Here is a 114,406-nt window from a genome sequence, read left to right as displayed (position 1 = left end):
TGGTTTTTCTCATTTACCACAAGCACGGTGGCATCTCCGCGTGGTGTACGGGTTACTCCCTGCTGGGGAACCAGTATGGCATCAGGTTGCGTACCTTCATCGATGCGCGCACGGACAAACATACCCGGTAACAGCATATGCTGTGGGTTAGGGAAGAGGGCGCGAAGGGTGATTGAGCCGGTACTTTCATCTACCGTGACATCAGAGAACTGGAGCGTTCCTTTCAGCGGATAAGGCTGGCCATTTTCCATCAGCAACTCGACGCTGCTGGTGTCTCCCTTTTGCAGGCTCGTCTGCTGCTTCAGGCGCATAAAATCGCTGCTGGATTGCGTCACATCGACATAAATGGGATCGAGTTGCTGAACCGTCGCCAGTGCAGTTGCCTGGCCATTAGTGACTAACGCCCCTTCGGTGACGCTGGATTTACCTATACGCCCGTTGATTGGGGATGTGACTTTCGTATAGGCCAGGTTGATCCGCGCGCTTTCAACGCCAGCCTTCGCGGCAACCACGCTCGCATCCGCCTGCTGGGCAGTTGCCACCGCCTGATCGTACTCCTGCTTGCTCACATATTGCGTACCAACCAGCGGAACGTAACGTTTCACCGTCAGATGGGCGATATTCGCCGCCGCCTGTGCTTTTACCAGTTCACCTTTCGCATTGTCGTAGGCTGCCTGATAGGTGGCCGGATCGATTTGATAAAGGGATTCACCCGCTTTAACGTCGCTGCCTTCGGTAAAATTACGGTGCAGAATGATACCACTTACCTGAGGACGAACCTCCGCAACACGATACGCGTCAGTTCTGCCGGGCAATTCTGTCGTTACGGCCAGTGGAGCGCTTTTAACAATATGAACACTGACCTGAGGAGCTTGCGCATGCTGCTGTGGGTTTTCTTGCCCATCGCACCCGGTGAGCAGCGCGGCACAGACAATGAAACCGGATAAGGGTAAGCATCTGAAGTGATTCGTCATTACTGTTCCTTAAACTACCCTTGAGCCGATATTTGCCATGAATCGGTGAAAGGGTGTGAGGCAAAAAATAGAAATGTAGCCGCGTATAATAATGAGGGTGTTTAATGTTTTTTAATTTATAAGTGCTGATGGAGCTTTTAAAAGTAAAAATCGGAATCTGACACAGTGCATTCGGTATTCTTTTTCTGTCAGGATAATCAACGAAATGCTTTCGGTGAATGCTATTCATATATTTTATGGATTTTATGTATTCGATTTATTCATGTGAATTATAAATTAAATGAATTGACTTTTTTTGTGCAAAATTAACACGGGTTTTGGTTAATACTTTGACTACACGACCACGGCAATATCCTTTGATAACGTATCAATCTTATGAGTAATGAGTAGCAGGTTATGGCGCGCAAAAAGAAAGAAGAGGCTCAAAAGACCCGCCAGCAGCTGATTGAAGCCGCTATCGGGCTATTCGCGACGCGTGGCGTGTCCAGCACCACGCTTACCGACATCGCCGATGCTGCTCAACTCACTCGCGGGGCGGTTTACTGGCATTTCTCGAGTAAAGCGGAAATATTCAATGCAATATGGGATCAGCAATTGCCGATGCGTGAGATGATTCGTGACAGGTTAATACTTTCCGAAAATGACGACCCTTTGTTAATGCTTCGTGAACAATTTATTGTCGCACTACAATATATTGCGAGCGAGCCGCGGCAATATGCGCTTTTACAAATTTTGTATCATAAGTGTGAATTTCATGACGATGTGATTTCAGAATGTGAAATACGCAAGCGGATCGGTTTAAACGATGATTATCTTCGCAAGACGCTAAAGCGATGCATTGCTCGTAACGTTATCTCTTCGCAAACCAATATTGAACTGGCGCTGATTGTTTTCCACGCCTTTTTTAGCGGTGTCATTAAAAACTGGTTAATGGATAGCAACAATTTTAATCTGTACAAACAAGCACCGGCGCTGGTGGATAATATTCTGGCGACACTAAATATCACCCGAGTGGCACCAGTGGTTTACGATACAGCCTCATGACCGCGTCCGGGGTGGCGACATCTCCCCGTGCTGGCACTGTTCCATAATAGCTTGCGCGGTAATCGGTTTGCCCAGCAGGTAACCCTGTAGCGTATTGCATCCCAGTTCTGTCAGAAAGGTTTGCTGCGCTGCGGTTTCGACCCCTTCCGCCACGACCTTCAGATTCAGCGTTTTTGCCAGGGCGACAATCGCCGAGACAATCGTCGCATCTTCGCTCTCACCACTTAACTCTTTCACAAAAGCACGATCGATTTTCAACTCGCAGGCGGGAAGTCGCTTAAGATACAGAAGGCTTGAGTAACCGGTGCCAAAATCGTCTATCGAGGCTTTTACTCCCGCATCCGTCAGCGCTGTCAGGACACGAACGCTTTCGTCCGGATTGTTCATTGCCGTGGTTTCGGTCACCTCCAGGATCAACATGCCGGGTGGTACGCTATGGCGCGTCAGACAATCGAGAACTGTTTTAACCAGCGACGGCTGTTCGAACTGCAATGTAGAAAGATTCACCGCCATTGACCAGTCCGTGTGGCCCTGAAGATGCCATTCACGCAGCTGGCGGCAGGCCTCGTCGATTACCCAGTTTCCAATCGGAATAATCAGCCCCGTTTTCTCTGCCAGCGGTAGAAAAAGATCGGGTGGGAGTAACCCCTGTTTGGGATGCTGCCAGCGTAACAGCGCTTCGAATCCGAGGACTGGCCCGGCAGGGGCGTGAAATTTAGGTTGATAAAGCAGGCGTAACTCATTACGGTCGATGGCCTGCCACAGATCATTCATCAGCTGTAGATGCGTCTGTGCCAGCGTATTCATTGACGGCTGGAAGAAGTGATAGCCGTTGCGACCCATATGTTTCGTGTGGTACATCGCAGCATCAGCGTTAAACATCAGTTCACGATCGGTTTTGCCATCGTGTGGATAGAGCGCAATGCCAATGCTCAGGGTGACCATCAGTTCATAAGGATCGAGATGGAACGGGCTATCAATGACGCGCACCAGTGAATTTGCCAGTGAGGCAGCATCATCCGGAGTGGCGGTTTCGGCCAGCAGGACGAATTCATCCCCACCGATACGCGCCAGCGTATACTGACCTTTCAACTGCAACAGCAAACGCTGAGTCACCGCAACCAGAAGCTTGTCACCGACATCATGACCATAGGCATCGTTGACGGTTTTAAAGCCGTCGAGATCCATAAACATCAGCGCGAAAGGGCTTCCTTCGCGATCGGCCTTGCTGATGGCCTGATCGAGGCGATCCTCAAGCAGAATACGATTGGGTAATCGCGTCAGCGTATCATGTAACGCCAGCTGTGCGAGTTCACGATTAGCTTCTGCCAGTGATGAGGCCAGCAGCGAGGTACGAGCCTGAAGGCGGGCATCGAACATCGACACCAGCAGCGTAATCCCCAGAATAGCGAGCGCGACCACGCTAACCAGTATCGCCAGCCAGCTCCCGTTAATGCCATGATGGTGGACCATCGTCGACATTGGAAATTGTGCTGCTTCCATGCCGGCGTAATGCATGCCAGCGATAGCGATGCCCATGGTGATCGCCGCCCCCAGCCGCATCAACGCCATTCGTGCGGCTTCCTGACGTAAACGGAACGTCAGCCAAAGAGCGGCCAGTGAAGCGGCAAGGGCAATGACCACGGAGATAGCCACCCACTTTTTATCCCAGACAATACCCGGTGTGACCTCCAGGGCTGCCATACCAGTGTAGTGCATGGCAACAATGCCCGTTCCCATCACGACGGCGCCAGGCAGCAGCCGGCGCAAACGTAGCTGCTCGCCGCTAACGAGCCACAGGGCAAACATTGACGAGCTGATGGCGATAACCATCGAAAGCACGGTCAGGACCGCGTTGTAACTCATGCTCATGGAAAGATCCATCGCCAGCATACCGATGAAATGCATCGCCCACACGCCAATCCCCATCGAAACACCGCCACCTGCCAGCCAGACGCGTGCAGCGACGCCCTGGCTTCCGGCAACGCGCGCAGCCATATTCAGCGCGGTATAGGCGGCAAGAATGGCAACAACAAAGGAGATGACTACGAGGATTTGGTTGTATTGGCTAACCAGCATGGTCTGTTCACTCGTTGTGAGACGTTAAGCAAGAGCGGTTGGAAAGGGCACAGACATTATCATCGTCAGGAAATGACGAAAAGTGATTTAAATCCCTGTTTTTATGGAGTGATAACAGGGGGTTTACAGGATGGAAGCGGTTAGTCCAGCTCTGAGCAGTTGACCAGTTTAAGCGGGTTCACGGAATTCATATTGCGACATTTATCGGTTTCGGTGCTCATCAGTTCAATCCACTGCATCAGCAGCGCATCAAAAATGAAAACAGAGACAGCAAAAACGACCAGCCACCAGTATTTACGAATCATGTGTCATTCCGTGAAAAGAGAGCCTGTAAGTTGCTGGAAATATACACGAAAAGCGGGCGTTGAAAAGTGGGGAAAGAGAAGGTTTACAAAGCATTGACGGTTGCCCGTCCGGACGATAAAAAAGGCGCTTCCCCATGCCGAAGAGCGCCTTTTTAAACAAGCAGTTAGCTAATCGAAATTAGTTCATGCCGTACTGTCAGATTAGCTGTTTTCATGCTTTGGGGTGGTTTTTATATTTTATTTAAAATCAATTAGTTATATGAAATCATGGCTGTATATTGTTCCAGTGCTTTTTGTTGTTTATGCTATTATGCAAGCAATTCTGTATAAACATTTGTATAAACACTTTGGGCTGGGTGGTGGTCTATGGCTGGCGAACTCAACAAACTGAGCGACAGGAAGTTAAAGGGATTACATGGCATCCCGGCCAGTAAGATTGAGTTTTATGCTGATGGTGCCGGGTTGAGTGCTAAGGTAACGAAAGCTGGAGGCATTAGCTGGGTGTTTACTTACCGACTCGACGGGCAGAAGCTGCATCGGCTGACTCTGGGGCGCTACCCTGATATGAGTCTCAAAGAGGCCCGTTCCTCGCGTGATAAATGTCGTCAGTGGCTGGCCTCTGGTAAAGACCCAAAGCACCAGTTGGCGCTAACTACTCAGGAAACGCTTAAACCGGTCACGGTGCAGGAAGCTATCGAATACTGGATACGCGAATATGCGGAAGAAAACCGTGCGAACGTTGAGCGGCATAAAGCGGAGCTGCGCAAACACATTTACCCTTATATTGGGAAAATGGCGCTCGCTGACTGCGAAACCCGCTACTGGCTTGACTGCTTTGACAGGATGAAAAAGAAAACGCCGGTTGCTGCTGGTTATGTATTCCAGATGTGTAAGCAGGCTCTGAAATTCTGCCGCGTTCGCCGTTACGCCGTCAGTACCGCCCTTGAAGATTTGAGTATTCCCGATGTTGGTAAAAAGCAGGCGAAAAAAGATCGGGTATTGAAAGATAAAGAGGTTGGGGGATTGTGGGCTGCTATATCGTCCGGCGATGTTTTTCTGCCTTACTACACAAACTTGCTCAGGATCACCACTTTGTTTGGTTGCCGCACCCAGGAGGCCAGATTATCCGAGTGGGCTGAATGGGATATGGATGCATGGGTATGGACTGTTCCGAAAGCGCATAGTAAAGGTGGTGAAAAGATTGTGCGCCCAGTTCCAGAGGCGATGCGTTCATTTATTGAAGTTCTCCACGATGAAACAAAATCATCCGGCTACCTTCTTGGGGTTGTGAAGAATAGCGAAGCGGTTAGCCAGTGGGGCCGTAGTGTTTATAAAAAACTGGGGCATTCTGAACCTTGGACATTACATGATCTACGGCGAACGCTTGCAACTCATATGAATAATATGGGTATCGCTCCGCACGTTGTCGAACAGTTGTTGGGGCACTCAATGCCGGGAGTTATGGCGATTTATAACCGTAGTCTGTACTTGCCTGAGAAATTGGATGCGTTGAATAAATGGTATGACAGACTTGATATTTTATCAGGTGGATTCACTAACATTGTTTTGTTGAATAGGGCTGAATAATGACTAGTTTTCTAAAATTGGGTATTTTCGAGCGAGAAGCCAAAGCCCCGGAACTCAATATTAAACAACTTGCACTACTTATGTGTGGGGTAGATCCGACAGTTAAAACTGCTGATATCCCTGAGGCGAAAGTTGAAGCTTACAATATATACTATCGACAACTGAGTAGATGGTTATCAGCATCTAAATTATTTCGAGGTGGAAACTCAACAGCCTATCCCGCAGACTATATGTTTGCTCTGGCATATCCTCTTATTGATGAAGATATTACACCACAACCCATAAAGGACAGATGCCTTGCGGCGGTGGCTATAATTGCTAATCAAAACAAAGGAAAAGAGCATCTTTATGCTATGGGAGGGGATGAGCTTTTACAGGTCGGAATTGCATTGAAAAGCAGCAAACGCGGCTTGCATCGTAAAGAAGATGAAAAGGAATATAATGATAAATTAATGGGGATGCTGGTCAAGCTTATAGCACATAAGATAGGCCATTCGTTTGGCACCTCTAAAAAACCAAGCATCTCGGCTATTTTAAACGAACTATATAAATTAGCTGATGAGGAAGGTATATCTAAAACTGGATTATCCAAATCAGCAATATATGATAAAATTCGCAAGGCATTAAATTCGATTTATTATACGGAATGAATATTATTTTGCAGTGTTAGTGGGTATTATTTATATTTCATGTGAAAATACTAATTAATTATATTTGTTGGAGCTTTTGGCGATTCTATGATCGCCAAGGAGATTCAATTGTTATATTTGATGTTTATTACAGTTACATTCAACAGCATTCAACAGCATTCAACGACACGTAATGACACGTAACGGCACCCGACAGCACCTAACAATACCTAGCTCCATCCACGGTCTCTACTAGGTCATTACTTGCTAACTTTTTCCATCTTTGTTCATGGTTATTCATCACTGTTCATCAGCGTTCATCATTGTTCATCTTTGTTATGAACAATCCAAGGCGAATCAAATCGTTAGAGAACGGTGATCTTCGGCGAGTTATTGAAATTCATGATTTTTTCTCTCGCGACAGCCGTTGAAATTACTGTGGAAATTGTTTTCAACAGGGGAGCGTTATCTTGATGGAATTTCTATCTTTCAATGGAATTGCGTGTTCTTTTAAAGGATTCCAGAATCAATGGAAATGCTGGTCGTTTATCCACTAATCTCTTCGCATAACATTGAAACAGTGGAGGCAGCATGCAAAATATAACCTTTACCCCGCCAAATCCTGAACAGCGCCGCACCCTTTTAGAAGAGTACGGCTTTAAGTTTGATCGCCGAATCCGTGAAGATGAATGCAGCGAGATCACCAGTCTTTCCCGTTCCAGCCGCTGGAAGATGGAGCAGCAGGGGCGCTTCCCTCCGCGCTGTCACTTTGGCCGCAATAGCTGTGCTTGGCTTCTTTCGGATGTGCTCTGGTGGGTTCGTAATCCGCCAGCAGTAGAGAACGTCAATAACCCATACAGCCGTAAATCTGCTTAATTAACCACAGGTAATCTGAGATGAAAAAGATTAATGCCCTCCACGGGCAGGGATTCGCTCACCCTGTAGCCAGCCAGCACGATATTTCAGCGAACCGTAAACAGGTTATTTCCGGTGACTGGTCGCCCATTAATCGCGGTGAATTTACGCTTGCCGATCTGGGGTTGCGCCACAACGGTAACGGGCTGGTGTGGCTGCGTTCCGGCGTGTCCGTGCATGAGGCATACCATGATGCAGGGATAAGCGGCAAGGACAAGACCAAAGGAAGGGTTAATGGTCTTCCTTTTGAATTTGTCGGCCAGTGGCAGGAATACCCGACTAAACGCAGCTTTGCCGTTTCAGTATCTACGGAACTACGCCGCCAGTATTACCCGGACGATGCCACTTTTGGTAAGGCGATGCGTGAGGCGGGTTATATACCCGTGCGCACCCGTAAATTGACCGGGAAGCTGGCAAGTTACTGGCTGTATCGAGTAACGGGTGATGATAAGGGGGTATGCACAGCAGAACCCACGCTCCGCAAGGCTTCCGAGCCAGTTGTCCAGACCATATCTAAGCCTCATCCGTGGTTTAAGCGTGTGGCACTCGATGGTAAATGGCAGTACGTCTACGCAGATCACATCCGCTTTCTGACTAAAAAGCGTCATCGCGTCGATGGTGTTCGGGTTCAGGGGTATACCGCTGGCGGGCTGAAAGTGGAGGCTATTGTATGACAGGCAAAACAAAGGCGGCCATGCCGGGCCGCCTGAGTCTCAACGCTTTACTGAAACATCGCCAGATTACCAGGCTTGCCGCTGGTGGTCAAACTTTGCACTCGCCCGTTTTGGCGAGGTCAAATTATCACCAGGGATTCAAAATCCGAGCTGGAGTTCAAAATCTGCGCTCCCCCGTTTGGGGGTGCTCAAATCATGATGAGGCAGCCGCAAGCGATTTGCATAACTCAATCATGGTTGCGCAGAATTTGAGCCGACGAAATCCGTACGCACAAATTAACCGCGTACGTTTAACGTACGGAGATCGAGACAAAGGCGAACAGTATTCGGGTTCATGGCAAAACAACGTTAAACGTGGTTTAGAGGCTCCGACGAAAAACGTAGAGAGCTGCGAAGATAACCAACCCTCTTTAAGAGGGGAGCCTCTGCACAACTCATTAATAGTTGCGCAAAACAGACCCTTTTTAAGAGGGGCAGTCCACAGCATTACGGGGAGTAACCCTGTTCAGCTTTCAGGTTCCGATCTGGCTTTCTTGCGCTGCTCAGATTTGAGTTTGCGCCCGCAGGCATCCAGAACCCAAGCAGAGAAATTAGCACCGGAGTTATCTGCCTTCTCCCGTTCTACGCTTGCGTCAATCTCTTCAATCAGGTCATGCGGAAAGCGGATTTTTTTAGTAGCTGATTTTGCATTAACGGACTTGGTAGCCATAAGTCTTCCTCAAATTAGTGTGGGAACACCATACATTAAAAAAGAATGCAAAAACAGTCTTGACGTGTGGCCGCACTTTAAACTAGATTGGTGTGGCCGCACCTTGTTTTCTCGATGCGGAAATAGCGAAGCCCGGCAGTGCGCTAACACTAACCGGGCCTCTTACCACAACGTAACTGAGGCTTACATCATGGCTTGTATACAGCATACCCAAACTCGCCCCAAATATCAGTATCGATTTCTGGCCCTCAGCGCCACTGAAAGCAACGTCATTCACATCACCGCTACCACTGAGCGCGAAGCCCGTGAGCAATCACCGGCAGGCTGCGTGATGGTATTCGCTGGCCGTCTGCCAGTTCGGGAGGCTCGCTATGCGTGAGCCAATCAGCTTAGACAAGGCAGAATACAAATCAGCGCTGGCTGCTTCACTTTTCGAAACCATTTTGGAAAAAGCCTGTGCTGAGTGTTCGGAAACCCTGCTGAACCATATCTCACTGGCATGTGACCTTAATCAGGAAATTCACCGGGCATTAATCGCCGAGCTGGGTATGGGAGAAGCGAAATGAGACAAGTTCCTTTTGAAGTCCTGATGCACGCTGAAAATGCCCTTTCAGAGAGTGAGTGCGCAATGTCTGTGCTGAGCATGTGGATTGACAGCATTCCCGACGGTGAAGAACACCGTGAGGAAGCGTGCCGTGTCGGAGCAATTATGTCTCTGCTGCACAAATCTATCGGCGAGCTGGTGAAGGCGCGGGAGGCTTACAGTGCAAAATGACTTTGTAAGCGATGTACGCAGCAAGGCAAACGGCTACTGGCCGTCAATACTGGAGCGCCTGGCGATTCCGACGAATCGCGGTGAGGGGCCGTGTCCGGCGTGCGGCGGCAAAACCCGCTACCGGTTCGACAATAAAGATAACCGGGGAACCTATTTCTGTTCGCACTGTGGCGCGGGTACCGGGCTGGATCTGGTGATGAAGGTCAATCAGTGCGGTGCGAGAGAAGCGGCTGAGATGGTGGCCGAAGCGATGGCGCTGCCTATGCCGGAACCGAAGCCAGCCAGAGAAAAGCCTCAAACGGATATCGCCGGGAAAGTTGCGGCGCTGGCTGCTAAAGCCTCTCCGGGGCAGTCTGCTTACCTTACATCAAAGGGGCTTCAATGCCCCTTCCCGATGCTGACCGATGGGTCGCTGCTGCTGGTGCTGAAAAACGGTGCTGGCGCGACGACAGGCGCACAGGTGATTAAGCCTGATGGCAGTAAGCGGCTGGTGGCCGGAACGGTGAAGAAAGCCTCTTTTGGTGTGGTTAATTCCGTTGAATTGACGGAAACGGTGATTATCGCCGAAGGGCTGGCAACGGCGCTTTCAGTTCAGCAGTTCCGCCCTGATGCGACAATTATTGCAGCGATTGACGCCGGGAATCTGCTGCCAGTTGCGCAGGTGATGCGACAGCGTTACCCGAATGCGCAGATCATCATCGCCGCAGATAACGACATTAAGCCGGGAGAGCCAAACACAGGCAAAGGGGCTGCAGAGAAAGCCGCTAAAGCTGTCTCTGGCCGGGTGGCTTTACCTCAGTCTGAGGAAAAGGCCGACTGGAATGATTTTCACCAGCAACACGGGCTGGAAGCAGCCGCAGCAGCATTTAATGATTCGATGTACCAGCCGGAGGGCGAAAAGGTGGTGGTAAAACTTAAGTCTATTGACGGCGGTAAAAAAGAGCAAAAATCAGCTCTGCAAGGTGACGAACTGAAACCACGCGTGGAGAGCCGTAACGATGGCTTGTACTGGATTACGCCAAAGGTGGACAAGGACAGCGGAGAAATCATCAATAACGAAGCGTGGCTTTGTTCGCCTCTTGAGGTAGTTGGTTCAGGTAGTGACGGGGCAGAACGCTATCTTGTTTTGCGCTGGCGTTCGCCGCGTGGCCACGAAGATATTACCAGGGCGATCCCTTGCGCTGATGTTGGAGAGCGTGAGGGATGGCGCTCACTTAAAGCTGGAGGGGTTAACGTGACCACTAAAAACACCTTTCGTGCCATTCTGGCCGATTGGCTGCAGCAGTGTGGATCTGGTCAGGAATGGATTATCACTCATACCACTGGCTGGCATAATGGGGCATATATCATGCCTGATGGCGAAGTTATTGGTGATCCAGAGACACCCATTCTCTTTAATGGTCGCAGCGCTGCATCTTCCGGTTATGCCGTTTCTGGTACGGCTGAGGGCTGGCGGGATTCAGTGGCTTATCTGGCCGGTGGCAACCCATCAATGATGCTGGGAGTGGCGGCGGCATTATCCGCGCCGCTTATTGGGCTGGTGGGTGCTGATGGTTTCGGTGTCCACTTGTTCGAGCAGTCGAGCGCCGGTAAGACCACTACAGCTAATATTGCGAGCAGTCTGTGGGGAGAGCCGGATGCTCTGCGCCTAACGTGGTACGGTACTGCGCTTGGTATCGCTAACGAAGCGGAGGCGCATAACGACAGTCTGTTACCGCTGGATGAAGTGGGGCAGGGGAGCAGCGCCAAAGACGTTGCCACTTCGGCATACACCTTGTTTAACGGTGCTGGAAAGCTGCAGGGAGCCAAAGAGGGCGGCAATCGGGAGTTGAAACGTTGGCGCACTGTAGCAATCAGTACCGGGGAAATGGATATCGAGACGTTTCTTTCTGCTGGTGGGCTAAAAGTTAAGGCAGGCCAGTTGGTTCGCCTGCTGAATATCCCTATGGAGAAATCGACGGCCTTTCATGGCCTGCAGAACGGCAAGGCTCATGCTGATGCACTGAAGCAGGCATGGATTGAAAATCACGGTGCAGCGGGCCGAGAGTGGGTTAAATGGTTGGCGGCTCACCAGAAGGAAGCTAAACAGGCCGTACATGACGCCCAGACGCGCTGGCGCGGACTCATTCCGGCTGATTATGGCGAGCAGGTGCACCGCGTGGCAGAACGCTTTGCAATCCTTGAAGCTGCGCTGGTGACTGGTGCATCAATCACCGGATGGGATGAACAGGCCAGCCGTGATGCTATCCAGCATAGCTTTAATGCCTGGGTGAAAGAGTTCGGAACGGGAAATAAAGAGCACCAGCAGATCATCGAGCAGTGCGAGGCGTTTCTTAATGCTTATGGTCTGAGCCGGTTCGCCCCTTTGCCTTATGATCCTGCAAGCCTGCCAATCAGTAATCTTGCCGGGTATCGTAAGCGTAAGAGCAACCATGATGATGCGCCCATGGTGTTCTATACATTCCCTGCAACGTTTGAGAAGGAGATAGCGCAGGGATTTAATGCTAGGCAGTTTGCCCGTGCGCTTGCCGCTGCCGGTTTGCTCTCTGAGCCATCAAGTGGGAGAGGATATCAACAGAAATCACCGCGAATTGATGGGCGCCAAATCAACGTTTATGTACTTCAACAAGTTGCAGAAGAAGGGGCGGAATAAAATACACATGTGAGGATTGTTATTGTTGGTTCAGTTGGTTCAATGATTGTTAATTACATTCATGTTACTGTTTTACATAGGGTTTATGTCTAATAATTGAACCAATACTGAACCAACAAACGGCTATTTTGAACCAACATGTTCCGCTATTGAACCAACCCCCTTTTCTGGCTGGCCTGTAAATATTTGCCACTGAACCAACATAAAAATAGCATTTGTTGGTTCAAAAAGGGGCTTTGTTAGTTCACTTAATGAAAATAATGCCTTTAAAAACAATAATCTTTACAAATTGAACCAACTGAACTGACTGAACCAACATAGTTTTGCATCTATACACAAAAAATAGAGGATGTTATGGACAAAAAAAGCAGTGATGACCTGGTATATTCGAAGGTGCTGATCCAGAAACTGGTTGAGCACAAAGATATGTTTGGGGTTCCAGACAGCAAAACGGATTTGCAGCTTATGCCGCTTAGCGAATACCGGGAACTGGTGAAGCGAGAAGCTTTCTTTTTTGTGGATCACAATGGTTTCCTGCGCCATCAATTTTCTGGTGATGTTATGGCTGCCAGCAAAGAACAACTGGATATCCTTATCGGCGAATTGAAAGCGAAGCGTGAGCTGCTTGATGATGCTCTGGATTGCGCTAAGGAATAATTTTGTAAATTATTCGTACTCATGTTTACCCGTGATTACCCCTGTCTCTGACGGGGGTTTTCTTTATATTTTTCATGTATATCTTGAAGAGTGGCACTCAGACGTGAGCCGCCACTGGCCGTTAAGTCAAGCTGTAGCGAGTACAGCCTGCGAGAGGCAGAAAAAGATTTAACGGCCTCCCCTCCAAGCGCTGGTTTCACGTCTCTACGTTAATTGATACGGAAACCACTCCATGAAGAAACTACTCGAATTACGCCAGCAGAAAGCCGCACTCAAAACACAGATGCGTTCCATGCTGGACAAAGCCGACACCGAAAAGCGCAGCCTGAACGAAGAAGAGGGCAAAAAGTTCGACGAACTCCGCGCCCAGGCTGATGCGCTTGAAGTTGAAATCACCCGCCTTGAAGCCGTCGCCGACGATCAGCGCAATCTGCCTGGTACTTCCGTCGAAGGTGAGCCAGTAAGCAACGACGAGCTGCGCCACTACATCATGACAGGTGATACCCGTTCTCTCTCCACGCTGGTGCAGGCTGACGGCGGTTATACCGTTATCCCTGAGCTGGACAAAGAGATTATGCGCCAGTTGCAGGATGATAGCGTGATGCGCTCCATCGCAACGGTGAAGACCACCAAAACCAACGAATACCAGAAGCTGGTATCTGTGGGCGGCACTACCGTTAATCGTGGTACCGAAGGTGAGGCACGTACCGAAACCAGCACGCCGAAGATGGAACGCGTTGATATCAAACTCAACCCGATCTACGCCTACCCGAAAACCACTCAGGAAATTCTCGACTTCTCCGAGGTGGATATTCTGGGCTGGCTGTCTTCTGAAATTGCCGACACCTTCACCGCTACCGAAGAGAGTGACTTCGTAAACGGCGACGGTGATAAAAAATCCAAAGGCTTCCTGTCTTACCCTCGCGCGGCCACTGCCGATAAAACCCGTCCTTTCGGTACGCTGGAGAAGATGGAAGCCGCTGACGTTTCCTCTGATGGTTTGATCGACCTGCTGTATAAGCTGAAAGCCAAATATCGCAAAAACGCCGTATGGGTGATGAACTCCAACACCGCCGCCAAACTGCAAAAGCTGAAAAATGGCAACGGGGATTACATCTGGCGCGATCGTCTGGTTGCCGGTTCCCCCGATACGCTGCTGGGCCGTCCTGTTCAGTATCTGGAAACCATGCCGGATGCGGAGGCGGGTAAAGCGTTCCTCGCTGTGGGCGACTTCAAGCGCGGCTATTTCATCGTGGATCATACCACTGGCGTGCGTACCCGCCCTGACAACATCACCGAACCGGGTTTCCTGAAAATCCATACGGACAAGTATTTAGGTGGTGGGGTGGTTGATTCCCGTGCAATTAAAATTCTCGAAATGTCAGGTTCAGGCTCCTGATTAACAGGGGCTTCGGCCCCTTAATCTTTTGGTGGTTAATTATGAACGAACCTGAGAAAGAATATTTTAATTGCTGTCTGGCTTACCAACCCAACGGCTCACTTATCTGGAAACAAAGACCTGAAAGCCATTTTTCTAGCGTTGCTCAGGCCAAAACATGGAATGCGCGGTACGCCGGAAAGTCTGCTGGTTGTTATTCCAATGGTTACAGAGTTGTTTCTGTAAATAAAAAACTGCAACTGGCGCACCGGGTTATCTGGATTATGCATTTCGGCTCTATACCCGCCGGAATGGAGGTTGATCACATTAACCATGTTAAAAGTGACAACCGGATAACGAATTTGCGGCTGGTTACTCATGCCGTGAATCAGAAGAATTTATCTATCCAGAAAAATAACACCAGCGGCATGACAGGCATACGCCGTGATAAGCGAAGCAATAAATGGATAGTCCAGATTAAACCTCGCGGACAAAAAACAAAACATATTGGCTCGTTCGATGAATTAGATCTTGCCATTTCAGCCCGGAAAGCTGCGGAAGTTAAGCATGGCTTTCATAAAAATCATGGGAGCCTGAATTAACAATGAAAACAATCGATTTTGAAATCCGTACCTCTGAGCTTACCGCCAAAGAGCGCAAGCTGGTGGGCTATGCCGTGCGCTGGAACAGTCTCTCAGAAATTATCTGGGATGAATTCCGGGAACAGTTCGCGCCGGGGGCGTTTAAAGACAGCCTGGCATCTGGTAGCGATGTGCGTGCGCTGTATGAGCATAACTACACCCAACTACTGGGACGCACTAAATCCGGCACGCTGGTGCTGTCCGAAGACGATACCGGGCTGCGCTTCGAGCTGACCCCGCCGAATACCCAGCTTGGGAATGATGTACTGGAGCTGGTGGAGCGCGGTGACATTTCCGGCATGAGCTTTGGTTTCCGTGCGTCAAAAGATTTCTGGGATACAGCGAAATTACCTTACACGCGAACCGTCATCACTGCTGAACTACGCGAAATCACCGTTACTTCTATGCCTGCTTACCCTGAGTCCGGCGTGGAAATTGCGCACCGTTCTCTGTTCTCCCAACATCCTGAACTGCGCCGCGCTGGTGATAACCGCCGACGCTGGGCTGACTTAGCGGGGCTGTGATATGTGGAATATCTGGCCTTTTGGCCGTAAATCTGAGCCATCCGAACAGCGCAGCATGACGATTGATGAGTTTCTGGCGATGGCAGGGATTCCAAATACCGGATCAGGCGAGTATGTGTCTGCGGGTACTGCGGAATCTCTGCCGGCGGTCATGAACGCCGTATCAGTTATCAGTGAGGCGGTGGCAACAATGCCATGCTATCTCTACCGCGTCCGTAATGATAATGGTCGTGAGGCGCGAGAATGGCTGAGTAATCACCCGGTGGATTTTCTCCTGAACGAGCAGCCGAACGACTGCCAGACGCCTTATCAGTTTAAACGCACGATGATGCGCCATTGTCTGCTGAACGGTAACGCCTATGCGGTGATCCAGTGGGGCCGCGACGGCCAGCCGCAATCCCTGCACCCGTATGCGCCGGTGGCGGTTGTTCCTGAGCGTATCGGCCAGCATAAGTACAAATACACCGTTACAGAGCCGTTTACCGGGGCTGTGCGCACCTATCTACAGGAAGAGATTCTGCACCTGCGTTACTTCACCGATGATGGCTTTCTGGGGCGTTCGCCTATTACTACGTGCCGTGAGGCGCTGGGGTTAGGTCTGGCCCAACAGCGCCACGGTGCCAGCATTATGAAAGATGGCATGATGGCGGCGGGCGTCGTCACTACTGCTGAATGGCTCGACAGCGTGAAGGGTAAGCAGGCTCTGGACGCACTGGAGCGCTACAAAGGTGCCAGAAATGCCGGGAAAACGCCGATCCTTGAAGGTGGCATGGACTACAAGCAGCTTGGCATGAGCAATCAGGATGCCGAATGGCTGGCGTCGCGCCGGTTCTCCATTGAAGACATTGCCCGCATGTTCAACGTGTCCCCCATCTTCCTGCAGGAATACAGCAACAGCACCTACAGCAACTTTAGTGAGGCGAGCCGCGCATTTCTCACCATGACGATGCGTCCGTGGCTGGCGAACTTCGAGCAACAAATTAAATCCGCGCTGCTGGTGGCCTCTCCCGTTCCGGGAACCCGCTATCAGGTGGAGTTTGACTCTGCTGACCTTCTCCGTGCCACACCTACCGAGCGTTACGCCACTTATGAGCGCGGTATCAAGAACGGGATTATGAACCCGAACGAAGCCCGTGAGCGTGAGGGTATGCCGCCGCGTGAAGGTGGTGACGAATTCAGTCAGGCATGGAAGCAGGAAGTGAAGATCAGTAAAGATAGCAAGGACGGTGACTTATGAGAGCCGGAGGACTGAGAAGCCGCGTCACTATCCGGGTATTCACTACCGACCGTGATTCAACTGGTCAGGTTATTCAGGTGTGGGAAGACGGGGAAACCATCTGGGCTGAGGTTAAGGGGATCAGTGGTCGTGAACTGGTGGCGGCTGGTGCTGAGGTTGCCGAAGCAACGATCCGTGTCTGGGTGCGTTTCCGTCGAGATATTACTGCTGCCAACCGTCTGAAGGTGCTGACTGGCCCGTTTGCCGGGGCAACGCTCAACATCATTGGACCACCGATACCGGACTCAGGCATGACGCATCTTGAAATTCTCTGCAAACAGGGGACCGAGAAATGACAACTGAAATCACCCTGGCTGAAGCAAAGCTGCATTGTCGTATTGATGGCAATGATGAAGACACGCTGATACAGGCGTACATCGATGCGGCGCTGGAGGTTTGCCAGAAGCATATCGGTAAGCGATTTGATAACGGTCTGGAGTTTACCCCCGCTATCAGGATCGGCTGTCTGATGTACGTCTCTCAGCTTTATGAGTACCGCACGATGATTGGCGACACTGAGGCGAAAGAGGTTCCGCTGGCTATATCTGCATTGTGGTCGGTCTATCGTGATGTGGGGGTGTACTGATGCCGTGGCAGCCAATGCGCCGGTGCACCGAACCGGGATGTAATAAGCGGGTAAGGTCCGGCAAGTGTGACGAGCACAGGCGGGAAGCGTGGCGGGAGCAGGATGCCAGACGCGGCCATCGGCGCGCCCGTGGTTACTCTGCCTCATGGGAGAAGTACCGCGCTCAGTATCTGAAACGTCACCCCCTTTGTGTTGAGTGCCAGAAGCTGGGCCTCTACGTTCCTGCAAAGATTGTCGATCACATCATCCCTATCAATGGCGGTGATGATGTTCTGTTCTGGCCGGAGTGGAACCACCAGCCGTTATGCCAGACACATCATAACCAGAAGACCACGCAGCAGGACCCCATCACCAAAGCGAATCGTAAAGCAGGGCTCTACATCGAGCAGGAAGAGCGGGCAGCACAGCGTAATAACTGGATGTATGAGGCCAGCGATGAATGAGAAAGACGTGGTGAATCTGTATCAGTCACTGGCCCGATGCCGTGATGGCTTTGTGCGGGCCCGCACCAGACGCAATGAGCGCCAGCCAGTGAAGCGCATGAGCGAACGTGAGCGGGAGGTGATGGAATGCTTCCGCAACCGCTGACAGGCCGCAAGGACGGGGTGGGGGAGGTTTTCAGGACAAAACCCCAGCCGCAAGGCACCACCCGCCCCCTCAAATTTTTACGCACGGTGATTTTTTTGGAAATAAAACGCGATGGAAACGAGAAATTTTTATGGCAAGACCACCCAAACCGCCAGCCTACCTTGATGAGTTAGCCGCGCAGCAGTGGAAAGCGAAGGCAAAGCAACTGGCCGAACGCGGGGATCTGACTCCCGCCGACTGGAACAACCTTGAGCTTTTTTGTGTCAACTATTCGATGTACCGGAAAGCAGTTGAAGACCTTGCCAGCCGTGGATTCAGCATTGTGAACAGCCAGGGCGGCGAGAGCCGGAACCCGGCGCTGAGCGCAAAGGCCGATGCTGAAAAAATCATGATTAAAATGTCGTCGCTGCTGGGCTTTGATCCGGTAAGCCGCCGCCGGAATCCGGTAGAAACGGAAGAGGAAGACGAGCTTGACCGTCTGGAATGAGTACGCAAATGCGATAAAAACGGGCGAAATTCCGGCCTGTAAGCGTGTAAAACAGGCCGTGGAAAGGTACTTTTCAGACCTGAATGACCCCCGTTATGAGTTCGATACGGCGACCGTAGAGCGGTTTATCGCCTTCTCCCGGCTCTGTCCACACGTCAAAGGCCCGTTGCGTGGCCAGCCAATCGAGCTGGAGCCTTGGCAGCAGTTCGCCTTTGCTAATCTGCTGGGCTTTAAGGTCAGGGAGTCAGGCCGCCGGAAGTATAGCAGCGCTTTTATTGAGGTGCCGCGCAAGAACGCCAAATCCACCGTAGCTGCCATGCTGGCTAACTGGTTTCTGGTGATGGAAAAGGGTCAGCAGGATATCTACACGGCGGCGGTAAGCCGGGATCAGGCCCGTATCGTGTTCGACGATGCCCGCCAGATGTGCCTGCTGTCAAAACCGCTGAAAAAGCGCGTCAATATTCAGGCGCATAAGGTTATTTTTCCGAAGAGCAACAGCCTGTTAAAGCCGCTGGCGGCGAAGGCGGCCACCATTGAGGGAACTAACCCCAGCCTGGCGATTGTCGATGAATACCACCTTCACCCGGATAACGGCGTTTATTCCGCACTTGAGCTGGGCATGGGCGCACGTCCGGAGGCGGTTCTGTTCGCCATCACCACCGCCGGGAGTAACGTTGTCTCCGCCTGCAAACAGCATTACGACTATTGCTGCCAGATTCTGGCCGGGGAAGAGGGAAACGATTCGCTGTTTGTCCTGATCTACGAACTGGACGACGAAAGCGAGGTGGATAAGCCGGAAATGTGGATCAAGGCTAACCCTAACCTGCATGTGTCTGTTGACGCGGCGAAGCTGGAATCCACCATCCAGAAAGCGCGGGGCATACCGTCGCAATGGGTGGAAATGCTGACCAAACGTTTCAATATCTGGTGTCAGGGCTCCACGCCGTGGATGGGGGCCGGGGCATGGGATGCCTGTGCGATCGACTATACCGAAGACGATCTGGCCGGAATGGAGTGCTACGCCGGGTTTGACCTGTCCTCAACCAGCGATATCACCAGCGTGAGCTACGCTTTCCCGTTCGACAGGGAGATCAGGCTCCTGACCCGTCATTATCTGCCGGAAGCGCAGCTACTTAACGTTGCTAACAAAAACCGCGCCATCTATCGCCAGTGGGTAAAAGCGGGCTGGATACGAACCACCCCCGGCGACTGTATCGACTATGACCGCATCCGTGACGATATCCTGCGAGACGCTGAAACATTCAATATCCGGCTGGTGGGCTTTGATACGTGGAACGCCACACACTTGCGCACTCAGTTGCAGGGGGCTGGCCTCGATGTGGAGCCGTTCCCGCAAACCTATCTGAAATTCAGCCCGGTAGCGAAATCTTTTGAGGTTTTTGTTAACCGCAAGGTGGTGCGTCATCGTGGCGATCCGGTTCTGGCCTGGGCGATTGGTAACGTGGTGATGGAGTCCGACGCCAATGCCAATATCAAACCCAACAAAAAGAAATCCTCCAACAAGATAGACCCGGCGGTTTCTGCACTCATGGCGTTCGGCACATTCCAGGCAGAACACGAAGATTTTGCATTCGATATGAGCGATAGCCATAAGCAGCGACTTGCCGAATTTACCGGGATTTGAATATGCTTAAACACAAGAAAATTGAGTCTGTGATCGACGAAATGGCACGTCAATTGGGCCATGAACTTAACGGGCAGGATAAGCTGGTAATCCGCACTAAAACAGCTATGGTGTTGGCCGCTAAACAGCGGCACCGCCAGCGCATGGAAGCGCCACCCTATCAGTGGCGAAAGCCAGATAAATTAAGGCGTTGAAAGAGGTTCACCCCCTATAAAGCACCAGTATTGTTCTGGTGCTTTTTTGTTTGTTCAGACAAAACTGTATAAACATCTGTATAAACATTAATAAAAAAGGCGCTATCCCATGCCGAGTAGCGCCTTTTTATTCAATAACATAGCTGAAATCTATCAGTTCATGCCGTATTTTTTCAGTTTCTTACGCAGGGTACCACGGTTGATGCCCATCATCAGGGCAGCGCGGGTTTGATTACCACGGGTGTATTGCATCACCATGTCCAACAGTGGCTGTTCAACTTCAGCCAGTACCAGCTCATACAGGTCATTAACATCCTGACCGTTCAGTTGAGCAAAATAGTTCTTCAGTGCCTGTTTAACCGAGTCACGCAGGGGCTTTTGAGTCACCTGATCCTGAGAGTTAACGGTAGAAACGGTCAGTACGTCAGAATTTACGCGTTGTTCGAACATAGTTCTGTCAGCTCTTTATTTCATTACGCAAGATTTTCGAAGTATGCCTCCAACGCCTCCAGCTGTTCGCTGGCATCCTCAATGGCGTTGAATGTGCGCCGAAACTGGTCATTTGGAGCGTGCTCCTGGAGATACCAGGAGACGTGTTTACGCGCAATTCGGTACCCTTTTGCCTGGCCGTAGTGGTCATGCAGTTCCCGAACATGCGAACAAAGCAAGCGCTTAACCTCTGCCAGAGGCAGTGGGGCAAGCAGCTCCCCAGTGTCCAGATAATGCTGGATTTCCCGAAAGATCCAGGGTCTTCCCTGAGCGGCACGTCCTATCATCAGAGCATCAGCTCCCGTATAGTCGAGCACAGCTCTGGCTTTAAGCGGGTCAGTAATGTCGCCATTCGCGATAACCGGAATGGAAACTTTCTGCTTAACTGCCCGAATGCTGTCGTATTCAGCTTCACCGTTAAACAAACAGGCGCGAGTGCGTCCATGTATGGTCAGGGCCTGAATGCCACAGTCTTCGGCCAGTTGGGCAATCTCTACGCAGTTACGGTGTTCCGGCGACCAACCCGTGCGAATCTTCAACGTAACAGGAACGTCCACTGCGCTGACAACCGCCGTCAGGATTGACTTCACCTGGTCGGGGTATTGCAGAAGGGCTGAACCTGCAAGCTTGCGATTCACCTTTTTGGCCGGGCAACCCATATTGATATCAATAATCTGGGCGCCACTTTCCACGTTAATACGCGCGGCATCTGCCATCTCTTCAGGCACGCTTCCGGCAATTTGCACGGTGCGGATACCTGGTTCATCAATGTGCACCATCCGTAGGCGGGACTTATCGCTTTCCCAAACCTGCGGGTTAGACGACATCATCTCGGAAACGGTCAGGCCTGCTCCCATCTCGTAACACAGCGTCCTGAACGGCCGGTCGGTAATACCTGCCATTGGGGCTGCGATCAGGCGATTTCTGAGCTGGTGGTGTCCGATGCGCATGAGTTAAGAAATGACCATACTGTGACTGCAAGGCGGCGTATATTACGCATTTTTTGCACGAGATGAAAGGCCAAACTTTGAACAATCCTCTGTTGTAGATCAAGGAATCGCCAGTCATTCTTTTTGGATAAGATTATTCGCTTTTTAAATCATTGTGTTATGAATAAATGAACATTTTGTGGGCGCTTACAATTTCCCGTAACTTCTCATCATTTCTGAATAAATGAATCAATTGTCCGGGATAATCTGCTGCTATAAGCAGCAGATTATGGCGCTTCTTTGCGATCTGCGTCGCATTTCAGCACAGGATATCAGCGTAAAAAAATCGACTTATTCAACAACCAGACGGCCATGAAGCGGTTGAACCGGGCGGCTGTTTTCATGGTGCATGGTGTGAGTGAATTTTTGCAGCTGTTCAGCAGAGACGGTCAGCGGGTGCTTGAGCACCAGCCATGTCACCCCTTCTGAACACGGTGGCGTGGTCAGAGAGCCGCTAAAACGCCAGTAGGTTTTATCCGTGGGCAGTAATTTATTCATATCGAGGGTTGGCTTAATCGTGACGTTCTGGTCAACCTGTCCAGGCATCACGCCCCAGAGTTTATCCAGTTCAGTGTTTGCCGCGCCCTGATCGAACATAACGGCAACGACCGTCAGTTCGCCGTCAGCGTTTTTATGGACCAGATGCATTTCCATTGCGTATTTTTTACCGTGCACCGTGTTTTCGGATGGCGCATGGAAATGGAACTGCTGTAACGTCCAGCGCTGTTTATCAAGCGTGATGCTGTCGCGTGTATCGGCATTTTCACTTGCCTGGATAGTATGGCCGTTGTTTGTCAGAATGACCGGGCCGTCGATATAGTGCGTTTCCAGCGGAGAGATGTGGGCTTTGACCGTGTTATCTATGTTGACCGGCGACTGATACATTCCGCTTTTACACGTCTTGTACGCCTCGTCCAGTTCGCCCCAGTGTTCCGGTGCGCCTTCTCCCTGATAACTCCAGTGTGATGCGTAAGCCGTAGCCGAAATCATGCTCAGCGCCAGCAGCGCTGCCTTGCCTGAAATGTGTTTCATCATATTCTTCCTGTGAATTTTATTATCCAAATCAACAATTAACATTATTATTTGTGCGGTTATTTTATCGAAGAAAGGAAGAAGGCGGGAGAAAAAACCGAAGGGAAAAGGCGTGGTCAGACGACCACGCCAAACGCTTATTTTTTACGGCCGGTGATGCGACACCACTCTTCTTTTTCGACCACCGGGTCGAGCGCGAAGAGATCGGCGTAGGCTTCACAGACGCTGTCTGCCTGGCTGGCAAGGATACCGGACAGGCCCAGCAGACCGCCTTCAACCGGCAGCACGCTGATTAACGGTGCCAGCTCGCGTAACGGGCCAGCCAGGATATTCGCGACCACAACATCGGCTTTCATCGCCTCTGGCTGTGCATCGGGCAAATACAGTTCAAGGCGATCGGAAACGCCATTACGCTCGGCGTTATCACGGCTGGCCTGAATCGCCTGCGGATCGATGTCGATCCCGATGGCTTTTGCCGCGCCCAGTTTCAGCGCCGCGATAGCAAGGATCCCGGATCCGCAACCGAAGTCGATCACGGTTTTGCCTTCCAGATCCAGGCCATCCAGCCATTGCAGGCACAGGGAGGTTGTCGGGTGGGTGCCGGTGCCGAACGCCAGACCCGGATCCAGCATCACGTTGACGGCGTTTTTATCGGGAACTTCACGCCAGCTTGGGCAGATCCACAGACGCTGACCAAACTGCATCGGATGGAAGTTGTCCATCCACTCGCGTTCCCAGTCTTTGTCTTCCAGCTGTTCAATTTTATGCGCGAAACCCACGCCCAGCAGCGGATGGTTTTCCAGAATCGCCACGACCTCTTTCATGTCGGTTTCTGCATCGAACAGGCCGATAACGTCCGTATCACCCCACAGGCGCGTTTCGCCTGGCAGCGGCTCAAAGACCGGCGTGTCATGCGTGTCCTGGAAGGTGATAGAGACCGAACCGGCCTCCATCAGCGCATCACTCAGTTCTTCGGCGTTCGCGCCGGTTGTGTTCAGTTTTAATTGGATCCACGGCATGGCAAAACTCTTTATTTATCAGTAGAAATCAGGGCAGTTTGTGGCACCGGTCGACCAAAACGGTTTCCCACCACAAACGCCAGTAAACTTACCAGTAACGAAGGCACGATCGGATGGAAGCCCAGATACTGAATTTTAAACGTGGCGAGAACGGCATACAGGACGCCCCCGACAATCATGCCGCTTAATGCACCCGCGGCATTCGCGCGTTCCCAGTACAGCCCCAGCACCAGCGGCCACAGGAAAACGGCCTCCAGCCCACCAAAGGCGAGCAGGTTCAACCAGATGATCATCTCCGGTGGACGCCACGCGGCCAGCAGCAGCAACGCCCCCAGCACCAGGGTAATCACCGCCGACATACGCTTGAGGCGTCGCTCATTTTCGACCTGTTCAGGGCGCAAATTCAGATAGAGATCTTTAATGATCGTAGCGGAACTTTGCAGCAACTGAGCGTTGATGGTCGACATAATGGCCGCCATGGGTGCGGCGAGGAAAATCCCGGCGGCAAACGGCGGAAGCACTTTCACCATCAGGGTTGGAATGACCAGATCCGGTACGGTAAGGTCAGGGATCACCGCGCGTCCCAGCGCACCCGCCAGGTGCATACCGAACATCAGGATCGCCACCACAATTGTCCCGATAATGATCCCGCGGTGCACCGCTTTGCTGTCTTTATATGAGATGCAGCGCACGGCGGTATGCGGCAGGCCAATCACGCCAAAGCACACCAGTACCCAGAACGAGGTCATAAAGGCTGGAGAGAGGATGTCATCCGCCCCCTGCGGTGAGACCAGTTTCGGATCGATCGCTTCCAGGGTTTCAACCGCATGGCTCAGGCCCCCTGCGGCATGCACGATACCCACCAGCAGAACGAGGGTGCCAATGAGCATCACCATCCCCTGCATCGTGTCGTTGAGTACGCTGGCGCGGAACCCGCCAAATGCGGTATACAGCGCGATACTCACACCGAAAATGACCAGGCCCGTCTCATAGGGGATCCCGGCTGCCGTCTCCAGCAGTCGCGCCCCGCCGATAAACTGCACCGTCATTGCGCCAATAAACGCCACCAGCAGACTCAGGCTTGCCAGCCATACCAGCAAGCGACTCTGATAGCGGGCAAACAGCATATCGTTCAGCGTTACGGCATTGTAGCGACGGGCCAGAATGGCAAACTTTTTACCCAGTATGCCCAGAGAGAGCCAGATGGCAGGCAGCTGGATCATGGCCAGCAGTACCCAGCCCAGCCCGTACTTATAAGCGGCGCCGGGGCCACCGATAAACGAGCTGGCGCTGATGTACGTGGCGGTCAGCGTCATGGCCAGCACGACGCCACCCATAGAGCGGCTCCCGAGGAAATACTCGTTCAGAAAGGTGCCGGTCGAACGTTTACGCATCGCATAAACCGACAGGCCAAACACCAGGAACAGGTAAGCGATAAGGGGCAGAATGACTTCAAGCTGCATCATCGTCCTCCAGTGAAATATCGCGATAGATGAATTTCACCATCGCCCAGCACAGCAGGATAAACACCAGCGGCAGCAGCAGGCAGGCCATTTCAAACCAGTGCGGGAGGCCGGTAATGCCAATCGCCGAATCAGGTAAGTAAGCAGTTACTAACCATGCGGCGAGATAGAGAAGGGTCAGCCACAGCGCCCAGCGCGCTTCTTTATGGGCCTGAACAAAACGTTTGTCCATTTTTTGTCCCTTGTGGATGAAGAAAGCGGGGATTGTACATGATGGGGCTTAGCGATCCCCAGAAATAAAAAAAGGCCGGATAATCCGGCCTTTTAGCAACACTGGTCTCTTACTTCTCGTTCAGACCGAGTTTTTTCTCCAGGTAGTGGATGTTAGTCCCACCATTCTGGAAGTGCTCGTCGCTCATAATGCGCATCTGGAGATCAACGTTGGTTTTGATCCCGTCGATGATCAGCTCCTGAAGGGCGTTCTTCATGCGGGCAATGGCCACGTCACGGTTTTCGCCGTAGCAGATCAGCTTACCGATCATTGAGTCATAATACGGCGGTACGGTGTAACCGGCGTAGATATGGGACTCCCAGCGCACACCAAAGCCACCCGGCGCGTGGAAACGCGTGATTTTACCCGGGCTTGGCAGGAAGGTATTCGGGTCTTCGGCGTTGATACGGCACTCTACCGCATGGCCTTTAACCACAACTTCTTCCTGTTTGATGGACAGCGGCTGACCGGCTGCGATACGCAGCTGTTCTTTGATCAGGTCAACGCCGGTGATCATTTCGGTAACCGGGTGTTCAACCTGAATACGGGTGTTCATCTCAATGAAGTAGAACTCGCCGTTTTCGAACAGGAACTCAAAGGTACCCGCCCCGCGATAGCCGATATCGACACACGCTTTGGCGCAACGCTCACCGATGTAGCGACGCAGTTCAGGCGTAATGCCCGGCGCTGGCGCTTCTTCGACCACTTTCTGGTGACGACGCTGCATGGAGCAGTCACGTTCTGCCAGATAGATTGCGTTACCCTGACCGTCAGCCAGCACCTGAATTTCGATGTGGCGTGGGTTTTCCAGGTATTTTTCCATATACACCATGTCATTGCTGAAAGCCGCTTTCGCTTCCGCTTTGGTCATGGAGATGGACTGCGCCAGTTCAGCATCGCTGCGTACAACGCGCATACCGCGACCGCCGCCGCCGCCGGACGCTTTGATGATCACCGGGTAACCAATGCGTTTAGCATGGGCGCGGTTAGCATCCATATCGTCGGTCAGCGGGCCGTCAGAGCCCGGTACGGTTGGCACGCCGGCTTTTTTCATCGCGGTGATGGCAGACACTTTGTCACCCATCAGGCGAATGGTGTCGGCTTTCGGGCCAATGAAGATAAAGCCAGAGCGTTCAACCTGCTCAGCAAAGTTGGCGTTCTCAGAGAGGAAACCATAACCCGGATGAATCGCGACCGCGCCAGTGATTTCGGCGGCGCTGATGATCGCCGGGATGTTCAGATAGCTTTTTACGGACGGAGCCGGACCGATACAGACCGTCTCATCCGCCAGCAATACGTGTTTTAAATCGCGATCCGCGCTTGAGTGCACGGCCACGGTCTTGATGCCCAGTTCTTTACAGGCACGAAGAATACGCAGTGCAATCTCGCCACGGTTGGCGATAACAATTTTATCCAGCATGTTCGCCTCGTTACTCGATGACGACCAGCGGCTCGTCAAATTCTACCGGCTGACCACTTTCGACCAGGATCGCTTTCACAGTACCTGATTTGTCTGCTTCGATCTGGTTCATCATTTTCATGGCTTCAACGATGCACAGGGTATCGCCTACGTTGACTTTCTGACCCACTTCGATGAACGCCTTCGCGTCCGGGCTCGGGGTGCGGTAGAAAGTACCAACCATTGGGGAACGTACGATGTGACCACTGATTTCTGTTGCAGCCGCAGGTGCCGCTTCTGCTGCCACTGGTGCAACGGCTGCGGAGAGCGCAGGCTGCTGCACTGGCGCAGCGTAAGCTTGCTGCATTACCGGGAAGCTAGCGGCCGGGGCTGCACGGCTGATGCGTACAGACTCTTCGCCTTCAGAAATTTCCAGTTCGGAGATGCCTGATTCTTCAACCAGCTCGATCAGTTTTTTAATCTTACGAATATCCATGAGTGGGTTCCGTACTCTTGTTTAGTGTGATTGTGACAAGCGTTTTACCGCTGTCTGTAAAGCGTATGAATAGCCGTCTGCACCCAGCCCACAAATCACGCCAGCGGCGATATCTGACAGGTAGGAATGGTGGCGGAACGGCTCTCGGGCGTGCACGTTACTCAGGTGGATCTCGATAAACGGGATACTCACCGCGAGCAGTGCGTCGCGTATAGCAACACTGGTGTGCGTAAAAGCGGCCGGATTGATCAGGATATAGTCCACAGTGTCTTTAGCCTGATGAATACGGTCGATGATTGCGTACTCCGCGTTTGACTGAAAATGGTCCAAATCCACATTCAGCGACGCTGCTTCCGTACTCAGACGGTTAACAATTTCGCTCAATGTCAGCGTGCCGTACTTCTCTGGCTCACGGGTGCCGAGCATGTTCAGGTTCGGACCGTTCAATACTAAAATTTGGAATTTGTCAGCCATTGTGCCGCTATCTCCTGCGATTTTCGGGTAAAAAACAACATATACCCTCAAAGCGCAATTGTCACCCTTTCAGAGGCCTAAAACCCCTGTCCGGAAAACCGAAGTCGCACATTATAACGATTTCGTAGCATTTGGCAGCTAAATACTGGTCTTATCAGGGAAGATTATCAACCGCTATCCGAAAAAGATTCGCGGTTGATAAATAATCTGCGGGAAAACGCACAGTTTAGTGAACTATCGCAACCACTGGCGGAACTTCTTGTAACGCCACGCTAAAAGGGCTAGGGCCAGCAGGGCGTAGATGACCGGCTGAGGGGATAAAATCTTCACCGACCACAGGTAATGAATCGGGGCGAGGATCGCGACAAGATAGACGAAGTTGTGCAGCAGTTGCCAGCGTCGACCCAGTTTTCGCTGCGCATACTGCGTGGATGTCAGCGTCAGCGCCAGTAAAACCAGCCAGCTTACGATACCCAGCGTCAGATAGGGACGCGACACCAGTTCGCTGCCAAGGAGTGCCAGGTTGTTAATGCCCAGTTCCAGCAGGGCGTAGCTGGTGAGATGCAGCGTCGCCCAGGCAAAACACCATAGCCCTAAAAGCCGACGGGTGCGTATCAATAATGGCTGTTTAGCGTAGCGCGCCAGCGGTGAGACGAGCAAGGTCGCCAGCAAAAATTTCAGAGCCATCCGACCCGTAAAATGCTGAATATCTTTCGCCGGATCGGCACTGAACTGTCCCTGGCTGGCTGCCCAGAAGAGCCAGATAAAGGGGAGCAATCCTGCTAAATGCAGGAGTACCTTCAGCCAGGTTATCTGCTTTGCCGTTAAACGCACTTAGAAGTTCTCCCGTAAATTCAGCCCACGGTAGAGGGATGCCACCTCATCCGCATAGCCGTTAAACAGCAGCGTTGGCTGGCGTTTAACATCCAGCGCGCCGCCGGAGCCGATAAAACGTTCCGTTGCCTGCGACCAGCGCGGATGGTCAACGTGCGGGTTAACGTTGGCAAAAAAACCATACTCGTCAGGCGCTGCCAGGTTCCAGGTGGTGGGGGGGCGTTCACGGGTGAGCTTAATGCTGACGATCGATTTGATGCCCTTGAAACCGTATTTCCACGGTACGGTCAGGCGAATGGGCGCCCCGTTTTGCGGCGGTAGCGCTTTGCCATAAACCCCGACGGTGAGCAGCGTAAGCGGATGCATGGCTTCGTCGAGACGTAAACCTTCAACGTAGGGATACTCCAGCCCGCCGCCGATAAACCGATCCTTCTGGCCTGGCATCTCGTCCGGGGCGTAGCGCGTCTGGAAGGAAACATACTTCGCGTTGCTGGTGGGCTCAACCAGCGCCAGCAGTTTATGCAAAGGGAAACCTACCCACGGCACCACCATCGACCAGGCTTCCACACAGCGCATACGGTAAATGCGTTCTTCAAGTGGGAAGCGGGTGGTGAGGTCATGATGATCCAGCGTCAGCGGTTTTGCCACCTCGCCATCTATCTTCAGCGTCCAGGGATCGGTTTTCATGCTCCCGGCGTTGGCGGCAGGATCGGCCTTATCGAGACCAAACTCATAGAAGTTGTTATAGCCGGTGACTTTATCTTCCGGCGTCAGCGCCAGTTTATTCTGCCACTGCGCCGGTTTGGTGAAGTTAAGCGGTGCGCCGGAGGGGGCTTTCGGGCGATCGTTGCCCTTAAACCAGTCGAGCAGATCGGCATGGGCCGCAGGGGTGAGCGTCAGGGCGGTGGCGCTGATGCCAAGCATTTTCAGGATCTGGCGGCGCTGTAGCATAAAGACAGATTCAGACGTTACGTCGGCTTCCGTCAGTTTTCGGGTTTTCATGGCATCCTCCGTCAGGCGTTTTTCTAAGCATGACGGAGGAGGAGGGTTAGCGCGAATATGTCACGAAAATTTGAAGATTAGGCGATTTTAACCAGCGCACGACCGTGGAACTGGTTGTCCATGATTTTATTGGCGAACTCTGGCGCCTGGCTCAGGGTAATCTCAGTGGCGCTCTGGTCAAAGAATGAGGCTGGCAGATCCTGCACCAGACGTTCCCAGGCCTCAGCTCGCCGCTCGGCTGGGGTCATGACCGAATCGACACCCTGAAGACGCACGTTACGCAGAATAAATGGCATCACCGTCGTCGGCAGGGCAAAACCGCCCGCCAGACCACAGGCCGCCACGCAGCCGCCGTAATTCATTTGCGCCAGCACCTTCGCCAGCACTTTGTCGCCGACGGTATCTACTGCGCCAGCCCAGACCTGTTTTTCCAGCGGGCGGGTCTCGGCGAATTCGTCGCGGCTCAGAATGCGGCTTGCGCCCAGCTGACGTAGATAATCATGCGTACTTTCGCGGCCTGAGACGGCAGCAACCTGATACCCCAGCTTGTGCAGCAGCGTGACGGCCGTGCTGCCCACGCCGCCGCTGGCGCCGGTGACGACAATTTCGCCAGAGTCAGGGCGGATCCCGGCCTCTTCCAGCGCCATCACGCACAGCATGGCGGTGAAACCTGCCGTGCCGATGATCATCGCCTTACGACCGTCCAGGCCTTTCGGCATCGGGACCAGCCAGTCACCTTTTACGCGCGCCTGCGCTGCCAGTCCGCCCCAGTGGTTTTCACCTACGCCCCAGCCGGTGAGCAGCACCTGCTGTCCGGCGTGAAAACGTGGATCTTCACTGGTATGTACGCGGCCTGCAAAGTCGATTCCTGGCACCATCGGGAAATTTCGGATGATTTTACCTTTTCCCGTAATGGCCAGCGCATCCTTATAGTTCAGGCTGGACCAGTCGATATCTACGGTCACGTCGCCCTCCGGCAGGCGGCTCTCCTCGATGGCTTGCACTGAGGCAACGGTTTTGCCGTCCTGCTGTTCTAAGATCAAAGCCTGCATACTGGGTCCTCACTAGGTTTGATGATGGGAAAATATGTTCTGATGACTATACTCGCTCAATGAAACGCAGTGCCGATTTAACGCAATAAATTGCCAGATACGCCAGGTTTGGTAGTATGCCGCATTTGAAATGCAAGTTAGTGCTCACTTGCACCCCCCTTCAACCCACGGAGTAATCTCAAGGATGCGATTAACGACGAAGTTCTCAGCTTTTATCACCTTGCTGACGGGGCTGACCATATTTGTCACGCTAATCGGCTGCTCGCTGAGCTTTTACAATGCCATCCAGGATAAGCTGGTTAACCGGGTTGAATCGGTTGCATCGGTTATCGACACTCGCCTGATTGCAACCTCCTTCCCGGCGCTTTCGCGTGAGCTGGATGAGTTAATGGTGCCTGTGGATATCGTGCAGATCGACATTAAACAGGGGAAGCAGACCGTTTTCAGCCATACCCGCCAGGGCAGCTATCGTCCTGCCGGCACGGTAGAACAGTATCGGGACGTCACGGTTAATTCACTTAAACATCCGGGTATGACAATTCATCTGATGTACCAGGATCCGATGAGCAACTATTTACGCTCGCTTATGACCACCGCGCCCTTAACCATCGCCGTTGCCTTTATCGTACTGCTGATTTTCCTCGCCGTTCGCTGGCAGCGTCGTCAACTTTCCGGCCAGGAACTGCTGGAAACACGCTCCGTGCGGATACTGAATGGCGAACGGGGTCCACAGGTGCGGGGATCGGTTTATGAATGGCCATCACGCACCAGTAGCGCCCTGGACGTGTTGCTCTCCGAAATCCAGTTTGCCAGCGATCAGCGTAGCCGTATGGACACATTGATTCGCTCTTACGCCGCGCAGGATAACAAAACGGGCCTCAACAACCGTCTCTTCTTTGATAATCAGCTGGCTACCCTTCTTGATGACCCCGAAAAGGTGGGTACGCATGGCGTGGTAATGATGATTCGCCTGCCCGACTTCGATCTGCTCCGTGATACCTGGGGTCAGCGCGTGGCGGAAGAGAACCTCTTTACGCTGATTAACCTGCTGTCCACCTTTATTATGCGCTACCCCGGCGCGTTACTGGCACGCTACCACCGCAGCGATTTTGCCGTCTTGCTGCCGCATCGCACCTTAAAGGAGTCCGAGAGTATCGCCAGCCAGCTGCTGAAAGCCGTCGATGCGCTGCCCCAGAGCAAAATGCTCGACAGAGACGATATGGTGCATATGGGCATCTGTGCCTGGCGCGGCGGTCAGTCGACGGAGCAGGTGATGGAACATGCGGAAGCGGCCACGCGTAACGCCGTATTGCAGGGGGCGAACGGCTGGGCAGTCTATGATGATACGCTGCCGGAGAAAGGGCGCGGCAACGTGCGCTGGCGAACCCTGATTGAACAGATGCTGAGCCGGGGCGGACCGCGCATCTATCAAAAACCGGCGGTCATGAAGAATGGTCATGTTCATCATCGTGAGCTGATGTGCCGTATTTTTGATGGCACTGAAGAGGTTATCTCCGCGGAATATCTGCCCATGGTGTTGCAATTCGGATTGTCCGAAGAGTATGACCGTCAGCAAATCACCCGTCTCATTCCGTTTTTATCGTACTGGCCTGAAGAAAATCTGGCTTTACAGGTGACCGTCGAATCGCTGATCCGTCCGCGTTTCCAGCGCTGGTTACGTGACACGTTAATGCAATGCGAAAAATCGCAACGCAAACGCATTATTTTTGAACTTGCAGAGGCAGATGTAGGTCAACACATCAGCCGGTTGCGCCCGGTAGTGCGTTTAATCAATGCGCTTGGGGCTCGCGTGGCGGTAACCCAGGCGGGTTTGACGCTGGTGAGCACCCGCTGGATCAAAGAGCTGGATGTTGAATTATTGAAGCTGCATCCGGGTCTGGTAAGGAATATTGAAAAACGCACGGAAAACCAGCTGCTGGTACAAAGCCTGGTGGAAGCGTGCAAAGGAACGCAAACGCAAGTATTTGCCACAGGCGTACGTTCACGCAGTGAATGGCAGATGTTGACAGAGCGCGGCGTGACGGGCGGTCAGGGGGATTTTTTTGCCGCCTCTCAGCCGCTTGACACCAATGTGAAAAAATATTTGCAAAGATACTCTGTTTGACCTGCCGTTTACTTTGTTTTCACGTAGAATATCGCGCCTGTAGCTTTGAGTAAGACGAGCATAAAAGCCAGTGAACGACCTTTAGTGGGTTACAAGTGAAAGTGAGGGACGCTGCTGTTTACTCAGCCCTGAGGGATTCAGGGGATGAATTTGTAACAAAGGAAACGTGCTGCACTAATTTTCACCGTAGCAGACGATTTTTGCGCCTTGTCGCTGCTGCGTGTGGTTGGTAAAGTAAGCGGATTTTGTTTTCCGCCCCAGCTTTCAGGATTATCCCTTAGTATGTTGAAAAAATTTCGTGGCATGTTTTCCAATGACCTGTCCATTGACCTGGGTACCGCGAATACCCTTATTTATGTAAAAGGACAAGGCATCGTATTGAATGAGCCTTCCGTTGTGGCCATTCGTCAGGATCGTGCCGGCTCGCCAAAAAGCGTGGCCGCAGTAGGTCATGATGCGAAGCAGATGCTGGGCCGTACGCCGGGCAACATCGCCGCGATCCGCCCTATGAAAGACGGCGTTATTGCTGACTTCTTCGTGACCGAAAAAATGCTTCAGCACTTCATCAAGCAGGTTCACAGCAACAGCTTCATGCGCCCAAGCCCTCGCGTGCTGGTGTGTGTGCCGGTTGGCGCAACCCAGGTTGAACGCCGTGCGATCCGTGAATCCGCTCAGGGTGCCGGTGCGCGTGAAGTGTTCCTGATTGAAGAACCGATGGCTGCGGCAATTGGTGCGGGTCTGCCGGTTTCTGAGGCTACCGGTTCTATGGTGGTGGATATCGGTGGCGGTACCACTGAAGTGGCCGTTATCTCCCTGAACGGTGTGGTCTACTCCTCTTCCGTGCGTATCGGCGGCGACCGTTTCGACGAAGCCATCATCAATTACGTTCGCCGTAACTACGGCTCTCTGATCGGTGAAGCAACCGCAGAGCGCATCAAGCATGAAATCGGTTCTGCCTATCCGGGTGATGAAGTACGCGAGATCGAAGTTCGCGGTCGTAACCTGGCTGAAGGCGTGCCACGCGGATTCACCCTGAACTCCAACGAAATCCTGGAAGCGTTGCAGGAGCCGCTGACCGGCATCGTGAGCGCGGTGATGGTTGCGCTGGAACAGTGCCCGCCAGAGCTGGCTTCCGATATCTCCGAGCGCGGTATGGTTCTGACCGGTGGTGGTGCGCTGCTGCGTAACCTCGACCGCCTGTTAATGGAAGAGACAGGTATTCCTGTCGTAGTTGCAGAAGATCCACTGACTTGCGTCGCCCGTGGTGGTGGCAAGGCGCTGGAAATGATCGACATGCACGGCGGCGACTTGTTTAGCGAAGAGTAGTCGGGTGTGAGAGGGTAGCAATTCGCTACCCTTTCTCTCTGACGCGAGAATACGCATAGCCTATGAAGCCAATTTTTAGCCGTGGCCCGTCGCTACAGTTTCGCCTGATCCTGGCGGTTCTGGTTGCGCTCGGGGTCATTATTGCCGATAGCCGCCTCGGTACGTTCAGCCAAATCCGAACGTACATGGATACCGCCGTCAGTCCTTTCTACTTTATTTCAAATGGTCCCCGTGAACTGCTCGACTCCGTGTCGCAAACGCTCTCATCGCGTGACCAGCTCGAACTCGAAAACCGTGCGTTACGCCAGGAACTGCTGCTGAAAAATAGCGAGCTGCTGATGCTGGGGCAATATAAGCAGGAAAACGCCCGTCTGCGCGAACTGCTTGGCTCGCCGCTGCGCCAGGATGAACAGAAAATGGTCACCCAGGTGATCTCCACCGTAAACGATCCGTACAGCGATCAGGTGGTGATTGATAAAGGCAGCGTGAACGGCGTATACGAAGGTCAGCCTGTCATCAGCGATAAGGGCGTCGTGGGCCAGGTTGTGGCGGTTGCCAAACTGACCAGCCGCGTGTTGCTGATTTGCGATGCCACCCATGCACTGCCGATTCAGGTGCTGCGTAACGATATTCGCGTGATTGCCGCCGGTAATGGCTGCACGGACGATCTGCAACTGGAACACCTGCCTGCCAACACGGATATCCGCGTGGGCGACGTGCTGGTGACGTCCGGTCTGGGCGGTCGTTTCCCTGAGGGCTACCCGGTTGCGGTTGTCTCTTCCGTGAAGCTCGACACTCAGCGTGCCTACACCGTGATTCAGGCGCGTCCAACGGCCGGCTTGCAGCGTTTGCGCTACCTATTGCTGCTGTGGGGCGCCGATCGTAACGGCGCTAACCCGATGACACCGGAAGATGTGCATCGCGTGGCCAACGAACGCCTGATGCAGATGATGCCGCAGGTGCTGCCTGCGCCGGATGCGATGGGTCCACCTGCACCCGTACCGGCTCCGGCGACGGGGTTAACGCAGCCGCTGCCGGATGCACCCCCACCGCCGCAAGTCTCGGGTGGAGGGCAGTAGTGGCCAGTTATCGTAGCCAGGGGCGCTGGGTAATCTGGCTCTCATTCCTCGTTGCACTGTTGCTGCAAATTATGCCCTGGCCGGACGACATTCTTGTTTTCCGGCCAAACTGGGTATTGCTCATTTTGCTCTACTGGATCCTTGCCCTGCCGCACCGAGTAAATGTCGGCACAGGTTTTGTGATGGGTGCCATACTGGATCTTATCAGTGGCTCTACGCTTGGCGTCCGCGCCTTATCCATGAGCATTATTGCGTATCTCGTCGCACTCAAATTCCAGCTCTTTCGTAACCTTGCGCTCTGGCAACAGGCGCTGGTAGTGATGTTGTTGTCGCTCGCTGCGGATATCGTTGTTTTCTGGGCAGAGTTTTTAGTGATCAACGTCTCTTTCCGACCGGAAGTGTTCTGGAGTAGTGTAGTAAACGGTGTGCTCTGGCCGTGGCTGTTCCTGCTGATGCGTAAAATTCGCCAGCAGTTTGCCGTGCAATAAAAGGTTTCTATGACGTCTTTGTATCTTGCCTCCGGTTCTCCGCGTCGCCAGGAACTGCTCGCGCAGTTGGGTGTCTCCTTCGAACGCATCGTTACCGGTATCGAAGAAAAACGTGCTGAGGGTGAAAGCGCTCAGCAGTATGTCTCTCGTCTGGCGCGTGAAAAAGCGCAGGCGGGCGTGGCATGCGTGCCGCGTGACTTACCGGTGCTGGGTGCGGATACCATCGTTATTCTCAATGGTGAGGTGCTTGAGAAACCCCGCGACGCAGACCATGCGGCGCGGATGCTGCGTAATATGTCCGGACAAACCCATCAGGTGATGACGGCGGTAGCGCTGGCAGATAGCCAGTACGTTCTGGATTGCCTTGTGGTAACGGAAGTGACGTTCAGAGTCCTCACCGACGAGGAGATCGCCGGCTATATCGCCAGCGGTGAACCTATGGATAAAGCAGGTGCATACGGTATTCAAGGGTTGGGTGGCTGTTTTGTCAGGAAGATAAATGGCAGCTATCACGCCGTAGTCGGCTTACCGCTGGTGGAAACGTATGAGTTGCTGAGCAATTTTAACTCACTGCGTGAGGGAAGGGATAATTATGACGGCTGAATTGTTGGTAAACGTAACGCCATCGGAAACCCGTGTGGCCTACATTGATGGTGGCATTCTCCAGGAAATTCATATTGAGCGTGAAGCGCGACGCGGAATCGTAGGCAATATCTACAAAGGTCGTGTCAGTCGTGTCCTGCCGGGTATGCAGGCGGCTTTTGTAGATATTGGGCTCGATAAGGCGGCGTTTTTACATGCCTCCGATATCATGCCGCACACCGAATGTGTGGCAGGCGAAGAGCAAAAGCAATTTGCCGTGCGCGACATCTCTGAGCTGGTGCGTCAGGGCCAGGATCTGATGGTACAGGTGGTAAAAGATCCGCTTGGCACCAAAGGCGCGCGTCTGACCACCGACATCACCCTGCCTTCACGCTATCTGGTCTTTATGCCGGGGGCGTCGCACGTCGGCGTGTCACAGCGTATTGAGAGCGAAAGCGAGCGTGAGCGCCTGAAAAAGGTGGTCAGCGCCTACTGCGACGAGCAGGGCGGGTTTATTATCCGTACCGCGGCGGAAGGGATCAGCGAAGAAGATCTGGCCTCGGATGCGGCCTATCTGAAGCGCGTCTGGACCAAAGTGATGGAGCGTAAAAAACGCAACCAGACCCGCTACAGGCTGTACGGTGAGCTGGCGCTCGCTCAGCGCGTATTACGTGATTTCGCCGACGCCCAGCTTGACCGCATCCGCGTGGATTCCCGTCTGACGTACGAAGCCTTACTGGAGTTCACCGCCGAGTACATCCCGGAAATGCCGGGTCTGCTGGAGCATTACACCGGACGCCAGCCAATATTTGACCTCTATGACGTTGAAAACGAAATCCAGCGTGCGCTGGAGCGTAAGGTTGAGCTGAAATCGGGTGGCTATCTGATCATCGATCAAACCGAAGCGATGACCACCGTCGACATCAACACCGGCGCGTTTGTCGGCCATCGCAACCTCGATGACACCATCTTCAACACCAACATAGAAGCGACGCAGGCCATCGCGCGTCAGCTTCGTCTGCGTAATCTGGGCGGCATTATCATCATCGACTTTATCGATATGAACAATGAAGATCACCGCCGTCGCGTGCTGCACTCACTGGAGCAGGCGCTGAGTAAGGACCGCGTGAAAACCAGCATCAATGGCTTCTCGCAGCTCGGTCTGGTGGAAATGACCCGGAAACGGACCCGCGAAAGCGTGGAACATGTCCTGTGTAATGAGTGTCCAACCTGCCATGGACGCGGAACGGTAAAGACGGTGGAGACGGTCTGCTACGAGATCATGCGTGAGATTGTCCGTGTCCATCATGCCTACGACTCAGACCGTTTTCTGGTCTATGCTTCCCCTGCGGTGGCGGAGGCCCTGAAAGGGGAAGAGTCGCACGCGCTGGCAGAAGTGGAAATCTTTGTCGGCAAACAGGTAAAAGTGCAAATTGAGCCGCTCTATAACCAGGAGCAGTTTGACGTCGTCATGATGTAAACGCAGTTCGCTGCGAGATTTAAGGCTGACAAGGAGAGACGCGTGAGGCGATTGCCGGGGATTTTACTGCTTACAGGGGCAACGCTGGTCGTGATTGTCGCGTTGCTCGTGAGCGGGCTGCGTCTCGCTTTGCCGCATCTGGACAGCTGGCGTCCGCAGATCCTGGCAAAAATCGAATCCGCCACCGGCCTGCCGGTGGACGTGAGTCATATCGAGGCAAGCTGGCAGAACTTTGGCCCGACGCTAGATGCCCGGGATATCAGCGCCGGCCTGAAAGATGGCGGCCACCTCAAAATCAAACGCGTCACCCTGGCGCTGGATATCTGGCAAAGCCTGCTGCATCTGCGCTGGCAGTTTCGCGATCTCACCTTCTGGCAACTTCAGCTGATGACTAACACGCCGCTGCGAAGCGGCGACAGCGATCGGGGGCTGGAAACCAGCCGTATCAGCGATCTGTTCCTTCGGCAGTTCGATCATTTCGATCTGCGCGACAGCGAAGTGAGCTTTATTACTCTTTCCGGCCAGCGCGCTGAGCTGGCGATCCCACAGCTGACCTGGTTAAACGGGAAAGATCGCCACCGCGCCGAGGGGCAGGTGAATCTCTCCAGCCTGAACGGGCAGCACGGCGTTATGCAGGTGCGGATGGATCTGCGTGACGACAATGGCTTGCTGAACAACGGCAGGGTGTGGCTACAGGCGGACGACGTGGACGTGAAGCCATGGCTCGGTGAGTGGCTACAGCAGAACATGCAGCTGGAGACCGCGCGCTTCAGCCTGGAAGGCTGGATGACCCTGACGAACGGGACGTTCGCCAGCGGCGATATCTGGCTTAAGCAGGGGGGCGCGAGCTGGAAAGGGGAAAACCATCAGCATCAACTTTCCGTCGATAACCTCACCGCACACGTGACGCAGGATAAAGGCGGCTGGCAGTTCGCTATACCGGATACGCGCATCTCCATGGATAACAAACCCTGGCCGCGCGGCGCGCTGACGCTGGCGTGGATGCCGGAGCAGGACGTCGGCGGGATAAACGGTAAACGCAGCGACGAGCTGCGTATCCGCGCCAGTAACCTGGATCTGACGGCGATCGAAGGGCTGCGTTCAATGGCCGCAAAACTCTCCCCGGAGCTGGGCGAAATCTGGCTGGCGACGCAGCCGAGCGGGCAGATAAACCGGCTGGCGCTGGATATTCCGCTCCAGGCTACGGAAAAGACGCGTTTTCAGGCGGCATGGAAAAATCTCGCATGGAAACAGTGGAAACTGCTGCCGGGTGCCGAGCACTTCAGCGGTAAACTGGAAGGAAGCGTGGAAAACGGCAGGCTGACGGCAGAAATGCAGGACGCGAAAATGCCGTACGAAACGGTCTTCCGTGCGCCACTGGAGATCGAAAAGGGAAATGCCACCCTCAACTGGCTGAAGAATGACAAAGGTTTTCAGCTCGATGGCCGCGATATCGATGTAAAAGCCAAAGCGGTACATGCCCGCGGTAATTTCCGTTATCTACAGCCTGAAGGCGATGAGCCGTGGTTGGGTATTCTGGCAGGCATCAGCACGGATGACGGTTCGCAGGCGTGGCGCTACTTCCCGGAAAACCTGATGGGGAAAGCGCTGGTGGACTATCTCAGCGGCGCTATTCAGGGCGGCCAGGCGGATAACGCCACGCTGGTCTACGGCGGCAACCCGCACCTGTTCCCGTATAAGCACAACGAAGGCCAGTTCCAGGTTCTGGTGCCTCTACGCAACGCCACCTATGCCTTCCAGCCGGACTGGCCGGCGCTGAAGAATCTGGATATTGAACTCAACTTCCTGAATGACGGCCTGTGGATGAAGACGGACAGCGTTGCGCTGGGCGGCGTAACGGCAAGCAACCTGACGGCAAACATCCCGGATTACTCCAAAGAGAAACTGCTGATTGATGCGGATATTAAGGGGCCAGGTAAAGCGGTTGGCCCGTACTTTGAAGATACGCCGCTGGATGACTCCCTGGCAGCCACCCTTCAGCAGTTGCAGTTAGATGGCGATGTGAATGCTCGCTTACATCTGGATATCCCGCTGGACGGTGAAATGACCACCGCCAAAGGCGACGTTAGCCTTAATAACAACAGCCTCTATATCAAGCCGCTGGACAGCACGCTGAAAAACCTCAGCGGTCAGTTCAGCTTTGTTAACGGCACGCTGAAAAGTGAGCCGCTGAAAGCGACCTGGTTCAATCAACCCGTCAATATCGATTTCTCCACCACCGAGGGCGATAAAGCCTACCAGGTGGCGGTCAATATGGACGCGAACTGGCAGCCGTCACGCATGGATGTTCTGCCGAAGCCGATTGAGAATGCGGTGGACGGCGCGGTGTCGTGGAATGGCAAGGTCGCCATCGACCTGCCTTATCATGCCGGTGCGCGCTATAACGTCGACATTACGGGCGATCTGAAAAACCTCAGCAGCCAACTTCCCGCGCCGCTGAATAAGAAAAGCGGTGAAGCATTGCCCGTCAATGTTAAGGTTGCGGGCAACCTTAACAGCTTCGATTTAACCGGAAACGCTGGTGGAACAAACCACTTCAACAGCCGCTGGCTGCTTAACCGCAAGCTGACGCTGGACAGAGCGATCTGGACGACGGACAGCCGTACCACGCCGCCGCTGCCGGAGCAGGCGGGCGTTGAACTGAATCTCCCGCCGATGGATGGCGCAGAGTGGCTGGCACTGTTCCAGAAAGGTGTCGGGCAAAACGTCGACCAAACGGCGCAGTTCCCACAGTCCATTACCTTGCGCACGCCTGCGCTGACGCTGGGCGGGCAGCAGTGGAACAACCTGAGTATTGTCTCCCGGCCGACGGTAAACGGCTCAAAGGTCGAGGCGCAGGGGCGTGAGATCAACGGTTCGTTGACCATGCGCGATCACGCGCCATGGCAGGCGGCTATCCGTTATCTCTATTACAATCCGACCTTTACGGCGTCTAAAGCAGAGTCGACAAGCACTTCTCCTGTCAGTGGCAGTGGGACGTCGCGCGTGGATTTCAGCGGCTGGCCCGATCTCCAGTTGCGCTGTGCGGAGTGCTGGCTGTGGGGGCAAAAATATGGCCGTATCGACGGTGATTTTGCTATTCAGGGCAATACGCTGAGCCTCTCTGGCGGGCTGGTGGATACCGGCTTTGGCCGCATGACTGCCGCTGGCGAATGGGTGAACAAACCGGGTGAACAGCGCACCTCGCTGAAAGGCGATATTAAAGGCAACAAGCTGGACGCCGCGGCTAACTTCTTCGGCATTAGCACGCCGCTTCGCGGATCGTCCTTCGATGTGAATTACGATCTGCACTGGCGCGCAGCGCCGTGGACACCCGATGAAGCTTCGCTTAACGGCATCCTGAAAACCCACTTCGGTAAGGGTGAGATTGCCGATGTGAGCACGGGGCGCGCCGGGCAGATCCTGCGTCTGCTGAGTTTTGACGCGCTGCTGCGCAAGCTGCGCTTCGACTTTAGCGACACCTTCAGCGAAGGTTTCTACTACGATTCCATTCGCAGCACGGCGTGGATCAAAGACGGCGTTCTGCACACCGACGACACGCTGGTGGACGGCCTGGAAGCGGATATTGCGATGAAAGGGTCAGTGGATCTCGTGCGCCGCGAGCTGGATATGGAAGCCGTGGTGGCGCCGGAGATTTCCGCAAGCGTGGGCGTTGCGGCAGCCTTTGTGGTCAATCCGATCGTCGGGGCGGCGGTGTTTGCGGCCAGTAAAGTGCTGGGACCGCTCTGGAGCAAAGTCTCGATTCTGCGCTATCGCATCACCGGGCCGGTTGATAAACCACAGATTAATGAGGTGCTGCGCCAGCCGCGCAAAGAAGCACAGCAATGATTTGACGTGGGCAGGTAATTGCCTCACTCTCAATAAATACGATCTTTATACCGCCACGGGCGGCAACGAACGAGTAGCAATAGATGAGTCTGAACCTGGTAAGTGAACATTTGCTCGCAGCGAACGGCCTGAGCCATCAGGACCTGTTCTCCATTCTTGGTCAACTGACCGAACGCCGCCTCGACTACGGCGATCTCTATTTCCAGTCGAGCTATCACGAATCCTGGGTTTTAGAAGACAGCATCATTAAAGATGGCTCTTATAACATTGACCAGGGCGTCGGCGTGCGCGCCGTCAGCGGCGAAAAAACCGGTTTTGCCTATGCAGACCAGATAAGCCTGGCCGCGCTGGAGCAGAGCGCGCAGGCGGCGCGAACCATTGTGCGCGATACGGGCGACGGACGGGTGAAAACGCTGGGTGAAGTGCAGCACGCTGCGCTCTATACCAGCATCGACCCGCTGCAAAGCATGAGCCGTGAAGAGAAGCTGGACATCCTTCGTCGCGTGGACAAAGTGGCTCGCGCGGCGGATAAACGCGTGCAGGAAGTCTCTGCCAGCCTGACCGGGGTTTATGAACTGATCCTGGTGGCAGCGACGGACGGTACCCTGGCGGCGGATGTTCGCCCGCTGGTGCGTCTCTCTATCAGCGTGCAGGTTGAAGACGACGGCAAGCGCGAGCGCGGCTCCAGCGGTGGCGGTGGTCGTTTTGGTTATGACTGGTTCCTGGGTGATGTCGACGGCGAAGCCCGTGCGGATGCATGGGCAAAAGAAGCCGTGCGCATGGCGCTGGTCAACCTGTCTGCCGTGGCTGCACCAGCCGGTACGTTGCCGGTGGTACTGGGCGCAGGCTGGCCGGGCGTGCTGCTGCACGAAGCGGTCGGTCACGGCCTGGAAGGTGATTTCAACCGTCGCGGGACGTCCGTATTCAGCGGTCAGATGGGGCAGCTTGTCTCCTCAGAGCTGTGTACCGTGGTGGATGATGGCACCATGCTCGACCGTCGCGGCTCGATTTCTATCGACGATGAAGGTACGCCGGGTCAGTACAACGTGCTGATCGAAAACGGCGTACTGAAAGGCTACATGCAGGACAAGCTTAACGCGCGCCTGATGGGCGTTGCGCCGACGGGTAACGGCCGTCGTGAATCCTACGCACATCTGCCGATGCCGCGCATGACCAATACTTACATGCTGCCGGGCCAGTCCACGCCGCAGGAGATTATCGAATCCGTTGATTACGGTATCTTCGCGCCAAACTTTGGCGGCGGTCAGGTGGATATCACCTCCGGCAAATTTGTCTTCTCTACCTCAGAGGCGTATCTGATTGAGAAGGGCAAAGTGACCAAAGCGGTGAAGGGCGCAACCCTGATTGGCTCCGGCATTGAGGCCATGCAGCAGATTTCCATGGTCGGTAACGACCTGAAACTGGATAACGGCGTGGGCGTTTGCGGCAAAGAGGGCCAGAGCCTGCCTGTGGGCGTCGGTCAGCCTACGCTGAAAGTGGATAATCTGACGGTGGGCGGCACGGCGTAAATTTTCCCCCGCACCCAACCCTCTCCCCAACGGGGAGAGGGGAAAAGCCTACTCTTTCCTTCTACCTCGCATGCCCTGAAACAGCTCCGCCACTTCCACAAAATAGTCCGTCAGATAGTTAATACAGACCTGCACCTTCAGCGGCAGCTTGTCCTTTTCGGTATAGAGCGCGTACACCGGACGTGGATCGGACTGGTAACGCGGGAAGAGGATCTCCAGTACGCCGCTGTTGATCTCATTGATCACCCACATCAGCGGTACGTAGGCGATCCCGGCTCCGGCCACCAGCCAGCGTGAGATGGTCATCGGATCGTTGGTCACGAAGCGGCCTTCAGGCAGCAGTTTAGTGGAAAGCCCTTCCGGCGCGATCAGTTCAAATTCGTTATCTGGCCGAACGCTGTATTCCAGCCACGAGTGGTTGCTCAGGTCGGCAGGTTTTTCCGGCACGCCATACTGTGCCAGATAGCTTTTCGACGCGCAGACCACCATCGGCATGCTGCCCAGTCGACGCGAGAACAGGCTCGAGTCCTGCAACGCGCCAACGCGGATCACCACGTCTAACCCATCGGCAATCAGGTCCGGTGCCGGAATGCCCGTTACCAGATTAACGGTTAAACCGGGATACTCTTTCAGCATTTCCGCCGTCATGGCAGCGAGAACATTTTGTGCCATAGTTGAAGAACAACCGATACGCAGCGTGCCGATAGGCGTGTTGTTAAAGGCATAGAGCTGCTCGTGAACATCCTGCACCTCATGCAGCATTCGACGGCAGCCCTGATAGTAAATTTTACCCGCTTCCGTCAGCCCGATGCTGCGGGTGCTGCGGTTGAGCAGCTTCACCTGGAGCTCATCTTCCAGTTTTGACACTGTCTGGCTAATGGATGAGACGCTCATTTGTAGCTGACGTGCTGCGGCGGTAAAAGAGCCTTGCTCAACCACTTTCGCAAAGACGGACATGCGTTTTAGACGTTCCATTATTCACTCTGGCTTAAAAGTGATTTAGATCACATATGATAGATAACAGCATAACAGTTACGTTAATATATTATTAATTACATAACGGCTGCGCCACTCTCGCCCGGCAATTCTTGCTCTCCTGCGGCGGCGCGAGCTTAAAAATCCAGTAACCTGCACTCTCTTTAATCAAGGTCAACATGAGTCTGTTTCCCGTTATCGTGGTGTTCGGTTTGTCGTTCCCACCGATATTTTTCGAGCTTCTTTTATCACTGGCGATCTTCTGGCTGGTGCGCAAGGTGCTGGTCCCTACCGGGATTTATGATTTCGTCTGGCATCCTGCATTGTTCAATACCGCGCTGTATTGCTGCCTGTTCTATTTAATATCGCGCATGTTTGTCTGAGGTTGATGTGAAAACGCTAACAAGAAAAATCTCCCGCACTGCCATCACTATGGCGCTGGTCATCCTGGCGTTCATCGCTATTTTTCGCGCCTGGGTTTATTACACCGAATCCCCGTGGACGCGCGATGCGCGTTTCAGCGCGGAGGTGGTCGCGATAGCGCCCGATGTCGCCGGTCTCATTACGGCGGTCAACGTCCACGATAACCAACTGGTGAAAAAAGATCAGGTGCTGTTCACCATCGACCAGCCGCGCTATCAAAAAGCGCTGGAAGAAGCGGAAGCCGACGTGGCGTATTACAACGCGCTGGCCGCTGAAAAACGCCGTGAAGCAGGTCGCCGTAACAAGCTGGGCATCCAGGCTATGTCCCGGGAAGAGATTGACCAGTCTAATAACGTGCTGCAAACCGTGCTGCATCAGCTGGCAAAAGCGCAGGCGACGCGCGATCTGGCGAAGCTCGATCTGGAACGTACCGTTATCCGCGCGCCGTCCGATGGCTGGGTGACCAACCTCAACGTCTATGCGGGTGAGTTTATCACGCGCGGCTCAACTGCCGTGGCGCTGGTGAAACAGAACTCCTTCTACGTCCTCGCCTATATGGAAGAGACCAAGCTGGAAGGCGTGCGTCCGGGCTATCGCGCCGAAATCACGCCGCTCGGCAGCAACCGGGTCCTGAAGGGAACCGTGGACAGCGTGGCCGCGGGGGTGACCAACTCCAGCAGTACCAATGATACAAAAGGGATGGCGACCGTCGATTCTAACCTCGAGTGGGTTCGCCTGGCGCAGCGCGTACCGGTACGCATTCGTCTGGATGAGCAGCAGAGCAACCTCTGGCCCGCAGGCACCACCGCGACGGTGGTGATCACGGGTGAAAAAGACCGTGATGCCAGCCAGGATTCTATCTTCCGTCAAATCGCCCATCGCCTGCGCGAGTTTGGTTGATCGCTATGGGCATTTTTTCCATCGCCAGCCAGCACATCCGCTTCGCCGTGAAGCTGGCATGCGCCATTGTGCTGGCGCTGTTTGTTGGCTTCCATTTCCAGCTTGAAACACCGCGCTGGGCCGTTCTGACCGCCGCGATCGTCGCCGCCGGTCCTGCCTTCGCGGCGGGTGGCGAACCTTACTCCGGGGCAATTCGCTATCGCGGGATGCTGCGTATTATCGGCACCTTTATCGGCTGTATCGCCGCTCTGACCATTATCATCCTGATGATCCGTACGCCGCTGCTGATGCTGATTGTGTGCTGTATCTGGGCGGGTTTTTGCACCTGGGTCTCTTCGCTGGTGAAGGTGGAGAACTCGTACGCCTGGGGTCTGGCGGGGTATACCGCGCTGATTATTATCATCACCATTCAGAGTGAACCGCTGCTTGCTCCGCAGTTCGCCGTCGAACGTTGTAGCGAGATTGTCATTGGTATCGTCTGCGCGATTGTCGCAGATCTGCTCTTCTCTCCGCGATCCATCAAGCAGGAAGTCGATCGTGAGCTGGACGCGCTGATTGTTGCTCAGTACCAGCTTATGCAGCTGTGCATTAAGCACGGCGACAGCGAAGAGGTCGACAAGGCCTGGAGCGCGCTGGTGCGCCGCACGCAGGCGCTGGAAGGGATGCGCAGTAATCTCAACATGGAGTCTTCCCGCTGGGAGCGGGCCAATCGTCGTCTGAAAGCGATCAATACCGTCTCGTTAACGCTGATCACCCAGGCGTGTGAAACCTACCTGATTCAGAACACCCGCCCCGAAGTGGTAACGGATACTTTCCGCGAACTGTTTGATGAGCCCGTGGAGACGGTGCAGGACGTGCATCGACAGCTTAAACGCATGCGTCGTGTGATTGCCTGGACAGGAGAACGGGATACGCCAGTCACCATTTATACCTGGGTTGGCGCCGCAACGCGCTACCTGCTCCTGAAACGCGGCGTGATTAGCAACACCAAAATCAGTGCGGCGGAAGAAGAGGTGTTACAGGGCGAAGTGGTGATCAAACCGGAGTCCGCCGAGCGCCACCATGCGATGGTTAACTTCTGGCGTACCACCCTGGCCTGTATACTCGGCACGCTGTTCTGGCTGTGGACCGGCTGGACGTCCGGCAGCGGCGCGATGGTTATGATTGCCGTCGTCACCGCGCTGGCGATGCGTCTGCCCAACCCGCGCATGGTCGCTATCGATTTTCTGTACGGCACCATTGCGGCGTTACCCATTGGTGCGCTCTACTTCCTGGTGATTATTCCCTCGACGCAGCAAAGCATGCTTTTGCTCTGCATCAGCCTGGCGGTGATGGCGTTCTTTATCGGGATTGAGGTACAAAAACGCCGTCTGGGATCGTTAGGTGCGCTGGCGAGCACGATTAACATCATCGTGCTGGATAACCCGATGACCTTCCATTTCAGCCAGTTCCTGGATAGCGCATTAGGTCAGCTGGTGGGCTGTTTCCTGGCGATGATGGTGATCCTGCTGGTGCGGGATAACTCTCAGGCGCGGACAGGGCGTGTGCTGCTGAATCAGTTTGTGTCGGCCGCCGTATCGTCATTGACTACCAACACCGCGCGGCGCAAGGAGAACCACCTGCCGGCGCTCTATCAACAGCTGTTCCTGTTGCTGAATAAATTCCCGGGCGATGTCGCCCGCTTCCGCCTGGCGTTAACCATGATTATCGCGCACCAGCGTCTGCGGAACGCGCCAGTGCCGATCAACGACGATTTGTCCGCCTACCACCGCCAGCTACGGCGAACGGCGGACCATGTGATATCGGCATCCAGTGATGACAAACGTCGCCGCTACTTTAAGCAACTGCTGGAGGAGCTGGATATCTACCAGGAGAAACTGCGGATCTGGGAAGCGCCGCCGCAGGTTACCGAGCCGGTAGAGCGGCTGGTGTTTATGCTGCACCGCTACCAGAATGCGCTGACAGACAGCTAACGAAGAGAAAACCGACGCCAAAAGCGTCGGTTTTTTTGTGGCTATACTTATTCTTGCAGGTTCAAACATTCAGGAAGGGAGGACACATGACAACCCAGGCTCTTCAGGACAGTATTCTTTTTCAGACCGGGTATCTGGTCAACGGTATCTGGAAAACACTCGACACCACGTTTGATGTGCTAAACCCGGCCACGGGCGAGGTGGTCGCGAAAGTGGCGAAAGCAGGGAAAGCCGAAACCGAAGAGGCCATTGCGGCCGCGACGAAGGCCTTTCCCGCATGGCGCGCAAAAACGGCAAAAGAGCGCTCCACGATCCTCTATCGCTGGTATGAACTGATTATCGAGAATAAAAGCTGGCTCGGGCGACTGATGACTACCGAGCAGGGCAAGCCGCTGAAAGAGGCTGAAGGTGAGGTGGACTACGCTGCCAGCTTCATTCAGTGGTTTGCGGAGCAGGCTAAGCGCGCCAACGGTGAAATCATTCCTCCGGTTAAACCCGGCTCCCGTATTCTGGCCACTCGTGAACCTGTCGGGGTGGTTGCTGCTATCACGCCATGGAATTTCCCGATGGCCATGCTCACCCGTAAGCTCGGCCCGGCGCTGGCAGCAGGATGTACCGGCGTCATCAAGCCTGCAAACAACACGCCGCTGAGCGCCTTTGCGCTGCTGACGCTGGCGAAGCAGGCCGGTGTGCCGGATGGTGTGCTGAATGCGGTCGCGGGGAGCACCTCAGAAATTAGTGACGCCATTATGGCCAGCCATGACGTGCGCAAAATCTCGTTTACCGGATCAACCGCCGTCGGGAAAACGCTGGTTCGCAATTCCGCAGAGACCATGAAAAAGGTATCGATGGAGCTGGGCGGTAATGCGCCATATATCGTTTTCGAGGACGCGGATATTGAGGCCGCCGTCAAAGGCGCGATTGCCAATAAGTTCCGTAACGCCGGGCAGGTCTGCGTCAGCGTAAACCGTTTCTATATTCAGGAGACGGTCTATGACAAGTTTGTCAATCAACTTGCCGATGCGGTGAAGGCGCTGAAGGTGGGTAACGGTCTGGACGAGGGCGTCGTTGTCGGCCCGCTGATTGAGCCTTCGGCTGTCGAAAAAGTCCGTGAGCACGTCGAAGATGCGGTAGCGAAGGGCGCCACGGTGCTGGCTGGGGGTAAACCGCACGAACTTGGCGGCAATTTCTGGATGCCAACCGTACTCGGTGACTGCCATGAAGGCATGAAGCTGGCAGAAGAGGAGACCTTTGGTCCCGTTGCCGCCTGCTTCCGCTTCACGTCGGAAGACGAAGTGGTTATGCGCGCTAACAATACGCCTTATGGGCTGGCAGCCTACTTTTATACCCAGAATCTCTCGCGCGTGTTCCGCGTCTCGCAGGCCATTGAGAGCGGCATGATCGGAATTAACGAATGTGCTGTCTCGACCGAACTGGGTCCGTTTGGGGGCGTAAAAGAGTCCGGGCTGGGCCGCGAAGGTTCCGTGCTGGGGCTGGAGGAGTTTCTGGAAGTCAAAACCCTGCATATCGGGGGATTATAATAGACAGGGCGGCATTTGCCGCCCGCCTGTACCGGGTGGCTGGCAATGAAAATTTATACCTTTGATTTTGACGAAATTGAGAGTCAGGAAGACTTCTATCGCGAGTTTATTCGGGCGTTCGACCTGGAGCGGGGCAGCGTAAGCAATCTTGATATGCTGTGGGATGTGGTTACCGGCGATCGTCTGCCGTTACCGCTGGAAATTGAATTTACCCATCTGCCTGAAAAACTACGCAGACGCTTTGGCGCATTGATTTTATTGTTTGATGAAGCGGAGGAGGAGCTGGAAGGGCAACTGCGTTTCAACGTGCGCCAGTGATAAAAAAGCCCCTGACCGGGAGGTCAGGGGCAAGTCGTATGATGAGATACGACGAGGGTTTATTTGTACAGTTCTGCGGTAGCGTGCCAGTGGTCGCCACTGCGCGCTTCGATGATGCGATAGGATGACGCACCCTGTTCTTCCGCTTTTTTGTTCAGCATTTCGTGCATGTCCATCGGAGACGTACCGATGGCGCCAACAGAAACAGTCCCGATAGCCTGACGGGATTGTGCCTGTTCAGCATTGATGGTGTCGGCTGCAAACGCACCGAATGACAGGACTGACAGTACGCTCAGGGCAGCTACAGTGGTTTTAATTTTCATGATTATTTACCTCGTCAATTATTTTACTGGGGTCTTTGTTCTGTGACCCTCATCACAAAATCAAGTATACACTAATCACGCAAAAAATTAATACCAGGCTAATGGTTTCGTCTGTTATTACGCGTTAAAAAATTCATTTTTTATAACGAGAATGCATAAAAAAGGGCGTCACAATGCGAGGTTTGTGGTTTTTTCTTATTTAAATCAAAGGGGTATGGTAATTTGATTTTTTGTGCGATTTTGCGGCAGATCATTCACTGAATGAATGTTAACAGGCGGTAAAAAGCACTATTTGCAAAAGTAGCAGGCAGAGAAAAGCAGGGTAAAACGCGGTAAAAGCAGAATGATCCCCGCAGCCAGGCGCTACGGGGCAGACAATTACAGCTCCTGTTCGAACAGGACCAGAATCGCTTCGTAGAGGTCTTTCACCGAGAAACCATTTGCCGGGGTGGTAAAAATGGTGTCATCGCCGGCGATGGTCCCGAGGATCCCCTCTGCTTTACCCAGCGAGTCCAGCAGGCGGGCAATCAGCTGGGCTGCGCCCGGGCTGGTGTGGATCACGACCACGGCATCGTTATAGTCGATGTCCAGAACCAGGTTTTTCAGCGGGCTGGAGGTCGTTGGCACGCCAAGTTCAGCAGGCAGGCAATAAACCATTTCCATTTTGGCGTTGCGCGTACGCACCGCACCAAACTTGGTTAACATGCGAGAGACCTTCGACTGGTTGATGTTGTCGAAGCCTTGTTCCTGCAACGCCTGAACAATTTCTCCCTGAGAACTGAATTTCTCTTCTTTGAGTAGCGCTTTAAACGCCTTCACTAATTCTTCTTGCTTAGACGAGCTTCGCATAAGTCACCCGGAATATGACGATAGAAACAACATTATTATGCATGTGGATGAATTTTTATGCAAATTATCTACCTGGCACCAGGCTGAAATAATGTTATGAAAGGGAGAGATTTTATCAGATTTCGTTATCGGAAAACATGCCTGGGTCACGCCGCGCAAATAAGCTTAAAAGTAAATTAAATGTTATCAAAATGATGTTGTTTTGGTGGCGTGGCAGGGTGTATTGTAACCCCCTCTTAATTCGTTGTTGCCTGCATCCCGATAGTATTCAGGTGAAGGCGAAAGACGTGCGACCTCAAATTCTTTAGCGATGAAAATTGTAATTAATGACGTGCTGAATTATGGTCGCCGCAACGGAGTTACAGATACTTAAGTTAACCATAATAAGGAGTTTAGGATGAAAGTCGCAGTCCTCGGCGCTGCTGGTGGTATCGGCCAGGCGCTTGCCCTACTACTGAAAACCCAACTGCCTTCAGGCTCAGAACTCTCCCTGTACGATATTGCTCCGGTAACCCCAGGTGTGGCGGTTGACCTGAGCCACATCCCGACAGCTGTGAAAATCAAAGGCTTCTCCGGTGAAGATGCGCGTCCTGCGTTGCAGGGTGCCGACGTGGTGCTGATCTCCGCGGGTGTTGCGCGTAAACCGGGTATGGATCGTTCAGACCTGTTCAACGTCAACGCGGGCATCGTGAAAAACCTGGTTCAGCAGATCGCTGAAACCTGCCCGAAAGCGTGCATCGGGATCATCACCAACCCGGTGAACACCACCGTTGCTATCGCAGCAGAAGTGCTGAAGAAAGCGGGCGTTTACGACAAGAACAAACTGTTCGGCGTAACTACGCTGGATATCATCCGCTCCAATACCTTCGTGGCTGAGCTGAAAGGCAAGCAGCCAACGGAAGTGGAAGTGCCGGTTATCGGCGGTCACTCTGGCGTGACCATCCTGCCTCTGCTGTCGCAGATCCCGGGCGTGAGCTTCACCGAGCAGGAAGTGGCTGATCTGACCAAACGTATTCAGAACGCAGGCACCGAAGTGGTGGAAGCGAAGGCGGGTGGCGGTTCTGCAACCCTGTCTATGGGCCAGGCGGCGGCACGTTTCGGCCTGTCTCTGGTTCGCGCGTTGCAGGGCGAAAAAGGCGTTGTTGAATGCGCCTATGTTGAAGGCGACGGTGAACACGCGCGCTTCTTCTCTCAGCCGCTGCTGCTGGGTAAAAACGGTGTTGAAGAGCGTAAGTCTATCGGCACGCTGAGCGCGTTTGAGCAAAACGCGATGGAAGGCATGCTGGATACGCTGAAGAAAGACATTACGCTGGGCGAAGAATTCGTTAACAAGTGATCTTATCCCGGTAAAAAAACGGAGCGTTAAGCTCCGTTTTTTATGCCCGTCAGTTAGTGGCCGGGTATTCCTGGATGGTGACCTGAATCGTCAGCTTCTTGTCATTACGCATGACTTCAACAGGGATGATGGAGCCCGGGCGAATCTCAGCCACCTGGTCCATGGTTTCCAGCGCAGAGACCGCTGGCGTACCGTTGACGGAAAGGATAACGTCGTTCACCTGGATACCTGCGTTGGCCGCCGGGCCGCCAGGCGCCACTTCGTTGACCACAATCCCCTGGATCTGATCGATACCACCGCCCTGCGTATGCATCGGCGCGATTTCACGCCCGCCAATACCGATGTAGCCACGGATCACGCGGCCATCACGGATCAGCTTGTCCATGATCTTGGTCGCCAGCTGGAACGGAATAGCAAAGCCAATCCCTTCCGGCGTTTCGCCGTCGTTGCTCTTGTCGAATGAGAGGGTGTTAATGCCCATCAGTTCGCCGAGAGAGTTCACCAGCGCACCGCCGGAGTTACCGTGGTTGATCGAGGCATCGGTTTGCAGGAAGTTCTGTCGCCCTGACGGGTTCAGGCCGATTCGACCGGTCGCGCTGATGATCCCCTGAGTGATGGTCTGGCCCAGGTTGTACGGGTTACCGATCGCCAGCACCACATCGCCGATGTGCGGCGTGCGTTTGCGATTAATCGGGATAGTCGGCAGACCGCCCGTGGCGTTGATCTTCAGCACCGCCAGGTCGGTAAGGCTGTCCGACCCCACCAGCAGGGCTTCAAACACGCGGCCATCCTGTAAGGCGACGATAATCTGGTCGGCATCGTTAATGACGTGTTTATTGGTGATGATGTAGCCCCGGTCATCCATGATCACGCCGGAACCGAGCGTGCGGATCTCCAGCTGGTTATGAGCGGAACTGTTAAGCCCGCGGTTATAGACGTTAACCACGGCGGGGGCGGCACGGCGTACCGCCTGATTGTACGTCGCAGGCGTTTCATCCGTGCTGTCGAACTGAGGAGCCGACAGTTTGTTGAACTGGCGTAAAGATGGCATAGCCACCAGCAGCAGACCGGCAACGATCAAACCAATGACAATTGAACGAAAGAGCTTTAAAAGCATGATGCGTGTGTCGTTAAAAAAGGAACGGTTTGCAGCATAACATGAGTTATCCGGACATCACACGCAGCGGCGATGTCCGGAGTCGCAAATGGTTAACGCAGTAAAATGTAGAGGGTGTCGTTGCCTCGGATAATTTGCAGGGCAATGACCGCCGGTTTACTCTCCAGCACCTTACGCATTTCGGCAATAGACTGCACGCGAGTGCGGTTCACGCCCACGATCACGTCGTCCTGATGTAAACCTGCCTGCGCGGCCGGGCTGCTCTTCTCAACGGTAGTGACGGTAATGCCTTTCGTGCCGTTTTTAAGCTGACCGTCGCTCAGCGTAGCGCCCTGTAGAGCAGGGGAGATCTGTTCTGCGCTGGCGGAAGAGGAGGTGCTCTTGTCCAGCGTCACTTCCACGGTCAGCGGTTTGCCCTCACGGATCAGGCCCAGCTTCACTTTAGCGCCCGGCTCCGTGGTGGCAATACGTGATCGTAATTCAGCGAAGCTGCTCAGCGGTTTATCGTTCAGGCTGACAATAATGTCGCCGGATTTCACGCCCGCTTTCGCAGAGCCTGAATTGGGAAGCACTTCGCTGACAAACGCCCCGCGCTGGACGTTGAGCTTAAAGGCTTTGGCGATATCGGCGCTCATCTCCATGCCTTTGATGCCCAGCAGACCGCGCTTAACCTCGCCAAACTGAATCAGCTGTTGAGATAGGGTTTTCGCCATGTTACTCGGAATGGCAAAACCAATCCCGATGCTGCCGCCGCCTGGCGCGAGGATAGCGGTGTTGATGCCGATCAGCTCGCCGTTCAGATTAAGCAGCGCACCGCCGGAGTTGCCCCGGTTGATGGAGGCATCGGTCTGGATGAAGTTTTCCAGCCCTTCGAGATTCAGGCCGCTGCGCCCCAGGGCGGAGACAATCCCGGAGGTGGCGGTCTGGCCTAAACCGAACGGGTTACCGACCGCGACGGCAAAATCACCGACGCGCAGCTTATCGGAATCTGCAATGGCGATCTGGGTCAGGTTGCTGGGGTTTTGCACCTGTAGCAGGGCGATATCACTCTGATCGTCACCGCCGATCAGTTTGGCGTCAAACTCCCGACCATCGTTCAGCTGAACGCTGATTTTATCGGCCTGGCTGATCACGTGGTTATTGGTCAGGATATAGCCCTTAGCCGCGTCGATAATCACCCCTGAGCCCAGGCCTTCAAACGGCTGAGCCTGCTGATCCGGCGCGTCTTCGCCAAAATATTTCTTCAGCTCTTCAGGAATACGCTGGCTTTGGCGTGCCGTCCCTTCCACCTGAACGCTGACTACCGCAGGCAGGACTTTTTCAAGCATCGGCGCAAGGCTGGGAATGGCTTCTTGTCCAGGCACCTGCGAAGGCAGTGCCGCACTGGCGGGGAAGGACGCCGAGAGAGATAACCCGACACTTAACGCTAAGGCGCTCAACAGCTGGTTTTTTTTCTTCATTGATGCTGACTCTCGTATCCTGGAATGAAAAAGAACGGCCCCAAAAACATCTTGATGTTATTGAATTTTCAACCGCTTAACAATGAGGTGTTTGACTAAATAATAGCTGGGGACGGGAAGAAAGGATGGGCGCATAAGGTGCGCCCGTAAAATTTATTCAGGTTGTGCGATTAATCGCGTTTTACGCCACCGCGCAGCAGGCCGGACGCGCCGTCTGAATAGTCGCGTGGCATCTGAACCGGAGCCTGATCGTTACCGGCTTCAGAATCAGCCAGACGATTGCGGAAGGGGTTGGTCTCCGCGGTCATTTCCGGCAGCAGGCTGCTGGAGCTTTTCGCCATGTGCTGGTAGAGCTGGCGATAATCTGTCGCCATGTTGTCCAGCAGCTCAGCGCTACGGGCAAAGTGGCTGACCAGCTCTTCGCGATATTCTTCCAGTTCGGCTTTGTTCTTTTCCAGTTCGTATTGCAGTGACTGCTGCTGACGCAATTTGCGGTTACCGAAACGCATGGCCACAGCACCAATGATGATGCCGACGACTAAACCGATTAGCGCATATTCCCAGGTCATGAACTTCTCCCGTTGTCTTGTTGTTCCGTAGGGTGTTGGCTCGGCTCCTGCCTGTGCCTGATTATGCCACTATAACCGCTATTTCCGCAGAAGTGGAATCCTGACGTATCATCGCGTAGTGTAGAACGGCCTTTTTTTCATCAGCCACGCGCGCTGGTGAGGTTTAACTAAAGGAATAACAACAACATCATGCAAAACCTGTCCCCTTCATCGCGTTACCAACTGGCCCTGAGCGAGGGCACACACCAGCCGGATGATGTCCAGCGTGAAGCGGTTAACCGCCTGGACACGATTTATCAGGAACTTCTGGCGAAACCCGCCGATGCGGTGCAGAGCAGTGGGCTGAAGGCGGCATTCGGCCGTTTACTGGGCAAAAAAGAGCCCACGGTGAACGCACCGGTTCGTGGCTTATATATGTGGGGCGGCGTTGGGCGGGGTAAGACCTGGCTGATGGACATGTTCTACCAGAGCCTGCCCGGCACGCGTAAGCAGCGCCTGCACTTTCACCGTTTTATGCTGCGGGTCCATGAAGAGCTGACGGCGCTCCAGGGCGAAACCGACCCGCTGGACATTGTGGCCGATCGCTTTAAGGCGGAAACGGACGTGCTCTGCTTCGACGAGTTCTTTGTTTCCGATATTACGGATGCCATGCTGTTGGGGGGCCTCATGAAAGCGCTGTTTGCGCGTGGGATCACTCTGGTGGCGACCTCCAATATCCCGCCGGATGAGCTTTATCGCAATGGTCTCCAGCGGGCGCGTTTCCTGCCGGCCATTGATGCTATCAAACAGCACTGCGATATCATGAACGTCGATGCCGGCGTCGATTATCGACTGCGCACATTAACGCAGGCACACCTGTGGCTTTCGCCGTTGAACGCCGACACAGCCCGCGAGATGGATAAACTGTGGCTGGCGCTGGCGGGAGCGCCGCGGGATAACGCGCCAGCGCTGGAGATTAATCATCGTCCGTTGCCGACGCTTGGCGTAGAAAACCAGACGCTGGCCGTCTCGTTTGCAACGCTCTGCGTGGACGCCCGCAGCCAGCATGACTACATTGCGCTTTCGCGTCTGTTCCATACCGTTATGTTGTGGGATGTGCCCGTTATGACCCCACTCATGGAGAGCGAAGCGCGCCGCTTCATCGCGCTGGTAGATGAGTTTTACGAGCGCCACGTTAAGCTGGTGGTCAGCGCCGAGGTGCCTTTATATGAGGTTTATCAGGGCGAGCGCCTGAAGTTTGAGTTCCAGCGCTGCCTGTCGCGCCTGCAAGAGATGCAGAGCGAAGAGTACCTCAAGCGTGAGCATATGCCATAATAAATGCTCCCCTCTCCCCGTGGGAGAGGGGCTGGGGGTGAGGGCACCAGACCGCACAATACCTGACCCCGAAAAACCCATTCCAAATCACATTTAAGGGTCGATCTTTGACCTCAACTTCTCTATAATCTTGCGACCCCACGTTACGAGAAGGTTTTTTTCCCGAAACTTTCTATGTGTCGGCATGTGCTATTCGAAGGGGTAGGTTTGCCGGACTTTGTCGTGTGAACCTCAACTGACTAAACGTTTGGGTGTTCACCAACGTGTAACTTATTATTTGGGTAAGCTTTTAATGAAAACTTTTACAGCTAAACCAGAAACCGTACAGCGCGACTGGTATGTTGTTGACGCGACCGGTAAAACTCTGGGCCGTCTGGCTACTGAACTGGCTCGTCGCCTGCGCGGTAAGCATAAAGCGGAATACACTCCGCACGTTGATACCGGTGATTACATCATCGTTCTGAACGCTGACAAAGTTGCTGTTACCGGCAACAAGCGTACTGACAAAATGTACTACCACCACACCGGCCACATCGGTGGTATCAAAGAAGCGACCTTTGAAGAGATGATTGCCCGCCGTCCTGAGCGTGTGATTGAAATCGCGGTTAAAGGCATGCTGCCAAAAGGCCCGCTGGGTCGTGCTATGTTCCGTAAACTGAAAGTTTACGCAGGCAACGAGCACAACCACGCGGCACAGCAACCGCAAGTTCTTGACATCTAATCGGGATTATAGGCAATGGCTGAAAATCAATACTACGGCACTGGTCGCCGCAAAAGTTCCGCAGCTCGCGTTTTCATCAAACCGGGCAGTGGTAAAATCGTAATCAACCAGCGTTCTCTGGAACAATACTTCGGTCGCGAAACTGCCCGCATGGTAGTTCGCCAGCCGCTGGAACTGGTTGATATGGTAGAAAAACTGGATCTGTACATCACCGTTAAAGGTGGTGGTATCTCCGGTCAGGCAGGTGCGATCCGTCACGGTATCACCCGCGCGCTGATGGAGTACGACGAATCCCTGCGTTCTGAACTGCGTAAAGCTGGCTTCGTTACTCGTGACGCTCGTCAGGTTGAACGTAAGAAAGTGGGTCTGCGTAAAGCACGTCGTCGTCCACAGTTCTCCAAACGTTAATCCATTCTGCTTACGCAGAACGATTGGCGAAAAACCCGCTTCGGCGGGTTTTTTTATGGATAATGCGTAGGTTATCCACAGTAACATTTCATATATCTTCTCTTTTTCCACATTTCCGGAATCCCCTCACCACAAAGCCATCAAAATCTGGTAAACTATCATCCAATTTTCTGCCCAAATATCGGTGAATACTCGATTTTTGTTCGATTCTTGAACAATGTGTCTTCTCTGGGATGGGCGATACATCGTCTGGCTGGCCCCGTTGGGCTGGTAGCAGTAAAAATTCTGAATATACCTGGAGGTTTTCATGGCTGTCGCTGCCAACAAACGTTCGGTAATGACGCTGTTTTCTGGTCCTACTGACATTTATAGCCATCAGGTTCGTATCGTGCTGGCCGAGAAGGGTGTCAGTTTTGAGATCGAGCATGTGGAAAAGGATAACCCGCCTCAGGATCTGATCGATCTCAACCCGAGCCAAAGCGTACCGACGCTGGTGGATCGCGAGCTGACCCTGTGGGAATCCCGTATCATTATGGAATACCTGGATGAGCGTTTCCCGCATCCGCCGCTGATGCCTGTTTATCCTGTTGCGCGTGGTGAAAGCCGCCTGTACATGCAGCGTATCGAGAAAGACTGGTACTCGCTGATGAACGTTATCGTCAACGGTTCCTCTTCTGAAGCGGATGCTGCACGTAAACAGCTGCGTGAAGAGCTGCTGGCGATTGCGCCGGTATTTGGTCAAAAGCCTTTCTTCCTGAGCGACGAGTTCAGCCTGGTGGATTGCTACCTGGCTCCGTTGCTGTGGCGTCTGCCAACCCTGGGCGTAGAGTTCAGCGGCCCTGGCGCGAAAGAGCTGAAAGGCTACATGACTCGCGTCTTTGAGCGCGACTCTTTCCTGGCATCTTTAACTGAACCGGAACGTGAAATGCGTCTCGGCCGAGGCTAATGACTGTGGAAATGTCACAACTTTCACCACGCCGTCCGTATCTGCTGCGCGCCTTCTATGAATGGCTGCTGGATAACCAGCTCACGCCGCACCTGGTTGTGGATGTGACGTTGCCGGGCGTGCTGGTTCCAATGGAATACGCGCGCGACGGACAGATTGTACTGAATATTGCGCCACGCGCAGTGGGTAACCTGGAGCTGGCGAACGACGAAGTGCGCTTTAATGCGCGCTTCGGCGGCGTGCCGCGTCAGGTTTCCGTGCCGCTGGCAGCTGTGCTGGCTATCTACGCCCGTGAAAACGGTGCGGGCACCATGTTTGAGCCGGAAGCGGCTTATGATGAAGAGGTTGCCAGCCTGAATGATGATGAGGCATCCGATGAACGCGAAAGCGACACGGTAATGTCTGTCATCGATGGCGATAAACCCGATCATAATGACGACACCGATCCGGATGACGAGCCACCACCACGCGGTGGTCGTCCCGCACTGCGCGTTGTGAAATAAACAAACAGGCCCGACGGGCCTGTTTTGCTTTCGGTCCCTTTTCGCCCCCTCTAATTTCCTGTGTTATGATGAACTGTTTTCCTTCAATGGCACCGGACTGCAATGAAACCGACTGATCTTAAAGCTGAAAACTCTGATGAAACCATTGGTCGCAGCCTGCGCCGTCGGCCGCTGGCGCGCAAAAAACTGTCTGATATGGTGGAAGAAGAGCTGGAGCAGATGATCCGTCGGAAGGAATTTGCCCAGGGAGAGCAGTTACCCTCCGAGCGCGAACTGATGGAGTTCTTCAACGTGGGTCGCCCCTCGGTGCGCGAAGCGCTGGCGGCGCTAAAGCGTAAAGGGCTGGTGCAGATTAACAACGGTGAACGTGCCCGCGTAACCATGCCGTCTGCCGATACCATCATCAGTGAATTGTCGGGAATGGCGAAAGACTTTCTGACCCAGCCCGGCGGTATTGCCCATTTCGAGCAGCTTCGCCTGTTCTTTGAATCCAGCCTTGTTCGTTATGCCGCAGAATATGCCACTGACGATCAGATTGCGCAGCTCACAAAAGCCCTGGAGATCAACAGCCAGTCCCTGGATGACAACACGCTATTTATTCGTTCCGATGTCGATTTTCACCGCGTGCTGGCGGAGATCCCCGGCAATCCGATCTTCAATGCGATCCACGTTGCGCTGCTTGACTGGTTAATTGCGGCGCGTCCTAAAGTGCCGGACGCAGAGCTTTATCAGCATAATGAAGTCAGCTATCGCCAGCATATCGCAATTGTGGATGCGATCCGCCGCCGCGATCCCGATGAAGCGGATCGGGCGTTGCAAACTCACCTTAACAGCGTCTCCGCCACCTGGCACGCTTTCGGCCATCATTCAAAAGCCAAAAAATAACGATCCTTTAGTGAAGCAGATCGCAATATAAGCGTTCTGTATTCTACTGCTGCTTAATTGATCTGGTATAACAGGTATAAAGGTATGTCGTTATAACAAACACACGATCGATTGAGGTAACTATGGCAACGCAATTACGCGGCGTAATGGCCGCACTCCTGACCCCGTTTAACTCTGAGCAGATGCTGGATAAAGAAAGCCTGCGCCGTCTGGTGCGGTTCAATATTGAACAGGGTATCGATGGGCTGTACGTCGGCGGTTCAACGGGAGAGGCCTTTGTACAGAGCCTTTCGGAACGAGAGCAGGTGATGGAGATTGTGGCGGAAGAGGCGAAGGGGAAAATCACGCTCATCGCCCATGTTGGCTGCGTCAGCACGGCGGAAAGCCAGCAGTTAGCCATGGCCGCCGCCCGCGTCGGTTTTGACGCTGTGTCCGCCGTCACACCGTTTTACTATCCCTTTAGCTTTGAAGAACATTGCGATCATTACCGTGCAATTATTGATTCGGCGGATGGTCTGCCGATGGTGGTCTATAACATTCCGGCGTTAAGCGGCGTGAAGTTAAGCCTGGATCAGATCAACACGCTGGTAACGCTGCCTGGCGTCGGCGCGCTGAAGCAAACCTCCGGCGATCTCTTCCAGATGGAGCAGATCCGTCGTGAACATCCGGATCTGGTGCTCTACAACGGCTATGACGAGATCTTCGCCTCCGGCCTGCTGGCCGGCGCGGACGGGGGGATCGGCAGCACCTACAACATTATGGGCTGGCGCTACCAGGCGATCGCTAAAGCGGTTCGTGAAGGGGATAACGCCACCGCACAGCGCCTGCAAAGCGAATGCAACACGGTGATCGATCTGCTGATTAAAGCCGGGGTGTTCCGTGGTCTGAAAACGGTTCTGCACTATATGGACGTGGTATCCGTGCCGCTGTGCCGTAAGCCGTTTGCCCCTGTGGATGAAAAATTCGTGCCAGCGCTGAAAGCGCTGGCGGAGCAGCTAATGGCGGAAAAACGCTAACGCATAGCCGGGGGCGCTTCGCCTTATCCGGCCTACAAAAACATGCTACGTAGGCCGGATAAGGCGCAGCCGCCATCCGGCAAAACGACAGAGAAATCGTCGGGAGAGTGAAATGAGTAAGTCTACCCAAAGCATCCCGTGGTACCGCCATCTTACCCGTCCTCAGTGGCGCGCCTTCTCCGCCGCCTGGCTGGGATATCTGCTTGATGGCTTCGATTTTGTATTGATAGCCTTAGTCCTGACAGAAATAAAAAGCGAGTTTGCCCTGACGACAGTGGAAGCGGCGAGCCTGATTTCGGCGGCCTTTATATCGCGCTGGTTCGGCGGCCTGCTGCTGGGCGCCATGGGCGACCGCTATGGCCGCAAGCTGGCGATGATCACCAGCATCGTGCTCTTTTCCTGCGGTACGCTGGCCTGCGGTTTTGCGCCGGGTTACGTCACCCTGTTTATCGCCCGCATGGTGATAGGCATGGGGATGGCGGGGGAATATGGCTCCAGCGCAACCTATGTGATTGAAAGCTGGCCAAAGCACCTGCGCAACAAGGCGAGTGGTTTTCTGATTTCCGGTTTCTCCGTCGGCGCCGTGGTTGCGGCCCAGGTCTACAGCCTTGTCGTGCCCGTCTGGGGCTGGCGGGCGCTGTTCTTTATCGGCATTCTGCCCATCGTCTTTGCCCTGTGGCTGCGGAAAAATATTCCGGAAGCTGAGGACTGGAAAGCGAAGCACGAAGGCAAAGCCCCGGTGCGCACCATGGTTGATATTCTGTATCGCGGCAAATACCGCATCATCAATATGGCGATGACGCTGTTTGCCGGTACGGCGCTGTGGTTCTGTTTTGCAGGCGAACTCAACAACGCGGGGCTGGTCGTTATTCTCGGCCTGCTGTGCGCCATCGTCTTTATCAGCTTTATGGTGCAAAGCAGCGGTAAACGCTGGCCGACGGGCGTCACGTTGATGGTTGTCGTGCTCTTCGCCTTTCTCTACTCCTGGCCGATTCAGGCGCTATTACCCACTTATCTGAAAACCGACCTGGCCTATGATCCCTCAACGGTGGCGAAGGTGCTGTTCTTTAGCGGCTTCGGCGCGGCAGTAGGCTGCTGCGTGGGTGGTTTTCTCGGTGACTGGCTTGGCACCCGCAAGGCCTATGTCTGTAGCCTGTTGGCCTCACAGCTCCTGATTGTTCCCGTCTTTGCGATCGGCGGCGCCAATGTCTGGGTGTTGGGCTTGTTACTCTTTTTCCAGCAGATGCTGGGGCAGGGGATCTCCGGGATCTTACCCAAACTCATCGGCGGCTATTTCGATACCGACCAGCGTGCGGCGGGTCTGGGCTTTACCTACAACGTTGGCGCGTTGGGCGGCGCGATTGCCCCGGTGATTGGCGCGCTGCTGTCGCAGGATATGGCGCTGGGCACGGCCCTGGGATCGCTCTCTTTTGGCCTGACGTTTGTGGTGATCTTGCTTATTGGTCTGGATATGCCCTCCCGCGTTCAGCGCTGGATCAGGCCAGAAGCCCTGCGTACGCATGACGCTATTGACGGTAAACCTTTCAGCGGAGCCGTCCCGTTTGGCGGCGATAAAAGCGCTTTAGCGAAAAGCAAAAGTTAATCCGCTTGCCCGGACCTGTACCGGGCACATTCGTAAGGGATGAAGTATGTCACAACGGGATAAAAACATTTCCGAGCGGGGCGGTGCTATGACGACACTGGCGATAGACATAGGTGGAACTAAACTTGCCGCCGCCCTGGTGGATGACGGTTTACAGATCCACGCGCGACGCGAATGCCCTACGCCCGCCAGTAAGACGCCTGACGCACTGCGTGAGGCGCTGGCTGAGCTGGTCAAGCCGTTACAGACCCAGGCAACGCGTGCGGCCATTGCCTCAACCGGAATCATTCAGGACGGCAATCTGCTGGCGATTAACCCGCAAAATCTCGGAGGATTGCACCATTTTCCGCTGGTGCAGACGCTCGAAGACATTGCTGGTTTGCCGACCCTGGCGATCAATGATGCTCAGGCTGCGGCATGGGCGGAATATCACGTTAGTGCGAAGGAAATTAAAGACATGGTATTCCTGACTGTTTCAACGGGCGTGGGGGGCGGCGTAGTCAGTAACGGGAAACTCGTGACCGGAAGCGGCGGACTGGCAGGGCATCTTGGGCATACGCTCGCCGATCCAAACGGCCCGCAATGCGGCTGTGGTCGCGTGGGGTGCGTGGAAGCCATCGCGTCTGGTCGCGGTATTGCCGCCGCAGCCAGGGGAGAGCTTGCAGGATGCGATGCAAAAACGATTTTTGCGCGCGCGGCAGAGGGAAATAAACAGGCGGCGGAACTGGTCCAACGTTCTGCACAGGTACTGGCGCGGCTTATTGCCGACACGAAAGCGGTGATGGACTGCCAGCGCGTGGTGATTGGCGGCAGCATCGGGCTGGCAGGAGGGTATCTGGCGCGGGTCCGCGCGTATCTTGAGGAGCATCCTTCTGTTTATCACGTTGAATTAACCGCCGCGCACTATCGACACGATGCGGGCTTACTGGGCGCGGCGCTGTTAGCTCAGGGAGAAAGATGATGTTTTTTGGTGAGATTCGGACGCTTCCCTCCACGGGGTTGCATCCCGTTCTTCTGGAGGCGCTAACCCTCGCGCTGACTGCCCGTCCGCTGGAAAAAGCGGCAGGACGTTATGAGCTTCGCGGTGAGGATATCTTCATGAACGTGATGACGTTTGCCACGCAGTTTCCAGACCAGAAGAAAGCGGAACTGCATGAGCAATATATTGATATCCAGGTGTTATTGACGGGAGAAGAGCGCATCCTCTTTGGCGTGACGGGCTCGGCACGCCAGCGTGAAGATTTTCATCCTGAAGAAGATTATCAGTTGTGCAGTGAGATTGCAGGTGAACAGTGTGTCACCCTCCGGCCGGGGATGTGCGCCGTATTTATGCCGGGAGAGCCACATAAGCCAGGATGCGCAATCCTTGAGCCAGGCGAGATAAAGAAAGTCGTGGTGAAGGTACGCGCCCGCTTGCTGGATACGTAGTTTATAGGCCTGATGGCGCTTCGCTTATCAGGCCTGCGGGCATAACGTAATTTGCAGGCCGGATAAGGCGCAGCCGCCATCCGGCAATGTTATTCGATATTCTGGCGCTTAAACGTCACCGCTTCCGGCTGCGTCAGGTGCAAGGTTGTCTGGCTGGGCACCGTCTCGGCAATCACCTTGCCGTGGCGAACAGAGTATCGTGCCGGCGTCTGGCGACGAACTGCATCAAACCCATTCTCTGCCGGGAGAATCACCAGGTTTGCTGTATTCCCAACGCGCACGCCATAGTCCTGCAAATCGAGCGTTTTCGCGCTGTGGGTAGTGATCAGGTTAAGCCCATCATTTATTTGCCCGTAACCCATCAGTTGGCAAACGTGCAGCCCCATATGCAGAACCTGAAGCATATTCGCGGTTCCCAGCGGATACCACGGATCGAAAACGTCGTCATGACCAAAGCAGACGTTGATCTCCGCTTCCAGCATTTCTTTGACGCGTGTGATGCCTCGGCGTTTGGGATAGGTATCGAAACGGCCCTGCAAATGCGTGTTAACCAGCGGGTTTGCCACGAAGTTAATGCCTGACATTTTTAACAGGCGGAACAGTCGGGACGTATACGCGCCATTATAGGAGTGCATCGCCGTGGTATGGCTGGCGGTCACGCGTGAACCCATTCCGTCACGATGTGCCAGTGCGGCAACGGTTTCAACGAAGCGCGATTGTTCATCATCAATTTCATCACAGTGGACATCGATCAGTCGGTCGTACTTTCTGGCCAGGGAAAACGTTTTATGCAGCGACTCAACGCCATATTCACGCGTAAATTCAAAGTGGGGGATTGCGCCGATGACATCCGCCCCTAAACGCACGGCTTCCTCAAGCAGTTCTTCACCGTTCGGATAAGAAAGAATGCCTTCCTGCGGGAATGCCACAATTTGCATATCGACCCACGGGGCGACTTCCTGCTTCACCTCCAGCATGGCTTTCAGTGCCGTAAGGGTGGGGTCCGAGACGTCAACGTGTGTACGTACGTACTGAATGCCGTTGGCGATTTGCCACTTCAGGGTCTGCATCGCGCGAGTTTTAACGTCTTCGTGGGTAAGCATCGCCTTGCGTTCGGCCCAGCGCTCGATTCCCTCGAAAAGCGTGCCGGACTGGTTCCAGTTCGGTTCACCCGCCGTTTGCGTTGTATCCAGATGGATATGCGGCTCGATGAAAGGAGGGATAACCAGCCCGCATTCGGCGTCCAGCACCTGACCGACTGGCGCAGAGGCGATTTCCTGAGGATCGATACGGCTGAAGCGTCCGTCCTCAATCGTGATTTGCCATAAACCCTCTTGCCCCTGCAAACGGGCCTGACGGATAGTGAGGGAATTATTCTGCATGGGAAACCTCCGAAGGATTAGCAAGGGTACGTTTGGCGAATGGGTTTAACACCAAATAGCTGAAGACGCCACCCAATACTGCGTTAACGGGGACAATTCCCGGAATGTAGTGCCCGGCAGCAACACCCAGGGCAACCGAGAAAATGGCAATCCAGTTAACGGACACAAATTTTGCGTGGTCGAAGCTGGCATAGCGGCGGCGATTAATCAGGTAGTCGGCGATAATCACCCCGCCAACCGGCGGAATCGCTGCCGACAAAAAGGTCAGCCAGCCAACGAAGTTGTTGTATAGCCACAGCGCGCACAGCGTACCGATAATGCCATTAACCACCGACAGCGTACGGCTGGAAAGGCCAGTAATATTGGCGAAACCCAAACCAGAGGCGTACAACGCGTTGTCATTGGTGGTCCAGATATTCAGGCCAAGAACGACAATGGCCGGCAGCAGCAGTCCCTGGGCGATCATCACGTCAGAAATATCGGCCTGTCCTACGGCGGCAGCGCCTGCCGCACCGAAGATAAACATCAGCGAGTTGCCAAGGAAAAATGCCACCATCGCCACCAGAACGGCACCTTTGGCATTGCGGCCAAAGCGGACGAAGTCGGCGGTCAGCGTGCCTGCGCTGATAAACGAGCCTACGACCAGCGCCAGCGCGCTGGAAAAGTTGAGCGGCGTCTGCGGCACAATGGATTTGAGGTGGTCCAATCCTCCCACGCCGTCCACCGCCAGCCAGACGGAGTAGCTACCCAGGATGACGATAGCGGGTACGGCGATGATGGATAAAATCGTCAGTGCCGAGATGCCAAAAAAAATGGTTAACGTCATCAACAGGCCGGAAACTGCAATCAGGATGTTCACGTCGATGCCCGTGGCTTTACTCACCGGGATGGCAAACATCGCTACGCCGACGCCAAACCACCCTACCTGCGTACCGCCTAAAAGCATGGAGGGAAGCCAGGAACCTTTTATACCGAACGAGTAACGCGCAAGAAGATGGGTTGAGAGGCCGGTTTTTGCGCCAATGTAGCCAAGAAAAGCAGTGTAAATACCGAGGAGGAGATTGCCGAAGAGAACTGCGAGGAAGAAATCATTATAGGAAAGACCGGTACCGAGCGTGCCTCCGGTCCACATACTGGCGGAAAAAAACGTTAACCCTAACATCACAAAAGTGAGTGGAACCACGCCTTTCCGCGCCGCCAGAGGGACGGGGCCCTGGCTATAATTGTTATCTTGCGACACAACGCCTCCTTGAATTTTGGCCAAAAAATCCGCCGCATAATATACATTTTTTTCACGAAAGCAAACGTTTACGTCGGGATTTACGCTGCTTTTTTGCTTAAAAAGGCACCATTAACTTAAGGGTAGGCTACTGAAAACAGGCTCCCCAGCGTTCCGCTTTATGCTTCTGCCGGGGAGTCAGAGGGGCTTACACTTCCAGGAAGTTCATGATCCCGTCAGCCGCTTTACGGCCTTCGGCAATCGCCGTGACCACCAGGTCAGAGCCGCGAACGATGTCGCCACCGGCGAAGATTTTCGGGTTGCTGGTCTGGAACGCGTTATCGCTGCCTTCTGGCGCAATGATGCGGCCCTGAGAGTCCAGCTCTACGCTGTGCTTCGCCAGCCACTCCATGCTGTGAGGACGAAAACCAAACGCCATCACCACGGCGTCAGCCGGGATCACGTGTTCAGAACCGGCCACGATCTCCGCGCGACGACGGCCTTTCGCATCTGGCGCACCCATCTCCGTGCGCGCCATCTTCACGCCGCTCACTTTACCGTTGGCATTCACTTCAATACCCAGAGGCTGGATGTTGAACTGGAACTCGACGCCCTCTTCACGTGCGTTTTTCACTTCGCGCTTAGAGCCCGGCATGTTCTCTTCGTCACGACGGTAGGCACAGATGACATGCGCCGCATTCTGGCGAATGGAGGTACGCACGCAGTCCATCGCGGTATCACCGCCGCCCAGCACCACCACGCGTTTGCCTTCCATGCTGACGAACGGCTCATCGGCGGTCTCGCCGTAGCCCATTAGCTGTTTGGTATTCGCAATCAGGAACGGCAGCGCGTCGTACACGCCTGGCGCATCTTCGTTCTCCAGACCACCGCGCATGGACTGATAAGTGCCTACGCCAAGGAACACGGCGTCGTAATCTTTCAGCAGGTCGTCGAGCTGCACGTCGCGGCCCACTTCGGTGTTGAGTTTGAACTCAATGCCCATGCCGGTGAAGATTTCGCGGCGGCGGGTCATCACCTCTTTCTCCAGCTTGAAGGCCGGGATACCGAAGGTCAGCAGGCCGCCAATCTCCGGGTGGCGATCAAAGACCACCGCCTTCACGCCGTTACGGGTCAGCACGTCCGCACAGGCCAGGCCTGCCGGGCCCGCGCCGATAATCGCTACGCGCTTGTCGGTTTGACGCACACCGGTCATATCCGGGCGCCAGCCCATCTCGAACGCTTTATCGTTGATATAGCGTTCGATGTTGCCGATGGTTACCGCGCCAAACTCGTCGTTCAGCGTACAGGAGCCTTCACACAGACGATCCTGAGGGCACACGCGGCCGCACACTTCCGGCAGGGTGTTGGTCTGATGAGACAGCTCGGCGGCTTCAAAAATACGCCCTTCGTTGGCCAGCTTCAGCCAGTTCGGGATGTAGTTATGGACCGGACACTTCCATTCGCAGTAAGGGTTACCGCAGGACAGGCAGCGGTCTGCCTGTGCTTTGGCCTGGCCTTCTGAAAACGGCTCATAGATTTCAACAAATTCAATTTTACGGATCTTCAGCGGTTTCTTTGGCGGATCAACACGCTGAAGGTCGATAAACTGGTAAACGTTCTGGCTCATCTGAATTCCTTACTGCGCCTGCACGCGCAGCTCTGCTGCGCTACGACTACGGTGACCCAACAGGGCTTTAACATCGCTGGACTTCGGCTTCACCAGCGCGAATTTCGCAGAGAACGCCGGCCAGTTGGCCAGGATCTCTTCGCCGCGCGAAGAACCGGTATGCTGCACGTGTTCGGTAATTAAACCGCGCAGGTGTTCTTCGTGGATGGCCAGCGTATCAACGTCCAGCACTTCCACTAGCTCCGGGTTCACGCGTTTGCGGAACTCACCGTCTTCATCCAGGACGTAGGCAAAACCGCCCGTCATGCCCGCGCCAAAGTTCACGCCGGTTTTACCCAGGACGCACACAATTCCGCCCGTCATGTATTCACAGCCGTTATCGCCGATGCCTTCCACCACGGTGATGGCGCCGGAGTTACGCACCGCAAAACGTTCGCCCGCACGGCCCGCGGCAAACAGACGACCGCCGGTTGCGCCGTACAGACAGGTATTGCCGATGATGCTCGCTTCATGGCTGCGGAAGGCTGAACCAACCGGAGGACGCACCGCCAGCAGACCGCCCGCCATGCCTTTTCCGACGTAGTCGTTGGCATCGCCGGTCAGGTATAACTCAACTCCGCCTGCGTTCCACACGCCGAAGCTCTGACCCGCGGTACCGCTGAAGTGCGCGGTAATCGGATCCGACGCCAGACCCTGGTCACCGTGCGTTTGCGCGATGTAACCGGAGAGGGACGCACCCACGGAACGGTCGGTGTTGCGGATATCAAACCAGAACGTTTTGCTCTGCTTCTCATCCACATACGGCTTCGCCTGTTGCAGCAGCTGTGCGTTCAGCACGCCGTTGTCGAACGGCGGGTTGTTCTCGGTACAGTAAACCGCTTTGCCAGGATGCGGCTGAGCGGTTTCCAGCAGCTTAGACAGCTCCAGCTTCTGCTGCTTGGCCGTGAAGCCCTCAAGCTCTTTCAGCAGGTCGGTACGGCCAATCAGGTCTACCAGACGCTTCACGCCCAGCTGCGCCATCAGCTCGCGGGTTTCACGGGCGATGAAGTCAAAGTAGTTGGTCACTTTGAACGGCAGGCCGTGGTAGTGATTCTTACGCAGCTTTTCGTCCTGGGTAGCCACGCCCGTTGCACAGTTGTTCAGGTGGCAAATACGCAGGTATTTACAGCCGAGCGCAACCATTGGGCCGGTACCAAAGCCGAAGCTTTCCGCTCCCAGAATCGCCGCTTTGATGATGTCGAGGCCGGTTTTCAGCCCGCCGTCCACCTGCAAACGGATCTTGTGACGCAGGCCGTTAGCGACCAGCGCCTGCTGGGTTTCCACCAGGCCAAGCTCCCACGGACAACCCGCGTATTTCACGGAGGAGAGCGGGCTTGCGCCGGTGCCGCCGTCGTAACCGGCGATAGTGATTAGATCCGCATAGGCTTTCGCCACGCCGGTGGCGATAGTGCCAACACCCGGTTCGGAAACCAGCTTCACGGAGATCATCGCTTTCGGGTTGACCTGTTTCAGGTCGAAAATCAGCTGCGCCAGATCCTCGATAGAGTAGATATCGTGGTGCGGCGGCGGGGAGATCAGCGTCACGCCCGGCACTGAATAGCGAAGCTTAGCGATGTATGGGGTGACTTTATCACCCGGCAGCTGACCGCCTTCACCCGGTTTCGCACCCTGCGCGACTTTAATCTGAATCACGTCGGCGTTAACCAGGTACGCAGGCGTTACGCCAAAGCGACCAGACGCCACCTGCTTAATACGGGACACTTTATTGGTGCCGTAGCGGGCCGGATCTTCACCGCCTTCCCCGGAGTTGGAGTTGCCGCCGATGCTGTTCATGGCTTCCGCCAGCGCTTCGTGCGCTTCCGGGCTCAGCGCGCCGATAGACATCGCCGCGGTGTCGAAACGTTTGAACAGCTCAGACGCGGGTTCAACCTCGTCAATGCTGACCGCTTCATCACCCGGATTGAGGGCAATGAGATCGCGCAGCGTCGCTGCCGGACGGTTGTTCACCAGCTCTGCATACTGCTGATAATCGCTGTACTCGCCGCTCTGCACTGCCTGTTGCAGCGTGCGCACCACGTCCGGGTTATAAGCGTGATACTCACCCCCGTGGACATATTTCAGCAGGCCGCCCTGTTCCAGCGGCTTACGTGCCAGCCAGGCGCGTTTCGACAGGTTCACCAGATCCTGCTGGAAGTCAGCAAAACCGGCGCCGCCGATACGGCTGATCACGCCCTGGAAGCAGAGGTTGGCGACGTCGTCATGCAGGCCGACTGCTTCAAACAGCTTCGAGCAGCGGTAAGAGGCGATGGTCGAGATGCCCATTTTGGACATGATTTTGTACAGACCTTTGTTGATGCCGTTACGGTAGTTCAGCATCACGGCGCGGTAGTCTTTGTCGATCGCGCGGGTATCTACCAGGCGGGCCAGCGTTTCGTAGGCCAGATACGGGTAGATTGCCGTGGCGCCAAAGCCTAACAGCACCGCAAAGTGGTGCGGGTCGCGCGCGCTCGCGGTTTCAACGATGATGTTGGCGTCGCAGCGCAGGCTCTTGTCCACCAGACGCGTCTGGATAGCCCCCACCGCCATGGGTGCAGGCACCGGCAGACGGTTTTTCGCGATGTTGCGGTCAGACAGCACCAGCAGAACGGTGCCGTTACGCACCATCTGCTCGGCTTTATCGCACAGCGCGTTCACCGTCTCTTCGAGGCTCGTTTCGGTCACGTCGAAGGTGATATCGAGCGTGTCGGCGCGATAGTGCTCCTCGGTCATGGTGGTGAGCTGTTTGAAATCGGAGTACAGCAGGATCGGTGATTTAAAGGTCAGACGGTGCGCCTGGCCTTCAGCTTCACAGAAGACGTTCATCTCACGGCCGATGCTGGTGGCCAGCGACATGACGTGGGCTTCGCGCAGCGGATCGATTGGCGGGTTAGTGACCTGCGCAAACTGCTGACGGAAGTAGTCATAAATAATGCGTGGCTGGCTGGAGAGCACGGCAAACGGGGTATCGTCACCCATTGAGCCGACCGCTTCCTGGCCGTTTTCACCGAGCACGCGGATAACCGAGTCCAGCTCTTCCGCGCTGTAGTTAAACTGCTTCTGGAAGCTCGCGAGGGTGTCATCGTCCAGCTCGCGGCTGCCCACTTCTTCGTCCGACAGATCTTCAAACGGCACCAGACGACGCACGTTTTTCTCCATCCACTCTTTGTACGGATGGCGGCTCTTCAGATCGTTGTCGGTTTCGGCGGAATGCAGAATACGCCCACCGCGGGTGTCGATCACCATCAGCTCGCCCGGTCCGACGCGGCCTTTCTCGACCACTTCGTCTGGCTGGTAATCCCAGATCCCGACTTCAGAGGCACAGGTGATGAGCTTGTCTTTGGTAATAACGTAGCGCGCCGGACGCAGACCATTACGGTCCAGGTTACAGGCGGCAAAACGACCGTCGGACATAACGATGCCCGCCGGGCCGTCCCACGGCTCCATGTGCATGGAGTTAAAGTCGAAGAACGCGCGCAGCTCAGGGTCCATATCCGGGTTGTTCTGCCAGGCCGGTGGCACGAGCAGACGCATGGCGCGCACGATGTCCATCCCGCCCGCCAGCAGCAGTTCCAGCATGTTATCCATGGAGCTGGAGTCCGAGCCGGTTTCGTTCACGAACGGCGCGGCATCGTGCAGGTCCGGGATCAGCGGCGTCTGGAATTTATAGGTACGGGCGCGGGCCCACTGGCGGTTGCCGGTGATGGTGTTGATCTCGCCGTTATGCGCCAGGTAGCGGAACGGCTGCGCCAGCGGCCAGCGTGGAACGGTGTTGGTGGAGAAGCGCTGGTGGAACAGGCAAATGGCCGATTCCAGACGCAGATCCGCCAGGTCCAGGTAGAAGCGCGGCAGGTCAGCCGGCATACACAGACCTTTATAGATGTTCACCAGGTTAGAGAGGCTACAGACGTAGAACTCTTTATCGTCCTGAAGACGTTTTTCAATGCGGCGGCGGGCGATAAACAGACGGCGTTCCATATCACGCGGACGCCAGCCCGCAGGCGCGTTGACAAAAATCTGTTCAATACGAGGCAGCGAGGAGAGGGCGATTTCACCGAGCACCCCTTCGTTGGTTGGCACATCGCGCCAGCCGACGATCGACAGGGTTTCACGCTGAAGTTCTTCTTCAACGATGCGGCGTGAGGCGGCAGCTTTTTCAGGATCCTGATTCAGGAACAGCATACCGACAGCGTAGTTTTTGGCTAAACGCCAGCCGCGCTCTTCCGCTACGATACGGAAGAAACGATCCGGTTTTTGCAGCAGCAGGCCGCAACCGTCGCCGGTTTTACCATCGGCAAGGATGGCGCCACGGTGCTGCATACGGGCCAGTGCGTGAATAGCAGTACGCACTACCTTGTGGCTAGGTTCGCCTTCTATGTGGGCGATCAGGCCGAAACCACAGTTATCCTTCTCAAGGGATTTATCGTACAACATATCAGTGAACCTCCCCAGGCTCGTCGGGCTTCCCACTGAACTTTACCGTGGCGCACAGGCGCAGAAAGAGCATGGCGACGGGGTTAGCGTTTCATACGCGGACCTCGCATTCGCCCTCTTTTTCATCCTTTCGCGCAGGTAAACAAGTTTGAGGACTTGCTTCAGAGGGAATCTCAATTACTGCATAAATATGATGAGCAGGCCGCTCATCCAGAAAGCTTCCAGCGGATTTCCAACTTATCGGGAATTGGTACACAGGTCAAATGGCAATCTTATTTATACAAAAATGTGCTAAAGCGTAGTTATCTTTTTGTTTTTAATATGTATTTAACTATTTTTACAACCACTTAAAGCACCGGGGAGGTGCAGGGGAGTGTGATCTGACTCACTATATGAAAGCGGTATTATCGATGCAGCGTGCTGAAATGCAGATTTATAGCAGAATATTAATCTGGTGTTGCATTCAAACCCGCATAAAATCACTGTTTTTCAGTCCTGGCGCTATAAATGAAAAAAACCATCAGAACATAAGGAAAAGTAATTACGTACAGGGTGAATGAAATCTCGGTAATCGTGATTATTTATTCAAACAGATAAAGGCCGTCCAGGGCGATTGATCCAGGTCATCGCCGACAGAGGCTAAAAATGGCAGGCTTGTCCCCTTTCTTCGGGACGGTCTATCAGATTATGCAGTTACAGAAATTAGTCAATATGTTTGGTGGGGATCTTTTGCAGCGCTATGGGCAAAAGGTTCACAAACTGACGCTGCACGGCGGCTTTAGCTGCCCGAATCGCGATGGCACCATCGGGCGTGGTGGCTGCACTTTCTGTAACGTGGCCTCGTTTGCTGACGAGGCCCAGCAGCATAAATCTATCGCTGAACAGCTAGCCCATCAGGCGAGTCTGGTGAATCGCGCGAAGCAGTATCTGGCCTATTTCCAGGCCTACACCAGCACGTGGGCTGAGGTGCAGGTGCTGCGCTCGATGTATCAGCAGGCGGTTGCTCAAGCGAACATTGTCGGGCTGTGCGTGGGGACGCGTCCGGACTGCGTGCCGGAGGCCGTGCTGGATTTACTTAGTGAGTACAAAGAGAAGGGCTACGAGATCTGGCTGGAGCTGGGCTTGCAGACCGCGCATGACAAAACCCTGCACCGTATCAATCGCGGGCATGATTTCGCCTGCTACCAGCGCACCACGCGTCTCGCCCGTGAGCGTGGATTAAAAGTCTGCTCGCATCTGATTGTCGGCTTGCCAGGAGAAGGGCAGCAGCACGGGCTGGAAACGCTGGAAAAAGTCGTCGAGACCGGCGTGGATGGCATTAAGCTGCATCCGCTGCATATCGTGAAGGGCAGCATAATGGCGAAAGCCTGGGAAGCGGGGCGGTTAAGTGGTATCGAACTCGACGACTATACGGTGACGGCGGGGGAGATGATTCGCCACACGCCTCCGGAGATTGTTTACCACCGCATCTCGGCCAGCGCCCGCCGCCCAACGCTTCTGGCACCGCTCTGGTGTGAGAACCGCTGGATGGGGATGCTGGAAATCGACCGCTATCTACTGGAGAACGGCGTACAGGGGTCGGCGCTTGGCCGCCCGTGGGTTCCCCCGCTACCGGCGACGGCCGCCTAGCAGACTTCCCAGCATGCCGCGTACTATCTGGTTGGTAATCTGACGCGTCGCACTTTTTGCCATGGTCTGAACCACGCCATCGCGTTTGCCGCCGCGTGGCCCGGTGCTGCCGAACAGAATATCTTTCAGCCCGCCGAGAATGCCGTCGTCCACGGCAACAGATTGCCCTTTTGCGGCAGGGGCATCCTGCGATTCGGCAGTCGCCTGCACCCCTTTTTGCAGCATCTCGAACGCGGATTCGCGATCCACCTCGTCTTCATACTTCCCGTACACCGGGGAGTGATTAATCAGGGCGTTGCGTTCATCGTCCGTTACCGGCCCCATGCGCGAGCAGGGCGCAATCACCATCGCACGCTCGACAACTGTCGGGCTGCCTTTTGCATCGAGGAACGAAATCAGCGCTTCACCGGTACCCAGCGCCTGAATGGCGGTTTCGGTATCAAAGGCCGGATTGGCACGCATGGTTTGCGCCGCGGCTTTCACCGCTTTCTGATCTTTCGGCGTAAAGGCGCGCAGGGCGTGCTGCACGCGGTTACCCAGCTGCCCCAGTACGTTGTCCGGAATATCCGACGGGTTTTGCGACACAAACCAGACCCCGACACCTTTGGAGCGGATCAGGCGGATAACCTGTTCAATTTTATCCAGCAGCACCTGCGGCGCGTCGTTAAACAACAGGTGCGCTTCGTCAAAGAAGAACACCAGTTTGGGTTTTTCCAGATCGCCTGCTTCCGGCAGTTGTTCGTACAGTTCAGAGAGCATCCACAGCAGGCTGGCGGCGTAAAGCTTCGGCATCTGGTAGAGCTTCTCTGCGCTCAGAATGTTGATGATGCCTTTGCCGCTGCTGTCGGTACGCATCCAGTCTTTGATATCCAGCATTGGCTCGCCGAAGAAGTGTTCGGCACCCTGTTGCTCCAGCGTCAGGAGCCCGCGCTGAATGGCGCCCACCGAGGCGCTGCTGATATTGCCGTACTGGTTCTGGAAGGATTTGGCGTTATCGCCAATGTACTGGGTGATGGCGCGCAGATCTTTGAAGTCGAGCAGCAGTAGCCCCTGATCGTCGGCGATACGGAAGATAATGTTCAGCACCCCGGACTGCACGTCGTTGAGGTTAAGCAGACGCGCCAGCAGCAGCGGGCCGAGATCAGAGACGGTGGCACGCACCGGATGCCCTTTTTCGCCGAAGATATCCCAGACCACCACCGGATTGCCGTGCGGCGTCCAGTCCGTGATGCCGATATTTTTCAGGCGCTCGAGGAGTTTTTCTGACGCTGCGCCTTCCTGAGCCACCCCGGTTAAATCGCCCTTCACGTCAGCCATAAAAACCGGCACGCCAGTCTCTGACAGCGACTCAGCCAGCTTTTGCAGGGTGACGGTTTTTCCCGTCCCGGTCGCGCCGGTGATCAGGCCATGACGGTTCGCCATCGCGGGCAGTAAAAACAGCTCTTTTTCCAGCGTCCTGGCGATTAACAATGGTGTACTCATGATGCACGTCCTCTCGTAGTCCTGGGTGGAGTATAGGCAACCTGACGGCAAAATGTCTGCGTAAATTCCTCACTTTGCGGCGCATTATCCAGTGCGGACTATGCTTTTGCATACGGTAAACAAAATTTTGGGAAACTATGTCCAGATTCTTTTTTAACGACCGCAAACAGCTTGTCAACGATGCCATTGAAGGCATACTTCTCTCCGCGCCGCACGGTAATCTCGTCAAACTGGATATCGATCCGGCCATCCGCGTGGTGGCTCGCGGCGACTGGGATAAAAGCCGCGTGGCGGTGATCTCCGGTGGCGGCTCCGGCCATGAACCGGCACATGCCGGGTTCGTCGGTAAAGGCATGCTTACCGCAGCGGTATGTGGCGATCTGTTCGCTTCCCCAAGCGTGGATGCGGTCCTCAATGCCATTGTGGCGGTGACGGGCGATCGTGGCTGCCTGCTGATTGTGAAAAACTACACCGGTGACCGGCTTAACTTTGGCCTGGCGGCGGAAAAAGCCAAACGCTACGGCCTGAAGGTCGAGATGGTTATCGTGGCGGATGATATCGCCCTACCGGATAACAAGCAGCCGCGTGGTATCGCGGGAACGGCGCTGGTGCATAAGATTGCGGGATATGCGGCAGAACAGGGGAAATCGCTGAACGACGTGCGGGATATTGCGCAACAGGCCTGCGATAACCTCTGGAGCCTGGGGGTTGCGATGCAAACCTGTAACCTGCCGGGTAGCGATGATGAAGAAGGACGCATCAGGCAAGGCCACGTGGAGCTGGGGCTGGGGATTCACGGCGAGCCGGGGGCATCGGTGGTGGATACGCAGAACAGCAGGGCGATTATCGATACGCTGGTGACGCCGCTAAAAGCCCAGGCGGGTGACGGGCGCTTTGCGGTGCTGATCAACAACCTCGGCGGCGTGTCAGCGCTGGAGATGGCTCTGCTCACCAAAGAGCTGGCGCATTCGGCGTTGAAAGAGAACATTGCGTATCTGATTGGCCCGGCGCCGCTGGTGAGTGCGCTGGATATGAAAGGCTTTTCGCTAACGCTGTTAAAGCTCAACGATTTCTTCGAGAAGGCGATTCACGCCGAGGTCGAGACGCTGGGCTGGCAGAAGCCCGTCGCGTTCGCGCCCCTGCGTACCGTCCCCCACAGCGCCCTTCATGATCGCGTGGAATATACCCCGTCGGACAATCCGCAGGTGAGCGAGGCCGTCGCCTCGGTAACGAAAACATTGATCCAGCTGGAAAATCGCCTTAACGCGCTGGATGCCAAAGTAGGCGATGGCGATACGGGCTCCACCTTTGCGCAAGGGGCGCGGGATATTGCGCAGCGACTTGAGGAGAACAACCTGCCCCTTAACGACGTGCCGACATTCCTCCTGCTGGTTGGCGAGCGGCTGGCAACGGTGATGGGCGGATCGAGTGGGGTGTTGATGTCAATCTTCTTCACTGCGGCAGGACAAAAGCTTCACGATGGACAGCCGCTACCTGAAGCATTGCTGAGCGGACTGGCGCAGATGAAGCAGTATGGCGGTGCAGATCTCGGCGATCGTACGCTGATCGATGCCCTGCAACCGGCGCTGGAGGCGTTACAGAAAGGCAATATTCAGGCGGCAGCGCAGGCCGCGCAGCAAGGGGCTGAAGCAACGGCGAAAATGGCGAAAGCCGGCGCGGGGCGTTCGTCGTACGTGAATAAAGAGAATCTGGACGGGGTGATGGATCCGGGGGCGGTCGCGGTGGCGGAAGTGTTTAAGACCATGGTAGATGCAAAACGGTAACAACCGTTACCGTTTTTAGTGTTTGCGCCCTCTCCCTGTGGGAGAGGGTTGGGGTGAGGGCATCAGGCCGCACATTCCCCGGCAATCTCACATCAGAAATCCGCTTTCAACACCACGCGGTAGCGGGCTTTGCCGTCGCGCACGTGCTGGATCGCTTCGTTGATTTTTGACATCGGATACAGTTCGGTGGTCGGTGCCACTTTTGTGCGTCCGGCAAACTTCATCAGCTTGCGCAGCTCGTACGGTGTACCGGTCGCGGAGCCTGACACGCTGCGATCCCCGCCGATCAGGGTAAACGCCGGAACCGGCAGCGGCTTCATCACCGCACCCACGGTGTGGAAGTTACCGCCGTAGGCCAGGGCTTCAAAGTACGGCTGCCAGTCGAGATCGACGTTGACGGTGTTGATGATCAGGTCAAACTGGCCTGCCAGAGCGGTGAGCGCCTGGGGATCGCGACTGTTCACCACTTTATCCGCACCCATCGCCAGCACTTCCTGCTCTTTCGCCGGGTTAGAGCTGAACGCCGTCACTTCACAGCCCATCGCGTGCAGCAGCTTGATGGCGATATGGCCCAGACCGCCAATCCCGATCACGCCCACGCGGCTGGTGGCGGTGACGTGATGCATCAGCAGCGGTTTAAAGACGGTGATACCGCCACACAGCAGCGGACCTGCGGATTCGATATCAATGCTGTCCGGCAGCGGGATAACCCATTGCCAGTCGGCGCGCAGCTTATCGGCGAAACCGCCCTTGTTCAGGATGGTCGGCGTTGCGCCCTCAAGGCAGTTGATCTGATTGCCGCTGATACAGGCGTCGCAGTGGCCGCAGCTGCGTGCCGTCCAGCCGATACCCACGCGCTGGCCCACTTTCAGCCCTTTGTCCTGCGCGGCGCTGCCGAGCGCCACGACGCGGCCAATGACTTCGTGCCCGGCCACCAGCGGATAGCTGGAGAAGCCCCATTCATTGTCGATCATCGAGAGATCTGAGTGGCAGATCCCGCAGTAATCAACCTGTACTTCGACGTCTTCCGCTTTTAGTTCGCCCGCATCGTACTCGTACAGCTCAAGTTCTGCACCCGCCTGCGGTGCGGCGTAGCTTTTTATCTTCGACATCGCATTTCCCCTGTTTTGGTGTGAATTGTGAGTGTAGAGCATTCAGTTTACAGACGCTTAACAGAAGACGGCAGGAACAAAACTTACAGATTTTTCAGCATCCTGACTTCGCAGTCCACGTGGCCCGTGCAGCCCAGTGGCGCATCAATATGCTCAAAGCCGAGATGTTCATACAGGCCAATGGCCTCTTTAAGGAAAGCGGTGGTTTCAAGGTAGCAACGTTTAAAGCCCTGTGAGCGTGCATGTTCCAGGGCGACCAGCGCCAGCTTTTTCGCCAGGCCTTGTCCGCGTATCGTTGGCAGGAAATACATTTTCTGGAGTTCACAGATATCCGGCTCGCTGCAAAGCAGTGGGGCAATGCCGCCGCCGCCCACGACCTGGCCGTCCTGCTCGATGACCCAGTAGGCATGGCCCGGCTGGCTGTACAGCTGAAAAAGTTCGTCCAGATTTGGGTCGGCCACGGTGTAGCCTTTGTCGGCGGTCAGGCCATATTCGGCAGAAACCGTGCGGATAACGGCGGCGATAGCCGGGTTGTCCTGCTCAGTGATCCGACGCATTGTCGTCGCGACGGGGGTAATCACGCTCATAGCATTACTCATGACAAAAATTGACACACAACTGCTGTTAATAGCACCGCAGAAAGGGGAGTGCAAGCGAGGAGTTTTCAGGAAGGATACCCCTTACGCCCTGAAGCGTAAGGGGTAAAAGCATTACAGCGCCGCAATAACCGCCTGCTGCTCGATCAGTTTGGTCTTCGCATCGGCGAAGGCAACCAGACGCTCACGCTCTTTGGCGATGACCGCTTCCGGCGCGCGGGCCACAAAGCCCTCGTTCGCCAGTTTGCTTTCGATTTTGCCAATTTCCACGTCGACTTTCGCCACTTCTTTCGCCAGACGCGCCAGCTCCGCATCTTTGTCGATCAGACCCGCCATCGGGATCAGCAGCTCCGCGCCGTCGATGATTTTGGTCACGGAAACCGGACCTTTGTCATCGGCAGGCAGCACGGTGATGCTTTCCAGACGCGCCATGGTTTTCAGGAAGGTGTTGTTCTCGGTGACGCGACGAACGGCAGCTTCGCTGCAACCGCGCAGCAGCAGCTCCAGTGGTTTACCCGGCGCGATGTTCATTTCCGCGCGGATGTTACGTACCGCAACGATCGCCTGCTTCAGCCACTCGGTATCCGCAGACGCGGCTTCATCCACTTTCGCGGCGTCGAATGCCGGGAAGGGCTGGAGCATGATGGTATCGGCATTAATACCGGCAATCACCTTCACGCGCTGCCAGATGGTTTCGGTGATGAATGGAATGATCGGGTGCGCAAGGCGCAGAAGACCTTCCAGAACGGTAATCAGCGTATTACGCGTGCCGCGCAGTTCCGCTTCAGAACCGCCGTTCATGACCGGCTTCGCCAGCTCCAGGTACCAGTCGCAGAACTGGTTCCAGGTGAATTCGTACAGGATGCCTGCCGCGATGTCGAAGCGATAGCTGTCCAGCGCGTCGCGGAATGCTTTCACCGTCTGGTTAAATTCCGCCAGGATCCAGCGGTCTGCCAGAGACAGGGTCATTTCGCCGCCGTTAAAGCCGCAATCCTGATCTTCGGTGTTCATCAGCACGAAGCGGCTGGCGTTCCACAGCTTGTTACAGAAGTTACGGTAACCTTCCAGACGCTTCATATCCCAGTTGATGTCACGACCGGTGGAGGCCAGCGCCGCCAGGGTGAAGCGCAGGGCGTCGGTACCGTGAGATTCGATCCCGTTCGGGAACTGCTTCTCGGTACGCTTGCGGATTTTCTCCGCCAGCTGCGGCTGCATCATGTTGCCGGTACGTTTTTCCAGCAGCTCTTCCAGAGAGATACCATCGACCATGTCCAGCGGGTCGATAACGTTACCCTTGGATTTGGACATCTTCTGGCCTTCGTCGTCGCGGATCAGGCCGGTCATGTAGACGGTATGGAATGGAACCTGCGGCTTGCCGTCTTCGTCTTTGATGAAGTGCATGGTCATCATGATCATGCGGGCAATCCAGAAGAAGATGATGTCGAAGCCGGAGACCATCACGCTGGTTGGGTGGAACTGACGCAGCGCGTCGGTGTTTTCCGGCCAGCCGAGGGTAGAGAAGGTCCACAGCGCGGAGGAGAACCAGGTATCCAGCACGTCTTCGTCCTGGCGCAGGGCAACGTCAGCGCCCAGGTTGTTTTCCTGACGCACTTCCTCTTCGGTGCGGCCAACGTAGACATTGCCTTCGTTGTCGTACCATGCCGGGATACGGTGACCCCACCACAGCTGACGGGAAATACACCAGTCCTGAATATCGCGCATCCAGGAGAAGTACATGTTTTCGTACTGCTTCGGCACGAACTGAATGCTGCCGTTCTCAACCGCTTCCACAGCCGGTTTCGCCAGCACGTCGGCACGCACGTACCACTGGTCGGTCAGCATTGGCTCGATAACCACGCCGCCACGGTCGCCGTACGGCACGGTCAGATCGTGAGGTTTAATCTCTTCCAGCAGGCCGAGTGCGTCAACGGCGGCTACGATGGCTTTACGCGCGGCAAAGCGCTCCAGCTTCTGGAACTCAGCCGGGATGTCGCTGGAATAAACGTCGGATTCGTTGCCTTTGGTGTCATACACTTCTGCGCTTTCGCGGATATCGCCGTCGAAGGTCAGAATGTTGATCATCGGAAGTTGATGACGACGACCGACTTCATAGTCGTTGAAGTCATGCGCCGGGGTGATTTTCACGCAGCCGGTGCCTTTTTCCATGTCGGCGTGTTCGTCGCCCACAATCGGAATACGGCGGTTCACCAGCGGCAGCACCACGAATTTGCCGATCAGATCTTTATAACGCGGATCTTCCGGGTTAACGGCCACGCCGGTATCGCCCAGCAGGGTTTCCGGACGGGTGGTCGCCACCACCAGGTAATCTTTACCGTCGGCGGTTTTTGCGCCGTCGGCCAGCGGATAGCGGATGTGCCACATGGAGCCTTTAGACTCGCGGTTTTCCACTTCCAGGTCAGAGATGGCGGTGCGCAGTTTCGGGTCCCAGTTGACCAGGCGCTTGCCGCGGTAAATCAGGTCTTCTTTATACAGGCGCACGAAGACTTCTTTCACGGCGTTGGACAGGCCTTCATCCATGGTGAAGCGCTCGCGTTCCCAGTCCACGGAGTTGCCGAGACGGCGCATCTGACGGGTAATGGTGCCGCCGGATTCTGCCTTCCACTGCCAGATTTTGTCGATGAACGCGTCGCGACCGTAGTCGTGGCGGGTTTTACCCTCTTCAGCGGCAATTTTACGCTCAACCACCATCTGGGTTGCGATACCCGCGTGGTCAGTCCCCGCCTGCCACAGGGTATTTTTGCCCTGCATGCGCTGGTAGCGGATCATGGTATCCATGATGGTCTGCTGGAAAGCATGCCCCATATGCAAACTGCCGGTGACGTTCGGCGGCGGGATCATGATGCAGAAGGACTCTTTGCTTTCGTCGCCGTTAGGCTTGAAATAGCCCTGCTGTTCCCAGTGCTCGTAAAGCGGCTGTTCGATATCGCGTGGGTTATATGTCTTTTCCATTATTTCCAGGTTGCCGTATTCAGGTTAAAACCGGCCAGGCGGTACGCTTTGTAGCGTTCGCGCGCCAGTTGTTTCAAGGATTCTTCGTAAGGGACAAAGTCTACCACTTCTGTGAAAGCGGTGGCAAAATCTGCAAAGTCTGTCCGCAGGCTAATGAGAATGTCGCGCGCGCTGCTGTTGCGTTTTTGCGGCCAGGCAATCTCCACCGGTGCCCCGCCGCGTGGACCTTCGCCCGACAGGTTATGCGGAACAAAACTCTCCGGCGGGCGCGCCCATAGCGCTTCATCCAGGCGAATCGCCTGCTGCTCATCTTCACAGGCAATCAGGACGCGTTTACCTGCGCACCAACGTTCTGCGGCAATTTCACACACCAGCTGTTCAACGGCGCTGAGGCCATCCTGATGGGTGTCATTGTCCAGAAGGTAGAACGTTGCATTCTTCATATATGGGGCTTCTTGTCGTGGATTTAAATGCAAAGCCGGGTGGCGCTTCGCTTACCCGGCCTACGGTTGAGTGGCGTGTAGGCCGGGTAAGGCGTAGCCGCCACCCGGCGTTTTACATCACTCGTCGCCGTTAAAACCCGCACGATTGAGCAGGAACTGCGACAGCAGCGCCACCGGACGTCCGGTCGCGCCTTTGGCTTTACCGGAGCGCCATGCGGTCCCCGCGATGTCCAGGTGCGCCCAGTTGTACTTGCGGGTAAAGCGCGCCAGGAAGCAGCCCGCGGTAATAGCTCCGCCAGGACGACCGCCGATGTTCGCCATGTCTGCGAAGTTAGACTCCAGCTGTTCCTGGAACTCGTCCCCCAGCGGCAGACGCCACGCGCGGTCGCCGGCCTGCTCGGACGCGCCGATCAGCTCATGCGCCAGCGGGTTGTGGTTCGACATCAGGCCGGTGATGTGGTGCCCCAGCGCGATCACGCAGGCGCCGGTCAGGGTAGCCACGTCAATCACCGCTTCAGGTTCGAAGCGCTCAACGTAGGTCAGCACGTCGCACAGCACCAGACGGCCTTCGGCGTCGGTGTTCAGCACCTCAACGGTCTGGCCGGACATGGTGGTCAGCACATCACCCGGACGATAAGCGCGGCCGCCAGGCATGTTTTCGCAGCCCGCCAGCACGCCGATCACGTTGATGGGCAACTGAAGTTCCGCGACCATGCGCATGACGCCGTAAACCGCCGCCGCGCCGCACATGTCGTACTTCATCTCATCCATGCCTTCTGAAGGCTTGATGGAGATACCGCCGGAGTCGAAGGTCAGCCCTTTACCGACGAGCACGATGGGTCGCGCATCTTCTGACGGATTGCCCTTGTACTCAATGACCGACATCAGGGATTCGTTCTGGGAACCGTTACCGACCGCCAGATAAGAGTGCATCCCCAGCTCTTTCATCTGCTGTTCGCCGATAACGCGGGTGATGACGTTCTTGCTGTAGGCGTCAGCCAGCTGGCGCGCCTGAGACGCCAGGTACGCGGCGTTACAGATGTTTGGCGGCATATTGCCAAGATCTTTTGCCGCTTTAATACCGGCGGCAATGGCCAGACCGTGCTGAATGGCGCGCTCGCCGCTGGTCAGCTCGCGACGGGTTGGCACGTTAAAGACCATTTTACGCAGCGGGCGACGCGGCTCGCTTTTGGTGGTCTTCAGCTGATCAAAGCTGTAGAGGCTCTCTTTTGCGGTTTCGACGGCCTGACGCACTTTCCAGTACGTGTTGCGGCCCTTAACGTGCAGCTCCGTCAGGAAGCAGACGGCTTCCATCGAACCAGTATCATTCAGTGTATTAATGGTTTTCTGAATAACCTGCTTGTACTGGCGCTCATCAAGCTCACGTTCTTTACCACAGCCAATCAGCAGAATACGCTCGGACAGGACGTTCGGAACATGGTGCAGCAACAGGGTCTGCCCTGGTTTGCCTTCCAGTTCGCCACGGCGCAGCAGGGCGCTGATATAGCCGTCGCTGATTTTATCGAGTTGCTCGGCGATCGGGGAGAGTCGGCGTGGTTCAAAGACGCCCACAACGATGCAGGCACTCCGCTGTTTCTCCGGGCTACCGCTTTTTACACTGAACTCCATGCACTACGCTCCTGAATCTTAAAGACAACGGCGGCGGCTACGGATAGAATTGAAACCTTTCGTAACTCATGTCCGCCGTTGTGGTGACTTCGTGTTAATCTTACGTTACTACGGTTTCGACACGTCAATAAATGTCATGAAGCGCGAATCCGCCGGGTTTTTTAATCTTAGCGATGATTTCGACGACTCAAGAGAATAAATGACGTTTAAGCCATGAAACAAGCTAAATTCCTGCATAAGACGAGTTTTAACGGGCGTATTTAAAGTGATAATCATAAGATATCTGGTTCGGGAGACGCTGAAGAGCCAACTGGCGATCCTCTTTATCCTCCTTCTGATCTTTTTCTGTCAGAAGCTGGTCAGGATCCTCGGCGCGGCGGTTGATGGCGAAATCCCAACGAATCTGGTGCTTTCCCTGCTCGGGCTTGGCGTGCCGGAAATGGCGCAGCTTATCCTGCCGTTAAGCCTGTTCCTTGGTCTGCTGATGACCCTGGGTAAGCTCTATACCGAAAGTGAAATCACCGTGATGCATGCCTGCGGCCTCAGTAAAGCCGTACTGGTAAAAGCAGCCATGGTGCTGGCGCTGTTTACGGGCATTGTTGCCGCGGTTAACGTCATGTGGGCGGGGCCGACCTCCTCTCGTCATCAGGATGAGGTGCTGGCGGAAGCAAAAGCTAACCCGGGGCTGGCGGCGCTGGCGCAGGGGCAGTTCCAGCAGGCTACCGACGGTAACTCCGTGCTGTTTATCGAAAGCGTCGATGGCAACCGCTTCAATGACGTGTTTCTTGCTCAACTGCGCCCGAAAGGTAACGCCCGGCCTTCTGTGGTGGTGGCGGACTCCGGTCAGCTGTCTCAGCGTAAAGACGGCTCTCAGGTTGTCACGCTGAACAAAGGAACGCGTTTCGAAGGCACGGCTATGCTGCGCGACTTCCGTATTACCGATTTTCAGAACTACCAGGCCATCATTGGCCATCAGGCCGTCGCGCTCGATCCCACGGATACTGAGCAGATGGATATGCGCACCTTAATGAATACCGATACCGATCGTGCGCGTGCTGAACTGCACTGGCGTATCACGCTGGTATTCACCGTATTTATGATGGCGCTGATGGTGGTTCCGCTGAGCGTGGTAAACCCGCGCCAGGGCCGCGTGCTGTCGATGCTGCCAGCGATGCTGCTGTATCTGGTGTTCTTCCTGCTGCAAACCTCAATCAAGTCTAACGGCGGGAAAGGAAAAATTGACCCGATGATCTGGACCTGGGTCGTGAATGGTTTGTATCTGCTGCTGGCAGTCGGACTCAACTTGTGGGACACGGTGCCTGTGCGTCGTCTTCGTGCCCGGTTTACGCGTAAAGGAGCCATCTAATGCAGGCGTTTGGCGTACTTGACCGCTATATCGGTAAAACGATTTTCACCACCATCATGATGACTCTGTTCATGCTGGTGTCGCTCTCGGGCATTATCAAATTTGTCGACCAGCTGAAAAAAGCCGGGCAGGGGAGTTACGACGCGTTGGGCGCCGGGATGTATACCCTGCTCAGCGTACCAAAAGATGTGCAGATCTTCTTCCCGATGGCGGCCCTGTTGGGGGCGCTGCTGGGCCTGGGGATGCTGGCTCAGCGTAGCGAGCTGGTGGTGATGCAGGCATCGGGTTTTACCCGTATGCAGGTTGCGCTGTCGGTGATGAAAACCGCGATCCCGCTGGTGCTGTTGACCATGGCGATTGGCGAATGGGTCGCGCCGCAGGGCGAACAGATGGCGCGTAACTACCGTGCTCAGGCTATGTACGGCGGTTCACTGCTCTCCACGCAGCAGGGGTTATGGGCGAAAGATGGTCAGAACTTTGTCTATATCGAACGCGTGAAAGGGGACGATGAACTGGGCGGCGTGAGTATCTATGCCTTCAATAACGATCGTCGTTTACAGTCGGTGCGTTATGCCGCCTCCGCTAAATTTGATGCGAACAACAAGCTTTGGCGGTTATCCCAGGTTGATGAATCTGACCTGACGAATCCGAAACAGATCACCGGTTCGCAGACCGTTAGCGGTACCTGGAAAACCAACCTGACGCCGGACAAGCTTGGGGTGGTAGCGCTCGATCCCGATGCGCTCTCCATCAGCGGTCTGCATAATTACGTGAAGTATCTGAAATCGAGCGGACAGGATGCGGGGCGTTACCAGCTCAACATGTGGAGCAAAATCTTCCAGCCGCTGTCCGTGGCCGTGATGATGCTGATGGCGCTGTCGTTCATCTTTGGACCGCTGCGTAGCGTGCCGATGGGGGTTCGCGTGGTAACCGGTATCAGCTTTGGTTTTGTGTTCTACGTCCTCGATCAGATTTTCGGTCCGCTGACGCTGGTGTATGGCATTCCGCCAATTATCGGCGCACTGTTGCCGAGCGCCAGTTTCTTCCTGATCAGCCTCTGGATGCTGCTAAAACGCTCCTGATAAACCTTCTTCCTCGCTCCCGGTTGCCCGGGGGCGAGGCTAATCTCCTGTTTCACCCCGCACTTTTTCTCACAACCTTCAACGCCTCGCCGTGAATTTGAGTATTATTGAGCGATAAAGTCGTGAAGGGATCCTCTATGAAGCAAATTCGAATGCTGGCCCAGTACTACGTCGACCTGATGATGAAGCTCGGGCTGGTGCGTTTTTCCATGCTGCTGGCGCTGGCGCTGGTCGTTCTGGCCATCGTCGTGCAAATGGCCGTGACCATGGTTCTGCATGGTCAGGTCGAGAGCATCGACGTGATCCGCTCTATTTTCTTTGGCCTGCTGATTACCCCATGGGCGGTCTATTTTCTCTCCGTGGTGGTTGAGCAACTGGAAGAGTCCCGACAGCGTTTATCGAAACTGGTGGATAAGCTGGAAGAGATGCGCGAGCGCGATCTCAAACTCAACGTCCAGCTCAAGGACAACATTGCCCAGCTGAATCAGGAAATTTCAGACCGTGAGAAGGCGGAAGCCGAGCGTCAGACCACGCTTGAGCAGCTAAAAGTTGAGATGAAAGAGCGTGAAGTGACGCAGATCCAGCTTGAACAGCAATCCTCTTTCCTGCGCTCGTTCCTCGATGCGTCGCCGGATCTGGTGTTCTACCGTAATGAAGATAAAGAGTTCTCCGGCTGTAACCGGGCCATGGAACTGTTGACCGGGAAAAGCGAAAAGCAGCTGATCCACCTGAAACCTCAGGATGTCTATTCCGAAGAGGCGGCAGCAAAAGTGATGGAGACGGATGAAAAGGTCTTCCGCCATAACGTTTCGCTGACCTATGAGCAGTGGCTGGACTATCCTGACGGGCGCAAAGCCTGCTTTGAGATCCGCAAAGTGCCTTATTACGACCGGGTGGGGAAACGTCATGGTCTGATGGGCTTTGGCCGCGATATCACCGAGCGTAAGCGCTATCAGGATGCGCTGGAGCGCGCCAGCCGGGATAAAACCACCTTCATCTCCACCATCAGCCATGAACTGCGCACCCCGCTGAATGGCATTGTGGGGCTGAGCCGCATTCTGCTGGATACCGAGCTGACCAGCGAGCAGGAAAAATACCTGAAAACGATCCACGTCTCGGCGGTCACGCTGGGCAATATCTTCAATGATATTATCGACATGGATAAGATGGAACGCCGTAAAGTTCAGCTCGACAACCAGCCGGTTGATTTTACCGGTTTCCTCGCGGACCTGGAAAACCTGTCAGGTTTACAGGCTCAGCAAAAAGGGTTGAGCTTTGTGATGGAGCCAACGCTGCCGTTGCCGCATAAAGTGGTGACGGACGGCACACGTCTGCGGCAGATCCTGTGGAACCTCATCAGCAACGCCGTGAAGTTTACCCAGAAGGGGCAGGTTGCGGTGCGCATTCGCTATGACGAAGGCGACATGCTGCACTTTGAAGTTGAGGACTCGGGTATCGGCATTCCTCAAGAGGAACAGGATAAGATCTTCGCCATGTATTATCAGGTTAAAGACAGCCACGGCGGTAAACCGGCGACCGGTACGGGCATTGGACTGGCGGTGTCGAAACGTCTGGCGAAAAGTATGGGCGGGGATATCACCGTTGCCAGCCAGCCGGGTAAAGGCTCCACCTTTACGCTTACCGTCCACGCGCCTGCCGTGGCGGAAGAGGTGGAAGATACGTTTGAGAACGACGATATGCCGCTGCCAGCCCTGCACGTCCTGCTGGTGGAAGATATTGAGCTGAACGTTATTGTCGCCCGGTCGGTACTGGAAAAACTCGGTAACAGCGTGGATGTGGCGATGACCGGCAAAGCCGCGCTGGAGATGTTCACGCCGGGCGAGTATGACCTGGTGCTGCTCGATATTCAGCTACCGGACATGACCGGGCTGGATATCTCCCGCGAGCTGACGCGCAAATATGCTCCTGACGAGCTGCCGCCGCTGGTGGCGTTGACCGCAAACGTGTTGAAAGATAAAAAAGAGTATCTCGAGGCCGGTATGGACGATGTGCTCAGCAAGCCGCTGGCGGTACCCGCCCTGACGGCGATGATCAAGAAGTTCTGGGATACCTGTGATGAAGAGGAGAGCACCATGACGTCTGTTGATAGCGCTAAAGCCCAAACGATACTGGATACCGCCATGCTGGAGCAGTATATCGATCTGGTGGGACCAAAACTGATCACCGATGGCCTCGCCGTGTTCGAAAAAATGATGCCGGGCTATCTGAACGTGCTCGAATCCAACCTGACGGCGCGTGACCAGAAGGGCATCGTCGAAGAGGGACATAAAATCAAAGGCGCGGCAGGATCTGTCGGGTTACGCCATCTCCAGCAGCTGGGCCAACAGATTCAGTCTCCTGATTTACCTGCCTGGGAAGATAACGTAGGTGATTGGGTCGAAGAGATGAAACAAGAGTGGCAAAACGATGTGGCAGTGCTGAAAGCCTGGGTGGACGCCAGAAAAAAATGACCCCGGCTATACCGGGGTGCGCGAATACTGCGCCAACACCAGGGAAATCGTGGCTGCGCCTGATTTTTATGGGTTGTTTTCGCATGGACGCCGCCTGAAAATTGAGGCCGCACGCAGATAAGATAGCAAATCTTAAACAGTTTGTTACATGAATCAGTGAAATGTGTGAAGCATAGCGTTTTAATCAGAATTTTTAATGTGCTTCAGCGAGTTGCATAGAAGGATCGTCAGAATGAAAAAGATTGGTGTCGTGCTGAGCGGATGTGGTGTTTACGATGGTTCAGAGATACATGAAACCGTATTAACGCTGCTGGCATTATCGCGCCAGGGAGCAGACGTTATCTGCTTCGCCCCGGATAAAACCCAGGCAGATGTGATTAATCATCTTAACGGCGAGCCAATGGCGGAAAGCCGTAACGTGCTGATTGAAGCGGCGCGTATTGTGCGCGGCGATATTCACCCGCTGGCACAGGCCGATGCCGCTGAACTTGATGCGCTCATCGTGCCGGGCGGTTTTGGCGCGGCGAAAAACCTGAGCACGTTTGCAACGGAAGGCACGGCGTGTCATGTCGATCCCGATTTGAAAGCGCTATCGCTGGCGATGCATGCGGCAGGTAAGCCGCAGGGCTTTATCTGCATTGCGCCGGCCATGCTGCCGAAAATTTTTGATTTCCCGCTGCGGCTCACGATCGGAACCGACATTGATACCGCTGAGATTGTCGAGGATATGGGCGGCGAACACGTGCCATGTCCGGTAGACGACATTGTGGTGGACGAGGACAACAAGATCATCACCACGCCAGCGTATATGCTGGCGCAGAACATCGCCGAGGCTGCCGCAGGCATTGAAAAGCTGGTGGACAGAGTGCTGGTCCTGACCGAATGAGTCGTAAATTCTCCCCCGGCGGGTGGTTAAAACGGATCCTGCTGCGTATTGTGCTGGTCCTGGCCGTGTTCTGGGGCGGCGGTATTGCGCTGTTCAGCATCCTGCCCGTCCCGTTCTCGGCCGTGATGGCAGAGCGGCAGATTAGCGCCTGGCTCTCAGGTGATTTTGGCTATGTTGCCCATTCTGACTGGGTCAGCATGGATGCAATCTCGCCGTGGATGGGGCTGGCGGTCATTGCGGCAGAAGATCAGAAATTCCCGGAGCACTGGGGTTTTGACGTGGCGGCTATCGAGAAGGCGCTGGATCATAATGAACGTCATGAAAACCGCGTCCGCGGCGCATCGACGCTTTCTCAGCAGACGGTAAAAAACCTGTTCTTATGGGACGGTCGCAGCTGGGTGAGAAAAGGGCTGGAGGCCGGGCTGACGCTGGGCGTCGAGACGGTGTGGAGCAAAAAACGCATTTTAACCGTCTACCTGAATATCGCGGAATTTGGTGACGGCGTATTTGGTGTCGAAGCGGCATCGCAGCGCTATTTTGGCAAGCCCGCCAGCAGGCTGACTATGTCCGAAGCGGCACTGCTTGCCGCCGTGCTGCCGAACCCGCTGCGTTTTAAGGCCAGCGCCCCGTCAGGCTATGTGCGAAGCCGCCAGGCGTGGATTATGCGCCAGATGCGTCAGCTGGGTGGGGAAGGGTTTATGGAACGAAATAATCTTAGGTAGGGCGGGTAAGCGCAGCGCTACCCGCCGACATGGCGAACGTTAGTCTTCGTCAAACCCGGCGTTGAACAGGGCAATCACTGCCGCCAGCGCTTCTTCTTCCTGCGGGCCGGTGGCTTCAACTTCAATCTGACGGCCTTTGGCAGAATCTAGCATCAGTAGCGCAATCACGCTGTTGGCTTCTGCCTCGGTTCCCTCGTCGTTGCGCAGCAGCACCTCAGCATCAAAACCCTGCATCAGTTCAAACAGCTTCATCGCCGGGCGCGCATGCATGCCCAGCTTGTTGGTGATTTCGACGGTCTGTTTTACGGTCATGTTTTGCGTTTTTCCAGCGTGCGATGACGGGACTGAACGTTCTTCCCGCGTGAGCGGAAGTAATCGGCCAGCTGTTCGGCAATGTAGACCGAACGATGTTTACCGCCGGTACAGCCAATCGCCACCGTCAGGTAGCTGCGATTGTTTGTTTCCAGCATAGGTAACCATAGCTCAAGGTAGCTTCGCGTCTGGTAGATAAAATTGTGTACTTCTGTGTGTCGATCGAGGAACGCTGCCACCGGCTTATCCAGACCGGTCATCGGACGCAGTTTCGGATCCCAGTGTGGGTTCGGCAGGAAACGCACATCAAAAACGTAATCCGCATCGATAGGTATGCCGTGCTTAAAGCCGAAGGATTCAAACACCATCGTCAGTTCGCGCTCGCGCTTGCCGAGTAAGCGCGTACGCAGCATTTCCGCCAGCTCGTGGACGGACATTTCGGAGGTGTCGACAATCAGGTCGGCCCGGGAACGCAGCGGCTCAAGCAGATCGCTCTCTTTATCGATGGCGCTTTCCAGCGAAAGATTTTTACTGGAGAGCGGATGCAAACGACGTGTATCGCTGTAGCGACGGATCAGCGTGTTGCGGTCAGCGTCCAGGAACAAGAGCTGAGGCGAGAAGCATTCCGGCAGGCTGTTCATTGCCTGCTCGAAGATTTCCGGCGATTCCGGCATGTTACGCACGTCGATACTGACGGCGGCAGAGATTTGCCTGTCCGCCAGCGTCCGCGCCAGATCGGGTAACAACACTACCGGCAGGTTATCTACACAGTAAAATCCCATGTCTTCCAGCGCGCGCAGGGCCACGGACTTCCCGGACCCCGAACGACCGCTGACGATCATCAGCACCATGTTCCGTTTCTCCTCAGGGCAGCCGTACTGAAGGCCCTTTCCCGATTATGCCTCATCCTGATTGCCTTCTGCTTCAGTGATAATTTGATAAAGCTCTTCATCACTTTGGGCTGAGCGCAGTCGACGACAAATGGTTTTATCCGCCAGACGTTTGGCAACCAGCGACAGCGTGTGCAGGTGGGTTTTGGTCTGATCGGCAGGAACCAGCAGCGCGAAAAGCAGATCCACAGGCTGGTTATCGATGGCGTCAAAAGCGATAGGCGTTTCCAGTTGCACAAACACCCCCACGGCACGCAGCGTATCTTCTTCCAGCTTGCCATGCGGGATCGCAATGCCATTGCCGATGCCGGTACTGCCCATTTTTTCACGGGTCAGAATGGCTTCAAACACGATCTGCGGCGGCAGACCCAGCTGTTTTGCGGCCAGCTCACTGATGATTTCCAGCGCACGTTTTTTGCTCTGGCAGTGAACGCCACTGCGGGTACAATCCTGGTTAAGGACATTGCTCAGTTGAAGAGCGGAATCGTTGTTTATCATAATTTCACCTAAGCGCTAACTGTACAAATGGCCTGTTGTGTTTCACAACAGGCCGTCCTGCACCCGTTAACTGCCCGGACAATTAGTGTTGTTTCAGTTTATCTTTATGTTTATTGAGCTGTCTCGCAAGCTTATCAATCAAGCCATCGATAGCCGCGTACATGTCTTGCCCTTCCGCACTGGCATGGAGTTCCCCTCCGTTGACGTGCAGGGTCGCATCCGAGATATGCGTCACTTTCTCCACTTTCAACACAACATAGACCTGGTTGATCCTCTCGAAATACTGCTCGAGTTTCGCAAACTTAGTGTTTACAAAATCGCGTAAAGCCTCAGTAATCTCGACGTTATGTCCGGTGATATTGAGCTGCATAGTGTCTTCCTTATCGGTTGTGTCAAACCAGTTGTTTACGCTGGTTAGACGGCGGAATGGATAAAGACTCTCGATACTTCGCGACAGTACGACGTGCCACCATAATACCCTGATCGGACAGCATGGTGGTTAACTTACTGTCACTGAGTGGCTTCGCGGGGTTCTCCGCGGCGATCAACTTCTTCACCAGTGCGCGAATAGCCGTTGACGAGGCTTCGCCGCCGCCTTCGGTGTTCACGTGGCTGGAGAAGAAATACTTAAGCTCAAAAATACCGCGTGGGCTGTGCAGATATTTCTGCGTGGTCACGCGGGAAATGGTTGATTCATGCATCTCGACGGCCTGGGCGATGTCTGCCAGCACCATCGGTTTCATAAACTCTTCGCCCTGCTCAAAGAACGCCTGCTGCTGTTCGACAATACAGCGGCTGACGCGCAGCAGCGTGTCATTACGGCTCTCCAGGCTCTTGATCAACCAGCGTGCTTCCTGAAGGTTGCTGCGAATGTATTGATTATCAGCGTCGTTACGGGCGCTGGTGCACATGGAGGCGTATTGCTGGTTGATTTGCAGGCGAGGAATGCTGTCGGCGTTCAGTTCAACGACCCACCGGCCATTGTGTTTTCTCACCAGCACATCAGGAATGACATATTCCGGTTCGCTGGTCTGGATCGACTGCCCCGGACGCGGATCGAGCGACTGGATCAGATTCACCGCTTCCTTCAGCACCTCTTCTTTCAGGCGTGTGACGCGCATCAGGGTGCGGAAGTCGTGATTCGCCAGCAGATCCAGATGATCGCTGATGATGAGCCGGGCTTCGTCAATCCACGGTGTCTCTTTGGCAAACTGCGAAAGCTGGATCAGAAGGCAGTCGCGCAGATCTTTCGCGGCGACACCTATCGGGTCGAAACGCTGAACGCGTTTCAGAACGGCTTCGATCTCTTCCAGTTCAATCTCGTCATCGCCGATGCTTTCAAGAATCTCGTCCAGCGTCACGGTCAAATAGCCCGTGTCGTCAACGGCATCGACAATCGAGGTGGCAATGGCGCGATCGGTATCGGAGAAAGGAGTCAGCTCTACCTGCCACATCAGGTAGTCCTGAAGCGACTGGGTGGTTTCGCCCTGGTAGACCGGGAGTTCATCGTCCTGGTAGTCTGCGCGCGTCCCGGAAGGGGTACCCGCGGTGTAGATTTCGTCCCAGCTGGCATCCAGCGGCAGTTCGTCCGGCATCTCTTTCTGTTCAAGCGCATCTACGGAGTCGAGCGTTTCTGTGTCCTGCGTCTGCTGGGCGTCTACCTCGTCATGAAGATCGGTTTGCTCCAGCAGCGGATTGCTGTCCAGCGCCTGCTGGAGCTCCTGCTGGAGTTCTAACGTGGACAGCTGCAACAGACGGATTGCCTGCTGTAGCTGCGGCGTCATGGCCAGTTGCTGGCTGAGCCGTAATTGCAAACCTTGCTTCATGTTCAGAGCGTTTTTCTCCGGTTCGGCGTGACTTAACCTCTACCCTATCAGAGTCTGAAGTCTTCCCCAAGGTACACGCGCTTAACATGCTCATCTTCGAGGATTTGCTGCGGCGTACCGTGGGCAATCAGATGGCCCTGGCTCACTATGTAGGCGCGCTCACACACGGCCAGCGTTTCACGAACGTTGTGGTCCGTGATCAGTACGCCAAGCCCGCTGTCGCGCAGGTGCTCAATGATACGTTTGATATCGATAACGGAGATGGGGTCAACGCCCGCAAACGGTTCATCCAGCAGGATGAATTTTGGGTTTGCTGCCAGCGCGCGCGCAATCTCAACGCGGCGGCGTTCACCACCGGACAGCGCCTGGCCGAGGCTGTCACGCAGATGTTCGATATGAAACTCTTCCATCAGCTCGTTCGCACGGTCAGTGCGCTGCTCGCTGGTCAGATCGTCACGGATCTGGAGCACGGCCATCAGGTTGTCGAACACGCTTAAGCGGCGGAAAATAGACGCTTCCTGCGGCAAATAGCCGATGCCACGACGCGCGCGGGCATGCAGCGGCAGCAGGCTGATATCTTCATCATCGATGATGATGTTGCCGGCGTCACGCGGGACGATGCCCACCACCATGTAGAAGGTCGTGGTTTTACCCGCCCCGTTAGGGCCAAGCAAACCCACGATTTCGCCGGAGTTGACGGTCAGACTGACATCTTCGACGACGCGGCGGCCCTTATACGCTTTCGCGAGGTTTTTTGCAGTTAAAGTTGCCATAACGAATTAGTTACTCTTTTTCTGTGCCGGAGCCTGACCGTTGTTCTTGTCCTGCAACTGCGAAGGCACAAGCACGGTCGTGACGCGTTTGCCTTTTTCGCTGGAGGCCTGCATTTTCTGCTCTTTCACCAGATAGGTGATCTTGTCGCCTTTGATGTTGCTGTCCAGCTGTTCCAGGTAAGCATTACCGGTCAGGATGACCAGATCCTTCGCCAGTTCATAGTGCATATGCGAGGCATGGCCTTTCACCGGCTTGCCGTTGTCCTGCATCTGGTAGAAGGTGGCCGGGTTGCCATAACCATCGATAATCTCTTTGCCCTGCTCGCCGCCCGGACGGGTAACGACCACTTTGTCGGCGTTGATTTTAATGGTGCCCTGGGTCATGACGACGTTGCCGGTAAAGGTGACGACGTTACCCTGCATATCCAGAGACTGGGTATCGGATTCAATATGAATCGGCTGTTCGGTGTCGCCAGTCACAGCAAGCGCGGGAAGACTGGCCGCCAGCAGCGCGCTGGCGATAACAACTTTAAGGCTGAGTTTGTTTGTTTTGAATTTCATAGGAGGTTCTAACCTTTTCAATCAGCTCGGCGTTTTTGCTGCGTAAGTTCCCGCGCATTCTTAAACCGCTGGAATTAAATGTTGTGCCATACAGGGTGACTAAATCCTGCGACGTGACATCCTGGGTGACCAGGTTGATCTGGGCGTTATCCGTCGTAATTTTTCGCAGTTGCGCGTCAGCGGTCAGGGCGTTGACTTCAACGTGACCATACAGGTAAAGCATACGGTCATTTGTCAGTTTTGCCCGGTCAGACTTGATAGACCACGTCGGCACTTTGTCCGTATCAAAGGTGGTCATGACCGGTTGGGTAAACCACGAGGTACCGTCATCTGAAAAATATTCTACATGCTGAGCAACGAGGCGATAGTTCAGCGCGCCTTCCGGGCTATAGACCACGGTGTCGCTGTGATCGCTTTTATAGGTCGGGTCGCTCGTGTTAACCACTTCCGCTTGCGTATCATCGCGGTCAGCGAGGTTGACGCCAATCAGTACCAGGGCGACAAGCGCAAGCAGAATGATAACCCAACGTCTGGTTTTACTCATATCGATTGCCCTTTCGCCTCATCAAGCTTGCCCTGCGACAGCAGAAGCAGATCGCAGACTTCACGGACGGCGCCGCGGCCACCGTGAATATGGGTAACGTAATCAGCGCGCGGGATCAGCAGCGGGTGCGCGTCAGCCACGGCGATGCTCAGACCCACCTCCGCCATCACTGGCCAGTCGATCAAATCATCCCCGACGTATGCCACATTCTCTGGTGCAATGGCCAGTTTTCCCAGCAGATCCCGGAAAGCTACCATCTTATCAGACTGCCCCTGATAGAGATGGGTAATGCCCAGCGTTTCACACCGATCTTCTACCAGTTTAGCTTTCCGCCCGGTGATGATTGCAACTTCAATTCCGGACGTGAGCGCACAGCGGATACCGTAACCGTCGCGAACGTTAAAGGCTTTCAGCTCTTCGCCGTTATTGCCCATATAAATCAGACCGTCGGAGAGCACACCATCCACATCGAGGATCAACAGGCGGATATTTTCCGCCTTTGCCATCATGTGGGCGCTCACCGGGCCATAACAGGTTGCAAGGGATGCACCCGCATTACTCATTGTCTTATCCTTCATTACACTACGCCAGCGCGCAGCAGATCATGCATATGTACCACACCCAGCAGTTGGTCGCCATCGGCAACCATCACTGAGGTAATATGACGGGACTGCATCAGGTTCAGCACATCTACCGCCAGCGTGCCCGGACGGACGCGGATCCCGCCTGGCGTCATCACATCAGCAATGCCCAGCGTTCGGACATCCACACCCATATCGAATACCCGGCGCAGGTCGCCGTCGGTGAAAATGCCCTGAATCTTCATCAGATCGTCGCAGATAACCGTCATGCCCAGGTTTTTACGGGTGATCTCCAGTAACGCGTCGCGCAAAGAGGCCTCTTTGCTCACGTGCGGGATCTCATCTCCGGTGTGCATAATATCGTTAACCCGCAGCAGCAGTTTGCGCCCGAGCGCGCCGCCGGGGTGAGACAGGGCGAAATCTTCAGGCGTAAAACCGCGGGCTTCCAGCAGCGCAACGGCAAGGGCATCGCCCATCACCAGCGCGGCGGTTGTGCTGGAGGTCGGCGCCAGCCCCAGCGGACAGGCTTCTTTAGGCACTTTCACGCACAGGTGAATATCCGCCGCACGCGCCATGCTGCTTTCCGGTCGGCTGGTCATGCAAATCAGCGGTACGTGCAGACGCTTCAGTACCGGGATCAACGCCAGGATTTCATTCGATTCCCCGGAGTTGGACAGCGCAATAACCACGTCCTGCGGCGTAACCATGCCGAGGTCACCGTGCGCGGCTTCACCGGGATGAACGAAGAATGACGACGTGCCGGTACTGGCAAAGGTCGCCGCCATTTTGCGTCCGATATGGCCGGATTTGCCCATCCCCATCACCACGACTTTGCCGGCACAGTAGAACATCTTCTCACAGGCCAGACTAAAATCCTGATTAATGTACTGATCTAACTGCGCCAGACCTTCACGTTCAATCTCCAGAACGTCTTTGCCTGCTTTCTGAAAGTCAAAACCCGGCTGCAATTCTATTTGCGACATAATGCGTTTCCGTTTACCCAGAGAGAAGAGGCGAAAGCCAGTACAGCATCGCCAGCCATACGATAAATCCACCCGTCAGCAGCGCGCCTGCGCCTTTGCCGATCTGCTCTTTTCGCCGCCAGCAGAGCAGGGCGAAAATCACGCTGACCAGCAGCATCACACCGTAATCGCGCGTGAAAACCATAGGGTTAAACGGCCCCGGCGAGATTAGCGCCGGCAGCCCCGTCACGATTGCGATATTGAAAATATTCGAGCCGATGATATTGCCGATGGCGATATCATCTTCCCCTTTACGCGCCCCGGCGATGGCGGTGGCCAGCTCTGGCAGGCTGGTGCCGATGGCGATTACCGTCAGACCGATTGTCAGTTCGCTCATCGCAAACGCGTTCGCCAGCACCGTCGCGTTATCGACCACCATCCGCGTGGCCATTGGCATGATGATCAGCGCGACGCCCAGCCACAGCAGGGCGACGGGTAAGGTCCCTTCCCGGGGCAGCTCGGCGAGATACTCACGCGTAAGGCTATCGTTACCCTGTTTTTCCGCCAGACGTGCGATCTTCACGCTGTAAAGCAACCAGATCACGGCCAGGGCGAGCAGGAATATACCGTCACCGACGCTCAGCACCCCGTCATAAAGTACGTAGCCTGCCAGCAGACTGACGACTAACATTAACGGCAATTCCCGGCGCAAAACATCAGAATGCACGCGAAATGGATGCAATAATGCGGCTAAGCCTAAAATCAGTAAGATATTGACGATGTTAGAGCCAATCGCGGTGCCGATAGCAAGGTCGACCTGCCCATGCAGCGAGGCTGAAACAGAAACGATGATTTCCGGAAGCGATGTGCCGACACTGACCACCGTCATGCCGATAATGATGGGCGGCATGCCAATGAGTCGACAGAGAATGGATGCGGCAAAGACCAAACGGTCAGCACTGTAGACCACCAACAGTAAACCAATTATTAACAGTGCTGTTGCTAAAAGCATCAAAAGTCCTTTCTTCAGGTATACTCGCTGGTCCACTGCGCACGAATGTTGGCGCCAGATGAAGTCTGAGACGTAACGAATTCCTAATTTTGACTTTATGCGCCGGAAAAGTAAAACAAATGCCAGCTTTCGCTAACCCCAATAGTGAATATTCTGTAAAAATGCGGGGTTTAGGGCTGATTTACGCTTCATGCCAGCCGTGAAGCAAGGTAAGTAAGGAACCATAAATGAGCCAAACGATGGCGAATATAGTCGATGTCCGGGGCGTCAGTTTTTCTCGCGGCAACCGGTTAATATTTGATGATATTTCGCTGACCGTGCCGCGCGGTAAAATCACCGCCATCATGGGGCCGTCAGGGATCGGTAAAACCACGTTGCTGCGTCTTATCGGCGGGCAAATCCCCCCTGACAGCGGCGAAATTCTCTTCGACGGCGAAAATGTCCCGGAGATGTCTCGCTCGCGCCTCTACACGGTTCGCAAACGGATGAGCATGCTCTTTCAGTCGGGCGCGCTGTTCACGGATATGAACGTTTTTGACAACGTGGCCTATCCGTTGCGTGAGCACACCCATCTTCCTCCTGAGCTGTTGCACAGCACGGTGATGATGAAGCTTGAAGCCGTGGGGCTGCGGGGGGCTGCGAAACTCATGCCGTCCGAACTCTCGGGTGGGATGGCGCGCCGCGCCGCGCTGGCGCGTGCTATTGCCCTGGAACCCGATTTAATCATGTTCGATGAACCGTTCGTCGGGCAGGACCCTATCACCATGGGCGTGCTGGTGAAGTTAATTTCGGAGCTGAACAGCGCCCTTGGCGTCACCTGCGTGGTGGTTTCCCACGACGTGCCGGAAGTGCTGAGTATCGCTGATTACGCCTATATTGTGGCTGACAAAAAGATCGTCGCCCACGGCAGCGCGCAGGCGTTGCAGGAGAATGGCGATCCGCGCGTGCGGCAGTTCCTGGACGGTATCGCAGATGGGCCGGTGCCTTTCCGCTATCCGGCGGGCGACTATCATGACGATTTACTCGGAATAGGGAGTTAAGCCACTCATGCTGTTAAATGCGTTGGCGGGTCTTGGACACCGTGGCCTAAAAACCATCAGTACGTTCGGGCGTGCCGGATTAATGTTGTTCAACGCGCTGGTCGGCAAACCGGAGTTCCGCAAGCATGCGCCGTTACTGGTACGGCAGCTTTATAACGTCGGCGTGCTGTCGATGCTTATCATCATCGTGTCGGGTCTGTTTATTGGCATGGTGCTGGGGTTGCAGGGGTATCTGGTGCTGACAACCTACAGCGCGGAAACCAGCCTTGGCATGCTGGTGGCGCTCTCGCTGCTGCGTGAACTCGGGCCGGTGGTTGCCGCGCTGCTGTTCGCCGGGCGTGCCGGGTCAGCGTTGACGGCGGAAATTGGCCTGATGCGCGCCACCGAGCAGCTCTCCAGTATGGAGATGATGGCAGTCGATCCGCTGCGCCGGGTAATCTCGCCGCGCTTCTGGGCCGGGGTTATCTCCTTGCCGTTACTGACTATCCTTTTTGTGGCGGTAGGTATCTGGGGAGGCGCGCTGGTTGGCGTTAACTGGAAAGGCATTGATGCCGGATTCTTCTGGTCTGCCATGCAGGACGCCATCGATCTGCGGATGGATCTGGTGAACTGTCTGATCAAGAGCGTGGTTTTCGCTGTGACGGTTACCTGGATTGCGTTGTTTAATGGTTACGATGCCATTCCGACGTCGGCGGGCATTAGCCGTGCAACGACGCGTACTGTCGTACATTCGTCGCTGGCCGTTTTAGGTCTGGATTTTGTGCTCACCGCACTGATGTTTGGGAATTAAGTTCATGCAAACGAGAAAAAATGAAATTTGGGTTGGCGTGTTTCTGCTTCTGGCGCTGCTGGCCGCGCTGTTCATCTGCCTGCGAGCGGCGGACATCACCTCTGTTCGCGCCGAGCCGACGTATCGTGTCTACGCGACTTTCGATAACATCGGCGGCCTGAAAGCGCGCTCACCGGTGCGTATTGGTGGCGTCGTTATCGGACGTGTCGCTGACATTACGCTTGATGAGAAAACCTATCTGCCGCGCGTCGCGATGGATATCGAAGAGCGCTATAACCACATTCCGGACACCAGCTCGCTTTCTATCCGCACCTCTGGCCTGCTGGGGGAGCAATATCTGGCCCTTAACGTTGGTTTTGAAGATCCTGAGCTGGGAACGACTATCCTTAAAGACGGTAGCGTAATCCAGGATACCAAGTCAGCGATGGTGCTGGAAGATATGATTGGTCAGTTCCTTTACAACAGTAAAGGGGATGATAAAAAGTCTGACGATGCCCCTGCGCAGAGTGAAGACCACACCAACGTCGAACCGACGCCAGGCGCGACGAATTAATTTCAGGAGAAGTCATTCATGTTTAAACGACTGTTAATGGTTGCCATGCTGGTCATTGCCCCTCTTACCGCGGCGCACGCTGCGGATCAGAGTAACCCGTACAAACTGATGGATGAGGCCGCGAAGAAAACCTTCGACCGTCTTAAAAACGAACAGCCAAAAATCCGTTCTAACCCTGATTATCTGCGTGATGTGGTGGATCAGGAACTGCTGCCGTATGTGCAGATCAAGTATGCGGGCGCACTGGTGCTGGGCCGTTACTACAAAGACGCGACCCCTGCACAGCGCGAGGCTTACTTTGCGGCGTTCCGTGAATACCTGAAACAGGCTTACGGCCAGGCGCTGGCGATGTACCACGGGCAGACCTATCAGATTGCCCCTGAACAGCCGCTGGGCGATGCCACTATCATTCCTATTCGCGTGACGATTATCGATCCAAACGGTCGTCCACCGGTTCGTCTGGACTTCCAGTGGCGTAAAAACAGCCAGACCGGAAACTGGCAGGCGTACGACATGATCGCTGAAGGCGTCAGCATGATCACCACTAAACAGAACGAGTGGAGCGATCTGCTGCGCACTAAAGGCATCGATGGCCTGACGGCTCAGCTTCAGTCCATCTCTCGTCAGAAAATTACCCTGGACGAGAAGAAGTAATGTCACAGCAGCTTAGCTGGGCGCGTGACGGCGAGACGTTGACGCTGACGGGAGAGCTGGATCAGGATCTGCTTAACCCGCTGTGGGACGCTCGCCATAACGCGATGCAGGGCGTGACGCTGATTGATCTCCATGGTGTTACGCGGGTAGATACCGCCGGTATCGCCCTGCTGGCGCACCTGGTGGCCACGGGCAAAAAGCAGGGGAGTAGCGTTACCCTGACGGGGGTAAGCGATAACGTGATTACCCTTGCACAGCTTTACAATTTGCCCGAAGACGTATTACCTCGCTAATTTTTTCAGTACGTTACTTCTGAAAGCCCCGACAGTTTACGCGTCGGGGCTTTTTGCTTGTTTAAGACCGCGCCACTTTGCTCTAAGATGTTGAGCTTGTTTTCACTATCAGATGATGTAGACCCCATGGAAAATAATGAAATCCAGACTGTGCTGATGAATGCACTCTCCCTTCAGGAAGCCCACGTCTCTGGCGATGGCAGTCACTTCCAGGTTATTGCTGTGGGTGAGATGTTCGACGGAATGAGTCGCGTGAAGAAACAGCAGGCTGTGTACGCGCCGCTGATGGAATACATTGCGGATAACCGCATCCACGCCCTGTCGATTAAAGCGTTCACCCCACAGGAGTGGGCACGCGATCGCAAACTAAACGGTTTTTGAGCTGAGGGCGAAACGCCCGCAGCACGGTTGAATTTATAAGAGAGCAAACGATGGATAAATTTCGTGTACAGGGACCCACGCGTCTCCAGGGCGAAGTCACAATTTCTGGCGCTAAAAACGCCGCGCTGCCCATTCTTTTCGCTGCGCTGCTCGCAGAAGAGCCGGTAGAGATCCAGAACGTACCGAAGCTGAAAGATATCGACACGACCATGAAGTTGCTCGGCCAGTTGGGCACCAAAGTGGAGCGTAACGGTTCCGTCTGGATCGATGCCAGCAACGTGAACAACTTCTCAGCGCCGTATGAGCTGGTGAAAACCATGCGTGCTTCCATCTGGGCGCTTGGTCCGCTGGTGGCGCGTTTCGGTCAGGGACAGGTTTCACTGCCGGGCGGATGCGCTATCGGCGCGCGTCCCGTTGACCTGCATATCTTCGGCCTGGAAAAACTCGGCGCGGAGATCAAGCTGGAAGAGGGTTACGTTAAAGCGTCCGTCAATGGTCGTCTGAAAGGCGCGCACATTGTCATGGACAAAGTGAGCGTGGGCGCAACGGTCACCATCATGTCGGCTGCTACGCTGGCAGAAGGCACTACCATCATCGAAAACGCCGCCCGTGAGCCGGAGATCGTGGATACCGCGAACTTCCTGGTCGCGCTGGGAGCGAAGATCAGCGGGCAGGGCACAGACCGTATCACCATCGAAGGCGTTGAACGTCTGGGTGGTGGTGTGTATCGCGTACTGCCAGATCGTATCGAAACCGGTACTTTCCTGGTGGCCGCGGCCATTTCTGGCGGTAAGATTGTCTGCCGTAACGCCCAGCCAGATACCCTGGATGCGGTGCTGGCGAAACTGCGCGATGCGGGTGCGGATATCGAAATCGGTGAAGACTGGATCAGCCTCGATATGCACGGGCAGCGTCCTAAAGCCGTTAACGTGCGTACTGCGCCACATCCGGCATTCCCGACGGATATGCAGGCACAGTTCACGCTGTTGAACCTGGTGGCCGAAGGCACGGGCTTCATCACGGAAACTATCTTCGAAAACCGTTTCATGCACGTACCGGAACTGATCCGTATGGGTGCGCATGCTGAGATTGAAAGCAACACGGTAATTTGCCACGGCGTTGAAAAACTGTCCGGTGCGCAGGTGATGGCGACCGATCTGCGCGCGTCTGCGAGCCTCGTGCTGGCAGGTTGTATTGCGGAAGGGACTACCGTTGTCGATCGTATCTACCACATCGATCGTGGTTACGAGCGTATTGAGGACAAACTGCGCGCGCTGGGTGCAAATATCGAGCGTGTGAAGGGCGAGTAATCGTTCCGGCACCCCCCTGCCAGAACAGGCCGGGGGATTGCTGTTCCTGTCAATCCTGGTGCATCAGTCCTGATGCGCTTTCTTCGTTTTACTCTGGCGCATCATGCGCGTTCTGTCGATAAATTCATGGGTAATAGGATCGTGGTAGCGTGACGGCCATATCACCCACGGATGCGTATCCAGCGCCGTCGCGATAATCAGTTCCCCCTTCGGCCATGGGCGGGTCAGAGCGTTTGCCAGCGTCGACGAGCTTAGCCCATGACGACGTGATTCGGCAGCCAGCGATGTTCCTTTTTTACGCAGTGCCGCAATAATGTCAGCAGAATGCCAGTCGATGAATTTTGTATCCATAATGCTGTCCTTGTGTTCGTTATCGTCCACGTCGTTTCGTGTGAAAAGACAGCATTACTATACTCACTTCGAACATGTGTTCTAAAAAGTTCATGTTACGAGAAGCAATATTCAGAATAAGGCACGGCTTTATACATGCGGCCTGTAACCCGATGGGCTTACGCGGAAATGTAATTTATTGGTGTGTACTGGAATCTCCCTGCGTGGGCGCAGGGAGATGAGGAGGGGATTATCGGTCGCGCTGGACGGCGATGTGCGCGAGGCCGATTAGCGCATCACGCCATGGGCTGTCGGGAATGACCTGAATGGCGGCGATGGCTTTGTCCGCTTCTTCTTCAGCGCGCTGACGCGTCCATTCCAGGGAGCCGCAGATTGCCATTGTTTCCAGTACCGGTTCCAGAAGATGGCGTCCATTTCCCTGCTCGATAGCCTCCCGGATCATTTTCGCCTGCTCTGGTGTACCATTGCGCATCGCGTGGAGCAGTGGCAGCGTTGGCTTGCCTTCGTTCAGGTCATCGCCGACGTTTTTACCGAGCGTTTCGCCATCCGCGCTGTAGTCCAGCAAATCATCAATCAGCTGGAACGCGGTGCCGAGGTAACGGCCATAGTCCTGAAGGCCCTTTTCCTGAGCTTCGCTACAGCCAGCCAGAATGCCGGAGCATTGCGCGGCGGCTTCGAACAGACGTGCGGTCTTGCTGTAAATTACCCGCATATAGTTTTCTTCGGTGATGTCCGGGTCGTTGACGTTCATCAGCTGTAGGACTTCACCTTCAGCGATAACGTTCACGGCTTCTGACATCACTTCCAGCACCTTCAGCGAACCAAGGCTGGTCATCATCTGGAAGGCTCGGGTATAGATAAAATCGCCTACCAGAACGCTTGCCGCATTACCAAACGCGGCGTTGGCGGTGGCTTTACCACGACGCATGTCTGATTCATCCACAACATCGTCGTGAAGCAGGGTGGCGGTGTGGATAAATTCGATCAGCGCCGCGATCGTGACGTGGGCATTTCCCTGATAGCCAACCGCGCGCGCAGCCAGAATGGCAATCATCGGACGAATACGTTTACCGCCGCCGCTGACGATATAATAGCCCAACTGATTGATCAGCTGAACGTCAGAGTTGAGTTGCTCCAGGATTGCTGCATTCACACCCGCCATATCTTGCGCGGTTAACTCATTGATTTTTTCTAAATTCATCGCAAAAGCCGGGCTTTTTATCCTGTTTATCCCACACGAGATGGGTACACAAAGGGTTTCGGTTTATAAATAGTATTGCTGATTGTACTGAAAAAACGGCTCAGATAAACGTTACCGTACGTGTTGTGTTTTTTTTCTTCATGTATTGATGGTAGCACTTGTCAAAGGCTCGCGTTTTGCGTAATATTCGCGCCCTATTGTGAATATTTATAGCGCACTCTGAATCATACGAGGATGTGCGCGGAAGCGGAGTTTATATGTACGCGGTTTTCCAAAGTGGTGGTAAACAACACCGAGTAAGCGAAGGTCAGACCGTTCGCCTGGAAAAGCTGGACATCGCAACTGGCGAATCTGTTGAGTTCGCTGAAGTTCTGATGATCGCAAACGGTGAAGAAGTCAAAATCGGCGTTCCTTTCGTTGATGGCGGCGTTATCAAAGCTGAAGTTGTTGCTCACGGTCGTGGCGAGAAAGTTAAAATCGTTAAGTTTCGTCGTCGTAAACACTATCGTAAGCAGCAGGGCCACCGTCAGTGGTTCACTGATGTGAAAATTACTGGCATCAGCGCCTAAGACCTGAGGAGAGATTTAAATGGCACATAAAAAGGCTGGCGGCTCCACACGTAACGGTCGCGATTCAGAAGCTAAACGCCTGGGCGTTAAGCGTTTCGGTGGCGAATCCGTTCTGGCGGGTAGCATCATCGTTCGTCAGCGTGGCACCAAGTTCCACGCGGGTACCAACGTAGGTTGCGGTCGTGACCACACTCTGTTTGCTAAAGCAGACGGTAAAGTGAAATTTGAAGTTAAAGGCCCGAACAACCGTAAATACATCAGCATCGTTGCTGAGTAAGGTTTTCTCGGTCCGGTAACGGATTAAAGCCCCGCAACGTGTTGCGGGGCTTTTTACATTGGAAACCCGGAAAATTTTCTGTAGGGAAAACGGGCATGAAGCAGCAGGCCGGCATGGGTATTCTTTTGGCGCTCACTACCGCAATGTGCTGGGGTGCGCTGCCAATTGCAATGAAGCAGGTACTGGAAGTCATGGAGCCACCGACGGTGGTGTTTTATCGCTTCCTGATGGCAAGCATAGGTCTGGGCGCCATTCTGGCCGTTAAAGGTAAACTGCCACCGCTGCGCATCTTCCGAAAACCGCGTTGGCTGGTGTTACTGGCTATCGCGACGGGCGGTCTGTTCGGTAACTTCATTCTGTTCAGCTCTTCCCTGCAATATCTTAGCCCTACAGCGTCGCAGGTGATTGGTCAGCTTTCACCGGTCGGCATGATGGTCGCCAGCGTATTCATCCTCAAGGAGAAGATGCGCGGCACGCAGATCATCGGGGCAAGCATGCTGCTTTGCGGGCTGGTGATGTTCTTTAACACCAGCCTGATTGAGATTTTTACCCGCCTGACGGATTACACCTGGGGTGTCATTTTTGGGGTGGGCGCAGCAACGGTCTGGGTGAGTTATGGCGTCGCGCAAAAGGTGTTATTGCGCCGTCTTGCCTCACAGCAGATCCTCTTTTTGCTGTACACTTTGTGTACACTGGCATTATTGCCGTTAGCGAAGCCGGGTGTAATTACCCAGCTCAGCGACTGGCAACTGGCGTGCCTCATTTTTTGTGGGCTGAATACGCTGGTCGGTTATGGCGCGCTGGCTGAAGCCATGGCGCGCTGGCAGGCAGCACAGGTGAGCGCCTTAATCACGCTTACCCCGCTGTTTACGCTGTTATTTTCAGATTTGTTATCAATGGCCTGGCCCGATGTCTTCGTCAAGCCGATGCTCAACCTGTTGGGTTATCTCGGTGCGTTTGTCGTGGTTGCGGGCGCGATGTATTCCGCCATTGGTCATCGTCTCTGGGGGCGTTGGCGCAAAAATGAAGCGGTTGTAATAGTCCCCCGCTCAGGCGAATGAGTTACGGAGAGTAAAATGAAGTTTGTTGATGAAGCGACGATTCTGGTCGTGGCAGGTGATGGCGGTAACGGTTGTGTAAGCTTCCGCCGTGAAAAATATATTCCTCGTGGCGGTCCTGACGGCGGTGACGGTGGGGACGGTGGCGACGTGTGGCTGGAGGCGGATGAAAACCTCAACACGCTGATCGACTACCGTTTCGAAAAATCTTTCCGCGCCGAGCGTGGCCAGAACGGCCAGAGCCGCGACTGTACCGGTAAACGCGGTAAAGACGTGACGATCAAAGTGCCGGTGGGTACGCGTGTCATCGATCAGGGCACGGGCGAAACCATGGGTGATATGACCAAACACGGTCAGCGCCTGATGGTGGCGAAAGGCGGCTGGCATGGTCTGGGTAACAGCCGTTTCAAATCTTCCGTTAACCGTACCCCGCGTCAGAAAACCATGGGTACCCCGGGTGATAAGCGCGACCTGCAACTGGAACTGATGCTGCTGGCGGATGTGGGGATGCTGGGTATGCCAAACGCCGGTAAATCGACGTTTATCCGTGCGGTCTCTGCGGCGAAACCCAAAGTAGCGGATTATCCGTTTACGACGCTGGTGCCGAGCCTGGGCGTTGTCCGTATGGATAACGAGAAGAGCTTTGTGGTCGCTGACATCCCGGGTCTGATTGAAGGGGCAGCAGAAGGCGCCGGTCTGGGTATTCGCTTCCTGAAGCACCTTGAGCGTTGTCGCGTACTGTTGCACCTCATCGACATCGATCCAATCGACGGTTCCGATCCGGTTGAAAACGCCCGTATCATTATTGGCGAGCTGGAGAAATACAGTGAAAAACTGGCGCAAAAACCGCGCTGGCTGGTATTCAACAAGATCGACCTGATGGACAAAGCGGAAGCTGAAGCGAAAGCTAAAGCGATTGCCGAAGCGATGGGTTGGGAAGATAAGTACTATCTGATCTCTGCCGCCAGCCAGGTTGGCGTGAAAGATCTCTGCTGGGATGTGATGACCTTTATCATCGAGAATCCGGTTGTTCAGGCAGAAGAGGCGAAACAGCCTGAAAAAGTCGAATTCATGTGGGATGACTACCACCGCCAGCAGCTCGAAGAGCTGGAAGCGGAAGAAGATGATGAAGACTGGGACGATGACTGGGATGAAGACGACGAAGAAGGCGTCGAGTTCATCTACAAGCACTAACCCCTGTATAAAGCCCCTTAACGGGGCTTTTTTTTATCCTATTTTCGCCGGTAACCAACAGCTGGCGATGAGGCCGCCCTCAGCGCCGTTCTCCAGCGTTAAATGGCCATGATGGAGCTGTACGATACGCTGTACGATGCTCAGCCCAAGGCCGCTGCCGCCGTAGCGCTGGTCGAGACGTCGGAAAGGTTCGGTGATCGACTGGCGGTGCGCCTCATCAATACCCGGCCCCTGATCGGTAACGCTCACCCGGGTACCGCCCTCCGTCGCTGTTAATGCCACTTCAATGGTTGTGCCTGCCGGGCTGTAGCGGGCGGCATTCTCCAGAAGGTTCCTTAGCATCAGACGTAACAGGACGGCGTCCCCCTGAACCGTCAGCACGCTGTGGGCCGGCCATATTACCGTATGCTCTTTGGCTTCATGCTCCAGGCTGAGCGGAGCAATGATCGTCTCCGTCCAGTTCACGGTATCGTAATGGCCGCTGGCCATCGCCTGCCCGGCACGCGCCAGCATCAGCAGCTGTTCCACCGTGTGCATCAACTGATCGATACGGCTTATCAGTGGCGTGGCCTGCGGGGAACCGGACTGAGCCATCAGTTCCAGATGGAGCCTGATCCCCGCAAGCGGCGTACGTAACTCGTGTGCCGCATCGGCGGTAAACAGGCGTTCCTGTTGAATAGTGTGGTCCAGCCGGGCGAGGAGTTGATTGAGCGAGGTGGTCACAGCGCCTATCTCTTCCATATCGGAATACATCGGCAGGGGAGTCAGATTATCCGCCGAACGGTTCGCAAGGCTGGCGCGAAGTTTGTTGAGTGGTCGGGTGATCCAGGTGACTGCCCAGAATGAGAAGAGCAAGGTAAAACCGACCATCACCAGAGAAGGGACCAGCAGGGAGGCAATGGCTTCGCGGATCTCTTTTTCGACATGGTTGTTGCGCGCTTTGGCGGACAATGTTTCGTTCACCAGAAAACCGATCTGCTCGCGGCTCTCATGCCACAGCCAGACTACGCTAATGAGTTGAAAAAATAGCAGAATAACCGCCAGCAACACCATTAATCGCCGGCGCATACTGTTCATTTCTGGCTCTCCAGACGGTAACCCACGCCGCGTACGGTTTTGATGCGATCTTTACCGAGCTTGCGCCGCAGATTATGAATGTGAACTTCAAGCGTGTTTGATCCTGGATCGTCCTGCCAGGAGTAGATGTCCTGTTGCAGCGTTTCACGGTGCACGGTCTGCCCGCTGCGCATGATCAGGCGCGTCAGCAGAGCGAACTCTTTTGGCGTCACTTCCACAGGCTGAGACTGGCGCAGCACCTGCTGAGTTTGCAGATTGAGGGTGATATCTCCGTCCGTCAGCAGGTTGTCGCTATGGCCCTGATAGCGGCGGATCAACGCCCGTACGCGAGCCTGTAGCTCGGCAAGGGCGAAGGGTTTTACCAGATAATCGTCAGCGCCAGAATCCAGCCCGTTAATTCTGTCTTCAATGGCATCGCGGGCGGTGAGAATCAAGACGGGATTCTCAACCCCGCGACGACGCCACTGGCAGAGCAGCGTCGCGCCGTCTTTATCCGGCAGCCCTAAATCCAGGATCACGAGGCTGTATTCACCGCTCTGGATCAGGGCATCTGCTTCAGCGGCCGTGGTGGCACAATCCAGGGCGTAGCCTTCATTCCCCAGCGCCAGCGCTAACCCTTCCTGCAATAACAGATCGTCTTCAACTATCAGTAGTTTCATCGCTAGTTATTCTGGTAGATGTCCTTATAGAGCCTGCTTTCGAAACGCACCAGTGGAATACGGCGATTGCGCTGGTCAGCCGGTTCGACGGCATAGCCGGAAAGATACTGCACAAATGCCATGCGTTGTCCGCTGGCGGTAGTGATAAAACCGGCAAGGTTGTAAACGCCTTGCAGGGAACCCGTTTTGGCTGACACTTTGCCATCCACGCCCGCAGCGTGAAGGCCCGCGCGGTACTGAAGAGAGCCGTCGTGTCCGGCAAGCGGCAGCATCGTAATAAAGTTTAGCTCAGCGTCATGCTGAGCAATGTACTGCAACACCTGCATCATGGTGGCCGGCGAGATCAGGTTATGACGCGATAAACCGGAACCATCAACGGCGATCGTATTGCCCAGATCGATACCCGCCTGCTGGCGCAGGATCTGACGTACGGCATCAGAACCGGCCCGCCAGGTGCCCGGCACACCAAATCGCGCGTGCCCAATCATGCGGAACACCGTGTCGGCAATCATGTTATCCGACTTTTTCAGCATAATCTTAAGCAAATCATGCAGTGGCGCGGACTGTTTGCTGGCGATCACCGTGCCTGGCTCATTCACCTGCGTCTGGCGCAGCAGCGTTCCGGTGTAGGTTATGCCCGCCTGCTTCAGTTCATCTTTAAAAATGGCACCGGCATAGCCCGCGCCATCCTGAATGGCGAAGGCCAGCGGGAGGGGATCGGACCGCTGGGTCAGGCAGCCGGTGAGCGTATAGCGATTGAGATCGCCCGGTACCACGTCCAGCTCGCAATACTGCGCCTCCGGGGAGCCTTTCGCCAGCGTCCGCACCTGGCTGAACATCGTGACCGGGTAGTATGAGGCCACGCGGATAAAAGCTAAGTCATTTGGTTTTGGCGCGCTGTAAAGCGATACGGAGAAGCAGTTACGGTCAACGATGGCGGCGGCTGGCGGGGCGCTAAAGCACTGCGTCATGTCGTTCCACGGCCAGCCAGGCGCTTTATCGTGGCTGGCGAAAATGGAGGTGTCGATCAGCACGTTGCCATCAATTTTTGTTACGCCGGATTTTTTCAGTACCGCCACCATATTGCGGACATCCTGGCGCTTAAAGGTGGGATCGCCACCAAAACGGGCGATAAGATCGCCTTTCAGTTCGCCACCCTTAACGTTACCTCTGGTTTCAAGGGTGGTAGTAAAACGGAAGTCAGGCCCGAGCTGGAGCAGGGCGGCGAGGGCAGTGATCACCTTCTGGGTACTGGCAGGCAGCGCCATCTGTTGACTGTGATAGTCAATCTCGGGAGCCTGCGCGCCAACCTTCTGCACCATCAGGGCAAGGTTCGCGCCGGCGGGCAGTTGATTAATGTACTCATCAACATTCGCGGCCTGAACAGTGAACGTTATACTGGTAGTCAATCCGATGATAAAACTGGAAAATCGCATAATCTCGCGCTAACAACCCGAAAACAAACCGTCATACTACGGTGCATGGCACTGTAAAGTAAACGATGACCCATAGTGAACTTCGCGGTAAAATGCGTATCAAATTGAAAAATTGCTGCTGACCTGGGGCGTTGCTCCCGGGTCGGTTTTCTTTTTGCTTCTGGCCTGTTCAGGTGGGCTGGAGCAGGGAACACTGCTCCCAACAGGAATGTTTAAGAGGTATAACAAATGCAAGCTATTCCGATGACCTTACGTGGTGCCGAAAAACTGCGCGAAGAGCTGGATTTTCTCAAATCCGTGCGTCGCCCTGAAATCATCGCCGCTATCGCGGAAGCGCGTGAGCATGGCGACCTGAAAGAGAATGCTGAATACCACGCGGCGCGTGAGCAGCAGGGTTTCTGTGAGGGGCGCATTAAAGATATCGAGGCGAAACTGTCTAACGCGCAGGTTATCGATATCACCAAAATGCCAAATAATGGCCGTGTGATCTTCGGCTCTACCGTCAGCGTCCTGAATCTGGACAACGACGAAGAGCAGACCTATCGCATCGTGGGTGATGATGAAGCGGACTTCAAACAGAACCTGATTTCGGTGAACTCGCCGATTGCTCGTGGCCTGATTGGCAAAGAGCAGGACGATGTGGTCACCATCCGCACCCCTGGTGGTGAAGTGGAATACGAAATTATTAAGGTTGAATACCTGTAATTCGCTTCTCTACTAAGATGTTGATACATTGTAAAGAAAAGAAAAAGGCCGCATAGCGGCCTTTTATCAACTCAAGGAGCATGGCATTTTGCTCGCCTGCTGAAAGAAATCCCTCGTTTCACACAGAAAATGTGTTCGATTCAGGATATCCTTAACGTGGCAGCGAGATTTTGCGCTCTTTAGATGGGCGATAGAGCACCAGCGTTTTACCGATGACCTGTACATTACAGGCGCCGGTTTCGCGCACGATGGCTTCCACGATCAGGTTTTTAGTGTCTCTGTCTTCAGAGGCGATTTTCACCTTGATCAGCTCGTGGTGTTCCAGCGCTTGTTCAATCTCGGCAAGCACCCCTTCGGTCAAACCATTGTTGCCAAGCATCACTACAGGCTTGAGCGGATGTGCCAGACCTTTAAGGTGCTGTTTTTGTTTAGTACTCAGATTCATCGTATATTTTTGCTTACGTTGGGATTGAAAACGGTTCATTCTACCGCCATCTCCCTAATATCGCCAAATAGCTGCGTAGAAATTTACGTCACAGGCAAGCAACGATGAACCAGGACGGAAATGTTAAATGACAGGTAAAAAGCGTTCTGCCAGCTCCAGCCGCTGGCTTCAGGAACACTTTAGCGATAAATATGTTCAACAGGCGCAGAAAAAGGGGTTGCGTTCCCGCGCCTGGTTTAAACTTGATGAAATACAGCAAAGTGACAAACTTTTTAAACCGGGAATGACGGTGGTCGACCTCGGTGCGGCACCTGGCGGATGGTCCCAGTATGCGGTTACGCAGATCGGCGGAACGGGCCGAATCATCGCATGCGATCTTTTACCAATGGATCCCATCGTCGGTGTCGACTTCCTTCAGGGCGACTTTCGTGATGAATTAGTGCTTAAAGCACTACTTGATCGTGTTGGTGACAGTAAGGTCCAGGTTGTCATGTCGGATATGGCGCCAAATATGTGTGGAACACCGGCGGTGGATATCCCCCGCGCCATGTATCTGGTGGAACTAGCGTTAGAAATGTGTCGTGATGTACTAGCGCCTGGTGGTAGTTTTGTTGTGAAGGTGTTTCAGGGCGAAGGTTTCGAGGAGTATCTTAAGGAAATTCGCTCCCTGTTTGCGAAGGTCAAAGTTCGTAAGCCGGACTCTTCCCGGGCCCGTTCCCGTGAAGTGTATATTGTAGCGACCGGGCGAAAATGATAACCGGTAGATTTCAGGCGAAAGTTTGAATGAAACTGGATATAGAGTATCCTGACGCTGTTTTTAACACAGTTGTAATATGAGGTTAATCCCTTGAGTGACATGGCGAAAAACCTAATACTCTGGCTGGTCATTGCCGTTGTGCTGATGTCAGTATTCCAGAGCTTTGGGCCCAGCGAGTCGAATGGCCGCAAGGTGGATTATTCTACCTTCCTGCAAGAGGTCAATCAGGACCAGGTTCGCGAAGCGCGTATCAACGGACGTGAGATCAACGTTACCAAGAAAGATAGTAACCGTTACACGACTTACATCCCGGTGAACGATCCTAAGCTGCTTGATAACCTTCTGACCAAAAACGTCAAAGTGGTAGGCGAGCCGCCGGAAGAACCAAGCCTGCTGGCTTCTATCTTCATTTCCTGGTTCCCGATGCTGCTTCTTATCGGCGTCTGGATCTTCTTTATGCGCCAGATGCAGGGCGGTGGTGGCAAAGGTGCCATGTCGTTCGGTAAGAGCAAGGCGCGTATGCTGACGGAAGACCAGATCAAGACCACGTTTGCTGACGTAGCAGGTTGTGACGAAGCAAAAGAAGAGGTGGGTGAACTGGTTGAATACCTGCGCGAGCCGAGCCGTTTCCAGAAACTGGGCGGTAAGATCCCGAAAGGCGTCCTGATGGTCGGCCCTCCGGGTACCGGTAAAACCCTGCTGGCAAAAGCCATCGCGGGTGAAGCGAAGGTGCCGTTCTTTACTATTTCAGGTTCTGACTTCGTTGAAATGTTTGTGGGTGTCGGTGCATCTCGTGTGCGTGACATGTTCGAGCAGGCTAAGAAGGCAGCACCGTGCATCATCTTCATCGATGAAATCGACGCCGTAGGCCGCCAGCGTGGCGCAGGCCTGGGTGGTGGTCACGATGAACGTGAGCAGACG

General features: G+C 54.7%; 115 protein-coding genes (2 of these 115 cut by a window edge). 66 read left to right on the top strand and 49 right to left on the bottom strand.

Annotated features, from left to right (window positions below):
- A protein-coding gene (locus tag L379_RS02535) for an efflux RND transporter periplasmic adaptor subunit (protein WP_015572026.1) crosses the window boundary here: on the bottom strand, window positions 1-974 show its 5' portion. 166 nt of this gene lie to the left of the window's left edge; the window shows 974 of its 1,140 coding nt (coding positions 1-974); its start codon is at window positions 972-974; the stop codon falls past the left edge of the window.
- Between the two features lie 396 nt (window positions 975-1,370).
- Here L379_RS02535 and envR point away from each other — a divergent pair, with 396 nt between their 5' ends.
- Window positions 1,371-2,018, top strand: a complete 648-nt coding sequence (gene envR, locus L379_RS02540; RefSeq protein ID WP_015572025.1) for an acrEF/envCD operon transcriptional regulator — start codon at window positions 1,371-1,373, stop codon at window positions 2,016-2,018.
- On the opposite strand, the gene L379_RS02545 is transcribed toward envR, so the two are convergent.
- Window positions 2,013-4,097 (bottom strand): putative bifunctional diguanylate cyclase/phosphodiesterase, encoded by a 2,085-nt coding sequence (locus L379_RS02545; protein ID WP_032655313.1) that lies wholly within the window; start codon window positions 4,095-4,097, stop codon window positions 2,013-2,015. The genes envR and L379_RS02545 overlap by 6 nt on opposite strands.
- Window positions 4,098-4,237: 140 nt before the next feature.
- Window positions 4,238-4,402, bottom strand: coding sequence for a DUF2556 family protein (locus L379_RS02550; RefSeq protein ID WP_003860373.1), 165 nt, complete (start codon window positions 4,400-4,402; stop codon window positions 4,238-4,240).
- Window positions 4,403-4,768: 366 nt separating this feature from the next.
- Between L379_RS02550 and L379_RS02555 the strand changes: the two genes are divergently transcribed.
- The 4 genes from L379_RS02555 to L379_RS26365 all read left to right on the top strand — a co-directional run bounded on the left by L379_RS02555 (window position 4,769) and on the right by L379_RS26365 (window position 8,207).
- On the top strand, window positions 4,769-5,989 hold the full coding sequence (locus tag L379_RS02555; protein ID WP_032655311.1) for a tyrosine-type recombinase/integrase: 1,221 nt from the start codon (window positions 4,769-4,771) through the stop codon (window positions 5,987-5,989).
- A complete protein-coding gene (locus L379_RS02560) occupies window positions 5,989-6,639 on the top strand; it encodes a hypothetical protein (protein ID WP_004149995.1) in 651 nt (216 codons plus the stop codon). Before L379_RS02555 ends, L379_RS02560 begins: the two co-directional genes overlap by 1 nt.
- Before the next feature lie 570 nt (window positions 6,640-7,209).
- Window positions 7,210-7,494, top strand: a complete 285-nt coding sequence (locus tag L379_RS02565) for a helix-turn-helix transcriptional regulator (protein WP_019077824.1) — start codon at window positions 7,210-7,212, stop codon at window positions 7,492-7,494.
- A 20-nt stretch (window positions 7,495-7,514) separates the two neighbouring features.
- The gene (locus tag L379_RS26365) at window positions 7,515-8,207 is read left to right on the top strand and encodes a hypothetical protein (RefSeq protein ID WP_228100615.1); all 693 of its coding nucleotides are present in this window, start codon (window positions 7,515-7,517) and stop codon (window positions 8,205-8,207) included.
- Between the two features lie 505 nt (window positions 8,208-8,712).
- Here the strand turns inward: L379_RS26365 and L379_RS0124335 are convergent.
- Window positions 8,713-8,916, bottom strand: a complete 204-nt coding sequence (locus tag L379_RS0124335) for a YlcI/YnfO family protein (protein WP_032655308.1) — start codon at window positions 8,914-8,916, stop codon at window positions 8,713-8,715.
- A 190-nt stretch (window positions 8,917-9,106) separates the two neighbouring features.
- Between L379_RS0124335 and L379_RS25365 the strand changes: the two genes are divergently transcribed.
- The 16 genes from L379_RS25365 to L379_RS02635 all read left to right on the top strand — a co-directional run bounded on the left by L379_RS25365 (window position 9,107) and on the right by L379_RS02635 (window position 20,320).
- Entirely contained in the window at window positions 9,107-9,295 is a 189-nt protein-coding gene (locus L379_RS25365; RefSeq protein ID WP_071992893.1) for a host cell division inhibitor Icd-like protein, read from the top strand.
- Entirely contained in the window at window positions 9,288-9,482 is a 195-nt protein-coding gene (locus tag L379_RS02570) for a hypothetical protein (protein ID WP_032655305.1), read from the top strand. The genes L379_RS25365 and L379_RS02570 overlap by 8 nt, the downstream gene beginning before the upstream one ends.
- A complete protein-coding gene (locus L379_RS02575; RefSeq protein WP_032655302.1) occupies window positions 9,479-9,691 on the top strand; it encodes a hypothetical protein in 213 nt (70 codons plus the stop codon). Before L379_RS02570 ends, L379_RS02575 begins: the two co-directional genes overlap by 4 nt.
- Window positions 9,681-12,344 carry a TOPRIM and DUF927 domain-containing protein gene (locus L379_RS02580; protein ID WP_032655299.1) on the top strand — a complete coding sequence of 888 codons (2,664 nt, stop codon included), beginning with the start codon at window positions 9,681-9,683 and terminating at the stop codon, window positions 12,342-12,344. The genes L379_RS02575 and L379_RS02580 overlap by 11 nt, the downstream gene beginning before the upstream one ends.
- Window positions 12,345-12,698: 354 nt before the next feature.
- Window positions 12,699-13,001, top strand: coding sequence for a hypothetical protein (locus tag L379_RS02585; RefSeq protein ID WP_050597050.1), 303 nt, complete (start codon window positions 12,699-12,701; stop codon window positions 12,999-13,001).
- Between the two features lie 232 nt (window positions 13,002-13,233).
- Window positions 13,234-14,400: a phage major capsid protein gene (locus tag L379_RS02590; RefSeq protein ID WP_032655297.1), complete on the top strand. Its 1,167-nt coding sequence runs from the start codon at window positions 13,234-13,236 to the stop codon at window positions 14,398-14,400.
- A 41-nt stretch (window positions 14,401-14,441) separates the two neighbouring features.
- Complete coding sequence (locus L379_RS02595; RefSeq protein ID WP_032655295.1) at window positions 14,442-14,981, top strand: HNH endonuclease; 540 nt, start codon at window positions 14,442-14,444, stop codon at window positions 14,979-14,981.
- Between the two features lie 2 nt (window positions 14,982-14,983).
- Entirely contained in the window at window positions 14,984-15,544 is a 561-nt protein-coding gene (locus L379_RS02600; protein WP_032655293.1) for an HK97 family phage prohead protease, read from the top strand.
- A gap of 1 nt (window position 15,545) precedes the next feature.
- The gene (locus L379_RS02605; protein ID WP_032655290.1) at window positions 15,546-16,781 is read left to right on the top strand and encodes a phage portal protein; all 1,236 of its coding nucleotides are present in this window, start codon (window positions 15,546-15,548) and stop codon (window positions 16,779-16,781) included.
- On the top strand, window positions 16,778-17,116 hold the full coding sequence (locus L379_RS02610; RefSeq protein ID WP_032655287.1) for a phage head closure protein: 339 nt from the start codon (window positions 16,778-16,780) through the stop codon (window positions 17,114-17,116). The genes L379_RS02605 and L379_RS02610 overlap by 4 nt, the downstream gene beginning before the upstream one ends.
- Complete coding sequence (locus L379_RS02615; RefSeq protein ID WP_032655285.1) at window positions 17,113-17,406, top strand: head-tail connector protein; 294 nt, start codon at window positions 17,113-17,115, stop codon at window positions 17,404-17,406. Before L379_RS02610 ends, L379_RS02615 begins: the two co-directional genes overlap by 4 nt.
- Window positions 17,406-17,849: an HNH endonuclease signature motif containing protein gene (locus L379_RS02620; protein ID WP_032655283.1), complete on the top strand. Its 444-nt coding sequence runs from the start codon at window positions 17,406-17,408 to the stop codon at window positions 17,847-17,849. The genes L379_RS02615 and L379_RS02620 overlap by 1 nt, the downstream gene beginning before the upstream one ends.
- A complete protein-coding gene (locus L379_RS26140) occupies window positions 17,842-17,994 on the top strand; it encodes a hypothetical protein (protein ID WP_162184623.1) in 153 nt (50 codons plus the stop codon). Before L379_RS02620 ends, L379_RS26140 begins: the two co-directional genes overlap by 8 nt.
- Window positions 17,995-18,124: 130 nt before the next feature.
- Window positions 18,125-18,481, top strand: a complete 357-nt coding sequence (locus L379_RS02625; RefSeq protein ID WP_000113647.1) for a phage terminase small subunit P27 family — start codon at window positions 18,125-18,127, stop codon at window positions 18,479-18,481.
- Window positions 18,465-20,126 carry a terminase large subunit gene (locus L379_RS02630; RefSeq protein ID WP_032655279.1) on the top strand — a complete coding sequence of 554 codons (1,662 nt, stop codon included), beginning with the start codon at window positions 18,465-18,467 and terminating at the stop codon, window positions 20,124-20,126. The genes L379_RS02625 and L379_RS02630 overlap by 17 nt, the downstream gene beginning before the upstream one ends.
- A 2-nt stretch (window positions 20,127-20,128) precedes the next feature.
- On the top strand, window positions 20,129-20,320 hold the full coding sequence (locus L379_RS02635; RefSeq protein ID WP_001549737.1) for a hypothetical protein: 192 nt from the start codon (window positions 20,129-20,131) through the stop codon (window positions 20,318-20,320).
- Between the two features lie 153 nt (window positions 20,321-20,473).
- Here the strand turns inward: L379_RS02635 and fis are convergent, their stop codons facing one another.
- The 12 genes from fis to L379_RS02695 form a co-directional block, all read right to left on the bottom strand.
- A complete protein-coding gene (gene fis, locus L379_RS02640) occupies window positions 20,474-20,770 on the bottom strand; it encodes a DNA-binding transcriptional regulator Fis (protein WP_000462905.1) in 297 nt (98 codons plus the stop codon).
- Between the two features lie 23 nt (window positions 20,771-20,793).
- Window positions 20,794-21,759 (bottom strand): tRNA dihydrouridine synthase DusB, encoded by a 966-nt coding sequence (gene dusB, locus L379_RS02645; RefSeq protein ID WP_015572023.1) that lies wholly within the window; start codon window positions 21,757-21,759, stop codon window positions 20,794-20,796.
- A 330-nt stretch (window positions 21,760-22,089) separates the two neighbouring features.
- Window positions 22,090-22,830 (bottom strand): carbonic anhydrase, encoded by a 741-nt coding sequence (locus L379_RS02650; protein ID WP_017382702.1) that lies wholly within the window; start codon window positions 22,828-22,830, stop codon window positions 22,090-22,092.
- 137 nt (window positions 22,831-22,967) lie between these two features.
- A complete protein-coding gene (prmA, locus tag L379_RS02655) occupies window positions 22,968-23,849 on the bottom strand; it encodes a 50S ribosomal protein L11 methyltransferase (protein WP_015572021.1) in 882 nt (293 codons plus the stop codon).
- A gap of 11 nt (window positions 23,850-23,860) precedes the next feature.
- Window positions 23,861-25,312 (bottom strand): sodium/pantothenate symporter, encoded by a 1,452-nt coding sequence (gene panF / locus L379_RS02660; RefSeq protein ID WP_032655273.1) that lies wholly within the window; start codon window positions 25,310-25,312, stop codon window positions 23,861-23,863.
- Window positions 25,302-25,544 (bottom strand): YhdT family protein, encoded by a 243-nt coding sequence (locus tag L379_RS02665; RefSeq protein WP_003860385.1) that lies wholly within the window; start codon window positions 25,542-25,544, stop codon window positions 25,302-25,304. Before L379_RS02665 ends, panF begins: the two co-directional genes overlap by 11 nt.
- 109 nt (window positions 25,545-25,653) lie before the next feature.
- Window positions 25,654-27,003: an acetyl-CoA carboxylase biotin carboxylase subunit gene (gene accC / locus L379_RS02670; RefSeq protein ID WP_003860388.1), complete on the bottom strand. Its 1,350-nt coding sequence runs from the start codon at window positions 27,001-27,003 to the stop codon at window positions 25,654-25,656.
- Window positions 27,004-27,013: 10 nt separating this feature from the next.
- Complete coding sequence (accB, locus tag L379_RS02675) at window positions 27,014-27,478, bottom strand: acetyl-CoA carboxylase biotin carboxyl carrier protein (protein WP_015572018.1); 465 nt, start codon at window positions 27,476-27,478, stop codon at window positions 27,014-27,016.
- Window positions 27,479-27,499: 21 nt separating this feature from the next.
- Window positions 27,500-27,952: a type II 3-dehydroquinate dehydratase gene (gene aroQ / locus L379_RS02680; RefSeq protein WP_003860391.1), complete on the bottom strand. Its 453-nt coding sequence runs from the start codon at window positions 27,950-27,952 to the stop codon at window positions 27,500-27,502.
- A gap of 234 nt (window positions 27,953-28,186) precedes the next feature.
- Entirely contained in the window at window positions 28,187-28,786 is a 600-nt protein-coding gene (gene msrQ / locus L379_RS02685) for a protein-methionine-sulfoxide reductase heme-binding subunit MsrQ (RefSeq protein ID WP_032655270.1), read from the bottom strand.
- Window positions 28,787-29,788 (bottom strand): protein-methionine-sulfoxide reductase catalytic subunit MsrP, encoded by a 1,002-nt coding sequence (gene msrP, locus L379_RS02690; RefSeq protein WP_015572016.1) that lies wholly within the window; start codon window positions 29,786-29,788, stop codon window positions 28,787-28,789.
- A gap of 77 nt (window positions 29,789-29,865) precedes the next feature.
- Entirely contained in the window at window positions 29,866-30,840 is a 975-nt protein-coding gene (locus tag L379_RS02695) for an acrylyl-CoA reductase (NADPH) (protein ID WP_015572015.1), read from the bottom strand.
- A 184-nt stretch (window positions 30,841-31,024) separates the two neighbouring features.
- Here L379_RS02695 and csrD point away from each other — a divergent pair, with 184 nt between their 5' ends.
- The 8 genes from csrD (at window position 31,025) to tldD (ending at window position 43,298) form a co-directional block, all read left to right on the top strand.
- Window positions 31,025-32,965 (top strand): RNase E specificity factor CsrD, encoded by a 1,941-nt coding sequence (csrD, locus tag L379_RS02700; protein WP_032655267.1) that lies wholly within the window; start codon window positions 31,025-31,027, stop codon window positions 32,963-32,965.
- Window positions 32,966-33,247: 282 nt separating this feature from the next.
- On the top strand, window positions 33,248-34,291 hold the full coding sequence (gene mreB, locus L379_RS02705; protein WP_000913396.1) for a rod shape-determining protein MreB: 1,044 nt from the start codon (window positions 33,248-33,250) through the stop codon (window positions 34,289-34,291).
- A 62-nt stretch (window positions 34,292-34,353) separates the two neighbouring features.
- Window positions 34,354-35,370 carry a rod shape-determining protein MreC gene (mreC, locus tag L379_RS02710; protein WP_003860400.1) on the top strand — a complete coding sequence of 339 codons (1,017 nt, stop codon included), beginning with the start codon at window positions 34,354-34,356 and terminating at the stop codon, window positions 35,368-35,370.
- Window positions 35,370-35,858, top strand: coding sequence for a rod shape-determining protein MreD (mreD, locus tag L379_RS02715; RefSeq protein ID WP_003860402.1), 489 nt, complete (start codon window positions 35,370-35,372; stop codon window positions 35,856-35,858). The genes mreC and mreD overlap by 1 nt, the downstream gene beginning before the upstream one ends.
- Window positions 35,859-35,867: 9 nt before the next feature.
- Entirely contained in the window at window positions 35,868-36,461 is a 594-nt protein-coding gene (locus L379_RS02720; RefSeq protein ID WP_003860403.1) for a Maf family protein, read from the top strand.
- Window positions 36,451-37,920: a ribonuclease G gene (gene rng / locus L379_RS02725; protein WP_003860405.1), complete on the top strand. Its 1,470-nt coding sequence runs from the start codon at window positions 36,451-36,453 to the stop codon at window positions 37,918-37,920. The genes L379_RS02720 and rng overlap by 11 nt, the downstream gene beginning before the upstream one ends.
- Window positions 37,921-37,962: 42 nt before the next feature.
- Window positions 37,963-41,769, top strand: a complete 3,807-nt coding sequence (gene yhdP / locus L379_RS02730; RefSeq protein WP_032655263.1) for an AsmA2 domain-containing protein YhdP — start codon at window positions 37,963-37,965, stop codon at window positions 41,767-41,769.
- Window positions 41,770-41,852: 83 nt separating this feature from the next.
- Complete coding sequence (gene tldD / locus L379_RS02735) at window positions 41,853-43,298, top strand: metalloprotease TldD (protein WP_017382710.1); 1,446 nt, start codon at window positions 41,853-41,855, stop codon at window positions 43,296-43,298.
- A 48-nt stretch (window positions 43,299-43,346) separates the two neighbouring features.
- On the opposite strand, the gene aaeR is transcribed toward tldD, so the two are convergent.
- Complete coding sequence (aaeR, locus tag L379_RS02740; protein WP_003860415.1) at window positions 43,347-44,273, bottom strand: HTH-type transcriptional activator AaeR; 927 nt, start codon at window positions 44,271-44,273, stop codon at window positions 43,347-43,349.
- Between the two features lie 179 nt (window positions 44,274-44,452).
- Here aaeR and aaeX point away from each other — a divergent pair, with 179 nt between their 5' ends.
- The 5 genes from aaeX to L379_RS02765 all read left to right on the top strand — a co-directional run bounded on the left by aaeX (window position 44,453) and on the right by L379_RS02765 (window position 49,428).
- Window positions 44,453-44,656 carry a p-hydroxybenzoic acid efflux pump operon protein AaeX gene (gene aaeX / locus L379_RS02745; RefSeq protein WP_003860416.1) on the top strand — a complete coding sequence of 68 codons (204 nt, stop codon included), beginning with the start codon at window positions 44,453-44,455 and terminating at the stop codon, window positions 44,654-44,656.
- Between the two features lie 7 nt (window positions 44,657-44,663).
- Window positions 44,664-45,596 carry a p-hydroxybenzoic acid efflux pump subunit AaeA gene (aaeA, locus tag L379_RS02750; RefSeq protein ID WP_017382713.1) on the top strand — a complete coding sequence of 311 codons (933 nt, stop codon included), beginning with the start codon at window positions 44,664-44,666 and terminating at the stop codon, window positions 45,594-45,596.
- Window positions 45,597-45,601: 5 nt separating this feature from the next.
- Window positions 45,602-47,569 (top strand): p-hydroxybenzoic acid efflux pump subunit AaeB, encoded by a 1,968-nt coding sequence (aaeB, locus tag L379_RS02755; RefSeq protein WP_015572008.1) that lies wholly within the window; start codon window positions 45,602-45,604, stop codon window positions 47,567-47,569.
- Window positions 47,570-47,655: 86 nt separating this feature from the next.
- On the top strand, window positions 47,656-49,110 hold the full coding sequence (locus tag L379_RS02760) for an NAD-dependent succinate-semialdehyde dehydrogenase (RefSeq protein WP_017382714.1): 1,455 nt from the start codon (window positions 47,656-47,658) through the stop codon (window positions 49,108-49,110).
- Window positions 49,111-49,155: 45 nt separating this feature from the next.
- Window positions 49,156-49,428 (top strand): barstar family protein, encoded by a 273-nt coding sequence (locus L379_RS02765; protein WP_003860424.1) that lies wholly within the window; start codon window positions 49,156-49,158, stop codon window positions 49,426-49,428.
- 59 nt (window positions 49,429-49,487) lie between these two features.
- Here L379_RS02765 and yhcN read toward each other — a convergent pair whose 3' ends face one another.
- Together yhcN and argR are read right to left on the bottom strand one after the other, a co-directional pair.
- A complete protein-coding gene (yhcN, locus tag L379_RS02770; RefSeq protein ID WP_006812160.1) occupies window positions 49,488-49,751 on the bottom strand; it encodes a peroxide/acid stress response protein YhcN in 264 nt (87 codons plus the stop codon).
- 378 nt (window positions 49,752-50,129) lie between these two features.
- Window positions 50,130-50,600, bottom strand: a complete 471-nt coding sequence (gene argR / locus L379_RS02775) for a transcriptional regulator ArgR (protein WP_003860428.1) — start codon at window positions 50,598-50,600, stop codon at window positions 50,130-50,132.
- Window positions 50,601-50,997: 397 nt separating this feature from the next.
- Between argR and mdh the strand changes: the two genes are divergently transcribed.
- Window positions 50,998-51,936 carry a malate dehydrogenase gene (gene mdh / locus L379_RS02780; RefSeq protein ID WP_003860429.1) on the top strand — a complete coding sequence of 313 codons (939 nt, stop codon included), beginning with the start codon at window positions 50,998-51,000 and terminating at the stop codon, window positions 51,934-51,936.
- A gap of 49 nt (window positions 51,937-51,985) precedes the next feature.
- Here mdh and degS read toward each other — a convergent pair whose 3' ends face one another.
- The 3 genes from degS to zapG form a co-directional block, all read right to left on the bottom strand.
- Window positions 51,986-53,053 carry an outer membrane-stress sensor serine endopeptidase DegS gene (gene degS / locus L379_RS02785; protein ID WP_003860430.1) on the bottom strand — a complete coding sequence of 356 codons (1,068 nt, stop codon included), beginning with the start codon at window positions 53,051-53,053 and terminating at the stop codon, window positions 51,986-51,988.
- A gap of 92 nt (window positions 53,054-53,145) precedes the next feature.
- Complete coding sequence (gene degQ, locus L379_RS02790; protein WP_015572006.1) at window positions 53,146-54,513, bottom strand: serine endoprotease DegQ; 1,368 nt, start codon at window positions 54,511-54,513, stop codon at window positions 53,146-53,148.
- Window positions 54,514-54,683: 170 nt separating this feature from the next.
- The gene (gene zapG / locus L379_RS02795; protein ID WP_003860432.1) at window positions 54,684-55,082 is read right to left on the bottom strand and encodes a Z-ring associated protein ZapG; all 399 of its coding nucleotides are present in this window, start codon (window positions 55,080-55,082) and stop codon (window positions 54,684-54,686) included.
- A 189-nt stretch (window positions 55,083-55,271) separates the two neighbouring features.
- Between zapG and zapE the strand changes: the two genes are divergently transcribed.
- The 10 genes from zapE (at window position 55,272) to nanQ (ending at window position 63,906) form a co-directional block, all read left to right on the top strand.
- Entirely contained in the window at window positions 55,272-56,396 is a 1,125-nt protein-coding gene (zapE, locus tag L379_RS02800) for a cell division protein ZapE (RefSeq protein WP_017693899.1), read from the top strand.
- Between the two features lie 292 nt (window positions 56,397-56,688).
- Window positions 56,689-57,117 carry a 50S ribosomal protein L13 gene (rplM, locus tag L379_RS02805; RefSeq protein ID WP_003860434.1) on the top strand — a complete coding sequence of 143 codons (429 nt, stop codon included), beginning with the start codon at window positions 56,689-56,691 and terminating at the stop codon, window positions 57,115-57,117.
- A 15-nt stretch (window positions 57,118-57,132) separates the two neighbouring features.
- The gene (gene rpsI / locus L379_RS02810) at window positions 57,133-57,525 is read left to right on the top strand and encodes a 30S ribosomal protein S9 (protein WP_003860436.1); all 393 of its coding nucleotides are present in this window, start codon (window positions 57,133-57,135) and stop codon (window positions 57,523-57,525) included.
- Window positions 57,526-57,832: 307 nt separating this feature from the next.
- Complete coding sequence (sspA, locus tag L379_RS02815; protein ID WP_003860438.1) at window positions 57,833-58,471, top strand: stringent starvation protein SspA; 639 nt, start codon at window positions 57,833-57,835, stop codon at window positions 58,469-58,471.
- A gap of 5 nt (window positions 58,472-58,476) precedes the next feature.
- Window positions 58,477-58,974, top strand: a complete 498-nt coding sequence (sspB, locus tag L379_RS02820) for a ClpXP protease specificity-enhancing factor (RefSeq protein WP_026080566.1) — start codon at window positions 58,477-58,479, stop codon at window positions 58,972-58,974.
- A gap of 102 nt (window positions 58,975-59,076) precedes the next feature.
- Window positions 59,077-59,859, top strand: coding sequence for a transcriptional regulator NanR (nanR, locus tag L379_RS02825; RefSeq protein WP_032655261.1), 783 nt, complete (start codon window positions 59,077-59,079; stop codon window positions 59,857-59,859).
- A gap of 122 nt (window positions 59,860-59,981) precedes the next feature.
- Window positions 59,982-60,875: an N-acetylneuraminate lyase gene (gene nanA, locus L379_RS02830; RefSeq protein ID WP_015572001.1), complete on the top strand. Its 894-nt coding sequence runs from the start codon at window positions 59,982-59,984 to the stop codon at window positions 60,873-60,875.
- Window positions 60,876-60,987: 112 nt separating this feature from the next.
- Window positions 60,988-62,478, top strand: coding sequence for an MFS transporter (locus L379_RS02835; protein WP_032655258.1), 1,491 nt, complete (start codon window positions 60,988-60,990; stop codon window positions 62,476-62,478).
- An 88-nt stretch (window positions 62,479-62,566) separates the two neighbouring features.
- Window positions 62,567-63,439 (top strand): N-acetylmannosamine kinase, encoded by an 873-nt coding sequence (locus L379_RS02840; RefSeq protein WP_015571999.1) that lies wholly within the window; start codon window positions 62,567-62,569, stop codon window positions 63,437-63,439.
- Window positions 63,439-63,906, top strand: a complete 468-nt coding sequence (gene nanQ, locus L379_RS02845; protein WP_032655733.1) for an N-acetylneuraminate anomerase — start codon at window positions 63,439-63,441, stop codon at window positions 63,904-63,906. The genes L379_RS02840 and nanQ overlap by 1 nt, the downstream gene beginning before the upstream one ends.
- Before the next feature lie 89 nt (window positions 63,907-63,995).
- On the opposite strand, the gene L379_RS02850 is transcribed toward nanQ, so the two are convergent.
- The 4 genes from L379_RS02850 to gltB all read right to left on the bottom strand — a co-directional run bounded on the left by L379_RS02850 (window position 63,996) and on the right by gltB (window position 72,604).
- The gene (locus L379_RS02850) at window positions 63,996-65,288 is read right to left on the bottom strand and encodes a cytosine deaminase (protein ID WP_032655255.1); all 1,293 of its coding nucleotides are present in this window, start codon (window positions 65,286-65,288) and stop codon (window positions 63,996-63,998) included.
- The gene (gene codB, locus L379_RS02855) at window positions 65,278-66,528 is read right to left on the bottom strand and encodes a cytosine permease (RefSeq protein WP_017693905.1); all 1,251 of its coding nucleotides are present in this window, start codon (window positions 66,526-66,528) and stop codon (window positions 65,278-65,280) included. The genes L379_RS02850 and codB overlap by 11 nt, the downstream gene beginning before the upstream one ends.
- 187 nt (window positions 66,529-66,715) lie before the next feature.
- Window positions 66,716-68,134, bottom strand: a complete 1,419-nt coding sequence (gene gltD, locus L379_RS02860) for a glutamate synthase subunit GltD (protein ID WP_017382721.1) — start codon at window positions 68,132-68,134, stop codon at window positions 66,716-66,718.
- 9 nt (window positions 68,135-68,143) lie between these two features.
- On the bottom strand, window positions 68,144-72,604 hold the full coding sequence (gene gltB / locus L379_RS02865) for a glutamate synthase large subunit (protein WP_017382722.1): 4,461 nt from the start codon (window positions 72,602-72,604) through the stop codon (window positions 68,144-68,146).
- A 687-nt stretch (window positions 72,605-73,291) separates the two neighbouring features.
- On the opposite strand from gltB, the gene L379_RS02870 reads away from it, so the two are divergent.
- Window positions 73,292-74,233, top strand: coding sequence for a tRNA modification radical SAM protein MnmL/YtqA (locus L379_RS02870; protein WP_096159700.1), 942 nt, complete (start codon window positions 73,292-73,294; stop codon window positions 74,231-74,233).
- Here the strand turns inward: L379_RS02870 and L379_RS02875 are convergent.
- Entirely contained in the window at window positions 74,213-75,715 is a 1,503-nt protein-coding gene (locus tag L379_RS02875; protein WP_032655249.1) for a helicase HerA-like C-terminal domain-containing protein, read from the bottom strand. The genes L379_RS02870 and L379_RS02875 overlap by 21 nt on opposite strands.
- A gap of 137 nt (window positions 75,716-75,852) precedes the next feature.
- Between L379_RS02875 and L379_RS02880 the strand changes: the two genes are divergently transcribed.
- Window positions 75,853-77,499 (top strand): dihydroxyacetone kinase subunit DhaK, encoded by a 1,647-nt coding sequence (locus tag L379_RS02880; RefSeq protein ID WP_032655246.1) that lies wholly within the window; start codon window positions 75,853-75,855, stop codon window positions 77,497-77,499.
- Between the two features lie 92 nt (window positions 77,500-77,591).
- Here L379_RS02880 and L379_RS02885 read toward each other — a convergent pair whose 3' ends face one another.
- The 5 genes from L379_RS02885 to pepA all read right to left on the bottom strand — a co-directional run bounded on the left by L379_RS02885 (window position 77,592) and on the right by pepA (window position 84,249).
- The gene (locus L379_RS02885; RefSeq protein ID WP_017382725.1) at window positions 77,592-78,611 is read right to left on the bottom strand and encodes an NADPH-dependent aldehyde reductase Ahr; all 1,020 of its coding nucleotides are present in this window, start codon (window positions 78,609-78,611) and stop codon (window positions 77,592-77,594) included.
- An 83-nt stretch (window positions 78,612-78,694) separates the two neighbouring features.
- Window positions 78,695-79,198, bottom strand: a complete 504-nt coding sequence (locus L379_RS02890; protein WP_017693907.1) for a GNAT family N-acetyltransferase — start codon at window positions 79,196-79,198, stop codon at window positions 78,695-78,697.
- Between the two features lie 123 nt (window positions 79,199-79,321).
- Window positions 79,322-82,177 carry a valine--tRNA ligase gene (locus L379_RS02895; RefSeq protein WP_017382726.1) on the bottom strand — a complete coding sequence of 952 codons (2,856 nt, stop codon included), beginning with the start codon at window positions 82,175-82,177 and terminating at the stop codon, window positions 79,322-79,324.
- Window positions 82,177-82,620, bottom strand: coding sequence for a DNA polymerase III subunit chi (gene holC, locus L379_RS02900; RefSeq protein ID WP_032655244.1), 444 nt, complete (start codon window positions 82,618-82,620; stop codon window positions 82,177-82,179). The genes L379_RS02895 and holC overlap by 1 nt, the downstream gene beginning before the upstream one ends.
- A 117-nt stretch (window positions 82,621-82,737) precedes the next feature.
- A complete protein-coding gene (pepA, locus tag L379_RS02905) occupies window positions 82,738-84,249 on the bottom strand; it encodes a leucyl aminopeptidase (protein ID WP_003861882.1) in 1,512 nt (503 codons plus the stop codon).
- Window positions 84,250-84,514: 265 nt separating this feature from the next.
- Between pepA and lptF the strand changes: the two genes are divergently transcribed.
- The 5 genes from lptF to mtgA all read left to right on the top strand — a co-directional run bounded on the left by lptF (window position 84,515) and on the right by mtgA (window position 90,776).
- Window positions 84,515-85,615, top strand: a complete 1,101-nt coding sequence (gene lptF / locus L379_RS02910; RefSeq protein ID WP_003861881.1) for an LPS export ABC transporter permease LptF — start codon at window positions 84,515-84,517, stop codon at window positions 85,613-85,615.
- Entirely contained in the window at window positions 85,615-86,697 is a 1,083-nt protein-coding gene (lptG, locus tag L379_RS02915; protein ID WP_001147540.1) for an LPS export ABC transporter permease LptG, read from the top strand. The genes lptF and lptG overlap by 1 nt, the downstream gene beginning before the upstream one ends.
- Before the next feature lie 137 nt (window positions 86,698-86,834).
- Window positions 86,835-89,168: an aerobic respiration two-component sensor histidine kinase ArcB gene (gene arcB, locus L379_RS02920; RefSeq protein WP_017382727.1), complete on the top strand. Its 2,334-nt coding sequence runs from the start codon at window positions 86,835-86,837 to the stop codon at window positions 89,166-89,168.
- A 232-nt stretch (window positions 89,169-89,400) separates the two neighbouring features.
- Window positions 89,401-90,054 carry an isoprenoid biosynthesis glyoxalase ElbB gene (gene elbB / locus L379_RS02925; protein ID WP_032655241.1) on the top strand — a complete coding sequence of 218 codons (654 nt, stop codon included), beginning with the start codon at window positions 89,401-89,403 and terminating at the stop codon, window positions 90,052-90,054.
- On the top strand, window positions 90,051-90,776 hold the full coding sequence (gene mtgA / locus L379_RS02930) for a monofunctional biosynthetic peptidoglycan transglycosylase (protein WP_015571986.1): 726 nt from the start codon (window positions 90,051-90,053) through the stop codon (window positions 90,774-90,776). The genes elbB and mtgA overlap by 4 nt, the downstream gene beginning before the upstream one ends.
- Before the next feature lie 39 nt (window positions 90,777-90,815).
- Here mtgA and npr read toward each other — a convergent pair whose 3' ends face one another.
- The 11 genes from npr to L379_RS02985 form a co-directional block, all read right to left on the bottom strand.
- The gene (npr, locus tag L379_RS02935; protein WP_003861872.1) at window positions 90,816-91,088 is read right to left on the bottom strand and encodes a PTS phosphocarrier protein NPr; all 273 of its coding nucleotides are present in this window, start codon (window positions 91,086-91,088) and stop codon (window positions 90,816-90,818) included.
- Complete coding sequence (gene rapZ, locus L379_RS02940; RefSeq protein WP_003861870.1) at window positions 91,085-91,939, bottom strand: RNase adapter RapZ; 855 nt, start codon at window positions 91,937-91,939, stop codon at window positions 91,085-91,087. The genes npr and rapZ overlap by 4 nt, the downstream gene beginning before the upstream one ends.
- A 45-nt stretch (window positions 91,940-91,984) precedes the next feature.
- Entirely contained in the window at window positions 91,985-92,476 is a 492-nt protein-coding gene (gene ptsN, locus L379_RS02945; RefSeq protein ID WP_003861869.1) for a PTS IIA-like nitrogen regulatory protein PtsN, read from the bottom strand.
- A gap of 82 nt (window positions 92,477-92,558) precedes the next feature.
- A complete protein-coding gene (hpf, locus tag L379_RS02950) occupies window positions 92,559-92,846 on the bottom strand; it encodes a ribosome hibernation promoting factor (protein WP_003861866.1) in 288 nt (95 codons plus the stop codon).
- Window positions 92,847-92,868: 22 nt separating this feature from the next.
- Complete coding sequence (gene rpoN / locus L379_RS02955) at window positions 92,869-94,302, bottom strand: RNA polymerase factor sigma-54 (RefSeq protein ID WP_003861864.1); 1,434 nt, start codon at window positions 94,300-94,302, stop codon at window positions 92,869-92,871.
- A 47-nt stretch (window positions 94,303-94,349) separates the two neighbouring features.
- Complete coding sequence (lptB, locus tag L379_RS02960; protein WP_003861862.1) at window positions 94,350-95,075, bottom strand: LPS export ABC transporter ATP-binding protein; 726 nt, start codon at window positions 95,073-95,075, stop codon at window positions 94,350-94,352.
- A 6-nt stretch (window positions 95,076-95,081) separates the two neighbouring features.
- On the bottom strand, window positions 95,082-95,636 hold the full coding sequence (lptA, locus tag L379_RS02965; RefSeq protein ID WP_006812136.1) for a lipopolysaccharide ABC transporter substrate-binding protein LptA: 555 nt from the start codon (window positions 95,634-95,636) through the stop codon (window positions 95,082-95,084).
- Entirely contained in the window at window positions 95,605-96,180 is a 576-nt protein-coding gene (gene lptC, locus L379_RS02970) for an LPS export ABC transporter periplasmic protein LptC (protein WP_015571983.1), read from the bottom strand. Before lptC ends, lptA begins: the two co-directional genes overlap by 32 nt.
- A complete protein-coding gene (gene kdsC / locus L379_RS02975) occupies window positions 96,177-96,743 on the bottom strand; it encodes a 3-deoxy-manno-octulosonate-8-phosphatase KdsC (protein ID WP_017693909.1) in 567 nt (188 codons plus the stop codon). The genes lptC and kdsC overlap by 4 nt, the downstream gene beginning before the upstream one ends.
- A gap of 14 nt (window positions 96,744-96,757) precedes the next feature.
- Complete coding sequence (gene kdsD, locus L379_RS02980; protein WP_003861853.1) at window positions 96,758-97,744, bottom strand: arabinose-5-phosphate isomerase KdsD; 987 nt, start codon at window positions 97,742-97,744, stop codon at window positions 96,758-96,760.
- 13 nt (window positions 97,745-97,757) lie between these two features.
- Window positions 97,758-98,735 carry a calcium/sodium antiporter gene (locus L379_RS02985; RefSeq protein ID WP_032655238.1) on the bottom strand — a complete coding sequence of 326 codons (978 nt, stop codon included), beginning with the start codon at window positions 98,733-98,735 and terminating at the stop codon, window positions 97,758-97,760.
- A gap of 227 nt (window positions 98,736-98,962) precedes the next feature.
- Between L379_RS02985 and mlaF the strand changes: the two genes are divergently transcribed.
- The 7 genes from mlaF to murA all read left to right on the top strand — a co-directional run bounded on the left by mlaF (window position 98,963) and on the right by murA (window position 103,756).
- A complete protein-coding gene (gene mlaF, locus L379_RS02990) occupies window positions 98,963-99,775 on the top strand; it encodes a phospholipid ABC transporter ATP-binding protein MlaF (RefSeq protein ID WP_006812132.1) in 813 nt (270 codons plus the stop codon).
- Between the two features lie 7 nt (window positions 99,776-99,782).
- Window positions 99,783-100,565: a lipid asymmetry maintenance ABC transporter permease subunit MlaE gene (mlaE, locus tag L379_RS02995; protein ID WP_003861848.1), complete on the top strand. Its 783-nt coding sequence runs from the start codon at window positions 99,783-99,785 to the stop codon at window positions 100,563-100,565.
- A gap of 4 nt (window positions 100,566-100,569) precedes the next feature.
- A complete protein-coding gene (mlaD, locus tag L379_RS03000; protein ID WP_006812131.1) occupies window positions 100,570-101,118 on the top strand; it encodes an outer membrane lipid asymmetry maintenance protein MlaD in 549 nt (182 codons plus the stop codon).
- A gap of 18 nt (window positions 101,119-101,136) precedes the next feature.
- Window positions 101,137-101,772, top strand: coding sequence for a phospholipid-binding protein MlaC (gene mlaC, locus L379_RS03005; RefSeq protein ID WP_006812130.1), 636 nt, complete (start codon window positions 101,137-101,139; stop codon window positions 101,770-101,772).
- Window positions 101,772-102,065, top strand: a complete 294-nt coding sequence (gene mlaB, locus L379_RS03010; protein ID WP_003861843.1) for a lipid asymmetry maintenance protein MlaB — start codon at window positions 101,772-101,774, stop codon at window positions 102,063-102,065. The genes mlaC and mlaB overlap by 1 nt, the downstream gene beginning before the upstream one ends.
- 126 nt (window positions 102,066-102,191) lie before the next feature.
- Window positions 102,192-102,446, top strand: a complete 255-nt coding sequence (gene ibaG, locus L379_RS03015; RefSeq protein ID WP_003861840.1) for a BolA family iron metabolism protein IbaG — start codon at window positions 102,192-102,194, stop codon at window positions 102,444-102,446.
- Window positions 102,447-102,496: 50 nt separating this feature from the next.
- The gene (gene murA / locus L379_RS03020; protein ID WP_006812128.1) at window positions 102,497-103,756 is read left to right on the top strand and encodes a UDP-N-acetylglucosamine 1-carboxyvinyltransferase; all 1,260 of its coding nucleotides are present in this window, start codon (window positions 102,497-102,499) and stop codon (window positions 103,754-103,756) included.
- A 63-nt stretch (window positions 103,757-103,819) separates the two neighbouring features.
- On the opposite strand, the gene sfsB is transcribed toward murA, so the two are convergent.
- Both sfsB and ispB read right to left on the bottom strand, forming a co-directional pair.
- Window positions 103,820-104,107, bottom strand: a complete 288-nt coding sequence (sfsB, locus tag L379_RS03025; RefSeq protein WP_017382732.1) for a DNA-binding transcriptional regulator SfsB — start codon at window positions 104,105-104,107, stop codon at window positions 103,820-103,822.
- Between the two features lie 229 nt (window positions 104,108-104,336).
- A complete protein-coding gene (gene ispB / locus L379_RS03030; RefSeq protein WP_006812126.1) occupies window positions 104,337-105,308 on the bottom strand; it encodes an octaprenyl diphosphate synthase in 972 nt (323 codons plus the stop codon).
- Window positions 105,309-105,565: 257 nt separating this feature from the next.
- Here ispB and rplU point away from each other — a divergent pair, with 257 nt between their 5' ends.
- From rplU to cgtA, 4 genes are all read left to right on the top strand, one after another.
- A complete protein-coding gene (gene rplU, locus L379_RS03035) occupies window positions 105,566-105,877 on the top strand; it encodes a 50S ribosomal protein L21 (RefSeq protein ID WP_003025032.1) in 312 nt (103 codons plus the stop codon).
- A 19-nt stretch (window positions 105,878-105,896) separates the two neighbouring features.
- Window positions 105,897-106,154, top strand: a complete 258-nt coding sequence (gene rpmA, locus L379_RS03040) for a 50S ribosomal protein L27 (protein ID WP_003861831.1) — start codon at window positions 105,897-105,899, stop codon at window positions 106,152-106,154.
- Window positions 106,155-106,249: 95 nt separating this feature from the next.
- Window positions 106,250-107,215 (top strand): DMT family transporter, encoded by a 966-nt coding sequence (locus L379_RS03045; RefSeq protein ID WP_015571979.1) that lies wholly within the window; start codon window positions 106,250-106,252, stop codon window positions 107,213-107,215.
- Window positions 107,216-107,230: 15 nt separating this feature from the next.
- Complete coding sequence (gene cgtA, locus L379_RS03050) at window positions 107,231-108,406, top strand: Obg family GTPase CgtA (protein ID WP_003861823.1); 1,176 nt, start codon at window positions 107,231-107,233, stop codon at window positions 108,404-108,406.
- Between the two features lie 33 nt (window positions 108,407-108,439).
- Here cgtA and pmrB read toward each other — a convergent pair whose 3' ends face one another.
- The 3 genes from pmrB to dacB are packed head-to-tail and all read right to left on the bottom strand — an operon-like array spanning window position 108,440 to window position 111,578.
- A complete protein-coding gene (gene pmrB, locus L379_RS03055) occupies window positions 108,440-109,483 on the bottom strand; it encodes a two-component system sensor histidine kinase PmrB (protein ID WP_017693913.1) in 1,044 nt (347 codons plus the stop codon).
- Window positions 109,480-110,142, bottom strand: coding sequence for a two-component system response regulator PmrA (gene pmrA / locus L379_RS03060; protein WP_015571977.1), 663 nt, complete (start codon window positions 110,140-110,142; stop codon window positions 109,480-109,482). Before pmrA ends, pmrB begins: the two co-directional genes overlap by 4 nt.
- A gap of 2 nt (window positions 110,143-110,144) precedes the next feature.
- Window positions 110,145-111,578, bottom strand: a complete 1,434-nt coding sequence (gene dacB, locus L379_RS03065; protein WP_032655235.1) for a serine-type D-Ala-D-Ala carboxypeptidase — start codon at window positions 111,576-111,578, stop codon at window positions 110,145-110,147.
- A gap of 228 nt (window positions 111,579-111,806) precedes the next feature.
- Here dacB and greA point away from each other — a divergent pair, with 228 nt between their 5' ends.
- Window positions 111,807-112,283, top strand: coding sequence for a transcription elongation factor GreA (gene greA / locus L379_RS03070; protein ID WP_006812122.1), 477 nt, complete (start codon window positions 111,807-111,809; stop codon window positions 112,281-112,283).
- A 151-nt stretch (window positions 112,284-112,434) separates the two neighbouring features.
- Here the strand turns inward: greA and yhbY are convergent, their stop codons facing one another.
- The gene (gene yhbY, locus L379_RS03075; RefSeq protein WP_003861814.1) at window positions 112,435-112,728 is read right to left on the bottom strand and encodes a ribosome assembly RNA-binding protein YhbY; all 294 of its coding nucleotides are present in this window, start codon (window positions 112,726-112,728) and stop codon (window positions 112,435-112,437) included.
- A gap of 127 nt (window positions 112,729-112,855) precedes the next feature.
- Here yhbY and rlmE point away from each other — a divergent pair, with 127 nt between their 5' ends.
- Together rlmE and ftsH are read left to right on the top strand one after the other, a co-directional pair.
- Complete coding sequence (rlmE, locus tag L379_RS03080; RefSeq protein ID WP_003861812.1) at window positions 112,856-113,482, top strand: 23S rRNA (uridine(2552)-2'-O)-methyltransferase RlmE; 627 nt, start codon at window positions 112,856-112,858, stop codon at window positions 113,480-113,482.
- 102 nt (window positions 113,483-113,584) lie between these two features.
- Window positions 113,585-114,406, top strand: the 5' portion of a protein-coding gene (gene ftsH, locus L379_RS03085) for an ATP-dependent zinc metalloprotease FtsH (RefSeq protein WP_003861810.1). It continues 1,113 nt past the right edge of the window; 822 of the gene's 1,935 nt are visible here — the first part of the coding sequence; it begins with the start codon at window positions 113,585-113,587; its stop codon lies beyond the right edge, outside the window.

Source organism: Enterobacter sp. MGH 33 (genome assembly GCF_000534535.1).
GTDB lineage: Bacteria > Pseudomonadota > Gammaproteobacteria > Enterobacterales > Enterobacteriaceae > Enterobacter > Enterobacter hormaechei_C.
The sequence above is the reverse complement of the archived record's forward strand: the minus strand, read 5'-3'. Positions and strand labels throughout refer to the sequence as shown.

Coding starts and splice junctions, on each gene's coding strand:
- envR (WP_015572025.1), top strand. CDS start 1,371: ATGGCGCGCAAAAAGAAAGAAGAGGCTCAAAAGACCCGCCAGCAGCTG.
- L379_RS02545 (WP_032655313.1), bottom strand. CDS start 4,097: ATGCTGGTTAGCCAATACAACCAAATCCTCGTAGTCATCTCCTTTGTT.
- L379_RS02550 (WP_003860373.1), bottom strand. CDS start 4,402: ATGATTCGTAAATACTGGTGGCTGGTCGTTTTTGCTGTCTCTGTTTTC.
- L379_RS02555 (WP_032655311.1), top strand. CDS start 4,769: ATGGCTGGCGAACTCAACAAACTGAGCGACAGGAAGTTAAAGGGATTA.
- L379_RS02560 (WP_004149995.1), top strand. CDS start 5,989: ATGACTAGTTTTCTAAAATTGGGTATTTTCGAGCGAGAAGCCAAAGCC.
- L379_RS02565 (WP_019077824.1), top strand. CDS start 7,210: ATGCAAAATATAACCTTTACCCCGCCAAATCCTGAACAGCGCCGCACC.
- L379_RS26365 (WP_228100615.1), top strand. CDS start 7,515: ATGAAAAAGATTAATGCCCTCCACGGGCAGGGATTCGCTCACCCTGTA.
- L379_RS0124335 (WP_032655308.1), bottom strand. CDS start 8,916: ATGGCTACCAAGTCCGTTAATGCAAAATCAGCTACTAAAAAAATCCGC.
- L379_RS25365 (WP_071992893.1), top strand. CDS start 9,107: ATGGCTTGTATACAGCATACCCAAACTCGCCCCAAATATCAGTATCGA.
- L379_RS02570 (WP_032655305.1), top strand. CDS start 9,288: ATGCGTGAGCCAATCAGCTTAGACAAGGCAGAATACAAATCAGCGCTG.
- L379_RS02575 (WP_032655302.1), top strand. CDS start 9,479: ATGAGACAAGTTCCTTTTGAAGTCCTGATGCACGCTGAAAATGCCCTT.
- L379_RS02585 (WP_050597050.1), top strand. CDS start 12,699: ATGGACAAAAAAAGCAGTGATGACCTGGTATATTCGAAGGTGCTGATC.
- L379_RS02590 (WP_032655297.1), top strand. CDS start 13,234: ATGAAGAAACTACTCGAATTACGCCAGCAGAAAGCCGCACTCAAAACA.
- L379_RS02595 (WP_032655295.1), top strand. CDS start 14,442: ATGAACGAACCTGAGAAAGAATATTTTAATTGCTGTCTGGCTTACCAA.
- L379_RS02600 (WP_032655293.1), top strand. CDS start 14,984: ATGAAAACAATCGATTTTGAAATCCGTACCTCTGAGCTTACCGCCAAA.
- L379_RS02605 (WP_032655290.1), top strand. CDS start 15,546: ATGTGGAATATCTGGCCTTTTGGCCGTAAATCTGAGCCATCCGAACAG.
- L379_RS02610 (WP_032655287.1), top strand. CDS start 16,778: ATGAGAGCCGGAGGACTGAGAAGCCGCGTCACTATCCGGGTATTCACT.
- L379_RS02615 (WP_032655285.1), top strand. CDS start 17,113: ATGACAACTGAAATCACCCTGGCTGAAGCAAAGCTGCATTGTCGTATT.
- L379_RS02620 (WP_032655283.1), top strand. CDS start 17,406: ATGCCGTGGCAGCCAATGCGCCGGTGCACCGAACCGGGATGTAATAAG.
- L379_RS26140 (WP_162184623.1), top strand. CDS start 17,842: ATGAATGAGAAAGACGTGGTGAATCTGTATCAGTCACTGGCCCGATGC.
- L379_RS02625 (WP_000113647.1), top strand. CDS start 18,125: ATGGCAAGACCACCCAAACCGCCAGCCTACCTTGATGAGTTAGCCGCG.
- L379_RS02635 (WP_001549737.1), top strand. CDS start 20,129: ATGCTTAAACACAAGAAAATTGAGTCTGTGATCGACGAAATGGCACGT.
- fis (WP_000462905.1), bottom strand. CDS start 20,770: ATGTTCGAACAACGCGTAAATTCTGACGTACTGACCGTTTCTACCGTT.
- dusB (WP_015572023.1), bottom strand. CDS start 21,759: ATGCGCATCGGACACCACCAGCTCAGAAATCGCCTGATCGCAGCCCCA.
- L379_RS02650 (WP_017382702.1), bottom strand. CDS start 22,830: ATGAAACACATTTCAGGCAAGGCAGCGCTGCTGGCGCTGAGCATGATT.
- prmA (WP_015572021.1), bottom strand. CDS start 23,849: ATGCCGTGGATCCAATTAAAACTGAACACAACCGGCGCGAACGCCGAA.
- panF (WP_032655273.1), bottom strand. CDS start 25,312: ATGCAGCTTGAAGTCATTCTGCCCCTTATCGCTTACCTGTTCCTGGTG.
- L379_RS02665 (WP_003860385.1), bottom strand. CDS start 25,544: ATGGACAAACGTTTTGTTCAGGCCCATAAAGAAGCGCGCTGGGCGCTG.
- accC (WP_003860388.1), bottom strand. CDS start 27,003: ATGCTGGATAAAATTGTTATCGCCAACCGTGGCGAGATTGCACTGCGT.
- accB (WP_015572018.1), bottom strand. CDS start 27,478: ATGGATATTCGTAAGATTAAAAAACTGATCGAGCTGGTTGAAGAATCA.
- aroQ (WP_003860391.1), bottom strand. CDS start 27,952: ATGGCTGACAAATTCCAAATTTTAGTATTGAACGGTCCGAACCTGAAC.
- msrP (WP_015572016.1), bottom strand. CDS start 29,788: ATGAAAACCCGAAAACTGACGGAAGCCGACGTAACGTCTGAATCTGTC.
- L379_RS02695 (WP_015572015.1), bottom strand. CDS start 30,840: ATGCAGGCTTTGATCTTAGAACAGCAGGACGGCAAAACCGTTGCCTCA.
- csrD (WP_032655267.1), top strand. CDS start 31,025: ATGCGATTAACGACGAAGTTCTCAGCTTTTATCACCTTGCTGACGGGG.
- mreB (WP_000913396.1), top strand. CDS start 33,248: ATGTTGAAAAAATTTCGTGGCATGTTTTCCAATGACCTGTCCATTGAC.
- mreC (WP_003860400.1), top strand. CDS start 34,354: ATGAAGCCAATTTTTAGCCGTGGCCCGTCGCTACAGTTTCGCCTGATC.
- L379_RS02720 (WP_003860403.1), top strand. CDS start 35,868: ATGACGTCTTTGTATCTTGCCTCCGGTTCTCCGCGTCGCCAGGAACTG.
- rng (WP_003860405.1), top strand. CDS start 36,451: ATGACGGCTGAATTGTTGGTAAACGTAACGCCATCGGAAACCCGTGTG.
- tldD (WP_017382710.1), top strand. CDS start 41,853: ATGAGTCTGAACCTGGTAAGTGAACATTTGCTCGCAGCGAACGGCCTG.
- aaeR (WP_003860415.1), bottom strand. CDS start 44,273: ATGGAACGTCTAAAACGCATGTCCGTCTTTGCGAAAGTGGTTGAGCAA.
- aaeX (WP_003860416.1), top strand. CDS start 44,453: ATGAGTCTGTTTCCCGTTATCGTGGTGTTCGGTTTGTCGTTCCCACCG.
- aaeB (WP_015572008.1), top strand. CDS start 45,602: ATGGGCATTTTTTCCATCGCCAGCCAGCACATCCGCTTCGCCGTGAAG.
- L379_RS02760 (WP_017382714.1), top strand. CDS start 47,656: ATGACAACCCAGGCTCTTCAGGACAGTATTCTTTTTCAGACCGGGTAT.
- L379_RS02765 (WP_003860424.1), top strand. CDS start 49,156: ATGAAAATTTATACCTTTGATTTTGACGAAATTGAGAGTCAGGAAGAC.
- yhcN (WP_006812160.1), bottom strand. CDS start 49,751: ATGAAAATTAAAACCACTGTAGCTGCCCTGAGCGTACTGTCAGTCCTG.
- argR (WP_003860428.1), bottom strand. CDS start 50,600: ATGCGAAGCTCGTCTAAGCAAGAAGAATTAGTGAAGGCGTTTAAAGCG.
- mdh (WP_003860429.1), top strand. CDS start 50,998: ATGAAAGTCGCAGTCCTCGGCGCTGCTGGTGGTATCGGCCAGGCGCTT.
- degS (WP_003860430.1), bottom strand. CDS start 53,053: ATGCTTTTAAAGCTCTTTCGTTCAATTGTCATTGGTTTGATCGTTGCC.
- degQ (WP_015572006.1), bottom strand. CDS start 54,513: ATGAAGAAAAAAAACCAGCTGTTGAGCGCCTTAGCGTTAAGTGTCGGG.
- zapG (WP_003860432.1), bottom strand. CDS start 55,082: ATGACCTGGGAATATGCGCTAATCGGTTTAGTCGTCGGCATCATCATT.
- zapE (WP_017693899.1), top strand. CDS start 55,272: ATGCAAAACCTGTCCCCTTCATCGCGTTACCAACTGGCCCTGAGCGAG.
- rplM (WP_003860434.1), top strand. CDS start 56,689: ATGAAAACTTTTACAGCTAAACCAGAAACCGTACAGCGCGACTGGTAT.
- rpsI (WP_003860436.1), top strand. CDS start 57,133: ATGGCTGAAAATCAATACTACGGCACTGGTCGCCGCAAAAGTTCCGCA.
- sspA (WP_003860438.1), top strand. CDS start 57,833: ATGGCTGTCGCTGCCAACAAACGTTCGGTAATGACGCTGTTTTCTGGT.
- nanR (WP_032655261.1), top strand. CDS start 59,077: ATGAAACCGACTGATCTTAAAGCTGAAAACTCTGATGAAACCATTGGT.
- nanA (WP_015572001.1), top strand. CDS start 59,982: ATGGCAACGCAATTACGCGGCGTAATGGCCGCACTCCTGACCCCGTTT.
- L379_RS02835 (WP_032655258.1), top strand. CDS start 60,988: ATGAGTAAGTCTACCCAAAGCATCCCGTGGTACCGCCATCTTACCCGT.
- L379_RS02840 (WP_015571999.1), top strand. CDS start 62,567: ATGACGACACTGGCGATAGACATAGGTGGAACTAAACTTGCCGCCGCC.
- nanQ (WP_032655733.1), top strand. CDS start 63,439: ATGTTTTTTGGTGAGATTCGGACGCTTCCCTCCACGGGGTTGCATCCC.
- L379_RS02850 (WP_032655255.1), bottom strand. CDS start 65,288: ATGCAGAATAATTCCCTCACTATCCGTCAGGCCCGTTTGCAGGGGCAA.
- gltD (WP_017382721.1), bottom strand. CDS start 68,134: ATGAGCCAGAACGTTTACCAGTTTATCGACCTTCAGCGTGTTGATCCG.
- gltB (WP_017382722.1), bottom strand. CDS start 72,604: ATGTTGTACGATAAATCCCTTGAGAAGGATAACTGTGGTTTCGGCCTG.
- L379_RS02870 (WP_096159700.1), top strand. CDS start 73,292: ATGCAGTTACAGAAATTAGTCAATATGTTTGGTGGGGATCTTTTGCAG.
- L379_RS02875 (WP_032655249.1), bottom strand. CDS start 75,715: ATGAGTACACCATTGTTAATCGCCAGGACGCTGGAAAAAGAGCTGTTT.
- L379_RS02880 (WP_032655246.1), top strand. CDS start 75,853: ATGTCCAGATTCTTTTTTAACGACCGCAAACAGCTTGTCAACGATGCC.
- L379_RS02885 (WP_017382725.1), bottom strand. CDS start 78,611: ATGTCGAAGATAAAAAGCTACGCCGCACCGCAGGCGGGTGCAGAACTT.
- L379_RS02890 (WP_017693907.1), bottom strand. CDS start 79,198: ATGAGCGTGATTACCCCCGTCGCGACGACAATGCGTCGGATCACTGAG.
- L379_RS02895 (WP_017382726.1), bottom strand. CDS start 82,177: ATGGAAAAGACATATAACCCACGCGATATCGAACAGCCGCTTTACGAG.
- holC (WP_032655244.1), bottom strand. CDS start 82,620: ATGAAGAATGCAACGTTCTACCTTCTGGACAATGACACCCATCAGGAT.
- pepA (WP_003861882.1), bottom strand. CDS start 84,249: ATGGAGTTCAGTGTAAAAAGCGGTAGCCCGGAGAAACAGCGGAGTGCC.
- lptG (WP_001147540.1), top strand. CDS start 85,615: ATGCAGGCGTTTGGCGTACTTGACCGCTATATCGGTAAAACGATTTTC.
- arcB (WP_017382727.1), top strand. CDS start 86,835: ATGAAGCAAATTCGAATGCTGGCCCAGTACTACGTCGACCTGATGATG.
- elbB (WP_032655241.1), top strand. CDS start 89,401: ATGAAAAAGATTGGTGTCGTGCTGAGCGGATGTGGTGTTTACGATGGT.
- mtgA (WP_015571986.1), top strand. CDS start 90,051: ATGAGTCGTAAATTCTCCCCCGGCGGGTGGTTAAAACGGATCCTGCTG.
- npr (WP_003861872.1), bottom strand. CDS start 91,088: ATGACCGTAAAACAGACCGTCGAAATCACCAACAAGCTGGGCATGCAT.
- rapZ (WP_003861870.1), bottom strand. CDS start 91,939: ATGGTGCTGATGATCGTCAGCGGTCGTTCGGGGTCCGGGAAGTCCGTG.
- ptsN (WP_003861869.1), bottom strand. CDS start 92,476: ATGATAAACAACGATTCCGCTCTTCAACTGAGCAATGTCCTTAACCAG.
- hpf (WP_003861866.1), bottom strand. CDS start 92,846: ATGCAGCTCAATATCACCGGACATAACGTCGAGATTACTGAGGCTTTA.
- rpoN (WP_003861864.1), bottom strand. CDS start 94,302: ATGAAGCAAGGTTTGCAATTACGGCTCAGCCAGCAACTGGCCATGACG.
- lptB (WP_003861862.1), bottom strand. CDS start 95,075: ATGGCAACTTTAACTGCAAAAAACCTCGCGAAAGCGTATAAGGGCCGC.
- lptA (WP_006812136.1), bottom strand. CDS start 95,636: ATGAAATTCAAAACAAACAAACTCAGCCTTAAAGTTGTTATCGCCAGC.
- lptC (WP_015571983.1), bottom strand. CDS start 96,180: ATGAGTAAAACCAGACGTTGGGTTATCATTCTGCTTGCGCTTGTCGCC.
- kdsC (WP_017693909.1), bottom strand. CDS start 96,743: ATGAGTAATGCGGGTGCATCCCTTGCAACCTGTTATGGCCCGGTGAGC.
- kdsD (WP_003861853.1), bottom strand. CDS start 97,744: ATGTCGCAAATAGAATTGCAGCCGGGTTTTGACTTTCAGAAAGCAGGC.
- L379_RS02985 (WP_032655238.1), bottom strand. CDS start 98,735: ATGCTTTTAGCAACAGCACTGTTAATAATTGGTTTACTGTTGGTGGTC.
- mlaF (WP_006812132.1), top strand. CDS start 98,963: ATGAGCCAAACGATGGCGAATATAGTCGATGTCCGGGGCGTCAGTTTT.
- mlaE (WP_003861848.1), top strand. CDS start 99,783: ATGCTGTTAAATGCGTTGGCGGGTCTTGGACACCGTGGCCTAAAAACC.
- mlaD (WP_006812131.1), top strand. CDS start 100,570: ATGCAAACGAGAAAAAATGAAATTTGGGTTGGCGTGTTTCTGCTTCTG.
- mlaC (WP_006812130.1), top strand. CDS start 101,137: ATGTTTAAACGACTGTTAATGGTTGCCATGCTGGTCATTGCCCCTCTT.
- mlaB (WP_003861843.1), top strand. CDS start 101,772: ATGTCACAGCAGCTTAGCTGGGCGCGTGACGGCGAGACGTTGACGCTG.
- ibaG (WP_003861840.1), top strand. CDS start 102,192: ATGGAAAATAATGAAATCCAGACTGTGCTGATGAATGCACTCTCCCTT.
- murA (WP_006812128.1), top strand. CDS start 102,497: ATGGATAAATTTCGTGTACAGGGACCCACGCGTCTCCAGGGCGAAGTC.
- sfsB (WP_017382732.1), bottom strand. CDS start 104,107: ATGGATACAAAATTCATCGACTGGCATTCTGCTGACATTATTGCGGCA.
- ispB (WP_006812126.1), bottom strand. CDS start 105,308: ATGAATTTAGAAAAAATCAATGAGTTAACCGCGCAAGATATGGCGGGT.
- rplU (WP_003025032.1), top strand. CDS start 105,566: ATGTACGCGGTTTTCCAAAGTGGTGGTAAACAACACCGAGTAAGCGAA.
- rpmA (WP_003861831.1), top strand. CDS start 105,897: ATGGCACATAAAAAGGCTGGCGGCTCCACACGTAACGGTCGCGATTCA.
- L379_RS03045 (WP_015571979.1), top strand. CDS start 106,250: ATGAAGCAGCAGGCCGGCATGGGTATTCTTTTGGCGCTCACTACCGCA.
- cgtA (WP_003861823.1), top strand. CDS start 107,231: ATGAAGTTTGTTGATGAAGCGACGATTCTGGTCGTGGCAGGTGATGGC.
- pmrB (WP_017693913.1), bottom strand. CDS start 109,483: ATGAACAGTATGCGCCGGCGATTAATGGTGTTGCTGGCGGTTATTCTG.
- pmrA (WP_015571977.1), bottom strand. CDS start 110,142: ATGAAACTACTGATAGTTGAAGACGATCTGTTATTGCAGGAAGGGTTA.
- dacB (WP_032655235.1), bottom strand. CDS start 111,578: ATGCGATTTTCCAGTTTTATCATCGGATTGACTACCAGTATAACGTTC.
- greA (WP_006812122.1), top strand. CDS start 111,807: ATGCAAGCTATTCCGATGACCTTACGTGGTGCCGAAAAACTGCGCGAA.
- yhbY (WP_003861814.1), bottom strand. CDS start 112,728: ATGAATCTGAGTACTAAACAAAAACAGCACCTTAAAGGTCTGGCACAT.
- rlmE (WP_003861812.1), top strand. CDS start 112,856: ATGACAGGTAAAAAGCGTTCTGCCAGCTCCAGCCGCTGGCTTCAGGAA.